Source organism: Qipengyuania sphaerica, from assembly GCF_019711595.1.
GTDB classification, from domain to species: domain Bacteria; phylum Pseudomonadota; class Alphaproteobacteria; order Sphingomonadales; family Sphingomonadaceae; genus Qipengyuania; species Qipengyuania sphaerica.
This window is the reverse complement of sequence record NZ_JAIGNR010000001.1, coordinates 1118408-1232975: the sequence shown is the minus strand read 5'-3', so window position 1 is coordinate 1232975 and position 114568 is coordinate 1118408. Positions and strand designations below refer to the sequence as shown.

107 protein-coding genes (2 of these 107 cut by a window edge) are annotated in these 114568 nt (G+C 62.5%); 39 read left to right on the top strand and 68 right to left on the bottom strand.

The window, feature by feature from the left end:
- The 4 genes from K3178_RS06105 to K3178_RS06090 form a co-directional block, all read left to right on the top strand.
- Positions 1–637: the 3' portion of a thiolase family protein gene (locus K3178_RS06105; RefSeq protein WP_221570452.1), read on the top strand. The gene continues 560 nt to the left of window position 1, outside the view; the window shows 637 of its 1197 coding nt (coding positions 561–1197); the start codon falls outside the window, past its left edge; it ends in the stop codon at positions 635–637.
- 109 nt (positions 638–746) lie between these two features.
- Positions 747–1148 carry a hypothetical protein gene (locus K3178_RS06100; protein WP_221570451.1) on the top strand — a complete coding sequence of 134 codons (402 nt, stop codon included), beginning with the start codon at positions 747–749 and terminating at the stop codon, positions 1146–1148.
- Between the two features lie 71 nt (positions 1149–1219).
- Complete coding sequence (locus K3178_RS06095; RefSeq protein ID WP_221570450.1) at positions 1220–1615, top strand: hypothetical protein; 396 nt, start codon at positions 1220–1222, stop codon at positions 1613–1615.
- Positions 1616–1685: 70 nt separating this feature from the next.
- Positions 1686–2090 (top strand): hypothetical protein, encoded by a 405-nt coding sequence (locus K3178_RS06090; RefSeq protein WP_221570449.1) that lies wholly within the window; start codon positions 1686–1688, stop codon positions 2088–2090.
- A 1-nt stretch (position 2091) separates the two neighbouring features.
- Here K3178_RS06090 and K3178_RS06085 read toward each other — a convergent pair whose 3' ends face one another.
- Complete coding sequence (locus K3178_RS06085; protein WP_221570448.1) at positions 2092–2559, bottom strand: SH3 domain-containing protein; 468 nt, start codon at positions 2557–2559, stop codon at positions 2092–2094.
- Positions 2560–2644: 85 nt separating this feature from the next.
- Between K3178_RS06085 and K3178_RS06080 the strand changes: the two genes are divergently transcribed.
- The gene (locus K3178_RS06080; RefSeq protein WP_221570447.1) at positions 2645–3667 is read left to right on the top strand and encodes a 2-hydroxyacid dehydrogenase; all 1023 of its coding nucleotides are present in this window, start codon (positions 2645–2647) and stop codon (positions 3665–3667) included.
- Between the two features lie 288 nt (positions 3668–3955).
- The gene (locus K3178_RS06075) at positions 3956–4384 is read left to right on the top strand and encodes a nuclear transport factor 2 family protein (RefSeq protein ID WP_221570446.1); all 429 of its coding nucleotides are present in this window, start codon (positions 3956–3958) and stop codon (positions 4382–4384) included.
- Here K3178_RS06075 and K3178_RS06070 read toward each other — a convergent pair.
- The 6 genes from K3178_RS06070 to K3178_RS06045 form a co-directional block, all read right to left on the bottom strand.
- The gene (locus tag K3178_RS06070; RefSeq protein ID WP_221570445.1) at positions 4381–5097 is read right to left on the bottom strand and encodes an alpha/beta hydrolase family protein; all 717 of its coding nucleotides are present in this window, start codon (positions 5095–5097) and stop codon (positions 4381–4383) included. The two genes, K3178_RS06075 and K3178_RS06070, sit on opposite strands and share 4 nt — an antisense overlap.
- Positions 5098–5102: 5 nt before the next feature.
- Complete coding sequence (locus K3178_RS06065) at positions 5103–6509, bottom strand: NAD(P)H-dependent flavin oxidoreductase (protein WP_221570444.1); 1407 nt, start codon at positions 6507–6509, stop codon at positions 5103–5105.
- Between the two features lie 39 nt (positions 6510–6548).
- Complete coding sequence (locus tag K3178_RS06060) at positions 6549–7238, bottom strand: class I SAM-dependent methyltransferase (protein ID WP_425594609.1); 690 nt, start codon at positions 7236–7238, stop codon at positions 6549–6551.
- A 20-nt stretch (positions 7239–7258) separates the two neighbouring features.
- Entirely contained in the window at positions 7259–8386 is a 1128-nt protein-coding gene (gene prfB / locus K3178_RS06055) for a peptide chain release factor 2 (protein WP_221570442.1), read from the bottom strand.
- Between the two features lie 74 nt (positions 8387–8460).
- On the bottom strand, positions 8461–10914 hold the full coding sequence (locus K3178_RS06050) for a penicillin-binding protein 1A (protein WP_247713622.1): 2454 nt from the start codon (positions 10912–10914) through the stop codon (positions 8461–8463).
- Positions 10915–11048: 134 nt separating this feature from the next.
- Complete coding sequence (locus K3178_RS06045; RefSeq protein WP_221570440.1) at positions 11049–11912, bottom strand: N-acetylmuramoyl-L-alanine amidase family protein; 864 nt, start codon at positions 11910–11912, stop codon at positions 11049–11051.
- A 436-nt stretch (positions 11913–12348) separates the two neighbouring features.
- Here K3178_RS06045 and K3178_RS06040 point away from each other — a divergent pair, with 436 nt between their 5' ends.
- Positions 12349–15021, top strand: a complete 2673-nt coding sequence (locus tag K3178_RS06040) for an Rne/Rng family ribonuclease (RefSeq protein WP_221570439.1) — start codon at positions 12349–12351, stop codon at positions 15019–15021.
- Between the two features lie 50 nt (positions 15022–15071).
- Here K3178_RS06040 and K3178_RS06035 read toward each other — a convergent pair whose 3' ends face one another.
- From K3178_RS06035 to K3178_RS06025, 3 genes are read right to left on the bottom strand one after another with little or no spacing between them, the layout of a single operon-like run.
- Positions 15072–15707: a class I SAM-dependent methyltransferase gene (locus tag K3178_RS06035; protein ID WP_221570438.1), complete on the bottom strand. Its 636-nt coding sequence runs from the start codon at positions 15705–15707 to the stop codon at positions 15072–15074.
- A 38-nt stretch (positions 15708–15745) separates the two neighbouring features.
- Complete coding sequence (locus K3178_RS06030) at positions 15746–16525, bottom strand: nucleotidyltransferase family protein (RefSeq protein ID WP_345719853.1); 780 nt, start codon at positions 16523–16525, stop codon at positions 15746–15748.
- Positions 16522–17856 carry a lipopolysaccharide biosynthesis protein gene (locus K3178_RS06025; RefSeq protein WP_221570436.1) on the bottom strand — a complete coding sequence of 445 codons (1335 nt, stop codon included), beginning with the start codon at positions 17854–17856 and terminating at the stop codon, positions 16522–16524. The genes K3178_RS06030 and K3178_RS06025 overlap by 4 nt, the downstream gene beginning before the upstream one ends.
- Before the next feature lie 87 nt (positions 17857–17943).
- Here K3178_RS06025 and K3178_RS06020 point away from each other — a divergent pair, with 87 nt between their 5' ends.
- Together K3178_RS06020 and K3178_RS06015 are read left to right on the top strand one after the other, a co-directional pair.
- Positions 17944–19116 carry a CDP-glycerol glycerophosphotransferase family protein gene (locus K3178_RS06020; protein ID WP_221570435.1) on the top strand — a complete coding sequence of 391 codons (1173 nt, stop codon included), beginning with the start codon at positions 17944–17946 and terminating at the stop codon, positions 19114–19116.
- Positions 19113–20207 (top strand): glycosyltransferase family 4 protein, encoded by a 1095-nt coding sequence (locus K3178_RS06015; protein ID WP_345719852.1) that lies wholly within the window; start codon positions 19113–19115, stop codon positions 20205–20207. Before K3178_RS06020 ends, K3178_RS06015 begins: the two co-directional genes overlap by 4 nt.
- Here the strand turns inward: K3178_RS06015 and K3178_RS06010 are convergent.
- Complete coding sequence (locus K3178_RS06010) at positions 20204–20839, bottom strand: HAD-IB family phosphatase (RefSeq protein WP_221570434.1); 636 nt, start codon at positions 20837–20839, stop codon at positions 20204–20206. The two genes, K3178_RS06015 and K3178_RS06010, sit on opposite strands and share 4 nt — an antisense overlap.
- Positions 20840–20966: 127 nt before the next feature.
- On the opposite strand from K3178_RS06010, the gene K3178_RS06005 reads away from it, so the two are divergent.
- Genes K3178_RS06005 through zapE form a run of 3 tightly spaced genes read left to right on the top strand, consistent with a single transcriptional unit; the run spans position 20967 to position 23329 of the window.
- Positions 20967–21749 carry a succinate dehydrogenase iron-sulfur subunit gene (locus K3178_RS06005; protein WP_221570433.1) on the top strand — a complete coding sequence of 261 codons (783 nt, stop codon included), beginning with the start codon at positions 20967–20969 and terminating at the stop codon, positions 21747–21749.
- A 6-nt stretch (positions 21750–21755) separates the two neighbouring features.
- On the top strand, positions 21756–22217 hold the full coding sequence (locus K3178_RS06000; protein ID WP_221570432.1) for a PaaI family thioesterase: 462 nt from the start codon (positions 21756–21758) through the stop codon (positions 22215–22217).
- Positions 22214–23329: a cell division protein ZapE gene (gene zapE / locus K3178_RS05995; RefSeq protein ID WP_221570431.1), complete on the top strand. Its 1116-nt coding sequence runs from the start codon at positions 22214–22216 to the stop codon at positions 23327–23329. Before K3178_RS06000 ends, zapE begins: the two co-directional genes overlap by 4 nt.
- On the opposite strand, the gene K3178_RS05990 is transcribed toward zapE, so the two are convergent.
- From K3178_RS05990 to K3178_RS05980, 3 genes are all read right to left on the bottom strand, one after another.
- Positions 23330–24466, bottom strand: coding sequence for an ExeA family protein (locus K3178_RS05990; protein WP_221570430.1), 1137 nt, complete (start codon positions 24464–24466; stop codon positions 23330–23332).
- Between the two features lie 87 nt (positions 24467–24553).
- On the bottom strand, positions 24554–25780 hold the full coding sequence (locus K3178_RS05985) for a pyridoxal-dependent decarboxylase, exosortase A system-associated (protein WP_221570429.1): 1227 nt from the start codon (positions 25778–25780) through the stop codon (positions 24554–24556).
- Positions 25777–27306, bottom strand: coding sequence for an acyl-CoA ligase (AMP-forming), exosortase A system-associated (locus tag K3178_RS05980; RefSeq protein WP_221570428.1), 1530 nt, complete (start codon positions 27304–27306; stop codon positions 25777–25779). The genes K3178_RS05985 and K3178_RS05980 overlap by 4 nt, the downstream gene beginning before the upstream one ends.
- 124 nt (positions 27307–27430) lie before the next feature.
- Here K3178_RS05980 and K3178_RS05975 point away from each other — a divergent pair, with 124 nt between their 5' ends.
- Positions 27431–27733, top strand: coding sequence for an acyl carrier protein (locus tag K3178_RS05975; protein ID WP_221570427.1), 303 nt, complete (start codon positions 27431–27433; stop codon positions 27731–27733).
- Between the two features lie 3 nt (positions 27734–27736).
- On the opposite strand, the gene K3178_RS05970 is transcribed toward K3178_RS05975, so the two are convergent.
- The 6 genes from K3178_RS05970 to K3178_RS05945 form a co-directional block, all read right to left on the bottom strand.
- On the bottom strand, positions 27737–28933 hold the full coding sequence (locus K3178_RS05970) for a class I SAM-dependent RNA methyltransferase (protein WP_221570426.1): 1197 nt from the start codon (positions 28931–28933) through the stop codon (positions 27737–27739).
- Positions 28930–30309 carry an NAD(P)H-hydrate dehydratase gene (locus K3178_RS05965; protein WP_221570425.1) on the bottom strand — a complete coding sequence of 460 codons (1380 nt, stop codon included), beginning with the start codon at positions 30307–30309 and terminating at the stop codon, positions 28930–28932. Before K3178_RS05965 ends, K3178_RS05970 begins: the two co-directional genes overlap by 4 nt.
- A gap of 18 nt (positions 30310–30327) precedes the next feature.
- Positions 30328–32046, bottom strand: a complete 1719-nt coding sequence (gene ilvD, locus K3178_RS05960) for a dihydroxy-acid dehydratase (RefSeq protein WP_221570424.1) — start codon at positions 32044–32046, stop codon at positions 30328–30330.
- Positions 32047–32129: 83 nt separating this feature from the next.
- Positions 32130–32855: an N-formylglutamate amidohydrolase gene (locus K3178_RS05955; protein WP_221570807.1), complete on the bottom strand. Its 726-nt coding sequence runs from the start codon at positions 32853–32855 to the stop codon at positions 32130–32132.
- On the bottom strand, positions 32855–33667 hold the full coding sequence (locus K3178_RS05950) for a 4-(cytidine 5'-diphospho)-2-C-methyl-D-erythritol kinase (protein WP_221570423.1): 813 nt from the start codon (positions 33665–33667) through the stop codon (positions 32855–32857). The genes K3178_RS05955 and K3178_RS05950 overlap by 1 nt, the downstream gene beginning before the upstream one ends.
- 9 nt (positions 33668–33676) lie before the next feature.
- Positions 33677–35323: an electron transfer flavoprotein-ubiquinone oxidoreductase gene (locus K3178_RS05945; protein ID WP_221570422.1), complete on the bottom strand. Its 1647-nt coding sequence runs from the start codon at positions 35321–35323 to the stop codon at positions 33677–33679.
- 82 nt (positions 35324–35405) lie between these two features.
- Here K3178_RS05945 and K3178_RS05940 point away from each other — a divergent pair, with 82 nt between their 5' ends.
- Genes K3178_RS05940 through K3178_RS05925 form a run of 4 tightly spaced genes read left to right on the top strand, consistent with a single transcriptional unit; the run spans position 35406 to position 39558 of the window.
- Positions 35406–36191 (top strand): hypothetical protein, encoded by a 786-nt coding sequence (locus tag K3178_RS05940; RefSeq protein ID WP_221570421.1) that lies wholly within the window; start codon positions 35406–35408, stop codon positions 36189–36191.
- Entirely contained in the window at positions 36179–37903 is a 1725-nt protein-coding gene (locus K3178_RS05935; protein WP_221570420.1) for a lytic transglycosylase domain-containing protein, read from the top strand. Before K3178_RS05940 ends, K3178_RS05935 begins: the two co-directional genes overlap by 13 nt.
- Entirely contained in the window at positions 37903–38430 is a 528-nt protein-coding gene (gene moaB, locus K3178_RS05930) for a molybdenum cofactor biosynthesis protein B (RefSeq protein WP_221570419.1), read from the top strand. Before K3178_RS05935 ends, moaB begins: the two co-directional genes overlap by 1 nt.
- A gap of 42 nt (positions 38431–38472) precedes the next feature.
- Positions 38473–39558 carry a PA0069 family radical SAM protein gene (locus K3178_RS05925; protein WP_221570418.1) on the top strand — a complete coding sequence of 362 codons (1086 nt, stop codon included), beginning with the start codon at positions 38473–38475 and terminating at the stop codon, positions 39556–39558.
- A 4-nt stretch (positions 39559–39562) separates the two neighbouring features.
- Here the strand turns inward: K3178_RS05925 and K3178_RS05920 are convergent, their stop codons facing one another.
- From K3178_RS05920 to K3178_RS05865, 12 genes are all read right to left on the bottom strand, one after another.
- Positions 39563–40159: a GNAT family N-acetyltransferase gene (locus tag K3178_RS05920; protein ID WP_221570417.1), complete on the bottom strand. Its 597-nt coding sequence runs from the start codon at positions 40157–40159 to the stop codon at positions 39563–39565.
- A 93-nt stretch (positions 40160–40252) separates the two neighbouring features.
- Positions 40253–40687 (bottom strand): DUF1330 domain-containing protein, encoded by a 435-nt coding sequence (locus K3178_RS05915; RefSeq protein ID WP_221570416.1) that lies wholly within the window; start codon positions 40685–40687, stop codon positions 40253–40255.
- 10 nt (positions 40688–40697) lie between these two features.
- A complete protein-coding gene (locus K3178_RS05910) occupies positions 40698–41243 on the bottom strand; it encodes a pseudouridine synthase (RefSeq protein ID WP_221570415.1) in 546 nt (181 codons plus the stop codon).
- A complete protein-coding gene (locus tag K3178_RS05905; protein WP_221570414.1) occupies positions 41240–41869 on the bottom strand; it encodes a hypothetical protein in 630 nt (209 codons plus the stop codon). Before K3178_RS05905 ends, K3178_RS05910 begins: the two co-directional genes overlap by 4 nt.
- Positions 41870–41871: 2 nt before the next feature.
- Positions 41872–43473 carry a long-chain fatty acid--CoA ligase gene (locus K3178_RS05900; RefSeq protein WP_221570413.1) on the bottom strand — a complete coding sequence of 534 codons (1602 nt, stop codon included), beginning with the start codon at positions 43471–43473 and terminating at the stop codon, positions 41872–41874.
- Positions 43474–43513: 40 nt separating this feature from the next.
- The gene (gene dnaE / locus K3178_RS05895) at positions 43514–46987 is read right to left on the bottom strand and encodes a DNA polymerase III subunit alpha (RefSeq protein WP_221570412.1); all 3474 of its coding nucleotides are present in this window, start codon (positions 46985–46987) and stop codon (positions 43514–43516) included.
- Between the two features lie 75 nt (positions 46988–47062).
- Positions 47063–47392, bottom strand: coding sequence for a hypothetical protein (locus K3178_RS05890; RefSeq protein ID WP_221570411.1), 330 nt, complete (start codon positions 47390–47392; stop codon positions 47063–47065).
- A 31-nt stretch (positions 47393–47423) separates the two neighbouring features.
- Positions 47424–47903, bottom strand: a complete 480-nt coding sequence (locus K3178_RS05885) for a glutathione peroxidase (protein WP_221570410.1) — start codon at positions 47901–47903, stop codon at positions 47424–47426.
- Between the two features lie 5 nt (positions 47904–47908).
- A complete protein-coding gene (locus K3178_RS05880; protein ID WP_247713524.1) occupies positions 47909–48433 on the bottom strand; it encodes a hypothetical protein in 525 nt (174 codons plus the stop codon).
- Between the two features lie 78 nt (positions 48434–48511).
- Entirely contained in the window at positions 48512–48790 is a 279-nt protein-coding gene (locus K3178_RS05875; protein WP_221570409.1) for a hypothetical protein, read from the bottom strand.
- Positions 48791–48839: 49 nt separating this feature from the next.
- Positions 48840–49526 carry an ABC transporter ATP-binding protein gene (locus tag K3178_RS05870; RefSeq protein ID WP_221570408.1) on the bottom strand — a complete coding sequence of 229 codons (687 nt, stop codon included), beginning with the start codon at positions 49524–49526 and terminating at the stop codon, positions 48840–48842.
- Positions 49519–50760, bottom strand: coding sequence for a lipoprotein-releasing ABC transporter permease subunit (locus tag K3178_RS05865; protein ID WP_221570407.1), 1242 nt, complete (start codon positions 50758–50760; stop codon positions 49519–49521). Before K3178_RS05865 ends, K3178_RS05870 begins: the two co-directional genes overlap by 8 nt.
- 171 nt (positions 50761–50931) lie before the next feature.
- Here K3178_RS05865 and purF point away from each other — a divergent pair, with 171 nt between their 5' ends.
- The 3 genes from purF to K3178_RS05850 all read left to right on the top strand — a co-directional run bounded on the left by purF (position 50932) and on the right by K3178_RS05850 (position 53585).
- Positions 50932–52404, top strand: coding sequence for an amidophosphoribosyltransferase (purF, locus tag K3178_RS05860; protein WP_221570406.1), 1473 nt, complete (start codon positions 50932–50934; stop codon positions 52402–52404).
- Position 52405: 1 nt separating this feature from the next.
- On the top strand, positions 52406–53122 hold the full coding sequence (locus K3178_RS05855; RefSeq protein WP_221570405.1) for an SDR family NAD(P)-dependent oxidoreductase: 717 nt from the start codon (positions 52406–52408) through the stop codon (positions 53120–53122).
- Positions 53123–53237: 115 nt separating this feature from the next.
- Positions 53238–53585, top strand: a complete 348-nt coding sequence (locus tag K3178_RS05850; RefSeq protein WP_221570404.1) for a PilZ domain-containing protein — start codon at positions 53238–53240, stop codon at positions 53583–53585.
- 144 nt (positions 53586–53729) lie between these two features.
- Here K3178_RS05850 and K3178_RS05845 read toward each other — a convergent pair whose 3' ends face one another.
- Genes K3178_RS05845 through K3178_RS05835 form a run of 3 tightly spaced genes read right to left on the bottom strand, consistent with a single transcriptional unit; the run spans position 53730 to position 57633 of the window.
- A complete protein-coding gene (locus tag K3178_RS05845; RefSeq protein WP_221570403.1) occupies positions 53730–54950 on the bottom strand; it encodes a serine hydrolase domain-containing protein in 1221 nt (406 codons plus the stop codon).
- Positions 54951–54952: 2 nt separating this feature from the next.
- On the bottom strand, positions 54953–56197 hold the full coding sequence (locus tag K3178_RS05840; protein ID WP_221570402.1) for an SAM-dependent methyltransferase: 1245 nt from the start codon (positions 56195–56197) through the stop codon (positions 54953–54955).
- Positions 56198–56238: 41 nt separating this feature from the next.
- Positions 56239–57633, bottom strand: coding sequence for a cryptochrome/photolyase family protein (locus K3178_RS05835; protein ID WP_221570401.1), 1395 nt, complete (start codon positions 57631–57633; stop codon positions 56239–56241).
- 41 nt (positions 57634–57674) lie between these two features.
- On the opposite strand from K3178_RS05835, the gene K3178_RS05830 reads away from it, so the two are divergent.
- Entirely contained in the window at positions 57675–58430 is a 756-nt protein-coding gene (locus K3178_RS05830) for a phosphatase PAP2 family protein (protein WP_221570400.1), read from the top strand.
- Here K3178_RS05830 and K3178_RS05825 read toward each other — a convergent pair whose 3' ends face one another.
- The 3 genes from K3178_RS05825 to K3178_RS05815 are packed head-to-tail and all read right to left on the bottom strand — an operon-like array spanning position 58431 to position 62390.
- Positions 58431–59399 carry a metal-dependent hydrolase gene (locus K3178_RS05825; protein ID WP_221570399.1) on the bottom strand — a complete coding sequence of 323 codons (969 nt, stop codon included), beginning with the start codon at positions 59397–59399 and terminating at the stop codon, positions 58431–58433.
- 19 nt (positions 59400–59418) lie between these two features.
- On the bottom strand, positions 59419–60453 hold the full coding sequence (locus K3178_RS05820) for a 2-oxoacid:ferredoxin oxidoreductase subunit beta (RefSeq protein WP_221570398.1): 1035 nt from the start codon (positions 60451–60453) through the stop codon (positions 59419–59421).
- Complete coding sequence (locus K3178_RS05815; protein WP_221570397.1) at positions 60450–62390, bottom strand: 2-oxoacid:acceptor oxidoreductase subunit alpha; 1941 nt, start codon at positions 62388–62390, stop codon at positions 60450–60452. The genes K3178_RS05820 and K3178_RS05815 overlap by 4 nt, the downstream gene beginning before the upstream one ends.
- Positions 62391–62557: 167 nt before the next feature.
- Here K3178_RS05815 and K3178_RS05810 point away from each other — a divergent pair, with 167 nt between their 5' ends.
- Both K3178_RS05810 and K3178_RS05805 read left to right on the top strand, forming a co-directional pair.
- Positions 62558–63508 (top strand): alpha/beta hydrolase, encoded by a 951-nt coding sequence (locus tag K3178_RS05810; protein WP_221570396.1) that lies wholly within the window; start codon positions 62558–62560, stop codon positions 63506–63508.
- Positions 63505–63978 carry an RNA pyrophosphohydrolase gene (locus K3178_RS05805; protein ID WP_221570395.1) on the top strand — a complete coding sequence of 158 codons (474 nt, stop codon included), beginning with the start codon at positions 63505–63507 and terminating at the stop codon, positions 63976–63978. Before K3178_RS05810 ends, K3178_RS05805 begins: the two co-directional genes overlap by 4 nt.
- Here the strand turns inward: K3178_RS05805 and K3178_RS05800 are convergent, their stop codons facing one another.
- From K3178_RS05800 to K3178_RS05780, 5 genes are all read right to left on the bottom strand, one after another.
- Entirely contained in the window at positions 63979–64479 is a 501-nt protein-coding gene (locus K3178_RS05800) for a tetratricopeptide repeat protein (protein WP_221570394.1), read from the bottom strand. It lies immediately after the preceding gene.
- 58 nt (positions 64480–64537) lie between these two features.
- The gene (locus tag K3178_RS05795) at positions 64538–65719 is read right to left on the bottom strand and encodes an RsmB/NOP family class I SAM-dependent RNA methyltransferase (RefSeq protein WP_221570393.1); all 1182 of its coding nucleotides are present in this window, start codon (positions 65717–65719) and stop codon (positions 64538–64540) included.
- 3 nt (positions 65720–65722) lie between these two features.
- Positions 65723–67225, bottom strand: a complete 1503-nt coding sequence (gene guaB / locus K3178_RS05790; protein WP_247713523.1) for an IMP dehydrogenase — start codon at positions 67223–67225, stop codon at positions 65723–65725.
- 40 nt (positions 67226–67265) lie between these two features.
- The gene (locus K3178_RS05785; protein WP_221570391.1) at positions 67266–67955 is read right to left on the bottom strand and encodes a CPBP family intramembrane glutamic endopeptidase; all 690 of its coding nucleotides are present in this window, start codon (positions 67953–67955) and stop codon (positions 67266–67268) included.
- A 63-nt stretch (positions 67956–68018) separates the two neighbouring features.
- Positions 68019–68774, bottom strand: coding sequence for a 3-hydroxybutyrate dehydrogenase (locus K3178_RS05780; protein ID WP_221570390.1), 756 nt, complete (start codon positions 68772–68774; stop codon positions 68019–68021).
- 89 nt (positions 68775–68863) lie between these two features.
- Here K3178_RS05780 and ypfJ point away from each other — a divergent pair, with 89 nt between their 5' ends.
- On the top strand, positions 68864–69715 hold the full coding sequence (ypfJ, locus tag K3178_RS05775) for a KPN_02809 family neutral zinc metallopeptidase (protein ID WP_221570389.1): 852 nt from the start codon (positions 68864–68866) through the stop codon (positions 69713–69715).
- Between the two features lie 76 nt (positions 69716–69791).
- Here ypfJ and K3178_RS05770 read toward each other — a convergent pair whose 3' ends face one another.
- Positions 69792–71486: a M56 family metallopeptidase gene (locus K3178_RS05770; protein WP_221570388.1), complete on the bottom strand. Its 1695-nt coding sequence runs from the start codon at positions 71484–71486 to the stop codon at positions 69792–69794.
- Complete coding sequence (locus K3178_RS05765; RefSeq protein WP_221570387.1) at positions 71483–71872, bottom strand: BlaI/MecI/CopY family transcriptional regulator; 390 nt, start codon at positions 71870–71872, stop codon at positions 71483–71485. Before K3178_RS05765 ends, K3178_RS05770 begins: the two co-directional genes overlap by 4 nt.
- Before the next feature lie 178 nt (positions 71873–72050).
- Here K3178_RS05765 and K3178_RS05760 point away from each other — a divergent pair, with 178 nt between their 5' ends.
- Positions 72051–72692 carry a peptidylprolyl isomerase gene (locus K3178_RS05760; protein WP_221570386.1) on the top strand — a complete coding sequence of 214 codons (642 nt, stop codon included), beginning with the start codon at positions 72051–72053 and terminating at the stop codon, positions 72690–72692.
- Here K3178_RS05760 and K3178_RS05755 read toward each other — a convergent pair.
- From K3178_RS05755 to sdhC, 5 genes are read right to left on the bottom strand one after another with little or no spacing between them, the layout of a single operon-like run.
- Entirely contained in the window at positions 72689–73555 is an 867-nt protein-coding gene (locus K3178_RS05755; RefSeq protein ID WP_345719851.1) for a glycoside hydrolase, read from the bottom strand. The two genes, K3178_RS05760 and K3178_RS05755, sit on opposite strands and share 4 nt — an antisense overlap.
- Before the next feature lies 1 nt (position 73556).
- On the bottom strand, positions 73557–74090 hold the full coding sequence (locus K3178_RS05750) for a hypothetical protein (RefSeq protein WP_221570385.1): 534 nt from the start codon (positions 74088–74090) through the stop codon (positions 73557–73559).
- A 4-nt stretch (positions 74091–74094) separates the two neighbouring features.
- Positions 74095–75936 carry a succinate dehydrogenase flavoprotein subunit gene (sdhA, locus tag K3178_RS05745; protein WP_221570384.1) on the bottom strand — a complete coding sequence of 614 codons (1842 nt, stop codon included), beginning with the start codon at positions 75934–75936 and terminating at the stop codon, positions 74095–74097.
- On the bottom strand, positions 75936–76322 hold the full coding sequence (sdhD, locus tag K3178_RS05740; RefSeq protein WP_221570383.1) for a succinate dehydrogenase, hydrophobic membrane anchor protein: 387 nt from the start codon (positions 76320–76322) through the stop codon (positions 75936–75938). The genes sdhA and sdhD overlap by 1 nt, the downstream gene beginning before the upstream one ends.
- A 9-nt stretch (positions 76323–76331) precedes the next feature.
- Positions 76332–76712, bottom strand: coding sequence for a succinate dehydrogenase, cytochrome b556 subunit (gene sdhC / locus K3178_RS05735; RefSeq protein ID WP_221570382.1), 381 nt, complete (start codon positions 76710–76712; stop codon positions 76332–76334).
- A 110-nt stretch (positions 76713–76822) separates the two neighbouring features.
- Between sdhC and K3178_RS05730 the strand changes: the two genes are divergently transcribed.
- From K3178_RS05730 to K3178_RS05715, 4 genes are read left to right on the top strand one after another with little or no spacing between them, the layout of a single operon-like run.
- Positions 76823–77533: an SDR family NAD(P)-dependent oxidoreductase gene (locus tag K3178_RS05730; protein WP_221570381.1), complete on the top strand. Its 711-nt coding sequence runs from the start codon at positions 76823–76825 to the stop codon at positions 77531–77533.
- Complete coding sequence (gene bla / locus K3178_RS05725) at positions 77523–78449, top strand: subclass B3 metallo-beta-lactamase (protein WP_221570380.1); 927 nt, start codon at positions 77523–77525, stop codon at positions 78447–78449. The genes K3178_RS05730 and bla overlap by 11 nt, the downstream gene beginning before the upstream one ends.
- Entirely contained in the window at positions 78446–79348 is a 903-nt protein-coding gene (locus tag K3178_RS05720; RefSeq protein WP_221570379.1) for a 50S ribosomal protein L11 methyltransferase, read from the top strand. The genes bla and K3178_RS05720 overlap by 4 nt, the downstream gene beginning before the upstream one ends.
- On the top strand, positions 79345–80025 hold the full coding sequence (locus K3178_RS05715) for a DUF2459 domain-containing protein (protein ID WP_345719850.1): 681 nt from the start codon (positions 79345–79347) through the stop codon (positions 80023–80025). Before K3178_RS05720 ends, K3178_RS05715 begins: the two co-directional genes overlap by 4 nt.
- Here K3178_RS05715 and K3178_RS05710 read toward each other — a convergent pair.
- From K3178_RS05710 to proB, 9 genes are all read right to left on the bottom strand, one after another.
- Positions 80022–81131 carry a serine hydrolase gene (locus K3178_RS05710; protein ID WP_221570378.1) on the bottom strand — a complete coding sequence of 370 codons (1110 nt, stop codon included), beginning with the start codon at positions 81129–81131 and terminating at the stop codon, positions 80022–80024. The genes K3178_RS05715 and K3178_RS05710 overlap by 4 nt on opposite strands.
- A 45-nt stretch (positions 81132–81176) precedes the next feature.
- Entirely contained in the window at positions 81177–83231 is a 2055-nt protein-coding gene (gene ligA, locus K3178_RS05705; protein ID WP_221570377.1) for an NAD-dependent DNA ligase LigA, read from the bottom strand.
- 48 nt (positions 83232–83279) lie between these two features.
- The gene (locus tag K3178_RS05700; protein ID WP_221570376.1) at positions 83280–83804 is read right to left on the bottom strand and encodes a hypothetical protein; all 525 of its coding nucleotides are present in this window, start codon (positions 83802–83804) and stop codon (positions 83280–83282) included.
- Between the two features lie 55 nt (positions 83805–83859).
- A complete protein-coding gene (gene recN, locus K3178_RS05695) occupies positions 83860–85524 on the bottom strand; it encodes a DNA repair protein RecN (protein WP_221570375.1) in 1665 nt (554 codons plus the stop codon).
- A gap of 76 nt (positions 85525–85600) precedes the next feature.
- Complete coding sequence (locus K3178_RS05690; RefSeq protein WP_221570374.1) at positions 85601–86401, bottom strand: outer membrane protein assembly factor BamD; 801 nt, start codon at positions 86399–86401, stop codon at positions 85601–85603.
- Between the two features lie 43 nt (positions 86402–86444).
- Positions 86445–87473, bottom strand: coding sequence for a TerC family protein (locus K3178_RS05685; RefSeq protein ID WP_221570803.1), 1029 nt, complete (start codon positions 87471–87473; stop codon positions 86445–86447).
- Entirely contained in the window at positions 87473–88669 is a 1197-nt protein-coding gene (gene nhaA / locus K3178_RS05680) for a Na+/H+ antiporter NhaA (protein ID WP_221570373.1), read from the bottom strand. The genes K3178_RS05685 and nhaA overlap by 1 nt, the downstream gene beginning before the upstream one ends.
- Before the next feature lie 23 nt (positions 88670–88692).
- Complete coding sequence (locus K3178_RS05675) at positions 88693–88878, bottom strand: DUF465 domain-containing protein (protein ID WP_221570372.1); 186 nt, start codon at positions 88876–88878, stop codon at positions 88693–88695.
- Between the two features lie 228 nt (positions 88879–89106).
- Positions 89107–90255 (bottom strand): glutamate 5-kinase, encoded by a 1149-nt coding sequence (proB, locus tag K3178_RS05670; RefSeq protein WP_221570371.1) that lies wholly within the window; start codon positions 90253–90255, stop codon positions 89107–89109.
- Positions 90256–90456: 201 nt separating this feature from the next.
- On the opposite strand from proB, the gene K3178_RS14370 reads away from it, so the two are divergent.
- The 4 genes from K3178_RS14370 (at position 90457) to K3178_RS05650 (ending at position 94672) form a co-directional block, all read left to right on the top strand.
- Positions 90457–91251: a pyrroline-5-carboxylate reductase family protein gene (locus tag K3178_RS14370; RefSeq protein WP_345719869.1), complete on the top strand. Its 795-nt coding sequence runs from the start codon at positions 90457–90459 to the stop codon at positions 91249–91251.
- A 43-nt stretch (positions 91252–91294) separates the two neighbouring features.
- Positions 91295–92560, top strand: coding sequence for a glutamate-5-semialdehyde dehydrogenase (locus tag K3178_RS05660; protein ID WP_221570369.1), 1266 nt, complete (start codon positions 91295–91297; stop codon positions 92558–92560).
- 311 nt (positions 92561–92871) lie between these two features.
- Positions 92872–93723: a hypothetical protein gene (locus K3178_RS05655; RefSeq protein WP_221570368.1), complete on the top strand. Its 852-nt coding sequence runs from the start codon at positions 92872–92874 to the stop codon at positions 93721–93723.
- Between the two features lie 88 nt (positions 93724–93811).
- Positions 93812–94672, top strand: coding sequence for a DNA adenine methylase (locus K3178_RS05650; protein WP_221570367.1), 861 nt, complete (start codon positions 93812–93814; stop codon positions 94670–94672).
- Here K3178_RS05650 and K3178_RS05645 read toward each other — a convergent pair.
- The 5 genes from K3178_RS05645 to K3178_RS05625 all read right to left on the bottom strand — a co-directional run bounded on the left by K3178_RS05645 (position 94650) and on the right by K3178_RS05625 (position 103225).
- Positions 94650–95687: a hypothetical protein gene (locus K3178_RS05645; RefSeq protein ID WP_221570366.1), complete on the bottom strand. Its 1038-nt coding sequence runs from the start codon at positions 95685–95687 to the stop codon at positions 94650–94652. The two genes, K3178_RS05650 and K3178_RS05645, sit on opposite strands and share 23 nt — an antisense overlap.
- Entirely contained in the window at positions 95677–96789 is a 1113-nt protein-coding gene (locus tag K3178_RS05640) for a hypothetical protein (protein WP_221570365.1), read from the bottom strand. Before K3178_RS05640 ends, K3178_RS05645 begins: the two co-directional genes overlap by 11 nt.
- Positions 96790–96840: 51 nt before the next feature.
- On the bottom strand, positions 96841–98658 hold the full coding sequence (gene lepA, locus K3178_RS05635) for a translation elongation factor 4 (RefSeq protein ID WP_221570364.1): 1818 nt from the start codon (positions 98656–98658) through the stop codon (positions 96841–96843).
- 52 nt (positions 98659–98710) lie between these two features.
- Positions 98711–100930 carry a sensor domain-containing protein gene (locus K3178_RS05630; RefSeq protein ID WP_221570363.1) on the bottom strand — a complete coding sequence of 740 codons (2220 nt, stop codon included), beginning with the start codon at positions 100928–100930 and terminating at the stop codon, positions 98711–98713.
- 105 nt (positions 100931–101035) lie between these two features.
- Entirely contained in the window at positions 101036–103225 is a 2190-nt protein-coding gene (locus K3178_RS05625; protein WP_345719849.1) for an EAL domain-containing protein, read from the bottom strand.
- 188 nt (positions 103226–103413) lie between these two features.
- Here K3178_RS05625 and K3178_RS05620 point away from each other — a divergent pair, with 188 nt between their 5' ends.
- The 6 genes from K3178_RS05620 to K3178_RS05595 all read left to right on the top strand — a co-directional run bounded on the left by K3178_RS05620 (position 103414) and on the right by K3178_RS05595 (position 110783).
- Positions 103414–104721 carry an FAD-dependent oxidoreductase gene (locus tag K3178_RS05620; protein ID WP_221570362.1) on the top strand — a complete coding sequence of 436 codons (1308 nt, stop codon included), beginning with the start codon at positions 103414–103416 and terminating at the stop codon, positions 104719–104721.
- A gap of 67 nt (positions 104722–104788) precedes the next feature.
- A complete protein-coding gene (locus K3178_RS05615) occupies positions 104789–106477 on the top strand; it encodes a PHA/PHB synthase family protein (RefSeq protein ID WP_221570361.1) in 1689 nt (562 codons plus the stop codon).
- 19 nt (positions 106478–106496) lie between these two features.
- On the top strand, positions 106497–107357 hold the full coding sequence (locus K3178_RS05610; protein ID WP_345719848.1) for an alpha/beta fold hydrolase: 861 nt from the start codon (positions 106497–106499) through the stop codon (positions 107355–107357).
- 75 nt (positions 107358–107432) lie between these two features.
- Positions 107433–109184 (top strand): N-acyl-D-amino-acid deacylase family protein, encoded by a 1752-nt coding sequence (locus tag K3178_RS05605; protein ID WP_221570360.1) that lies wholly within the window; start codon positions 107433–107435, stop codon positions 109182–109184.
- A gap of 7 nt (positions 109185–109191) precedes the next feature.
- On the top strand, positions 109192–109776 hold the full coding sequence (locus tag K3178_RS05600; protein ID WP_221570359.1) for a hypothetical protein: 585 nt from the start codon (positions 109192–109194) through the stop codon (positions 109774–109776).
- Positions 109773–110783, top strand: a complete 1011-nt coding sequence (locus K3178_RS05595) for a zinc-dependent alcohol dehydrogenase family protein (protein ID WP_221570358.1) — start codon at positions 109773–109775, stop codon at positions 110781–110783. The genes K3178_RS05600 and K3178_RS05595 overlap by 4 nt, the downstream gene beginning before the upstream one ends.
- Here the strand turns inward: K3178_RS05595 and K3178_RS05590 are convergent.
- The 4 genes from K3178_RS05590 to fabD all read right to left on the bottom strand — a co-directional run.
- A complete protein-coding gene (locus K3178_RS05590; protein ID WP_221570357.1) occupies positions 110780–111859 on the bottom strand; it encodes a DUF2855 family protein in 1080 nt (359 codons plus the stop codon). The genes K3178_RS05595 and K3178_RS05590 overlap by 4 nt on opposite strands.
- Positions 111860–111915: 56 nt before the next feature.
- Complete coding sequence (gene dnaN, locus K3178_RS05585) at positions 111916–113040, bottom strand: DNA polymerase III subunit beta (RefSeq protein WP_221570356.1); 1125 nt, start codon at positions 113038–113040, stop codon at positions 111916–111918.
- A 146-nt stretch (positions 113041–113186) separates the two neighbouring features.
- Positions 113187–113939 carry a 3-oxoacyl-[acyl-carrier-protein] reductase gene (fabG, locus tag K3178_RS05580; RefSeq protein ID WP_221570355.1) on the bottom strand — a complete coding sequence of 251 codons (753 nt, stop codon included), beginning with the start codon at positions 113937–113939 and terminating at the stop codon, positions 113187–113189.
- Positions 113939–114568: the 3' portion of an ACP S-malonyltransferase gene (gene fabD / locus K3178_RS05575; RefSeq protein WP_221570354.1), read on the bottom strand. It continues 309 nt past the right edge of the window; only the last 630 of its 939 coding nucleotides appear in the window; its start codon lies off the right edge, out of view; the stop codon is at positions 113939–113941. Before fabD ends, fabG begins: the two co-directional genes overlap by 1 nt.

The window sequence follows — 114568 nt, the reverse complement described above, 5'->3', positions numbered from 1 at the left end:
CGAATCGCTGCGCCGCGCGAACGCCGCCATCGAAAGCGGCGCCTTTGCCGATGAAGTCGTCGGCGTGACTTATGCGACGCGCGGCGGCGACGTCACAGTCGATACCGACGAAGCGCCGGGTCGCGGCAAGCCCGACAAGATTCCGACGCTGCGCCCCGCATTCGCGAAGGACGGCACAATCACGGCTGCCACCTCCTCCTCGATCTCTGACGGCGCGGCGGCTGTCGTGCTCACGCGCGAAAGCGTCGCCAAGGAAAACGGACAGGAGCCGGTCGCGAAGATCGTCGCCATGGCTGCCCACGCCCAAGAGCCGAGCGAATTCACGGTTGCGCCTGTCGGCGCGATCCAGAAGGTCCTCGACAAGGCTGGCTGGTCGGCCGACGATGTCGACCTGTGGGAAGTCAACGAAGCCTTCGCCTGCGTTGCGATGTTCGCCATGCGCGACATCGGCATCCCGCACGAGAAGATCAACGTCAACGGCGGCGGCACCGCTCTTGGCCACCCGATCGGTGCCAGCGGCACGCGCATCATCGTCACGCTGCTCAACGCCTTGAAGCAGCAGGGCAAGAAGCGCGGCGTCGCCAGCCTCTGCATCGGCGGCGGTGAAGCCACCGCGGTGGCAGTCGAGCTCGTCTAAATTTCGCCATATTGCCAAACCTCTCCGTGAGGCGCATGAATCGGTCGATCCGCCAGAAGATCGACCGGTTCGCTTTTTGAGTCGCGCCCACGATTGAGAGGATTACCCGATGAAGAAAATCATAGCGCTCGCCGCCTTTGCGGCGCTTGCCGCATGTTCCCAGGCCGAAGAGGCCGACGACACCGATACTATGGCCGATGAAACTTCCGTGACCGAGCAGGCCCCTGCGGTGGCAGATGAGGGTCCGGAACCGGGTGATTATGTCGCAACCTATCCCGACGGCTCCGAACTCGCATTCACCACTACTGCGGACGGCACATTCACCGCGACGCAGGCCGACGGTACGACTGCAAACGGCACCTTCGAGTTGCGCGACGGGAAAACCTGCTTCGTCAGCGACCCGCCTTCAGAGGACGATAGCTGTTGGGGTGCCCGCGTGATGAGTGACGACGGCAGCTGGACCTCGACCAACGACGCCGGCGTCACCGTTACTGTCCGACCGGCAGCCTGACAGGCAGCGCATAATTATTCCGGACCCTTCCCCGCGCAATCTGCGTTGGTGCGGGGAAAGGGGAAGGAATAGTGAAAAAACTTCTGATTATCGCGGCTTGTGCCTCGCTTGCGGCATGCGGCTCCAATGAGGCCGAGCAAACGGCTGAGCCTGTGGACACCACTGCGGGACAGACGGATACCGCCACTGCCGATCAGATGGCGGGCACTTACGAAATTACGCTCGAGGACGGCACCGTGGTCCGTCAGACCATCAATACCGACGGCACCTATGTCGATACGACGCTCGACGGTACCGAGACCGAGCGCGGCACCTGGCGCCAGCAGGGCGAACAGATGTGCTTCGATCCCGAAGGCGATGGCGCGGAAGCCTGCTATACCGGCGGCGCGCCCGGTGCCGATGGCAGTTTCGAGGTTCGCGACGCGAGTGGAAACGTAAGTTCGTCGGTCCGCCGGATCGAGGATTGATCCGATCGCACACTGACACCTAGGATAGGGCGGTTCGCAGGAGCCGCCCTGTTCCTTTTAGGAGATCCACATGTTGCGTGTTTTGTCGCTTTGCCTGGGCTGTTCGCTCGCCGCCTGCAACTCCGGCGCAGAGGATACCCAAGATAATGTTGGGACCGAAGAGGCCACGGTGCAAGCCCCCGAATTCTTCAGCATGGGCCCGGGCGTCTACGATATCACGGGCGGCGAAGGCGTCGTTTACGCAACGAGCGAGTTGCGCGCGGACGGTACCTATATCGACAGCGCCGGTGACCAGGTCGTCGGCAACGGTACATGGACGGCCGATGGCCCCAATGTGTGTTTCGACCCCGAAGGCGATGGCGAAGACCAGCAGGAACGCTGCTGGACCAATTCACCACTGGCGGAAGACGGCAGCTTCGTGACCACGCGAGACGACGGCAGCCAGAGCTATACCGTCACGCCTCGATCCGAATAGATCAGGGCTTGCCCGCCCCCCAGAGCTGTTCCTGGCGCACATAGCCCGAACGATTGGCCACGCGCAGTTCGCACCAACCCCGCCCGCAATCGCCGAGCACACCTATGACGCCCGGCTCCAGGCGCCACTTGATCGGTGAACTGCCGTCGGGATCCTCACGCATGGCAGCCGGTTCGCTGCCGATCACGATTGCGCCGTGATCGGGGCTTAACAGGCGCGAGGCGACCCAGCCCCGCGTGCCGTCCGGATCTTCGATCAGTCGCCAGCCTTCCAGTACGCGAACGACCTTGATGGGTAGGCCCGGGCGTCGATAAACCCAGTCGATCTTGTAATCGGCACTCGGGCCGACACGCATGTTGATCTCGCTCGATCGCAAGGTCGCCCAATAAGGCACTTCGCGGTCCTGCGCGCCGGCCGGAACAGCCAGTGCCGCAAGCACCGGGAAAAGTAAGAGAATTCGCTTCAGCATGCCCCTGCCATCATATCCCTCGTGTCGCGCACCTACAAGCGCCGCTTGACCGCCCCGATGCCAAAAGCGTAGCGAGTTGGATTGCATGGTTACGACACAAACGCCCGATCCCGCACCGGAGAAACGCCTGACCCGCAAACCCCGCGTGGTGGTGACCCGCAGGCTCGGTCCGGCAGTGGAAGAACGCATGGGCGAATTGTTCGAAGTGCGCACCAATGCAAGCGATATGGAGCTCACCCGCGAACAGCTGATCGACGCGATGCAGGCCTGTGACGTCCTTGTTCCCACAGTCACCGACCGGATCGATGCCGAGATGATCGACCAGGCAGGCGAGGGTCTGGGGTTGATCGCCAATTTTGGTGCGGGCACCGAGCATATCGACCTTGCTGCCGCAGCCTCGCGCAAGATCATCGTCACGAATACGCCCGGCGTCTTTACCGACGATACTGCCGACCTCACCATGGCAGGCATCATCGGCGTACCGCGGCGCATCCGCGAAGGCGTGCAACTTATCCGCAGCGGCGAATGGACGGGCTGGGCTCCCACGGCGATGCTGGGGCGCAAGCTGGGCGGCAAGACCCTCGGCATCATCGGCATGGGCCGCATCGGGCAGGCGGTGGCACACCGGGCCCGCGCCTTCGGTCTGGAAATCGCCTATCACAACCGCAAGCGCCTGCCCGAAGCGATCGAGCGCATGTTCGGCGCGACCTATGTGGAAAATCTCGACGATCTCGTAGCGCAGGCGGACATCCTCACGCTTCACTGCCCGGCCAGTCCGGGCAATCATCACCTGATCGACGCGCGGCGACTCGGCTTGATGAAAGAGGGTGCGAGCCTCATCAACACCGCGCGTGGCGACCTGGTCGATTACGAAGCGCTGATCGAAGCCCTCGAAAGCGGGCATCTCGCCGGCGCGGGTCTCGACGTCTTTCCGGACGAGCCCAATGTCGACGAACGCCTCATTCGCCACCCCAATGTCATGACCCTCCCTCACATCGGCAGCGCCACGCGCGAGGGGCGCGAGGATTCGGGAATGAAGGTCATCGCCAATATCCGCATGTGGGCCGACGGCCACCGCCCGCCCGACCAGGTTCTGAGCGGGCTGTAAGCGCGAAGGTGACGAAGTTGACACAGCGACAGCTGCAGGTTCTGCTTCCAAACTCCTGTGACTATTAAAGAAAGCTGTAGCCGAACGAAGTTGACACTTCGTCGAAGCAGATGCCCCTTCAGCTGATAGCCATGAGCCTGATGCCCATGCCGCATGGGAAGTCTTGGGGGCGTTGCGAAGCATGGCGGGAGACGAGCATATTTTGCGCGAGTAGGAAAATACTTGCATCCCTGCCCACGCAATCATCGAGCTTGCATTGGCAGCATGGGCCTCTAATCGCTTGTAGCCATGGACGAATTTTCAGCCAGGATCGAAGCTCTCGAGCATCTTTGGATGCGCAGCTGGGCGCAACGTGACCGCAACCAGATGAAGGCGCTCGCCTCGAAGGACTTCATCTTCCTGCTCGGTTCGAAAAGTCCGGCCATCCTCGACCGTGCCAGCTGGCTCGAGGCGGCCACCACGCGCTTCCGCTGCAACGGCTACCGCTTCGACGAGGTATACGTCCGCCGTCACGGCGACATTGCCGTCTTCGCGACCCGCATGACGCTAGACGCGACCATGGGCGATCACGAATGGTCGGGGGAAACCTGGCTCATGGACCTGTGGCGAAAGGGCAAGGTTCGCCGCAAGTGGAGGATCGTCGAACGCACGATCTCGCGGCCCGATACCGACGGCAAGATGCCGGATGCGATCAGGTCGATGCAGCTGTGGCGCTAGGCGTCGGCTGCGGCCAGGTGGCTGCTGATTTGCTCGATGATTTGCTTCACGGCACGGCGCGAACATCCCATTTCGAAATGCCGGAAAGGCAATTCGATCGCTACGTCGCGTTCTCCCGGTAATCCGCGCGCGCTCGCAGGAGCAACGACGCCATCGACGGGCGACCAGAAGGCAAGCGTAAGAACCGGGGGCTTGACCGCAGGATCGTCCGGCAGAGGCGGCGCATCGACCGGATGATCGGCAAGCAGTTCGTACAGCCGCCACGCGTTGTTGGCCCTGCGACTGCCTGAAAAGGGCGTGCCGAGCGTTGCGACGAGAGCCACTTTTTCGGGATGCCTCTGGGCCAGAACCCGAGTGTAGAACCCGCCAAGGCTCCATCCGATCAAGATCGCGCGCTTTCCTTCGGTCTGGACTGCATCCGCCAGTAGCGTCTCCAGCGAATGGAATTTCTCCGCCGAAACCGTCATGTTGCGGCCCAGTCCGCCTGCCCGCGGCTTAAACCCAGCGGCTTCCAGCGAATTGCGCAGTAAAGCAGTCGAACGATCACCCGATGCCATTCCCGGCAGGACGATGACCGGCATTCCGGCGGCGTGGACGTTCGTTTCCACCGGATCGCGAAAAGGTGCGGCGGCAATTTTCGGCAGGCACAGCGGCTCTGTCAGCCAGCGCGCGAGTGAGGGAGCATGGCTGTCATCACCTTTCCCTCTGCCCATTCGCGTCAATCCCCTGTCAGGATCCGCTCGACCAGCTGCGCCACGGTGGGCGTGAAGTTGTTCGAGTAGAACGGGTCCTGCTTGAAGCGGTAGGCTGCGTGGCCGGCGAAGGCGAGGTTCTCGTCCGGGTCGCCGCCGTGGGCGATGTCCTGCAGGGTCTTCTGGATGCAGAAGCTGCGCGGATCGGCGAGACGGCCAGTCGTGTGGTTGTCGTGGTCCTTCCAGCTGCTGAACTGGCAATGCGACAGGCAACCCATGCAGCCCTGCTGGTCGGCGCGGATCTGCTCGGCGCTTTCGGGGGTGACAAACACCACCGTGTCGTCGGGAGTCTTGAGCGGTTCGGTGAAGCCCTCGTGTATCCAGGCAAGGGCCTTGCGCTGGTCGCCCGGGTGGACGAAGAAATACTTCGCCTTGCCGTGATCGAGAAGCGGGATGGTGCCTTCTTCCTGATCGCGCTTGAAGATCGGGATCTGGCGCTCGCTGCGGTGCATCAGATCGTAAAGGAACGGCGTCTTCACCGCGCTGGAATAGAAGCCGGTTGGGCTGAACTTGTGCAGCAACACGTCGCCTGGTTCGACCGTGCGCAGCATGTCCTTCCAAACCTGCGGGATCGGGCTTTCGTGCGTCAGCAGCGGGCGCGTGCCGAACTGGAAGGCGATCTTCCCGAGCTCGGGATTGTCGATCCAGTCGTTCCATTCGCGCAGGAACCACACGCCGCCCGCCATGACGATCGCGACATCTTCGGAAACGCCCTCGGCGCGCATGGTTTCACGCAGTGCTTTCACGCGCGGATACGGGTCTTCCGGCTTGCGCGGGTCCTCGGCATTGGAGAGGCCGTTGTGGCCACCAGCCAGCCAGGGATCTTCATAGACCACGGCCGCGAGCCATTCGGGCACCTTGGAATAGCTGCGCTTCCACAGGGCGCGGAAGGCACGGGCCGAGCTGATGATCGGCAGGTAGTAGACCTTGTGATGCGCGGCGATCTCGGCGAGCTTGTAGGGCATGCCAGCGCCGCAGGTGACGCCGGTGACCATGCCGGGGCAGTTTTCCAGCACGCCTTCCATTACGCGCTGCGCTCCGCCCATTTCCCACAGCACGTTGATGTTGATCGCGCCCTTGCCGTCGGCGATTTCATAGGCGCGCTTCACCTGTTCGGTGGCGCCATCGATACCGTACTGGACCAGCTGTTCGAAACGCTCCACGCGGGTTGCCTGCGGATAGACCTGCGGGATCGGATTGCCGTCCTCGTCATAGCTGTCGGCATTCACCGCGCTGACCGTGCCGATACCACCGGCAGCGGCCCAGGCGCCCGAGCTCATGTGATTCGTGGCGGAGACACCCTTGCCGCCTTCGATCAACGGCAAGACTTCGCGTCCGCCGTAAACAATCGGGCTCAGACCCTTGAAACTCATGTATTTCTCTCTCTTATCGGTTTGACGCCAATGCGGCGTCTAGCCTTGCGTCACGCTGTCGCTGCGGCAGGGCTTGATCTCTCCGGGTTCAGGCCTGTTAGCGGCTGCCTTGAACTGTGCATAGTAGCCCGACAGTTCGGGAGCATCCTTGAAGGCGACCAGCTCGTAGCCCACCCGCTCGAATTCGCAGGATAGCAGCAGCGGATCGATCCCGTGCGCATCAGTCGGCCGGTCGACATCGACAACGACCACCTGCCCCTCTGCGCGCAGTGCGGGCCACATGCGCCAGAGGAATTCGTAGGGTTGCTCGATCTCGTGGTACATGTGGACCAGGAAGATGCGGTCGAAGCTATTCGCGGGCAGTCGCGGATCGGCAAATTCGCCACGGCGGATGGAGACATTGTCGAGCCGGTACCGCTCGACCCTGCGCCCGAGCCGGTCCAGCGCCTCGGGATCGATGTCCTGCGCAAGCACGCGGCCCGCCTCGCCTACCCGGGCGGCAAGGCGGACGGTGTAATAGCCATTACCGGCGCCAATGTCGGCGACAGTCATGCCCTCTTCGATTTCCGCCAGTTCCATGACCGTCTGCGCCTCACCGCGGCTGTCACGCTGATCTTCGGTAGAGAACTGGCTCGATGTAACTTCCGATACCGGACGGTCGGGCGCAGGAAAACCCGAGCCGCCCTCGCCCTGCCCCTTACAGGCCGACAAAAGCGCGGCCGATAAGATCAGCAAAGGCGCGCCGGCATTCACTCGGCGTCCTCCACCTCGACCGTTTCGCCCGTCACACGCTGTGCGAGCGCGGCGGAGATAAAAGGATCGAGCGCGCCGTCCAGCACATCGTCTGGCGTGGGCGAGGTGACGCCGGTGCGCAGGTCCTTGACCATCTGGTAGGGCTGCAGGACGTAGCTGCGGATCTGGTGTCCCCACCCGATCTCGCTCTTTTCCTGGTATTCGCCCGAAGCTGCCGCCTCCCGCTCGGCCATTTCGCGTTCGAACAGGCGCGCCTTGAGCATGTTCATGGCCGTGGCCTTGTTCTTGTGCTGGCTGCGGTCGTTCTGGCTTGCCACCACGATGCCGGTGGGCTGGTGGGTGATGCGAACGGCGGAATCGGTGGTGTTGACGTGCTGGCCGCCAGCGCCTGACGCGCGATAAGTGTCGATCTTGAGGTCGGCTGGATTGATTTCGATGTCGATATCGTCGTCGATCACCGGGTAGACCCAGACCGAGCTGAAGCTGGTGTGGCGGCGCGCCGAGCTGTCGTAGGGGCTGATACGGACGAGGCGGTGGACGCCGCTCTCGGTCTTGGCATAGCCATAGGCATTCTCGCCCTTGATGAGCAGCGTCGCGCCCTTGATGCCCGCCTGTTCACCAGCCTGGTATTCGACCGTCTCGATTTTGAATCCGCGACGTTCCGCCCAGCGTCCGTACATGCGGAAGAGCATTTCGGCCCAGTCCTGGCTCTCGGTCCCGCCGGCACCGGCGTGGATTTCGAGATAGGTATCGTTGGCATCTGCCTCGCCCGAAAGCAGGGCCTGCACCTTGTCGCGATCGGCCCTGTCGGCGAGCGACTGGAGGCTGGTGAGACCCTCGGCGATAACCTCGTCGTCGCCCTCGGCCTCGCCCATTTCGACGAATTCGATCGCATCGCCCATCTCGCTCTCGATGTCGCGGACGGTGTTGATCGCGGTTTCGAGCCGCTTCTGCTCCTGCGTGATCGCCTGTGCCTGCTTGGGATCATCCCACAGTGTTGGGTCCTGCACACGGGCGTCGAGCTCGTCGAGGCGGCGCAGCGCGCGCTCCCAGTCGAGCGACTGGCGCACGAGCGCGAGCGCTGCTTCGATACGGTCGATATTGGCCTGCCCTTCGGCACGCATAGTCAATTCCTCAAATCACTGGTCCGCCCACCTAGCGCGCGGGCGGCGATTGTAAAGTAACGCGGGGTATGAGGTTAGTAGATGCCGCCCTGGTCTTCGACGAAGTCGGTTGGCTGGTCGTCGCGGCCTTGCTGCGTCGGCCCCCTCACCCCTTCGCGTGCACGGCGGATGAGGTCGAGGATCTCGCTGCGCTTCGCTGCCAGCTCGTCCGAGCGTGTCGCACGAGCCGGTTCGGTGTCGGGCTTGAAGGCTTCCCAGATAACGGCAGCGGTCGGTTCGTTGGTCGGGGTGCCTTCGAACACGCGCTTTCCGCTGCGCCGGTCGATCTTGACCATGCGAATGCCCGGCGGGGCGATGAAATCGTCGCTGGTCCAGCGATCGCGCGTCGCCTCGATGAACTGCTTCATGATCGGCGCGGCGGTATTGCCGCCCTGCACCCACCCGCCAAGATTGCGGGGCTGGTCGAAGCCGACATACATGCCCGCGATGATATCGGGCGTTCCGCCGACGAACCAGGCGTTGGTCGGTCCGTTGGTTGTGCCGGTCTTGCCGAACAAGGGGAGATCGAGGCTGCGCAGGCGCACTGCCGTACCGCGCGTCACCACGCCCTGGAGCATGTGGACGACCTGGAAGGCGGTGCGCGGGTCGAGCACCTGGCGCCCGCCCGGCTCGAAACGCGGCATGGGCTGGCCGTCCCATTCATCCATATTGCACCTGTTGCAGTCTCGCCGATCACTGCGGAAGATCACTTTGCCGCGGCGGTCCTGCACATAGTCGATGACCGTGCCCTCGTGCTGGCGACCCCAGTTGGCGAGCGCTGCATAGCCGTTGACCATCTTCGCAACCGTCGTGTCGCCAGCGCCCAGCGCGAAGGAATAATAGGGTTCGTAATCGCCGATACCGAGGCGGCTGATCGTTTCTGTGACGTTCTGCATGCCGGTATCGTCGGCGATGTGCACCGTCATGAGGTTCCGGCTCTGCTCGAGACCCCAGCGCATCGTGTGTTCGCCGCCACCACCGCCGCCGAAGTTGCGGAAGCATTTCTCGCCAAGGTTCGCGCCCTGCCAGACGCAGAAGGTCTGGTCAGGGACCATGGTGGCGGGAGTCATCCCGTGATCGAGCGCGCTGGCATAGACGAAGGGCTTGATGGTCGAACCCGGTTGGCGCAGCGCCTGAGTGGCCCGGTTGAAGCTGCCGAGACGGCTGTCGAACCCGCCCTGCATGGCCAGCACGCGGCCCGTCTTGGGCGATTCCGCGAGGAAGCCCCCCGACACTTCCGGCACACCGCGGATGGCATAGCCCTCGCCGGTCTTTACCGCGGCGACCACATCGCCGACCTTCACCGAGGACGGAGCACCCGAGAGCGCATAATCCTCGCCATCGGTCATCCCGATCTTGGGCGAGGAACCGCCTTCGGTGATGACCCCGATCCTCCAGTCCTCGTAATTGATCGAGATGTTGGAGGAGGCGAGCTGCGAGTGGAGGTCGCCATTCTCCGGATTAAGCGTGGCGATCGGGCCCGTGTAGCCACGATTGCCGTGATAGCGCAGTAATTGCGCGCGCAGGGCATCGCGGGCGGCATCCTGCAATTCGGTGTCGAGCGAGGTGCGTACCCATAGGCCGCCGGCATAGACGCTGTTGCCCGTCTCGCCGCTTTCGCCCGTTTCTTCGGCAGTCTCGCCGAACTTCTCGATCAGCTGGCGGCGGACTTCCTCGAGGAAATAACCGGCATCCGCCGAGCGTTCGGTGCGCTGCTGGACGAGGCCGAGGGGCTTGGCCTTGGCCGCGCTGGCATCTGCGCGGCTGACGAAACCGTTGGCGACCATCTGGTCGAGCACGAAATTGCGCCGTTCGATCGCCATGTCTTCATAGCGGGCACGACCGTAGCGTTCCGGCGCCTTGGGCAGGATGGCAAGAAATGCGGCCTCGTGCAGTTCGAGATCGCCGACATCCTTGTCGAAATAAGCGCGCGAGGCGGCCTGCACGCCGAAGCTACGGCGTCCCAGAGCGATTTCATTGAGATAGAGTTCGAGGATCTCTTCCTTGGTCAGCACCTGCTCGATGCGCTGGGCGAGGATCATTTCCTTCAGCTTGCGAGTAACCGAATACTCGTCGCCAAGAAGGAGGTTCTTCGCGACCTGCTGGGTGATCGTCGAACCACCCACCGCGCGCTCGTCGGAGCCGTATTTGGTGGCATAGTCGACGACCGCGTTGAGCGTGCCGGTGAAATCGACGCCTCCGTGGCTGAAAAAGGTCTTGTCTTCTGCCGACAGAATCGCCTCGATCATCACCTGAGGGAAATCGGCATATTGCAGCTGGACCCGACGTTCGCGGGCGTAGGAATGGACGATTTCGCCATCGACACCGCGTACCACTGTGGGCAGCGGAGTCTCGTATTCGAGCAGCGAATCGGCTTCGGGCAGGTTGCGCGCGAGCGAGGCCCAGGCAAGGACCAGAAGGATCAGGCCGATCCCGCCAAGATAGGTCAGCACGCGGAGGCGGCGGCTGTGATGCCAATTGTCTCGCATCCACGCGACGAAACGCTGCGGATCGCCGGTCAGGCGCTGGCGGACATAGCTCAAGTCGGGAATGGCAACCATAAGAGGGTCGGGCCTCTAGCACGCGCATTCTGGACAACGCCAGAACAAGAATCGCGTCTTGCCTAACTATCGCCTTCGCGCAGGAAATAGAGACGGACCGCGCGCGCCATCATCTCGGCGAAACGCTGCCGGCCCTCGGGCGAAGCAAGCCTCTGGGCATCCTCCTGGTTCGAGATGAATCCGCTCTCGAACAGGACCGAAGGAATATCAGGTGCACGCAGCACGGCCAGCCAGGCCGAACGGCGCGGCTGAGGATGGAACTGGATAATGCCCTCCCCTTGCCGCTCGATCAGTGCGGCAAACTCTCCCGAACGCTCCTGCGTCCGGCGCTGCGACAGTTCGACGAGGATATCGCTGACCGCGTCGCTTTCCTGCGACAAGTCGACCCCGCCGATGGTGTCGGATGCGTTTTCGCGCGCTGCAAAGAGCGCCGCCGCCCGACTGGAAGCCTCGTTGGAGAGCGTGTAGATGCTAGCTCCGGCGACTTCCTCGCTGTCGCCTGCGCTGTCGGCGTGGATGGAAAGAAACAGGTCGGCATCGAGCCGCTGCGCAATCCGGTAGCGTTCGTTGTGAAGCAGGTAGGTGTCGTCTTCACGGGTGAGCGCGACCCGCGCAATGCCCTGCCGCTCGATCTCCGCCTTGAGCGCTTGGGCGAGGTCGAGAACCAGGCGCTTTTCCACGTAGCCACCCGCCGTTGCGCCCGGATCGAAGCCGCCGTGGCCGGGGTCGATCACGATCAACGGCAGGGAAGAATCGCCTGCCACGCTCGGCAGGGCAACCGGCGCGTCCTCGCGGGGCAGGTCGACACGCATGACGTAGCCCGCGCCCGGCCCCATCACCCCGACGCCGCGCGCAAGCAGTACCAGCCCGCCCACGATAAGCAGTGGCAGAAGCACCAGGGCAAGAAGCGGGAAACGCCGTGTCATTCGATGAAGTGGTTAGGGGCTAAGGCACGATAAGCGCAATATAGTTGCGGCATGAAACCCACGGTGCTAGCGAACCTCTTACCGGGAACCGGTGCCTCCGAACGGCGCGTTCAAGTCGCGACGAAGAGGGTCACCTTCCCCGGCTCGCCGCCGCCATCCCGGCCGTGGCCTTGAACGTACAGGTTGATGCAGGACACTTCCTACTCCCTCCCGGTCCTTAAGTTGCAGGCGCAGATGCGCTTTGCGGCGACGGCGGGACGGTCCGCGCTAAAGCTGCGCAAGGAAGCCCGAGCAGACACGAATCACCGGCCCTTCTCGCAGAAAGTGCGCCGGCTCACGAATGCCGCAAACCCTTCAGGGGAAAGCGGATTTCCTACAATGACGCGCGAAAGCAGCAGCGGGCAAGACCCGCGCACTCGCGCATGGAGAATATATAATGGCAACGCGCATGCTCATCGACGCGCGCCACCCGGAAGAAACGCGGGTGGCGGTGCTCAAGGGAAACCGGATTGAGGAATTCGATTTCGAATCTGCCGACAAAAGGCAGATCAAGGGCAATATCTACCTCGCCAAGGTAACCAGGGTAGAACCTTCGCTTCAGGCGGCATTCGTCGATTTCGGCGGCAACCGTCACGGCTTCCTCGCCTTCAGCGAAATCCATCCCGACTATTACCAGATCCCCAAGGAAGACCGCGAAGCGCTGCTCGCCGCCGAGGCCGAAGTGGCCGAGGAAGAGCAGCGCCTGCGCAATGAAGAGGAAGAGCGCGGCGAACTGCCCGGCGACGAATACGACGCCGAGGAAGAAAGCGCCGAAGCCCTCGCTGAAGAAATCGCCGAAGACGGTCTTGAGGAAGTCGATACTTCCGACAAGGACGATGTCGCCACGATCGAGGAAGGCCATCTCGACGGCGACGACGAAGACGAAGACGACGAAGATTCGGACGAAGAGGACGAGGCCGACGAAAAGCCCAAGGGCCGCCGTGGCCGTGGTCGCGGCCGTCGCCAGGGCAAGGGCGGCCGCAGCCGTGCCAAGGAAGTCGACGAAGCTCGCGCCAAGCGCATGGCGCTGCGCCGCAAGTACAAGATCCAGGACGTCATCCAGCGCCGCCAGGTGCTGCTGGTACAGGTCGTCAAGGAAGAGCGCGGCAACAAGGGCGCTGCCCTCACCACCTATCTCAGCCTCGCCGGCCGCTACACCGTGCTCATGCCGAACAGCAGCCACGGCGGCGGTATCAGCCGCAAGATCAATTCGGCAAGCGACCGCAAGCGCCTGAAGCAGATCGTCGGCGATCTCAGCCTGCCCAAGAGCATGGGCCTGATCGTTCGCACTGCAGGGCTCAGCCGCACCAAGACCGAGATCAAGCGCGACTTTGACTATCTCGCCCGCCTCTGGGACGAAATTCGCGAGAAAACGCTGGCTTCCGCAGCGCCCGCGCTGATCCATTCGGATAGCGACCTCATCAAGCGCGCGATCCGCGACATCTACAACCGCGATATCGAAGAAGTGGTGGTCGAAGGCGACGAGGGCTACAAGTCGGCCAAGGCCTTCATGAAGATGCTCATGCCTAGCCACGCGCGCAGGGTGAAGCAGTATGCCGATCCCGTGCCGCTGTTCCAGCGTTACGGAGCAGAAGATCAGCTCAAGGCGATGTACGATCCGGTGGTGCAGCTCAAATCGGGCGGCTACCTCGTGATCAACCCGACCGAGGCGCTGGTTTCGATCGACATCAACTCGGGCCGCTCCACCAAGGAGCACAATATCGAGCAGACGGCGCTTTCGACCAATCTCGAAGCCGCCAAGGAAATCGCTCGTCAGCTACGCCTGCGCGACATGGCCGGCCTCGTCGTGATCGACTTCATCGACCAGGAACACCATTCAAATACCCGCAAGGTCGAGCGCGCGATGAAGGATGCGCTCAAGAACGACCGCGCACGTATCCAGGTGGGCCGCATCTCCAGCTTCGGCCTGATGGAAATGAGCCGCCAGCGCCTGCGCACCGGAGTGCTCGAGGCGACCACCCGCGAATGTCCGCACTGCGATGGCACCGGCCTCGTCCGCACTGCCAGCTCGGCAGGCCTGTCCGCGCTGCGCCTCATCGAAGAGGAAGCGGCCAAGGGCAAGGGCACCAAGATCCGTCTCGCCGCCAGCACCGAGGCTGCCGTCTATCTCCTCAACGAGAAGCGCGCCGAACTGGTTGAGATCGAGGAACGCTACGGCGTGACCGTTGAAGTCGTGCCCGAGGGCGAAGACGAAGGCGCGAAGATGAGCGTCTCGAGCCATGGCCCCAAGCCGAAGGACGCGCCCAAGTTCGAAGCCCTCGTCGACGACGAAGAGGACGAAGACGAAGAAATCGACGTCTCGGATGAAGACGAGGAAGACGACGACCGCCCGCGCAAGAAGCGTCGCCGCCGCCGTGGTGGCCGCGGCCGTAACAAGAACAAGGGGCAGGACGAAAACGGCTCGGATGAGGAAGCTGACGAGGATGAGGACGACCAGTCCGAAACTTCGGAGGACGGTGAGGACAGGCCCAAGAAGCGCCGCCGTCGCGGTGGACGCCGCCGTGGCGGTCGCGGTCGCGGCAAGGGCAACGCCGGCGAAGTGACCGAAGAGGATGCCGAGAACCTCGCCGAGGTTTCGGAACAGGTAGCCGATGACATGGCCGTCGTGGCTGGTCCCGAAGATGCTCCGGAAACAGCCGAAGCCGCCGCCGAAGAAAAGCCGAAGCCCAAGCGCACGCGCAAGAAAAAGGCCGAGGAAGCTCCTGCCGAAGAGGCTGCGCCTGAAGCGGAAGCCAAGCCCAAGCGGACGCGCAAGAAGAAGGCCGAAGCAGAGCCTGTCAAGGAAGACGCAGAACCAGCGCCCAAGCCCAAGCGCACCCGCAAGAAAAAGGCGGATGTCGAAGCCGAAGCCGGAACTGCCGAAGCTCCGGCTGAAAAGCCCAAGCGCACGCGCAAGAAAAAGACCGACGAGGCTCCTAAGGCCGAGCAGGAAGCATCACCCGAAGATGCCCCTTCTGCCGAGGATGAGCCGACCGAAGAAAATGCCGGCACCATCGAAACCGCCAAACCCAAGCGTGGCGGCTGGTGGCAGCGCACCTTCGGCGAGTAACCTGATAACCCCTCCCCGCCCAGCCATTCGGCAGGCGGGGAGTGGTTAGTTCAGACTCCGGCCCTGCGGGCCACGCCCCATTCCATCCAGCCCATGAATTTCGGCGCCTTGTCCAGATAGGCCTGCCCCATGGGCTCGACCTCGAACCCGGCACCGCGCAGCGACGATCCGATCGGCCGCGTCAGGTGGCAGCCACCCGCTAGCGGCTTCCATACCGGCTCGATCCGTTCCTGCCATCGTGCCACATCCGGATCGGGCGCCTTGCCATGTTCGAGAAAAATCAGCTTGCCGCGCGGTTTCAGGATGCGGCGCAGTTCCGATAGCACCTGTGCAGGATCGTCGACCGAACACAGCGTGTAGGTGCAGACAGCGGTATCGAAACTGCTGTCCGGAAAAGGAATGGCCTCCCCTACCCCTTCACGGATATCGTGTTCCCATCCGCGGGCTTTCGCCCGTTCTCGCGCACCATCGAGAAGCTTGGCGTGCGGGTCGATCCCGGCGAATGCCGTGACCTTGTCGCTGTCGTAGAACTTCTGGTTCAGGCCACCACCGCAGCCGAGTTCGAAGACCTTGCCTTTGGCGAGCGGGACGACTTCGCGCCGCCTTTCCTCGATACCCTTCTGCCCGCACGCAAGCGTGATCATGCGCGGCATGACATGCGCATCGTAAAAGCGCTTAATCCCCATCGGCACTCTCCGGTGCGACCCGGGGAATATCCTTAACGTCAATTGGCGGAAGGGAAAGTCCCTTCGTTTCGGGACGCAAGAAGGCGCTCGACTGCTTCCAGATCGGCTTTCTTGTCGATATCCACCGCGGCCAAGCCATTGCTTGCAGGTACGAGATGCGCCCGCACCCCGATGCGCCTTCCCAGGCGTGCGAGCCCTTCGGCAAGCGTCAGCCGGCCCAGCACCATCGACAGCAATGTGACCAGCCCCAGACGTGCCGCAATCCGCCAAGGCCGCTTGCGATCGGCCTCGACCATCGACCAGGTCTCGATCGCTTTCCTTGCGTCGGGAGTGCGCAAATAGAAGAGGTTACAGCCCGACCATTGCCCATCGGCAAATCGCAGATAGGTGCGCTTGGATCCCGGCATGGCTTCCTCCACCCTGGACCGTTCCGCCAGCATCACCGCAATGTCGCTATCCTCGCGGGTGCCTTCCACGATCTCGCGCACCCATTCGGGCTGCAAGAGCGCGTGGTCGCTCGTGGTCACGAGCATCGGCGCACCAAGCGCGTCGAAAGCAGCAGCAACGCTCGCGCTCGGTCCTCGTCCGGGCTGAATCACCTCGGCTCCCTCGCGGCGCGCGATTCTAGCCACTTCGCCCTCGTCGCAGCTGACCGCAATCCGCTCGATGCCCGCGTGGCGCAATGAGGTGATGACCCGTTCCAGCAAGGTCCTGGCTTCAAGTTCGATCAGCGCCTTGTGGGCAACGCCCAGTTCCTGCGCAAACGGATCGCCGCCCGGGCGCGTACCTGCCAGAACCAGCGCAGCGGGCTTGCTCACGCAGCCAAATCCTTGCGGGTGATCTTGCGCATCACGCGCCAGGTTGCGAAGCCCATCAGCATTGCGATCAGCGCGGCCCACCCCGCCACGGTCCATGCGATCGCAAGGACACCCTCCGATTGGGCAAGGTAAATCGCAGCCGCGAGCATGACAGCCCCGATTGCGCGGATCACCAGCGGGTATTGGGCGTGATTGGTCGAATAGAGCATCGGCTCGAAGGCCACCATCGCCAGACCCAGCGATGCGGCAACCGCAACTGGAACGAGGATGTCAGCAGCGCGGATGAATTCCTCTCCGCCCATAAGAAGCATGATTTCATCGCCGAGCATCAGCGCAAGCGCCACTACGACGATCCCGCCAACTGTCGCCAGCGCGGTGACCTGCCGGACCATGGTGCGGAACTGGGTCGCCTCGACGCTCACTTGTGCCATGACGAATTCTGGCAGTGCGGCACGCGCGATCATATTGGCGACCCGCGCCACGCCGAGCGCCAACTGGTCGGCAAGCCGGTAAAGACCTGCGGCACTCGTGCCGAGGAAATAGCCCACGGCGAGGAGCGGACCCTGCCGCGTCAATGCGTCGAGCGAGGAGGACCCGTAGGTTATCGCAAAGAAGCGCCCCAAGGGTCGGTTCTCGCGAAGAGCAGTGATCGGGTTGCGAAAATTCCCGCGATGCAGGGCCTCGGGCGCCAGCCTCCACGCAGCAAACCAGTAAAGCGCGCCGACCAGCAGGTCTATGAAAGCCCAGGCGAATAGGAACCGCCCGACCGTCGCCCCGATTGCCATGATGAACAGGGCGGCGAGCAGTCGCCCCGCCGGCATGACCGCCTCGACATAGGTTCCGACATCGAAACGATCGAGTACGCGCACGATTCCGGTCGGCGTGGTCATGCGCGACCACAGCATGGCGCAGTTGAAGGCAAAGGCCATGTCGACATATTGCGGGTTAAGATCGAGCAGGGCGCCGAAGCCGTAATAAACCACGCCTGCGATGATGCAGCCGATGATGGCACCGAAGACGTCGAGCGACCCGCATAGCCATGCGAGATTGCCGAACTCCCGCCAATTCCGCTTGTGGACCGGTCCGGCACCAAAGCGAACGACCGTCTGCCATGTCTCGAACGTGGCCAGCGCGCAGAGCAATTGCCCGGTGGCAAAGATCAGCGAAAAGTGGCCGAAATCCTTGAGTTCGAGCGAGCGGGCGAGGATCGCCAGATAGGCCAGGCTGCACACTGCTGCGAAACCTTTGCCCCCGAGCAGCCAGGCGAGATTTCTCAGGATGTTGGCGAAGCCGGACTTGCGGGCCGGTGTCGCGCTTTCGGGGGCGTCCATCCGCGCCCTTTGGACGATGAGAAGCGCTAGGGCAATGCCGCCGCAACGGCTTTGCATTTCCGGCGCGCTCGCCTAACGGCTTGCCCCATGGCGAACGTGCTGTTCCTGTTCAATCACGATGCCCCGCACCAGGTGGCGCATCTTGCCGGAGTGGCTGCAGCTACCGCGCGCCTGCATCCGGAAATCGATTGCGTGGTCGGCTATGCGACCGATCGCATCCGCAATCAGGTTCTGGACATCATCGGTGACGAGCCCTGCGGAAACCTGCGTTTCGTCCAGCTTGCCTTGCCCCGATGGGCGCGGTGGGTTTCTTCGATTGCCGACAGGATCCTGCCCGCTTCGCGCCTCTTGCGCCTGCGGCTGAACCTTGAGCTTTTCGAACAGGCTGACCTGGTCATGTCGACCGAGCGGACGTGCTTGCGAACCAAGAAGCATCTCGCGCCGGAAAAGACCCCGCTTTACGCGAAGATCCCGCACGGTGCCGGTGACCGGAGCGTGGCCTACCACCCGGATTACAAGAAATTCGATCGCGCATTCGTGGCCGGGCGCAAGGTCGTCGACCAGCTGGTCGAGCATGGAGTACCGCGCGAGAAGGTGGTGGTTATCGGCTATCCCAAGTTCGAGACGGTGGACCTCGATGCCAAACCCGATTTCTTCGGCAACGGCCGCCCGACTTTCCTCTACAATCCGCATTTCGATCCGCACCTTTCCAGCTGGTACAATATCGGCCCAGACCTGTTGCGGTGGTTTGCGAGCCCGGAGGGCCAGCGCTTCAACCTGATTTTCGCGCCCCATGTCATGCTGTTCCGCAAGGAAACGCACATTTCGCCCGAATACAAACAGGCTCGGCGCCGCCCCGAGGTCCCCGAGGAAGCAATCGAGGCCGACAACGTGCTGGTCGATGTCGACGGCCCGCACCTGTTCGACATGGCCTACACTCTCTCCGCCGATGCCTATATCGGCGATGTTTCGAGCCAGGTGTACGAATTCCTCGTACGCCCGCGTCCCGCTTTTTTCCTCGATGCCCGTTCGGATGCGCGAGCCGAGGATGACGAGTGGCACCACTTCTGGAAGGCGGGCCCGGTCCTGCACGACCTGGCCTCGCTCACCGCCATGCTCGACCATTACGGTGCGCTCGGAGAGCAATACCGCGAAGCGCAGCAGGAACTGGTCGATTACACCTTCGATCTCAGCGACACGCCCGCGTCCGAGCGCGCGGCCAATGCGATCGCAGAGCTTCTCGAGAGCAGGCGCGCGTGAGCGAACCCTTTCGCTTCGCCTATCTAATCAACTCGATGGAGGGCGGCGGGGCGCAGTCCCCCCTGCCCGCTATCATCCGCAGCATCGAGCAAGCGGGAGCGGAGGTGAAACTCTTCGCGCTCGCACGCAAGGACGGCAAGGCGATCGCCCGATTGGAAGCGGCAGGCATAGAACCGGTCATTTTCGAAGGTGGCTTGAACGATCACCTTGCTGCCTGGCTTTGGGCGAAACGCGAAATTGCGGCATTCCGTCCCGGCGCCGTTTGGACCTCGCTCACGAGGGCTACGCTGGTCGGACAAGCAGTGGGTCGCAGCCTTGGCGTGCCGGTCGTAAGCTGGCAGCACAGCGCCTTCCTCAAACCCTGGAACGAGCGCCTCTTGCGCTGGCGACGCAAGGCTTCCGACCTCTGGATCGCCGATAGCGAGGAGGTTGCCGCACTCACCCGCAAACGACTGCAAATCGAGCCGGAAAAGGTCATGACCTGGCCGATCTTTGCGGCCGATCCTGAGGCGCCGCAGGCCGATCCCTGGCAGGAAGGCGAACCCGTCCGCCTCGGCGCCATGGGGCGGTTGCATGTCAGCAAGGGCTATGACGTGCTGATCGACGCCCTTGCTCTGCTTAAGTCCCGCAAGCTGCCCGAATTCTCAATAGTAATCGGGGGCAGCGGTCCGGAAGAACGGGCGCTTCGAGATCGGGCGCACGCAGCAGGGCTTTCCGACCTCGAATTCGCCGGTTTCATCGACGATCCGCAGCGGTTTCTCGCCGGTCTCCACCTCTACCTCCAGCCCTCGCGCCGTGAAGGCTTTTGCATCGCCATGCATGAAGCCATGCAGGCATCCCTCCCCGTGATCGTCTCGCGCACCGGAGAAATGCCCTATACGGTCGACGATCCCGAACTGGGCCGCATTGTCGCTCCGGAAGATGCCACCGCGCTTGCCGAGGCTATTGCAGAGCTGCTGGAGAACCCTGCGGAGCTTGCATCGATGGGGCAAGCCGGGCGCAAGCGCGTGCTCGAACGCTATTCGAAGCTGCAGTTCGAAACCAAGGCAGCGGAAATCGTTGCAGCGCTGCGAAGACTGTCCGCGCCTTAATTCTCACCGGAGATCACCCGCCAACCCTTCGCCTCGGCTCGCGCCGCCTTGCGAGCGCTGGTCGTCACGAAAAACGCCTCCTCGGCTTCCGACAACAAAGGCTCATCCGCGAAACTGTCGCTGACAAAGCGGATTTCGGCCTTGCGACCGTCGAGCCAGTCGCGGACCCGTTCCCGCTTGTTAGCGCCATAGCAATTACCCCCCGGGATTTGGCTTCCATCCCAGCGCGTGGCGATGACATGGCCTATGCCCAGCTTTGAGGCGAAGGCGCGCGCATAGAATTCGAACGCCGCCGTAGCTACCACCAGCTGCGCACCGGCCTCCCGATCCTGCTGGACCAATGCCAAGACACCGGGCAGCCAGCCCGCACGAGCGACATGGTGATCGGCGAACTCGCGCCCGACATCCTCTAGCCGTGCCAGATCCTGCCGCCCAAGCATCAGTTTCATTCCCGCAGTCTTGAGCGCAGTGCGGTCGTACAGCCCGATCCGATAGCCGATCATCATCAGCACCCACACAGGCAGCAAGGCGAGCCGCCACGGCGCAATCCGCCTCGCCGCAAAGGCAAGGAAGGGCGTGAAAGTCGCCCGCCGCACCAGCGTCTTGTCGAGATCGTAAATCGCCACCTTCATAGGCTCACGCCCGTGGCAGGTTCACTGCCATGCATCAAGCGATGCGAATTTCGCGTGCGCCTCCCCTTGCACCGTGCGCCGCAGCGGCTAGAGAGGGCGCAACCGCAGACAGGATCCGAATTTCACAATGGCGACCTTCACCCTTCCGAAGAACTCCAAGATCACCGGCAAGACCCGCGCCCACAAGGCCGAAGGGGCCTCCCGCGTGAAGAAGTTCAAGATCTACCGCTATGATCCGGACCTCGGCGAAAACCCGCGTTACGACACGTTCGAGATCGACCTCGACGCCTGCGGCCCGATGGTCCTCGACGCACTGTTCAAGATCAAGAACGAGATCGACCCGACGCTGACCTTCCGCCGCTCGTGCCGCGAGGGCATCTGCGGTTCGTGCTCGATGAACATGAACGGCAAGAACGGCCTCGCCTGCACCACCGCGATCGACGATCTCAAGGGCGAAATCCGCATCACCCCGCTGCCGCATATGGAAGTGATCAAGGACCTCGTCCCAGATTTTACGCACTTCTATGCGCAATATGCCAGCATCCGCCCCTGGCTGCAGACCGTCTCGACCACGCCGAGCGGCAAGGAACGCCTCCAGTCGCCCGAACAGCGCGAGAAGCTGGACGGCCTTTACGAGTGCATCCTGTGCGCCTGCTGCTCGACCGCCTGCCCCAGCTATTGGTGGAATTCCGACAAGTTCCTGGGGCCCGCAATCCTGCTTCAGGCCTATCGCTGGCTTGCAGACAGCCGCGACGAGATGACCGGCGAGCGGCTCGACAGCCTCGAAGACCCCTTCCGCCTCTATCGCTGCCACACGATCATGAACTGCGCGAATGTCTGCCCCAAGGGCCTCAGCCCCGCCAAGGCCATCGCCGAAACCAAGAAGATGATGGCCGAACGCGCCATCTAAGCTGGCGTGGCACTTCCCGACGACGTCTTCGAGCATGGTCCCGACCCGGAAAACCCGGGCTGGCGGCACTGGAACCTGAAAGACGAAACGCTGTTCAACGGCGCGGTGATGGGCAAGCTCATCACGCGAGTGGATGATGACGGCCGGCATTCGCGGCTGCGCATGTTCCCCGAGCGCAAGCATGAGAACCTGCAGGGCATCATCCATGGCGCGGTGACGCTGTCGCTCATCGATATCTCGCTCTTCACCACCATGCACACGCTGGGATCGGGGAATGCCGGGCCTTCGGTAACGCTCGAACTGTCCACCCAGTTTACCGGCGCGGGCCAGCCCGACCGGCCGCTGGATGCGGTGACCGAAATCGTGCGCGAGACGGGCAGCCTCGTGTTCGTACGCGGCACGGTCGAACAGGGCGAACATGTGGTCGCCAGCTTCTCCGGCATCGTAAAGAAGATGCGCCCGAAATGACCGGGATGCTCGCGCGCTATGAAAGGCTCGTCGCGGCGGGCGAATTGCGCAGCGATCCCGACCAGCGCCGGGCGGCAGAACGCCTCGACCGGCTTCAGAAAGACCTCGAGTCCGAGACCTCGGGCGGCCTCCTCAGCCAACTGTTCCGACCCAAGAAGACCAGGCCCCAGGGCGTCTACATGTGGGGCGGCGTCGGGCGCGGAAAGTCCATGCTGATGGACCTCTTCGTCGAGACGCTCGGCATCGCGGAAAAGCGCCGCGTCCATTTCCACGAATTCATGCTCGAAGTCGACCGGCTCATCCGCGATGAGCGCAAAAAGGAAGCGGGAGACCCCATTGCACCCGTCGCGGCGCGGATCGCCGAGGACGTTCGCTGCCTCGCCTTCGACGAAATGGTGGTCACCAATACGGCCGACGCCGCAATCATGGCACGCCTCTTCACCGCGCTGATCTGCGAAGAAAACGTGGCGGTGGTAACCACCAGCAATCGCCCGCCGGTCGATCTCTACAAGGACGGGCTCAACCGATCGCTCTTCCTGCCCTTCATCGACCTCGTGCAGGCCGAACTCGACGTGATGCCGCTCAATGGCGCGACCGATTACCGGCTCGACCGTCTCGGCGATATCGAGAGCTGGCACACTCCGCTCGGCGAGGAGGCCACCGCACAGGTGCGCGAAGCCTTCTTCCGCCTGACCGATTACAAGCCCGAAGACGCGGACAATGTCCCGAGCGGCGAACTCGACCTCGGCGGAGGCCGCACGCTGCACGTTCCCAAGAGCCTCAAGGGCGTCGGCGTCTTCAGCTTCAAACGCCTGTGCGGGGAGAACCGCGGCGCAGCGGACTATCTCTCGATCGCCCATGCCTATCACACGATTATCGTGGTCGGCATCCCCCGCCTCTCGCCCGACAACCGCAACGAGGCGATCCGCTTCACCAAGCTGATCGATGCGCTTTACGAGAACAACGTGAAGCTCTTCGCCACCGCTGCCGCAGAGCCGGAAGACCTCTACACCTCGGGGGATGGTGCCTTCGAGTTCGAGCGTACCGTAAGCCGCCTCAAGGAAATGCAGAGCGCCGACTACATGGCGCGCGGCCACGGCCTGGCGGGCTGATCAGGCTGCGTCGCGCGTGGCGCTGCTTTCGAAGTAATTGATCATCATCGTGAGGACCTGGCGCAGCGAGCGTTCCTGGTCGTCGAGGCGTGCTTCCAAAGCTGCGATGCGGTCGGAATTGTCGCCCGAGGCAGGCTCCGTTTTTTCCTGCGCCAGGGCCGCCACCTCCTTGCGGAGCGCAGCAATGACCTTGTCGCGCTGCGCGAACGCCTCTTCAATGGCGGAAATCTGCGCATCGAGCAGCGCCGATTCCTCACCCTGCACGGATTCTTGCGGAGCCGGGGCCTGGGGCTGCGACATATCGCTCATCGGCGGTTCCTCCGTCACGCGACCGTGGATTTCATCGAGCACGCGGTTCACCACCGCCGCGTCGATGACGCTGCGCCCTTCCTGCGCGCCCTTCATCAGGATGCGCGAGAGCAGGCGGTTGACGAGGCGCGGGATGCCGCCGCTCTCTTGCTGGATCAGCGGCCAGACAGCCTCGTCGAAGCGCGGATTACCCTCCCACCCGACATGAGAGAGACGGTGTTCGACATAGGGCTGGATCTCACCCGGCTGCATCGCCTCAAGATGATGCGTTGCGATCACGCGCTGGCGCAGTTGTTCGAGCTGGTCCCATTCCGACAAGAGCTGGCGGAATTCCGGCTGTCCCAGCAGCAGCATTTGCAACAGCGGCTGCGCGCCGAGGTGGAAGTTCGACAGCATGCGCAGTTCTTCCAGCGCACCAACGGTGAGGTTCTGCGCCTCGTCCACCACCAGCAGCACCTTTCGGCCAGCGCGCGCTTCGTCCTGCAGGAACTCCTCGATCCGCGATAGTGCGCCGGCCTTGTCCGAAGTCTCGACATCGATGCCGAAACTGTGTGCCGCCATGGCGATCATCTCGTCGCTGCCGAGCGCGCTGGTGACGACTTCGCCGATGGTCACGGCATTCCAGTCGAGGCGGCTCTGGAGGTGGCCGACCAGCGTCGACTTGCCTGCGCCCACTTCGCCGGTGATGACGATGAAGCCCTCGCCCTGCTGAAGGCCATAACCGAGATAGCTCAGCGCCTTCTTGTGCGTGACGCTTTCGAAATAGAACGCAGGGTCTGGCGTCAGCTGGAAAGGCCGCTCGCTGAAACCGTAATAGTTCTCGTACATCGGTTACCCCAGATGACCTGCGCAATGAAACCTGCTCATGCGCGCGACCTATACCTCCTAAATATGGTTAAAAGGTTGATAGGTGCCTCAGATCAGCATTTCTTCTGCGGGCCCCTGCCCGAGGAAGGCGCTGGGCGAGGCACTGGCGCCATAGGCCCCGGCGCAGAAGACCGCGACCAGATCGCCGACCTCGGCATGTGGCAGGTGTGCCTTGTCGGCTAGCCGGTCGAGCGGGGTGCAGAGGCATCCGACGACATTGGCCAATTCGGTCGGTTCGGCATCGAAATGCGTAGCTATCGCAAGCGGATAGTTCCGCCGGACGACCTGTCCGAAATTGCCCGAGGCCGCGAGTTGGTGGTGGAGGCCGCCGTCGGTGACGAGGTATGTCTCGCCGTGGCTTTCCTTCCGGTCGACGATGCGGGTGAGGTACACGCCTGCCTCGCCTACAAGGTACCGCCCCAATTCGAGGTAAAGTTCGGCATCGGTAAGCGTTTCGGGAAGGTTTTCGAAACGTTCGGCCAATGCGGCGCCCACGCGCTGGATATCGAGTGGGGTGTCGCCGTGGAAATAGGGAATCCCGAAGCCGCCGCCCATATTGAGCTTCGGCAAAATCATGCCCGCCTCGCTGGCGATCCGGTCCGCTAGAGCGAGCGTGTTTGCCTGCGTTTCGATAAGCGCATCGGCGTCGAGCGCCTGGCTTCCGGTGAAGATGTGCAGACCTCGGAACTCGCAACCTGCAGCAACGATCTCCTTCGCCAGCGCAGGAACACGGTTTGCGTCCACACCGAAGGGCTTGGCCCCTCCCCCCATTTTCATGCCCGAACCCTTGAGTTCGAAATCGGGATTGACCCTAATCGCAAGACGCGGCGTTTTTCCCAGCTTTTCCGCGATTTGTAGGGCACGGCGCGCCTCGTTCTCGCTTTCGACATTGAGCGTCACGCCCGCGGCGATGGCCGCCTCCAGTTCCTCGTCGCGTTTGCCGGGACCTGCGAAACTGACGCGATCTCCGGATATTCCCGCCGCCTTGACCATGGCCAGCTCACCACCCGAAGCGATGTCGAGGCCGTCGACCAACCCCGCGACATGTTCGAGCAAGGGCGCGAAGCTGTTGGCCTTGATGGCAAAATTGATCCTGATCCTTTCGGGCATGGCGGCACGCAGGCTCTCAACCCGATCTTCGATCATTTGCGCCGAATAGACGAACAACGGCGTGCGCCCTGCTTGTTCGGCCAATTCACTGGCCCTTCGCCCGGAAATCGCGAGTTCGCCATTGATCGCCTCGAAACCGGCAGGAATGGGGCCGAGCGGCTTCATGCGGCTATCTCCTGCGCGAGTGCAGTCCGGTCGATCTTTCCATTCGGGTTCAAAGGCATATCCTCGCGCCAGTGAATGACTTGCGGCTGCATGAAGTTGGGCAATTCTCGGGCAAGTTCCTTCTTGAGCGCATCCGCACCCGCCAAGCTGTCGCCGCGGACCACCAGATGGATAGCCTGCCCCAATCGTTCATCCGCCACGCCCAGTGCCACCGCTTCGGCCACCAGACCGGTCGCAAGCGCAGCGCTCTCGATCTCCTGCGGACTGATGCGGTTCCCCGAGGACTTTATCATCGCGTCGCGCCGCCCGACGAAATACAGCAGGCCATCCTTGTCGCGCATGACCCGATCGCCCGACCACACGGCCATGCCGCCATAGCGCGAGGCTGCAGGTGCCGGGCGGAAACGTTCGGCAGTCCTTGCAGGGTCGTTCCAGTATCCTTGCGCAACAAGCGGACCGCAATGCACCAGTTCGCCCTCGACGCCGGGCGCGCAGATTTCACCGCCGTCGTCGACGATGAGGATTTCCGCAAAGGGAATGGCAGTTCCCATCGACGTCGGGTGCTCCGTGACCAGTTCCGGATCGAGGAAGGTCGAGCGGAACGCCTCGGTCAGGCCGTACATGGGAAAAATTCGCGTTTCCGGCAAGATAGAGCGCAGATCGGAGATCAATTCTACGGTCAGCGCACCGCCGCTATTGGTGACACGCCGCAGCGACGTCACCGCCTCTTCGGGCCACTCCACCTCGGTCAATTGCACCCACAGCGGCGGGACCGCTGCCAGCGTCGTCACCCCACGCTTCGCACAGGCCCTGGCGACGTCGCGCGGGAAGAGATAGTCGAGCGGCACGGCGGATCCACCTGCATACCAGGTCGAAAGCAGCTGGTTTTGTCCGTAATCGAAGCTGAGCGGCAGGACCGCCAGCGTTACATCGTCCGCCGCGAGATCGAGATAATGCGCCACCGACACCGCGCCGAGCCACAGATTGGCATGGCTGAGCATTACGCCCTTGGGCTTGCCGGTGGACCCGCTGGTGTAAAGGATTGCTGCAAGTTCCTCCGGATTGCGCGTGGATGCTGGCAGGCTGACGTCTAGTCGCTCCGCTTCCACCAGGCATTTGAGCTCGTCAATTGCCGCACACCCGGAAGGAATATCTCCATCTTCCAGAGAGTTCAGCCGGGAAGCTGTAGCAATCAGCAAGCTAGCCTCGCTGTCCGCTAGGATATGTGAAACCTGTGCCCGCTTCACCAGCGGGTTGATCGGCACATGCACCATCCCCGCCCTCGCCGCAGCGAGCGGGAGGAGGCAAGTGAGCTCCCCCTTGGCAGCCCAGCTTGCCACTCGGGCTCCGGTTTCGAGCCGCTTGGCCAGCCAGCCTGCCAACAAGCCCACACGCTCGGAAAGTTCGCCGTGCGACAGAGTGCGATCCTTGAGCACGAGCGCGGGCGCATCCCTTGGACCCGTCTCGGCCAAATGGTCGAGCGGCTTGGGATTTGCCTCGAGTTCGGAAAGGTCGGCCTTCACCATTGCGTGCACGCTATCCCTCTATCCAAAGCGCAGCGCAAGGGCGATGCCAACCACCTTCTTGCCCCCCGCGCCATGCACAGCTAAGGGCGGAGCCGCTTTTGCGCCAAGGGGATACGAGCCAAGCATGACGTGTCAGAGTGCCACTGCCGAACCGACCGGTCCGAGCCGCAGCGCGATCGACGAACAATTACGCGCGATCCTGGTCGATGTGCTCTCGCTCGAAAAAGAGCGGGTGGCGGAGTTCGACGGCGACACGGGCCTCTTTGGGCATCTTCCCGAACTCGACAGCATGGCGGTCGCCACGCTCTTCACCGAGATGGAAGACCGGCTCGGCATCGTGATCGAGGACGAGGATGTCGATGGCGAAATGCTCGAAACCTATGGCGGGCTGCTGGTTTTCACCGAAGCGAAATGCATCGGGGCCTGAGCCTCACCGCGTGAAATAGCTGGTCAGCTCGACATGCGTCGACCAGCGGAACTGGCCGACCGGACGCAGTTTTTCGAGCCTGAACCCTGCATCGACAAGCACTTTGGCATCGCGCGCCCAGCTTGACGGATTGCAACTGATGTAAGCCACGCGCGAGGCCGAGCTCTCCGCAATCTGCGCGACCTGCTCGCGCGCTCCGGCCCGCGGAGGGTCGAGCACCAGCGCCCCGAATTTTCCCGCTTCCTCGGCGGTCAGCGGATTGCGGAAGAGATCGCGGTGCATGGCGTGGACCGGAATTCCGCGAGAATTCGCAGCGCTCTTGCAGGAAAAATGCGCATCGCGCGCTGCCTCCACGGCAAGGACCTTGGCCGGATCGGCGAGCGAGAAGGCAAAGGTGCCCAGCCCTGCGAAAAGATCGGCGATGGTGGCGGCATCGCCCACGAATGACTTTGCATCGCCGACGAGAATATCCTCGCCGTCATGTGTCGGTTGGAGGAAGGCGGTTTGCGGCATACCGACGGGCACGGGTCCCAGCGTGACGGTGACCGGCTCGGGCTCCCACACCGTCTCCGCACCATAGCCCTGGTCGAGCGACAGGCGCGCAAGGCCATGATCGCGCGCGAAATCGAGCAGCGCTTCGGTGGCCGCGAGACCCTCGGCCACGAAGCCCTTGAGCGAGCAATCCACCCCTTGGTCAGCCAGCGTCAGCGAGATGTCGATCGGCGCCTTCCCAGCGTGATCCGAAATCAGCTTACGTAGCGGTGCGACGAGCGCGAAAAGCCGCGGATCGAGGATGTGACACTCCTGCATGTCCACCACGCGGTTGCTGCGCCCCTCGCGGAATCCGAGAACCGCGCCCTTGGCCGTGCTCAGCGCATGGAGTGTCGCGCGGCGGCGCGAGCGCGGGGGCGAGAGGTGGGTCGGCAAGAGTTCGCCCACCTCGATGCCCTGCGCCTCGGCGGAGAACGCGACGCGCTCAGTGACGAACTGGCGCAGCGCCTCATCGTCGGCGTGTTGCAGCTGGCAGCCGCCGCAGACGCCGAAGTGACTGCACGGCGGTTTCTGGTGGTGCGGGCCGGGAATGACGTTCCCCTGTGCATCCACCTGATCGCCAGTGACGGCACCGGCAATATGCCTGCCGGTCGCCGTGACCCCGTCGCCCTTCGCGGCGATACGCTCAATGATTTCGGTGTCGCTCACAGGTAGACATCCGTGGCAGAATTGACGGAGCGCGCAAGCTCGCCAGCTGTGAAACCGACACCCGCAAGGGTAGCGGCTTCGTGGTGCAGCCAGACTGCTTCCTCGCAGGCCCGGAAAAGGTCTCCGTGAACCGCAAGGCGTGAGGCGGCGATGCCGGCGAGAACATCGCCAGTCCCTGCTACGGAAAGCCAGCTCGATCCACGCGGGAAGACGCGCGTGCCATCCTTGCCGGCAAGAACGGTGTCAGGGCCCTTGGCGAGGACAGTCATGCCGGTAGCCGAATGCAGCGCAAGGGCGCGGGCCAGCTTGCGGCTCCCGGAGACGCCGAAGCTCTCGCAGAGTGTTGCCAGCTCGCCCTCATGCGGCGTTATGGCAATGGAAGAGGGGTCGCATCCATCGAGAATATTTCTGTCGAGCAAGTGTAAGGCGTCGGCGTCGAGCACTTTGGGACACTTGGTCGCAAGCGTTTCTGCCAATCGTTCGCGGGACGTGTCCGAGCGTCCGAGACCCGGTCCGATCAGAACCGCAGACAGACGTTCGTCCTGCAGCTCGTCGCGATCATCGCTCACCACCAGCTCCGCCGGTGCGTCGGGATGCGAATGCTCGCTCAGCAGCTTCACATACCCCGCCCCGCTTCGCATGGCCGCCTCGGCAGCCAGCAGGGGCGCCCCCGGCATTTCGCCCGCGACGATTGCTAGCAAGCCCCGCCTGTATTTGTGCGCATCGGGCGCGGGCGATGACAGGGACGGCGCAGATGAGAGGGCTGGCAAGAGGTCTGGCATCTCCAGTCCGATATCGACCAGTCTTTTCGCGCCCATCCGGGCCATGGCGGGCATGGAAAAATGCGCATGCTTCCAGGCGCCCAGGGCGAGAGTCAGGTCGTAATCGACTTCTGGCCCGAGAGCTTGACCGCTGTCACTTGCGACGCTGCTGGGCACATCGATGGCGATCTTGTAGCCATGGGCTTGCCCAAGCTCTTCGAGAAGCTTTGCAAAGTCCCCTTCGACCTGCCGCGACAAGCCGTAACCGAACAGGCAGTCGACGTAGACCTGCGCATCGGGAAGGCCATTGGTGCCAACCATTCCTGCGAACTCGGAGCGGGCCCGCTCGGCAGTCTCCGTCGACGGTTCCTTCGGCGCCACCACGGCTACTTCGATACCACGCTTCCTCAAGCTCTGGGCAATCACATAGCCATCGCCGCCATTGTTGCCCGGGCCGCACAGAACAGCCACGGAGCGCCAACCGGCCATTCGCGCAATCCACTGCGCCGCGCCTTCGCCAGCGCGCTGCATCAGCTCCCATTCGCTGGTGCCGGCGTCCATCGCCGCCTGCTCGGCCGCGCGCATCTGGTCGACGGTGAGGACCGCACCAGTCAAAGCGCTGCCCCGTTAAGGTCAGATGTCGGCGAAAACGTGCGTTTCCTTTGCCGCACCAGGATGCGTGACGGCACCCTTTGCGGCGGGGCCGACGTTCTGCGCGTAGCGCCACAGGCTTCCGGACTGGTAATCATTGGCGCGCGGCTGCCATGCCTTGCGCCGTTCGTCCAGCACCGATGGCTCGACATTAAGGTCGATCGTCCCTGCAACTGCATCGATTGCGATCTCGTCACCGTCCTCGATCAGCGCGATCGGCCCGCCATCCGCCGCCTCGGGCCCGACATGACCAATGCAGAAACCACGGGTCGCGCCGGAAAAACGGCCGTCGGTAATGAGCGCCACCTTTTCGCCCATTCCCTGCCCGTAAAGCGCCGCCGTTGTGGCAAGCATTTCGCGCATGCCTGGGCCGCCCTTTGGGCCTTCGTACCGGATGACGATGACGCAGCCTTCCTCGATATCGCGGTTCTCCACCGCCTCGAATGCATCTTCCTCGCATTCGAACACCCGCGCCGGGCCGGTGAACTGCAACCGGTCCATCCCGGCGACCTTAACGATAGCTCCTTCCGGAGCGAGAGTGCCCTTGAGGCCGACTACACCACCGGTGGGCGTGATCGGGTTGGAAACCTCGTAGAAAACCTTCTGGTCCGGGTTCCAGGTAATTTCCTCGATATTTTCGCCGAGCGTCTTGCCGGTCACGGTCATCGGCTCGGGGTCGAGAAAACCGCCGTCGAGCAGTGTCTTCATCGCCATGTAGACTCCGCCGGCCTCGTGCATGTCCTTGGCGACATATTTTCCGCCCGGCTTCAAATCGGCGATGTAAGGCGTCGACTTGAAGATATTGGCGACATCGTGAAGGTCGAATTCGATGCCCGCCTCATGCGCCATCGCGGGCAAATGCAGCGCGGCATTGGTCGAACCGCCGGTCGCCGCGACGACTCGAGCAGCGTTTTCGAAGGCGGCGCGCGTACAGATATCGCGCGGGCGCAAATTCTTCTCGAGCAGCGTCATGATTTGACGTCCCGCAGCCACAGCAATTTCTTCTCGCGACTTGTAAGGTGCAGGCGCCATGTTACTGTTCGGCAATGACAAACCGATGGCCTCACCCACGCAGGCCATGGTATTGGCGGTGAACTGGCCGCCGCAGGCGCCGTGGCCGGGACAGGCAACTTTCTCAAGTGCAGTCAGGTCTTTGAGGGGGCAGTTTCCTGCAGCGTGCTGGCCCACGGCCTCGAACACATCGACCACGGTGACGTCCTCGCCCCGATAGGTGCCGGGCAGGATGGAGCCACCGTAAACGAAGATGCTGGGTACATTCAGGCGCAACATCGCCATCATCATGCCCGGCAAGCTCTTGTCGCAACCGGCAAAGCCGACCAGCGCATCGTAGCAATGACCACGGACCGACAGCTCGACCGAATCCGCAATGACTTCGCGGCTGACGAGCGAGCTCTTCATCCCCTGGTGGCCCATGGCGATGCCGTCGGTCACGGTGATGGTATTGAACCGGCGCGGCATGCCGCCCGCCTCGTCGACGCCCTGGCGGCAAATATTCGCTTGCGCGTCGAGCGTGGTGTTGCAGGGCGCACTGTCATTGCCGGCACTCGCCACGGCAACGAAGGGACGTGCGATCTCTTCCTCGGTGAGGCCCATCGCATAGTAATAAGAGCGATGCGGTGCGCGTTCGGGACCGACCGAAACATGACGGCTGGGGAGCTTTGACTTGTCGAAGCGCGCCATAGAATTCCTCCGTTGCGCGCAGCATTCGCCGCGCAAGCGCCGGAATTCAAGCAGTCATCGCAAAAGCTTTGCTTGCCCCGTCCCTAGACTTCGAGAGCAACCCGACCGAGCACATCGGCCAGCATCACCGCCCAGCGTGCCTGACCGGCCTTGGTATCGATCTGGTCCTGCCGGATCTCGACCGTGCAATAGGGGATGCCGTTTGCCTCGGCATGGCGGTCCATCGTGGCGTTAAGTTCCTTACCCGAGTAAGGCTGGTTGTCGCCTACGGTCAGTCCTTGCTCGCCAAAAAGGCGGATGGCGTGACGCGCTGCGGTATCGTCTTTGTTGTAAAGCAGCGAGACTTCCCAAGGGCGCTCCTCGTCACTCGTATCGAGGCTCGGCGTGAAGCTGTGGAGGGCGATCAGCATGCGCGGTTTAACGCGCTTGATCAGCTTGCCGAGCTCGTGGTGATAGGGCCGGTGGAAGAGGTTGAGGCGCGCATTGACGTCCGCGCCGATATTGCCGGGGATCAGCTTCCCGTCACTCTCCGTGGGGACGACGGAAGGGTCGTCCTCGTTCCGGTGAAAATCGCACACGAGCCGGCTGACCGTGGCGATATGGGCGGGGATGCCGTGGCGGCGCGCAAGGCGATCGGCGATACCCTCGACCCCGATATCGACCGCGATATGTTCGTTCAGAAGCTTCGGGTCGATGCCGAGATCGATGCCCTGCGGCACGTGGTTGGAAGCATGGTCTGCCACCACCAGGAGCCCTTTTGGACGCACATCCTCCGCAGCGACCTGGCGATACGGAAGATTGTCGATCATCATCTAAGCTTGCCTTTCAATTGCCACCAATCGGGGTGATCGGAGCCGATGCGCCGAGCGGCCTCGTCACGCGCAGATGTGGTTTCGTAAAGCGCGAAACATGTCGCTCCCGAACCGGACATACGGGCGAGAAACGGCTCGGTTCCGCCCATTGCGGCGAGCACACCGGCGATTTCGGGGACGAGCGAGATTGCGGGCGCTTCGAGATCGTTGCGGCCTTCGAGCGCGATGCGGCGCGCATCGCCTTCGGGCAAAGGCCCGCGATCCTCGCCGTCCCAAGCCCTGAACACCGGCCCGGTGGCCAGCGGGATGCGCGGATTGACGAGCAGGACGGGCGTGCCGGCGAGGCTGTCGTCGGCGGGTTCAAGCTGGGTCCCTGTTCCGCGCCCGACGCAGGTGCGGCTTTCGACGCAAGCCGGTACATCTGCGCCCAGCCTGGCCGCCCGCTCGCGCCACTCGTCGGGCAATCCATGGGCGAGTTCGACCATCCGGAATATCGCCCCCGCATCGGCCGAACCACCCCCCAGCCCCGCTGCGACCGGAAGGTTCTTTTCGAGCGTAACGTCCAGCCCCTCGGGCCGCGGCAAGGCACCGAGCGCGCGCATGACGATGTTGTCGAAGGGATCGGTCAGCGCCGAGGCAAACTCGCCGACAGTGGTCAGCCGATCGCGGGGAGCGGGATTGACCCGCAACACATCCCCCGCATCGACGAAGGCGAACAGCGTCTCTAGCTCGTGATAGCCATCCTCCCGCCGCCTGCGGACATGCAGCGCGAGATTGATCTTGGCATATGCCGTTTCGGTATTCGCCACTTACCGGTGTCACATATTCGGATAGTTCGGCCCGCCGCCGCCTTCGGGCGTGGTCCATTCGATGTTCTGGTTCGGGTCCTTGATGTCGCAGGTCTTGCAGTGGACGCAGTTTTGCGAGTTGATTTGGAACTTGGGCTCCGCGCCTTCCTCGATGATCCACTCGTAAACCCCTGCCGGGCAATAGCGGGTCGAGGGGCCGCCGTAGACTTCCAGCTCGCTTTCGCGCTGCAATTCGCGGTCGAGCACCTTCAAATGCACCGGCTGGTCCTCGGCATGGTTGGTGTAGCTGAAGCTGACATTGGTCAGGCGGTCGAAGCTCAGCGTGCCGTCGGGCTTGGGATAGACGATGGGCGCAAACAGGTCCGCGCGTTCGAGCATTTCGTGGTCGCGGTGGTGCCCCATGGTGATCGGAAGACCGATCTTGAGCGTGCGCATCCACATGTCGATGCCGGCGAGAACCGTTCCGAGGTCTTCGCCATATTTGGCAACGGCGGGCTGCGCGTTCTTCACCTTCTTGAGCTCGGTCGCGATCCAGCTTTCGCGCACTGCGCTGTCATAGCCCATTTCCTCGCTATGCTCGCGCCCCGCAGCAATCGCTTCGGCGAGCGTTTCGGCGGCCAGCATTCCGCTCTTCATCGCGGTGTGAGAGCCCTTGATGCGCGGCACGTTGACGAAGCCGGCCGAACAGCCGATCAGCGCGCCGCCCGGGAAGGCGAGCTTGGGGACGGACTGCCACCCGCCCTCGTTGATCACGCGCGCGCCATAGGCCACGCGCTTGCCGCCTTCGAGGATCGCGGCGATCGAGGGATGATGCTTCCAGCGCTGGAATTCCTGATAGGGCGAGACGTGCGGATTGCGGTAATCGAGCGCGGTCACGAAGCCCAAGGCGACCTGCCCGTTCGCCTGGTGGTAAAGGAAACCGCCGCCCCAGGTGCCGGTCTCGCTGAGCGGCCAGCCCTGCGTGTGAATGACCGAGCCGAGCTCGTGCTTGTCGGGATCGATGTCCCAGAGTTCCTTGATGCCGAGGCCATAGACCTGCGGCTCGCAATCGGCCTCGAGGTCGAACTTCGCCTTCATCTTCTTGGTAAGGTTGCCGCGCGCACCCTCGGCGAAGAGCGTGTATTTGGCGTGGATTTCCATGCCGGGCTGGTAATCGCCCTTCTGCGAACCATCGGCCGCGATGCCCATGTCCTGCGTGACCACGCCGGTGACAGCGCCCGCATCGTTGAACAGCACCTCGGCAGCGGGGAAGCCGGGGAAGACCATCACTCCGAGCGCCTCGGCCTGCTCGGCGAGCCAGCGGCACATATTGCCGAGCGAGCCGGTGTAATTGCCATTGTTGCTCATGAAGGGAGGCAGGAGGAATTCGGGCAGGTCCGACTTGCCGCCTTCCGACAGGACCCAGTGGTGGTTCTCGGTGACGGGGACTTCGGCCATCGGGCAATCCATGTCGCGCCATTCGGGGAACAGCTCGTTCAGCGCCTTGGGATCGACCACCGCGCCCGAAAGAATGTGCGCGCCGATTTCGCTGCCCTTCTCCAGCACGACGACCTCGAGGTCCTCGTTGATCTGCTTCAGTCGGATGGCCGCCGAAAGGCCGGCCGGGCCGCCGCCGATGATGACGACGTCGCAGGGCATCGATTCGCGTTCGCTCATGTCTCTCTCTTTTCGTCGCGTAAACGTTGGGATTGCCTTGATTGCTGGGCGGTTTGAGGTCAAGACCTGCGGTGGACGGATTATGATCGCAGATACGCCGGAATCCCGCGAATTATCGCCCGCAGACGCGCTCGAAGCAGCGCTCGACTGGTGGCGCGAGGCAGGGGTCGAGGACGATTATCGCAACGAGGCGACAAGCTGGCTGGCAGAGCCCGAGCAGGAGCAGGCCGTAGCGTCGCCCAAGCCCGCCAAACCGCCCGAAGAACCCAAGCAGACCCCGCTCGAACGCGCGTTCGAGGGTACGGCCGGCGGGGATGTGATCGGGGGCGCGCCCGGTGCACTGCCGGAAACACTCGAAAAATTTCGCGAATGGTGGATGGCGGATAAATCGCTGTCACATCTGGGGCCGGAGCGCCGACTGCCACCGCGCGGAGTCGAAGGCGCGAAACTGCTGGTGCTCGTTCCCGAACCGATGGAAGGCGATGCCGACCAACTGCTTTCGGGCGCTCCTGGCAAGTTCGTCGAGGCGATCCTGGCTGCGATGGGGATTGCCCCGCACGAGGCCTATCTCGCCAGCGCGCTTCCCGCGCCGCTTGCGCTGCCCGACTGGAACGACCTTTCGGTGCGCGGCCTCGGTACAATCACCCGTCACCACATCGCCCTTGCCGCGCCGCACCGCGTTATCGCCTTCGGGCGCTCGCTCGCTCCGCTGTTCGATGTGCCGCCCGAAATGGCGCGCGAGCCAGCAGTGGTGAAAGCAGGCGAGAGCACCCTCCCCCTCCTGCTCGCGCCCGAGCTTGCCGAACTCGCGCGCTCGGCACCGCGCCGCAAGAACTTCTGGAACCGCTGGCTGGAATGGACCGCATGACCTTACGCCCCCTGCTTCTCGCCACCGCGATCGGACTTGCAGCCACCGCCGCACCCGCAGCGGCGCAATCGGACAGCGTCGCCTATTTCACCCGCTCGCATTCGGCGGCCTTGCCGCAGCTGCTGAGCCAGGAAGACCGGTTCTATTACGCCTCGCTGTTCGAGGCGATCGACAGCCAGAACTGGGACCGCGTCGAACTCGCGCTGTCGCAGCGTCCGGACGGACCTCTGCATGGCGCGGCGCTGGCGACCTATTTCCTCGACCCGAAAAGCCCGCGTATCGAGCTGTCGCGGATCGAGGACTGGCTCCGGCGCTATCCGAACAATCCGCAGGCCGAGAGCATGGTCCGGCTCGGCAAGACCCGCGGCCTTTCGTGGGAGCCGGGCCTGCCGCGCGAAAATTCGCTCTCTCGCCAGCCTGGTCTCACCCGGCGCACGCTCCCGCGAACGGTGGAAGACGGGACCATGCCTGCCACTGTCCGCTCGGCGATCCTCGACAGGATCAAGAGCGATGATCCCGATGGCGCGCGCCTGCTGCTCGACGGGGTGGACGCCTCGCTCTCCGGCGCCTCGCGCGCCGAATGGCGGCAACGGGTTGCGTGGAGCTATTACATCGAGAACCGCGATGCCGAGGCCCACGGCATGGCGCAGCTGGTTTCGCAAGGGTCAGGCCCCTGGGTGGCCGAGGGCGACTGGGTGGCAGGACTTGCAGCATGGCGCCTGGGCGATTGCTCGCGTTCGGGCCAGTTCTTCAATGCCGCCGCGCAAGGGGCGAACAATCCGGAACTCAAGGTCGCCGCGCATTACTGGGCTGCACGGAGCCTCGTCCGATGCCGCGAACCGCAGCTCGCCAATGCGCATCTGAGGGCCGCCGCGCGCTATGACGAAACGCTCTATGGCATGCTGGCGAGCGAGCAGCTGGGCAAGGACCTGCCCGCCGATCACACTGCGCCCGACCTCACGCAGGAGGATTGGCGCAAGCTGTCCGGCGAGCCTGCGGTGCGCGAAGCGGTCATGCTGGCCGAGGTCGGTCGCCGCGATGTCGCCGACGAGGTGCTACGCTGGCAGGTGAGGTATGGCGATCCGCGCGATTTCGCTGCCCTCACACGTCTGGCGCGGGCGTTGGGAGTGACAGGTGCACAGACTTACATGGCCTACAATTCGCCGCGCGGAACGGCATCGCCGCCGAACCTGCGCTGGCCGGTAGCCTACCATACGCCGCATGGCGGATGGCGTGTCGACCCGGCGCTGGCCTTCGCCCATGCCTTGCAGGAATCGGACTTTCGCGAGCGTGTCGTCAGTCCCGCCGGGGCAGTGGGATTGATGCAGATTATGCCGATTACCCGGCGCGAATATGCCGCCTCGATCAACATGAGCGCAGGCGCCGACCTGAAGGACCCGCGCAACAACCTCGCCTTCGGCCAGCGCACGCTCGAGGCACTGGCGCAGGCTGGCTACACACGCGGACACCTGCCCAAGGTCATGGCTGCCTATAACGCCGGCCCCTCCCCGGTCTCGCGCTGGAACAGCGAGATCAACGATCAGGGCGACCCGCTGCTGTGGATGGAATCGATCCCCTATTGGGAGACGCGGGCCTATGTCGCCATCGTGATGCGCAATTACTGGATGTACCTTCGCCAGGCGAATGCCGAGGCGCCGAGCCGCACCGATCTGGCCGAGAACGACTGGCCGATGTTCCCGAGGACTCGCTGATGCCGATCGACGAAAGCCGCACCTTCAAGCCGGTCAATATCGCGCTCCTCACGATCTCGGACACCCGCAAGGCAGGGGACGACACCTCGGGCGATATCCTGGCCGACCTGATCAAGCTGGCAGGTCACCAGATTGCCGCGCGCGAATTGAGCCGCGATGACAAGAACGAGATTGCCGCCCACCTCCACCGCTGGATCGACGACGACCAGATCGACGCGGTCATCACCACGGGCGGGACGGGGCTGACCGGCCGCGATGTAACCCCCGAGGCGCTCGACCGGGTGAAGGACAAGGACATTCCCGGTTTCGGGGAACTCTTCCGCTGGCTGAGCTACGAAAGCATCGGCACCAGCACCGTCCAAAGCCGCGCCTGTGCGGTGATCGCGCGCGGGACGTACATCTTCGCCCTGCCCGGCTCCAACGGCGCGGTTAAGGATGGCTGGGACAAGATCCTCAGCGCTCAGCTCGACAGCCGCCACCGGCCCTGCAATTTCGTCGAACTGATGCCCCGGTTGCGCGAGCGATAATCCCCCTGTTCCACTCGGCCTGTTCCGTGTATGTTCTCATGCATGGAGCGCAGACTCGAACCCTCCGTCGACGGGCGCGGAGCACAATCAGGCGCGGTGCCGACCCGCTTCGGCCTTGCCTCGCGCGAGGCCGATGGCGACTGGCGCGATCACATGGAAGCTCTCGACGGTCCGCCCCCCAAGCTGCGCACCCATGTGACCGAGGAAAACCCGAAGACAATCCTCAGCTTCAACCAGTCGCCGGACATCTTCTTCGACCGCTCGATCAACGCATATCGCGGCTGCGAGCATGGCTGCGTCTATTGCTTCGCCCGCCCTACGCACGCCTATCACGATCTCTCGCCCGGCCTCGATTTCGAAACGCAGCTGTTCGCCAAGCCCAATGCGGCGGAGTTGCTGCGCGCGACGCTGGCCAAACCGAAATATCGCCCCAGGCCGATTGCCATGGGGACCAACACCGATCCCTACCAACCGATCGAGCGTGACTACCGGATCACGCGAGCCGTTCTGGAGGTTTGCCTGGACGCAAGGCACCCGGTGACGATCACCACCAAGTCCGACCGCGTGCTCGACGATCTCGACCTGCTGGCAGAGATGGCGGAGCGGCGGCTGGTGGCGGTGGCGATATCGCTGACGAGCCTCGATCCCAAGCTATCGGGCAAGCTCGAACCGCGCGCAGCTTCGCCTGCCAAGCGACTCGCGGCGTTGGAAAAACTGGTCGAGGCGGGTGTCCCCAGCCATTGCTCGGTCGCGCCGGTCATTCCCGCGATCACCGACCAGTTCATGGAAGAAATCGTCCAGCGCGCGGCCGCCATCGGGGTAGATAGCGTGGGCTGGATTCCGCTGCGCCTCCCGCACGAAGTCGCCCCGCTGTTCCGCGAATGGCTCTCGGTCCACTACCCCGAACGCGGCGACAAGGTGATGAGCATCGTCCAGTCCATCCGCAACGGAAAAGACAACGACCCCAACTTCTTCTCGCGCCTCAAACCGACCGGCGTCTGGGCCGACCTCTTCCGCGCAAGGTTCCGACTGGCCTGCAAGCGTGCCGGATTGGGCAAGGCGAAGTTCGAGCTGGATTGCACGCAGTTCCGGCCGCCAGCGGTCGGGGGGCAGTTGCGCTTGCTCTAGATGGTCAGCTGCGCTTCGCCCGGTACATCGGGGTCACGATCGGCGCATTTCCGGAGCGGATCTCGCCCATCACTTCGAACCCGTGGCGCTCATACAGCGAAATGTTACGGGGATTCGAACTCTCGAGATAGGCGGGCAATCCATCCTCGTCGATCCGGGCGCACGCATGCTTCATCAAGGCACCGCCGAGGCCCATGCCGAGATAGGCAGGGTCTGCGCCGATGAGGGGCAGATACCAGTGCTCCTCATGAGGGTGATATGCGCCCATACCCTCGAAAACCCCAAACATGTCTTCGAGCCGGTCTTCACGCACGATGCCGGGCAGCAGCTCCATCAAGGCATCGCCATCCGGCTCGACACCGGGAGGGAGCCAAAGGGCAACAGCCTGCCCTTCATTGGCGATCCAGGCACTTTCATGGTCGAACGCTTTCCCGCCGAACAGGGTCATGAACTTGCCAAGCGTCGATAGATAGACATCGGCAGTCGGCGCGGCGTAACGGGTTAGCGGGTCAGTCGAGAACGCCAGTGTAATTGTAGGCATGAAGCGCTCGCGATCACTCGGAGCTGCCAAGCTGATTTCGGGCATTTGGGCCGATTGCATCGTCTCTCTCCAGAGTATGCGTTCTCGACCCTCTTTCCATTTATCAGACAACCCGCATCAACGCGACCGGCAGGGGTGCTTGACGCGCTGCCATCAGCCGAACCCCTCCCCCGCATCGCCCGGCGCGAACCGCACCAGCCTGCTGTCCGCCAGTGCCGCCGTGCGGTTGACTACCGCCTTCTGGTAGTCCGGGTCCTTGATCATCTCGAAGAACGCGCCCGAGTTCGGATATTGCGCCACGAAGCCGTCGTGCCAGCGCATCGCTTCGGGTCCTGTCACCACGGTCTGGAACGCGCCGCGCCAGACGATCTCGCCGCCCACGCGGCGGAAGATCGGGCCGCTGGTCTCGCCATATTCCTCATAGGCGCGGCGGCCGCTCCATCCCTTCCCGGCGTGCTCGTGGCCTTGCGGATATTCTGCCTCATCGCGGTAAAGCAGGAGGTTGAGCATGTGGATCGGCTCGTCGCGCGGGAGGTTCTTGAAGGCCTCGAAATTGGCGCGGCTCGGATCGATGTAGCGGTCTGTCACGGCTCTCTCCTTATACCTGCATTTCACGGTAGGTGCCGGGCGCGATGCCGTCCACGCTCCACTCCCCGATGCGCCAGCGAATGAGACGCAAGGTCGGCAGGCCGACGGCAGCGGTCATCCGGCGAACCTGCCGGTTGCGACCCTCGGTGATCTCCAGCGCGATCCAGCTGTCGGGCACGCTCTTGCGATAGCGTACCGGCGGGTCGCGGTCCCAAACGGGCGGCGGGTCGATACGCTTTGCGCGCGCCGGGCGGGTCAAGCCGTCTTTCAGTTCGACACCGCGTGCCAGCTTTTCAAGCGCCTCATCCCCCGCCTCGCCCTCGACCTGCACCAGATAGGTCTTCGCCATCTTGTAGCGCGGTTCGGCGATACGCGACTGCAGACGGCCATCATCGGTCAGCAGCAGCAGCCCTTCGCTATCCTTGTCGAGCCTGCCGGCGGGATAGACCCCCGGCACGTCGACCAGATGGGCCAGCGTGTCCTCCATCCCGTCCTTGCCGCCGGTGAATTGCGAGAGCACACCGTATGGCTTGTTGAGCAGGATCAGGCGGCTCACAGCCCCTCGATCGAGCGATATCGATATTCGAAGGTGCGTTCGCCATCTTCCACAGTGACGTGGTAGGCCAACGGTATCCCATCGACCGTCCGCCAGTCGCTGAACCGGGCAACGATGGGCGGTTGTTTCTTGCGGTAATTCAGGACCGCGTAGGGAATGCCGGTTCGCGGATCGGTCTGGAGCGCGCGGTACGTCACGCCGAGGGGGCCGGAACCGATGCGGCCGATCTTCTCCCGGCACTGGGCGGGATCGGGATCGCAGGGGCGCCGCTGCCAGATGCCATCATTCAGCGCGGCGAATTCCGCCACCTGGGCATGAAACATCTGCGACTGGATGTAGAACAGCATGCTGTCGGGCAGCTCGTGAATACCGTCCTCGTCATGGACGAAAGCCGTCTCTCCATCGGTTGTGTAATGCACCACCCGGTCGGGATAGACCGCCTTGTAGAACGAACCTGTTGGACCATAGCCGGTGGTGACGGTGAATTGCGAGCCATCGGACCCGGTTACATCCGCCACGGTGTGCAGCACGGGCACTTCGGGCAATCCGTCGATCCCCTTGTCGGATACCGCGCAGCCGCCAAGCGCCAGACCTGTCGACAGGGCCAGGTAGACCGGTTTACGCACGCTTATGCGTCCTCCAGCTTGTAGTCGCAGAACCTGTCGCGCAGGTCCTTCTTGCTGATCTTGCCGGTGGCTGTGTGCGGGATGTCGTCGACGAATTCGACTGCATCGGGCAGCCACCACTTGGCGACCTTGTCGGACAGGAAATTGACGATGCTCTCGGCATCGCAATCCGCGCCTTCCTTCTTGACCACGAAGAGCACCGGGCGCTCGTCCCATTTCGGGTGGAACATGCCGATGCAGGCGGCCTCTGCCACGGCGGGATGGCCGACGGCAGCGTTCTCGAGCTCGACGGAGGAAATCCACTCGCCGCCCGACTTGATCACATCCTTGGTGCGGTCGGTCAGTTGGAGCGTGCCGTCGGGATGGAGCATGCCGACATCGCCGGTGTTGAACCAGCCATCTTCGGTCACCGCATCTTCCTCGGCCTTGAAATAGCGCTTCACCACCCACGGCCCGCGGATCTGCAGCGCGCCCGAAGTCTTGCCATCGCGCGGCAGGACCTTGGTGGGATCGTCCAGATCGACCGTGCGCAGTTCCACGCCGAAGATCGGGCGGCCCTGCATCATGGTCTTGGCGACCTTCTCGTCGAAGCTGAGCTGGTCCCAGTCATGCGTGGGTCCGCCGACCGTCCCGATGGGGCTGGTTTCGGTCATGCCCCAGGCGTGCTGGACGCGCGTGCCGTTCTTCATCAGACGTTCGATCATGAACTTGGGCGCGGCCGATCCGCCGATCGTGGCAGCGCGCAGCTTGGGCAATTCGAGATTGTTCGCGTCGCAATACTGGAAGTGCGCGAGCCAGACGGTGGGCACGCCGGCGCTGTCGGTCACGCCTTCGCGCTTCATCAGCATGTCGAGCACGGCGGGATCGTTGACCTGGCTGAAGACGAATTTCATCCCCGCCATCGCGCCGGCATAGGGCAGGCCCCAGCTTGCCGCGTGGAACATCGGCACGACGGGGAGGTAGACCGACGAGGTCATGCAATTGAGCGCACTCGGCTGAAGCCCCGCCATCGCGTGCAGGATCGTGCTGCGATGCTCGTATTGCACACCCTTGGGATTGCCTGTGGTGCCGCTGGTGTAGCAGATCATGCAGGGGTCGCGTTCGCTGCCTTCGACCCATGCGAAATTGCCGTCCTCGGCCCCGAGCCAGTCTTCGAAGGCCGTTGTGTGTTCGCCGCTATCGAAGCAGATGTAATGCTGCACATTCGGCCAGCGATCGCGCATCTTGTCGATGATCGGCTGGAACATCGCATCGTAGATCACCACGCGGTCGTCGGCGTGGTTGATAATATATTCGAGCTGGTCCTCGAACAGGCGCGGGTTCACCGTGTGGAGCACCCCGCCCATGCCCGCCACGCCGAACCAGCTGACGAGGTGGCGCGCGTGGTTCATCGCGATGCTGGCGACCTTGTCGCCCGGCTTGAGCCCGAGCTTCTGCAGCGCCTGCGCCATCTTGAGCGCGTCGCGACGGATTCCAGCCCAATCGGTGCGGGTTTCGGTCCCGTCGGCCCAGTAGGTGAGGATTTCCCTCGTCCCCGCCTCGCGTGCCGCGTGGTCGATCACATGCGTCACGCGCATGGTCCAGTCCTGCATCGCTCCGAGCATTCCAGCCTCTCTCCTTGCCTTGGCCCCTGCGGGCGCTTTTCTAGGCGACGAGGCGTAGGTGCGAACCGCCGCGCCGCTTGTCGAGCTGCACCTTGGCAAGGCCGGGCACGCTTGCCAAGCGTTCTGCAAGCTCCCCGTCGAGCGAAAATTCGCGGCCCAGGCGCATCATCGGTTCCAGATCGCCGCCGATGCGCAGGGTGACGAGGATTTCGTCCTTGCCCGGAGGCGTTTCCGACAGTTCGCGCTGCAGCGCCTCGACCGCCGCGATATCGGTGATGTCGAGCGTAAGGATCATCGGGGTCGAACCCTTGACCTCGGACAAGGGCGTGGCTCCGCGCACGGTGATGCGGGGCGGTTCGTCGGGACTGGGGGAATCGAGTTCGACCTGTAGCAGGACGCAGGTCTGGTCTTCGGCCCATTTTTGGAAGCGTTCGACCATGCCTTCCTCGAAACAGGCCGCGCTGAATTGGCCGGTCGCATCGGAGAAATCGGCACGGATGAAGGGCTTGCCGCGGCGCGTCGTCCCCTTGTTCACCTTCTCGACCATGGCCGACATGACCGCGTTTGAGCGCCCGCCGGCAGGCGCACCGCCCGCCATCAGCGAGGCATAGGTGCGCGCGCCATTGGCCGAGGCGATGTCCTTCCACGCGGCCACCGGATGAGCGGAGAAGTAGAAGCCGAAATTCTCGCGCTCCCTCGCCATGCGCTCTGCACGCGGCCAGTCCTCGACTTCGCGCAGGCGGAGTGTTTCGCCCGGAGCATCCTCGCCGCCAAACATGCTCGCCTGACCGCTGGTGCGCTCACGATCGGCCGCATCGGCAACCGCCAGCAGCATGTCGGCGTTCTCGAAGACCTTGGCGCGGTTGGGCTCGAGACTGTCGAGGCCGCCCGCACAGGCCAAGGCTTCCAGCTGGCGCGAGTTCATCGAACCCTTGGGGATGCGTTCGAACAGGTCCTGCAGGCTCTCGAACGGCCCCGAAGCCTCGCGCTCGTGCACTATCGCATCCATTGCCTTTTCGCCGACATTGCGGATGCCAGCCAGCGCATAGCGAACGGCGTAGCCGTCGTCGGTCTGCTCGACGGTGAATTCGGCTTCGGACCGGTTGATGCAAGGCGGCTCGACGGCGATGCCCTGCCTGCGCGCATCGTCGACGAAGATCGTCAGCTTCTCCGACTGGTGCATGTCGAAGCACATCGAGGCGGCGAAGAATTCTTCCGGATAATGCGCCTTCAGCCACGCGGTCTGGTACGCGAGCAGTGCGTAGGCTGCGGCGTGCGACTTGTTGAAACCGTATCCTGCGAACTTGTCGATCAAGTCGAACAGCTCGTTCGCCTTGGCCTTCTCGATCCCGCTGACTTCCTTGCACCCGGCCACAAAGCGTTCGCGCTGGATGTCCATCTCGGCCTGGACCTTCTTGCCCATGGCGCGGCGCAGCAAGTCTGCATCGCCGAGCGAGTATCCGGCGAGGATCTGCGCGGCCTGCATGACCTGTTCCTGGTAGACGAAGATGCCGTAGGTTTCCGCCAGGATCCCCTCGAGCTTCTCGTGCGGATACTCGATCGGAACCTCTCCCGCCTTGCGCTTGCCGAACAGCGGGATGTTGTCCATCGGACCCGGACGATAGAGCGAGACGAGCGCGATGATGTCGCCGAAATTGGTCGGCTTCACCGCCGTCAGCGTGCGGCGCATGCCTTCCGATTCCAGCTGGAACACGCCGACCGTGTTACCCGCCTTCATCAGCTCGTAGACTGCAGGATCATCGAGTTCGAGCTGCGAGAGGTCGATGTCGATATCGCGCTTCTTGAGCAGGTCGGTCGCCTTCTTGAGCACCGACAGCGTCTTCAGCCCGAGGAAGTCGAACTTCACCAACCCGCTGCTTTCGACATTCTTCATGTCGTATTGCGTCACCGGCATATCCGAGCGCGGATCGCGGTAGAGCGGGACGAGCTGCGCGAGCGGCCGGTCGCCGATCACGACGCCTGCCGCGTGGGTCGAGCTGTTGCGCGGGAAACCTTCGAGCTGCATCGCGAGGTCGATCAGGCGTTTGACCTCGTTGTCGTTGTCGTATTCCGCCTTGAAATCCGCCGCCCCGTTGAGCGCCCTCGGCAGTGTCCACGGGTCGGTCGGATGGTTGGGCACCATCTTGCAGATCCGGTCGACATGGCCGTAGCTCATCTGGAGGATGCGGCCCGTATCGCGCAGCACGGCGCGCGCCTTCAGCTTACCGAAGGTGATGATCTGCGCGACGTGGTCGTGCCCGTATTTCGCCTGCACATAGCGGATCACCTCGCCGCGCCGTGTTTCACAGAAGTCGATATCGAAGTCGGGCATCGAAACGCGTTCGGGGTTGAGGAAACGTTCGAAAAGCAGGCCCAGCTGGATCGGGTCGAGATCGGTAATCGTCAGCGCCCAGGCGACGAGGCTGCCTGCGCCCGAACCACGCCCCGGCCCCACCGGAATATCCTGGTCCTTCGCCCATTTGATGAAGTCGGCAACGATCAGGAAGTAGCCGGGAAAGCCCATCTGGTTGATGATGCCGACCTCGTAATCGAGGCGGTCGAAATAGACCTTGCGGTCCTCTTCGTTCATCTCGCCATAGGGTTCGAGGCGCTTTTCCAGGCCCTTTCGGGCATCCTCCTCCAGCATCCGCGCCTCGCCCTCAAGGTCGCCGGCAAGGCTCGGAAGGATGGGATTGCGATAGGGCGGCGCATAGGCGCAGCGCTGCGCGATCACGAGCGTGTTGGCCGTGGCTTCGGGCAGGTCGTCGAATGCCTCTTCCATCATGTGGGCTGTCTTGACGTAACTTTCGGGGTTCGACTTCGGCCGCTCCTCCGCATCGACATGGGTCGAATTGGCGATGCACAGCATGGCGTCATGCGCCCTGAACATATGCGGTTCGGCGAAATTGGCCGGATTGGTCGCGACGAGCGGGAGGTCGCGCGCATAGGCGAGATCGATCAGCGCGCCTTCCGCCGCTTCCTCCACCGGATTGCCGCGCCGGGCGAGTTCGACATAGAGCCGCCCGGGGAACAGCGCCTCCAGTTTTTCCAGCAGCGAAGTCGCGTGTCCCGTCTGTCCCTCGGCGAGCAATCTGGTCACCCCGCCCTCGCACGCGCCGGTCAGAGCGATCAGCCCGTCGGTGCGGCCCTCAAGGTCTTCAAGACGGATATGCGGTTCGAATTCGAGCGGGCGGTCCAGATGCGCCTTCGACACGAGATGGCAGAGATTGTCGTAGCCTGCCTCGTCCTGTGCATAGAGCGGCAGGTAATCGACCGTGCGCCCTTCCTCGTCACGCGCCACGCCAAGCAGCGTGCCGGTAATCGGCTGCACGCCTTCGGCCTTGCAGGCATTGGCGAACATGACTGCGCCATAAAGCCCGTTGCGGTCGGCCATGGCGATGGCGGGAAAGCCACGTTCCTTCGCCAGCTTGGCCATCGCCTTGGGATCGATCGCCCCTTCGAGCATCGAATAGGCCGAGAGCACGCGCAGGGGAACGAAGGGCTTGTAAGGCATCTGCGCAAGGTAGGATTTTGCGCGTCAATCTCAAAGCGCTGGAAGGCGGTTATTCTCCACCGCTTGTGGAGAAAATCACTCTTCCGGCGGAGCGGCAATTTTCCTGCGCGTATCGCGGATGGTCGACCATGCTCCGTAGGCGATCAGGGCGGCGAGGAAGATCCATACCCAGACGGGGATATTCCGCCCGGCAATGGCGAGATAGATATAGGCCGAAACGAAAAAGAACCCCGCCACCATGGTCGGCAGGACGGTCGATTGCCCTGCCCTCGCGCGCTTCACCAACCATGCGATCGAAGCGAGGAAGAACGGGATGGCGCCAACGTAAATGCCCCCGAATATGTAAGGGTTCACGCCATATTCGGCGCCGAGCGAGAGAAACCACTGGTTGAGATCGGCTAGCATGGCGTGACCTTCGCTGACCCTCTCCGGATAGTTACAGCAGCTTCTCGATATCCTTCGCGATGCCCGCCGGCGCGTCGGCCGGACCGTAACGCTTCACGACATTGCCCTCGCGGTCGATCAGGAACTTGGTGAAGTTCCACTTGATCGTCTTCGAGCCCATCAGGCCGGGGGCTTCCTTCTTCATCCAGTCGAACAGCGGGCTGGCATTGTCGCCATTGACCTCGACCTTCTGCATCAGCGGGAAGGTGAGGCCGAAGTTCACCTTGCAGAACTGCTCGATTTCGCCCGCATCGCCCGGTTCCTGACCGCCGAACTGGTTGCAGGGAAAGGCGAGCACCTCGAAGCCCTTGTCGCCATAATCCTGGTAAAGCTTCTCAAGACCGTCGTATTGCGGGGTAAATCCGCATTTACTCGCGGTGTTCACCACCAGCAGCACCTTGCCGAGTTTCTCCTTCAGATCGAGTTCGTCGCCCTTGTTGGTGGCGACGGTGAAATCGGCAATGCTGGTCATTCGGTTCATTCCTTGCGTCGGTAGATCAGGTCGAAATAGTCGACCCATGTAAGGCCCTGGTCCTTGCTGGCCTGGCCGTGTTGGCGCACGCTGCCGTCGTCCTGCAAGCTATATGTCATTCGCACCAGCAAAGGCGTTCCATCCTGCGCCTTGCCCCAATGGCCGGTCAGGATCATCTTCCCGTTGACCGGCCCGCCATCGAAGAAAGTCCGGCCGGGCTGGCCGCCGACCCACAGCTGGTGCCAGCCTTCGGTCTTGGGGTCGTAGGCACTGAGGCTCGAACCGCCACGGCCCTGCAAGGGCATCCATGTCTCGCGGATCGCACAGCCGGCGCTCACCTTTTCGATCCGGCTGTCCGCCACCTTGTCCGGCGTGCCCTCGGCGTTGGGATAGACATCCCATTCGCCTACCCAGAAATCGAACGCCTCGTGATGGGCACCTTCGCACTTGGGTGGAGGCGACGGGGGCGTGGCCGGAGCCTCGGCAGCGGCGGCCTGGGCGATGAACAAGGTGAGTATCGATGCGAGCATATGCAGTCCTCCCTGACAGACAGGCTAACCGTACAGCCGGATAAGGCCAACCCGTCTCTGCGAACCGCCGATACCCGACTACGAGCGGGGAAAATCGCTACGTTGCGAGAGTTCCGCAATCTCGGCGGCGTGATATTCGCGGTCGCCGAGTTTTTCGATGTAGTAGAGCGAGCGTTCGCTTTCCGACATCATCATCACGTGGCTGATCAGTTCCGCGAACGTGCCCGACCTCAGCCCCTTCGCTGCATCGAGCACGCCGTCACCGTCGCCTTCGCGGTGCAGTTCGGCGCGGTCGTCCCACTGGATGCCTTCACGGTGGCAGCCATTGCCTTTGAAGGTGCTGGGATGGTCGGTCATGCAAATACTCCTTTTGCATGCCTAACGGACAAACCGGCTTTGGGGTCCGCTATTCGAGCACGCCCTCGTGAAGGCGCACCACACGGTCCATCCGTGCGGCAAGTCGCTCGTTATGCGTTGCGATCAGGGCGGCGCTGCCCTCGCCGCGAACCAGCGACAGGAATTGCTCGAGCACCTTGTCCGAAGTCGCCTCGTCGAGATTGCCCGTGGGTTCATCGGCAAGCACGAGATCGGGCCGGTTGGCGAGGCCGCGAGCAACCGCTACGCGCTGCTGCTCGCCGCCCGATAGCTGGCTGGGGCGGTGATCGAGGCGATGGGCGAGCCCGAGGGCGGAGAGAAGCTCTTCCGCCCGGCTTTCCGCATCGCCGCGAGGGACGCCTGCCACCAATTGCGGCAGGACGACATTCTCACGCGCGTCGAAATCGGGCAGCAGGTGGTGGAACTGGTAGACAAAGCCGAGGTGGTCGCGGCGCAGCGCGGTGCGCGCATTGGCATCGCTTTTCTCCGCCGAATGACCGGCGATAACGATTTCTCCGCCGAACCCGCCTTCAAGGAGGCCGACTGCCTGCAGCAGGGTCGATTTGCCCGAACCCGATGGTCCGAGGAGCGCCACGATCTCGCCCGGCATGACATCGAGGTTCACGCCGCGCAGCACGTCGATGCGCACCCCGCCCTGCTCGAAGCTACGGGTCAGGTCGCGGAGTTCGACGACGGGACGCATGTGAGCGTTACTCATAGCGCAGCACCTGCACCGGATCGGTGCTCGCCGCCTTCAATGCGGGATAGAGCGTGGCAAGGAAGCTCATCACCAGCGCAAGACCGACGATCATGGCGATCTCGAGCGGATCGGGCTTGGAAGGGATGGTGCTGAGGAAGCGGACCTGCGGGTCCCAGAGATCCGCGCCGGTCAGCCAGCTGATGCCCTTCACGATCTGCTCGCGGAACCCGAGGACAAGCGCACCAAGGATCAGTCCGGCGATGGTGCCGAGCGCGCCGACCGTGAAACCGGTCGTGACAAAAATCTTCGTCAGGCTGCGCCGCGTGGCGCCCATCGTGCGCATGATCGCGATGTCGCGGGTCTTCGCGCGCACCAGCATGACGAGGCTCGAAAGGATGTTAAAGGCCGCGACCAGGACCATGAAACTAAGTGCGAAAGCCATGGCTGCGCGCTCGACCTGCAAGGCTTCGAAGAGCGTGGCATTAATGGTCTTCCAGTCGCGTACCACGGCCCTGCCGACGAGACTTTCCTGCACGGGAGCGAGGATTTCGCCGACATTGTCAGGGTCCTCGACCTGAACCTCGATCATCTGGACCGTGTCGCCGATCAGCAGCAAGGTCTGTGCATCTTCCATCGGCATGATGACGAAGGAACCGTCGTAATCGTAGACGCCGACCTCGAAAAGCGCGGCGACCTCATACCCGACCTGCCTTGGCACGGTGCCGAAAGGGGTGGAACGGCCCTGCGGATTGATCACGGTAATCGTGTCGCCCACCCGCGCGCCGATATTCTCGGCGAGCCGCACACCGATGGCGACCTTGCCGGAACCCGGCTGGAGGCCCTCTATGTTCCCGCTGACCACCTTTTCGCCGAGGTCACGGATATCCTGCATGGTGTTCCCGCGCACGAGAATGCCTTCCACCCGCCCGTTGAAGGTCGTCATCAGCGGCTGTTCGATCAGCGGAGAGGCCTCGGTAACTCCTGGCGTCTCGCGCACTTCCTGGAGGATATCCTCCCAGCCATCCATCCGGTTGCCATAGGCCTGGACGATGGCGTGGCCGTTCAGCCCCACGATCTTGTCGAGCAGTTCGGCGCGAAAGCCGTTCATCACGCTCATCACGATGACCAGCATCGCCACCGAAAGCATCACGACGGTGATCGAGATGCCCGCCACCAGCGCAATGAATGCCTCGCTCCTGCCCGGGAGCAGGTAGCGCTTGGCGATGGTCCGTTCGAAGGGTGAAAGCAGCAAGGCGGCCCGTCAGATAAGTTGATCCGTTGGCGGGGCGTTTAGGCAGAGTTTCGTGGCGGCGCAATGAACGGCTGCAAAATCTCCCCCACGGCCTGCCTCACAAACCTTGTAATCGCGCCGTAACATCGCCATTGGGGCGGGCATCCGAATGGCAGCGCGGACAGGCCTTTCATGAATCTTACCCACCCCTTCCTCGACGCGGATGGAGACAAGCTGCGCGAAGAGTGCGGCGTGTTCGGCGCGATCAACGCTGCCGACGCCACCGCCGTCACCGCGCTGGGCCTACACGCCCTGCAGCACCGGGGGCAGGAAGCCGCCGGGATCGTCGCCTGGGACGGCGCGGAATTCCGCACCCGCCGCGGCCTCGGCCATGTTGCAGAGAATTTCTCCAGCCAAGAAGCGATTGCCGAGCTTCCCGGCCATATGGCTGCTGGCCACGTGCGCTATTCGACCACCGGCGGCGCGGGCCTGCGCAATGTGCAGCCGCTCTACGCCGATCTTGCGAGCGGCGGCTTTGCTGTCGCGCATAACGGCAATATCTCGAACGCGGGCACGCTGCGAAAGGAACTGGTCGGGCGCGGTGCGATCTTCCAGTCGACTTCCGACACTGAGGTCATCATCCACCTCGTCGCCACCTCGCGCTATCCGACCATCGTAGACCGGTTGATCGACGCGCTGCGCCTGCTCGAAGGTGCCTATGCGCTGATCGTGATGACGCCCGAGGGCATGATCGCCTGCCGCGATCCGCTGGGTATCCGCCCGCTGGTCATGGGCAAGATCGGCGATGCGACCGTTTTCGCCAGCGAAAGCGTGGCTTTCGACGTGGTCGGCGCGGAACTCATCCGCGAAGTCGAACCGGGCGAACTCATCAGGGTCGATTACGACGGAAACGTAGATTCGCTCCATCCCTTCGGCTCGCACAAGCCGCGCCCCTGCATTTTCGAACACGTCTATTTCAGTCGCCCGGACAGCTTCTTCGCCGGACGCAGCGTTTACGAGGCACGCAAGGCAATCGGCTCCGAACTGGCCAAGGAAAGTCCGGTCGAGGCGGATCTCGTCGTCCCTGTCCCCGACAGCGGCGTCCCTGCTGCCATCGGCTACGCGCAGGAAGCGGGCATTCCGTTTGAACTCGGCATCATCCGCTCGCACTATGTCGGACGTACCTTCATCCAGCCTTCGGACGGCGCGCGCCATTCGGGCGTGAAGCGCAAGCACAATGCCAACCGCAACCTGGTGGCAGGCAAGCGCATCGTGCTGATCGACGATTCGATCGTGCGCGGCACCACCTCGCTTCAGATCGTCGAGATGATGCGCGATGCGGGTGCGGCAGAGGTCCATTTCCGCGTCGCCAGCCCGCCCACGGCGCACAGCTGTTTCTACGGCGTCGATACTCCCGAACGCAGCAAGCTTCTCGCCGCACGGATGGATGTCGAGCCGATGCGCGAGTTCATCAAGGCGGACAGCCTCGCCTTCGTCAGCATCGACGGGCTTTACCGCGCCGTCGGCGAAAAGCCGCGGGTGAAGGAATGCCCGCAATTCTGCGATGCCTGCTTCACCGGCGATTATCCCACATCGCTGACCGACCTCGCCAAGCGTGACGACAAGCAGGCCCAGCTCGCATTCCCGGTAGATAAAGTCGCCTGACATGACCAAGAAACTCGATGGAAAGCTCGCCCTCGTCACGGGCGCCAGCAAGGGCATCGGCGCTGCCACTGCCAAGGCCCTGGCGGCCGCGGGCGCGCATGTCGTGCTGACGGGCCGCGACGTGAAGGCGCTCGAACGCGTGGAGGACGACATCCATGACGCCGGCGGCGCATCCACCATCGCACCGGTCGACCTTGGCGAGAGCGACGGGATCGCCCGCCTCGCCTCGGCAATTGCTAGCCGGTGGGACAAGCTCGACGTGCTGGTTATTTCGGCCGCCTACCTGCCTGCCCTTACTCCCGTGACCCAGATCGACGGCAAGCAGTTCAGCCAGGCGGTGACCACCAACCTCCTCGCCACGCAGGCTCTGCTCGCCAATTTCGACCCGCTGCTGAAGCGCGCCGAGGCGGGCCGCGTGATCGGGCTCACCAGCAGCGTGGGCGAAAAGCCGCGTGCCTATTGGTCCGCCTATGGCGCAACCAAGGCCGCCTTCGACAACCTCCTCGAATCCTACGCACAGGAAGTCGAGAAGATCGGCAACGTCCGTGTCGCCACCATCGACCCGGGCGCGACCCGCACCGCGATGCGCGCCAAGGCCTACCCCGGCGAAGACCCCGCAACGGTAAAGCCGCCCGAGGATGTGGCGACCCGGATCGTAGAGCTTCTGGTTAACGACTTCCCCACCGGCCACCGAGAGCGGGTCGACGAGGCGCGTTAACCCTCCGGCCTCACCTTTCCTTAAGATCGTTCGGCGACACTCCTATAAATATCGCGCGCGTTTTTCTCCGAGCTCGCGGGATGTCGGTACTCGAACTCAGGGCAAGGGATCGCCTATGACTTATCAGACGCAAGATCGCTACACGATGGTCGCGCAGGAAGATCGGTGCGCGCCGCGTACCAAGATCACCATTCCCGGCCAGCTGCGTGCAAGCGGCGGCCGTGCATTCCAGACCGTGGTGCATGACCTCTCCATTTCGGGCTTCTCGGCCGCTGCGATCAACCGCATGCACGAAGGCCAGATGTGCTGGCTGACGCTGCCGGGCCTCGAATCGCTTCAGGCGCAGGTCGTGTGGTGGGAAAACTGCATGGTCGGCTGTGCGTTTAGCGAACTGCTTTCGCCGATCGTGCACGACAACATCCTCGCCCGCTACAGCGGCCAGGGCGCTTACCGCCCTTACTGAGAAATCTCGCGAGAAAGGCGACGACACCGACAGCTTTGGCGGCGGCCTGATGGGCCTGGCCTGAACCTTGTCCGGATGGCTCGTCGTCGGTGGCCGTGCGCTTTCGAGCCTCGGCCACCACTCGTTTGAGGCTTGGCTTTCAGCCTATTCGTTGCCTGCGCCCATCTCGCGGCGCCACAGGCTCGTCGTCAGCAATTTGATCATCTGCTGCGCGGTCGCCCGCCGTTCGCTGCTCGTCGCGGTCGGCCAGTTGCCCGTGATCGCGACCACCATGTCGTATTCCGGAACGATGGTGATCGACTGGCCGAAGATGCCCTGCGCACCGAAATTGCCCTCGGGATAGGTCCACCACTGGTAGCCATATCCGAAACCTTTGTAATCGCCGTCGAAGGCAACCAGCGGCGCGCCGGCTGTCGTGAACCAGCTGGCAGGCACCACGCCCTCGCCGCCTTCGAGCACGAATTGTCCGAAGCGCGCGTAATCCGCAAGGCGCAGCGAGAGGCAGCAGCCGCCGATATTGCCCCCTGACAGGTCCTGCATCCAGAACAGCCTGCCCTCGAACCCGGCCGGCTCCACGATCTTGCGCGCTGCGTAGTTCGCCAGCGTTTCACCCGTCGCCCGCTCGACTATCAGGCCGAGCAGGTTGGTCTCCAGCGTCTTGTAGACCCACTTCTCGCCCGCCGGCGCTTCCCGTTCGAGCGTGCGCGCATAGGTGACGACCTGCGATTCTCCCTCGACCGGATCGATCGCCAGCATCTTGGCGACGTCGCTGTCGGGATCGGTGTAATCCTCGTTCCAGCGCACGCCGGACGTCATCGTGGCGACCTGCCCCACAGTGACACCGTCATAGGCGGTTCCGGCGAGTTCCGGGATGATCGCGACGACGGGCGTGTCGATGCTGGCGATAGAGCCGTCGGCGATGGCAGCGCCCAGCAGAGTCGAAGTGAAGCTCTTAGCGACCGAAAAACTGGTCCAGCGCTGCGACGGGCCGAAGCCGTCGGCGTAGGCTTCGAAGCGAACCTTCCCGTCTTCAAGGATCATGATCCCCGTCGCATCGAGCTGGGTGAGATAGCCGTAAAGGCCCTGGATGAGTTCGCCGCCGTAGGCCTCGCCCTTCGGCAGCTCGCGCGGAGTATTGGCGGGCGCTACTTCGAGGCCGGGAAACATGGTTTCCATACTGCGGAAGGCGGCGGACCTGCGTTCATCGCTCCAGAACAGAACCGAGTCGGCCGGATCGAGGCTCGCCATCTGCGGAGGCATCGACTGGGTGACTGCCGGGGGTGCGACCGCTGCCTCGGGTGCCTCCACCAGGTTCACGCAGCCTGCAATCGCCAGGGCCAGTCCGGATACCAGCAGCCTCTTCATCCTCAATCTCCCTCTTTCACCAGCGTGACCTGGTGGACATCGATCCCGCCGCCGCGGAAGCCGCCTTCGCAATACATCAGATAATAGCGCCACAGATCGCAGAACTGCGGGTCGAAGCCGGGCGGCAGGTTACCTTCCTCTACCGCGCGGTCGAAATTCTCGCGCCAGATGCGCAGCGTTTCGGCATAGTCGAGGCCGAAATCGGACTGGTCCTGCCAAGATAAGCCGCGTTCTTCGGCGAGACGGCGGAATTCGCTCGTGCGGATCAGCAGGCCGCCAGGGAAAATGTAGGCCTGGATGAAATCGGCGCTCTTCGCATAATCGTCGAACAACTCGTCGCGCATCGAGATGTACTGGATTGCCGCGCGCCCGCCCGGTTTCAGGTTGCGCGCGATGCAGTCCATGTAGGTCGGCCAGTATTCGCGGCCCAGTGCCTCGACCATCTCGACGCTGACGATCGCATCGTAGCTGCCGGAGGTGTCGCGGTAATCCTGCTTGCGGAAGTCGATCTCGGCCGAGTGATGCGCCCTCGCCCATGCCAGTTGTTCGTCCGACAGGCTGATAGCGGTGACATGGCTGCCCTCGCGCTGGAAATAGTTCGCGAGCGCGCCCCATCCGCAGCCGATTTCGAGGACCTTGTCGGCATTGCCTACACGCTTGTGCAGCGCGGCCCACTTGTGCTTCTGCGCCGCCTCGAGCGGACCTTCCGCGACAGCCAGCGCCGAGGAATAGCTCATCGTCGGGTCGAGCCATGCGGCGTAGAAGTCGTTGCCGAGGTCGTAGTGCGCGGAAATGTTCTTCTGCGCGCCTTCATGCGTGTTGCGGTTGACGAGGTGCGCCAGCTTCAGCGCGTGGCGGAACGGCCCCTTAGCGCGGGCCGTGTCGCCGAGGCGTTCGGCATGCTGCATGAACAGCGCAAACAGGGGGATGGGATCCGGGCTCCACCACTCGCCCGCTTCCCACGCCTGGTAGAGGCCCACCGACCCATTGGTCGCGATGCGTACCAGCGCCTTGTAACTGCGCAATTCGAAACGGACCTCGAAGCCGGGTGCGCGGCCACCGAGAATGCGCGGCGACCCGTCGGGCAGCGTGCCATGGATCGTGCCGCTGACCAGCGCCTCGTCGATCCGCCCGAGCATCTTTTCGACACCCGGGGCGACAAATCTTGCGAACAAACCCGGCCGCCTCGCAAAAGGCTTCGCACCCTCGAGCAAATCGCGTCCACGCTGGCTGGTCTGCATATCCATCGAGCGCGCTATGCCGCGCCGCGCGTGGGACGACAAGTCCGCTACGTCTTGCTTGCCTGGTAAGCCTCGAGCGCCCTTTCGCGGGCCTCCTTGTGGCCGATCATCTTCACCGGATAGTCGCCGCGCTTGTCGTCAGGCGGGTCGTGGATGCAATCGTCGCCCAGATCGGCCAACTCCGGCACATATTCGCGGATGTAGTCCGCAGCATCGAACTTCTCGCTCTGGCTGAGCGGGGCCATGATGCGGCTGAACATGTTGCTGTCGACGCCGGTGCCCGAAATCCACTGCCAGTTGACGCCGTTATTGCCGTAATCGGCATCGACGAGGCAGTCCCAGTACCATTGCTCGCCGTGCCGCCAGTTGATCAGCAGGTGCTTTACGAGGAAGCTGGCGCAAATCATTCGCACGCGGTTGTGAATCCAGCCCGTCTGCCACAGCTGTCGCATCCCGGCATCGACGATGGGATAGCCGGTCATCCCGCGCTGCCAGCATTCGAGGTCCTCCTCGATCAGGTGGCCCGCATTGGGGTTCCGCCACAAGGTGCGCTCGTCATAGTCGCGGTAGCTGTCGCGCGGGTAATCGGGGAACTGGTCGATCACGTTCTGCGCATAGTCGCGCCAGATCACTTCCTTCGCGAAGGTCTTCCACCCGTCCGAGCGCTTGTCCTTCAATTTGTGCCAGACCTGCGCGGGACTGATCTCGCCCCAGTGGAGGTGCGGCGAAAGGCGCGAGGTGATGTCCTTCGAGGGAAGATTGCGGCCCTCGTCGTAATTAGCGACCTCATCCGCCCACCAGTCGAGCCGTTCGTGCGCGGCAGCCTCGCCGAACTCCCAGAATTCGCGGATACCCCCCGCCCAGTCGGGCTTGGTGGGCAGCAGGTCCCAGTCCTCGAGCTTGTCGCTATCGGGCCATGTATCGGGCGAGGAAATCGTTTCCGGCTCGCCCAGCACATCGCGCGGCGGCATGCATTCGAGCATCGACTTCGAAAACGGCGTGTAGATCTTGTAAGGATCGCCAGAGCCGGTCGTCACCGAACCCGGCGGCAGCAGGTAATTGCCGTCGTAGAGACACAGATGCCTGTCCTCGCCCAGCGCATCGCGAAGCTCGTCCTCCGCCTCCTTCCACCACGGCTCGTAGTGGCGGATGGCATGGATACACCCCGCGCCCACCTCGTCGGCGATCGCGGCCAACACCTGCGGCGCATCGCCCTTGCGCAGCACGATCTGCGAGCGGCGGCTGCCGAAACTCTTGCCAAGGCTCTCCAGCGAATAATGCAGCCACACCTTCGACGCGCCGCCATAGGCGTGGTCGCCCGCCCGCTCGTCGTCGAGGACATAGACGGGGATGACGGGGCCGGCTTGCGCGGCGGCATGGAGGGCGGGCTGGTCGGCCATGCGCAGGTCGCGCCGCAGCCAGACGATTTGGGGGGAACTCATGCAAGCGGAACGGAAGTGCTCCGGTGGTGGTTCCATCCCCCATGGATACGACCGAGACCGATAGCGCGCCCATCCCTGCCGAGACCATGACCGTCCCCGAGCGCGGGTTCACGATCAACCGCAAGAAAGCGCTGGTGGCTGCCGCTGTCCTGTGGACAGGCTTTGCAATCATGGTCTGGCTTGTCGTGACCGGCCGCACGGGCAGCTTCGACCAATGGGGCCTGATGTCCTACCGGACCGGCGAAGCGCTGGGTCCGAAAGGGCCCGAACTCGTTTTCGAGAGCGTCCGCGACGTGACCGCGCTGGGCGGCGTATTCCTGCGTAATTTGTTTGCACTGGCAGCGGTGGTGGCATTGCTGTTCCTCAAGCTGCGGCGCGAGGCGTTTCTCTATGCAGCGACGGTGGTGGGCGGCTGGCTCGCCAACACCGGCGTCAAGCTCCTGGTCGGGCGCGAACGACCGCAAATCGTGCCGCATTTGACCGAGGCCGGCGGTGAGAGTTTTCCTTCTGGTCACAGCTTCTCGGCGGCGGTCGTCTGGATCGGCATGGCCATCGCCTTCGCGGCGCTCTCCAACCGTCATTCGGTGCGCTACACCATCATCTGCGCTGCGATGGCGCTGTCCGCCATGGTCGCCTGGAGCCGCGTGATGCTCGGCGTGCACTTCCCGAGCGATGTGGTCGCGGGCTGGCTGGGCGGCGCTGGCTGGGCGTTTCTGGCGGCAGCGCTGCTTTATGCGCCCGCGAAGGCTGCAGCGGATAGCAAAGCCGGGCAAACGCTCGATCCCTCTGCACGGTGATTATTCAAGGATGCAGTCGGTCCCCATATCGCCGAGCGGCACCGTAACGGAAAAGTTGTCCCTCGCTCGAGGATCGTAAAAGCGTGCATCGCGCAGGATCGCCTTGCCGTCACGCACTTCCACGAAGGGGACGCGCGACCATTTCATGAAGGCGGCCAACTGGCTGTTATCGGGATAGCGCGCAGCGATTTCGGACGCACTTAGGCAGGGTTCAACCGGGAAGTCGTCCGGCTGCGTCCATCGATCTTGGGCGAAGGGATCATAAATCCGCATTGCCCAACCGTTGAATATCTCGCGATTGCTCGGGACGATAACTTCGCGCTTCCAGAAGGCTAGCGGAACGGGTGAGGCAATATTTTCATCGAACGCGTAGACGGGATGATCGATCTGCGTCGCCCGGTCCGAGATGAAGCCATTCACCCCGATATACGCCAGCGCTACCGCAATCGCCACGCGAGCAGGCCGCTTCCAATCCCCGCCCCGCTTCTCGCGCCGGAGCGAGAACCATGTCGCTAAGCCCATCAGCGCCCAGAGCCAGACGTCGATGATGAACAGCGTGTCGCCATAGAACCACTGGCTCGAAAACGGCTCGAGCAGGCGGATGCCGTAGACGTTGAGCCAGTCGAGCGCCGGGTGGGTCAGGCAGCCGATGAAGCTCAGGAGGAACAGCCATTTGAAATTCACGGGCAACCGGTCCTCGGGCCGCTTGCCACGGCTCGCCTGCCACCGGTCGAAGCCGTAGAGCAGTCCTGCGAGGATCAGCGGCAGTAACACCATTGCGGGCGGACCGTGGGTGATGCCGCGGCGGAAGCCCAAATGTTCCGCACCTTCGAGCCAGAAGAAGCACGCCGCATCGACATCGGGCAGGTTCGCCCCGACGATCAGCGCGGGCATGGCAAGCCCGGTTTTCTTCTTCAGTCCCGCCTGACCCAGCAATGCGCCGACGAGGCTGTGCGTCAGATTGTCCATCGAGCGAGGCTACCTGGCCTTAAATCGGGTCCTGCGCCGTTCCGCTGACGGTCCAGGTCTGGCCCTTGCCGAGCAGCTTGGCGAGGTTGGCTTCCTTGCCTGCGCTGGATTTCTCGCGTTCGGCGATCACCGCATCCTCGAACGTCGGGCGCGGATCGTCATAGAGCACGCCCAGCGCCATCGGGAACGGGCCAAAGGGCATTTCGATCAGCATGTGCGCGACCGAGCGGTTGGAGACGTCGTGAACGATCACGCCCGCGCTTTCCCAATCGCCATCGGTGACATCGACCACTTCGAGGCACAGCTTCTCGCGGTTGAGTGCAATGCCCTTGGTGTCCTTGGCAAACAGCATCGGCTTGCCGTCTTCGAGCCAGAGCTGGCGATCTTCGGCACCCTTGGGCGCGGCGAAATCGTCGAACACGTCCTTGTTGTAGACGATGCAGTTCTGGAAGATCTCGATGAAGGCCGCACCCTTGTGCGCGTGGGCGGCCTTGAGCACGGCGGGCAGGTTCTTCGACACGTCGAACCCGCGCCCGATGAAGCGCGCACCTGCGCCCAGCGCGAATGCGGCGGGACGAGCTGGATGGTCGTAGCTGCCGATCGGGGTCGAGGGCGACTTGGTTCCCTCGCGGCTGGTCGGCGAAGCCTGCCCCTTGGTGAGGCCGTAAATCTCGTTGTTGAACAGCATGATCTGCATATTCACGTTGCGGCGCAGCACATGCATCAGGTGGTTGCCGCCGATGGACAGCCCGTCGCCGTCACCCGTCACCAGCCAGATGTCGAGATCGGGATTGGCAAGCTTCGCACCCGTCGCAAAAGCCGGTGCGCGGCCGTGGATGGTGTGGAAACCGTAGGTTTCCATGTAATAGGGAAACCGGCTCGAACAGCCGATGCCGCTGATGAAGACGGTCTTGGCCGGATCACACCCCAGCTGCGGCAGCGTACGCTGCACGGCCTTGAGGATGGCATAGTCCCCGCAACCCGGGCACCAGCGAACCTCTTGGTCGGTTTCCCAGTCCTTGAGCGTGGTTTCGATCTTAGCGGGTGCGTTCATTGGTCGTTCTCCGCTTCGGGGCTCGGTAGCTGCTGGTCGTTGACCTTCACCTGCCCGCCTTCGTTGCCGGGAATGTCGTCGAAGAACTTGGCGATCTCCGCCTCCAGTTCGGCGATCTGGAACGGCTGGCCGCTGGTTTTAGTGAGCGGCTGCGCGTCGACGAGGAACTGGTCACGCAGCACGGTCTTGAATTGGCCGGTGTTCATTTCGGGCACGAGGATGTGGTCGAAGCTCTTCAGCAACTCGCCCAGGTTCTTCGGCAGGGGCCAGATGTGGCGCACGTGGATATGGCTGACCGAGCATCCCTTCTCGCGGGCGCGGCGCACCGCCTGGTGGATCGGGCCGTGGGTGCTGCCCCAGCCCACCACGGCGAGCTTGCCCGAAGTCTCGCCCAGCGCGACCTCCTGGTCGGGCACGGCAATGCCCAGCACCTTGCCCTTGCGCGCATCGGTCATGCGCTGGTGGTTGTCGGGCGAATAGTCGATATTGCCGGTCAGCTCGTGCTTCTCGATCCCGCCGATACGATGCATCAGGCCGGGCGTGCCGGGCTTGACCCAGGGGCGCGCGCCCTTTTCGTCGCGCTTGTAGGGCAGGAAGTTCTCACCGTCGTTCGGCTCGGTGAGGAAGGTCGCCGGGAACGGCTCGTAACTCGCCGGATCGGGGACTTTCCACGGCTCGGCGGCATTGGCGATATAGCCGTCGGTCAGCAGCATGACGGGCGTCATGTACTGCGTGGCAATACGGCAGGCCTCGATTGCGACCTCGAAAGCATCCGAAGGGCTGCGCGCGGCAATCACCGGCATCGGCGCATCGCCATTGCGGCCATAAACGGCCTGGTAAAGGTCGCTCTGCTCGGTCTTGGTCGGAAGGCCGGTCGAAGGCCCGCCGCGCTGCGAATTGACGATGACCAGCGGCAGTTCGGTGATGATGGCAAGGCCCATGGCCTCGGTCTTCAGGGCAATGCCCGGACCCGACGAACTGGTGACACCCAACTGCCCCGCATAGCTCGCCCCGATCGCAGCGCAGATGGCAGCAATCTCGTCTTCAGCCTGGAAGGTGGTTACGCCGAATTCTTTCAGCCGTGCGAGATGGTGGAGGATCGCGCTGGCAGGGGTGATCGGATAGCCGCCGAAGAACATCGGCAGTTCAGCCAATTGTGCGCCCGCCACAAGGCCCAGAGACACCGCCTCGGCACCAGTAATAGTGCGATAGAGACCCGGTTCGGAGGGAACCGGCGGCATCGAGACCTGCTTCATCGGCCCGGCCAGTTCCGCCGTCTCGCCATAGGCATGGCCCGCATCGAGCGCGGCGATGTTGGCATCGGCAATGTCGGGCTTGGACTTGAACTTGGCCTTCAGCCAGTCGTGGATCGGCTCGCGCGGACGGTCGAACATCCACAGCGCAAGGCCAAGCGTCCACATGTTCTTCGAACGCAGCGCGTCCTTGTTGCCGAGGCCGAAAGGCTTGACCGCCTCGATCGTTTTCTCGCTGATGTCGAAAGCCAGCACATCGAACTTGGCAAGGCTGCCATCCTCCAGCGGGTTGGCCTCGTAATGCGCCTTGTCGAGGTTGCGCTTGGTGAAGGCGCCGGTGTCTGCGATAATCAGTCCACCGGGCTTCAGCGCTGCAAGGTTCACTTTCAGCGCCGCCGGGTTCATCGCCACCAGCACATCGGGCGCATCGCCCGCGGTGTTGATCGAGCGGCTGCCGAAATTGATCTGGAAGGCCGAAACCCCGAACAGCGTGCCCTGCGGCGCGCGGATTTCCGCCGGAAAATCGGGGAAGGTCGCAAGATCGTTCCCGGCAAGCGCGGTGGAGAGCGTAAACTGCCCCCCTGTCAGCTGCATGCCGTCGCCCGAGTCGCCGGCGAAACGCACGACGATAGCTTCGGGGCTTGCGGGAAGGCCTTCGTCAGGCGAGGTGGCGGCTGTTGCCATCCGGAAAATTCCTTGTCGCACGCCATTGCAGGCGCTGTCTCTCGGGGAGCGCCACCTAGGACCCGCCCCACTCTCTCGCAATGAAGTTTCTCTGCTAGCGCCAAAAAGCCCGGTGGAAAAGCGCTGTGGACACGCTAAGTCCCGATTTGCAACCAAGAGGGGATCCAATGGCCGATACCGAACACTTCGTCCGTGACGATGTGCGCGCCTTTCTCGACATGCTGAAGGGGATCGGTGCGCAGACCATCGACCAGGTCGGCGCAGTCGCGGGCCGCGCACAAATGCGCGCGATGAAGGCCATGGCCGAAGCCGAACCGCGCGCGACCGCGGTGAAGATGGATCTCTCCTGTCCCGGCCCAGCAGGCGACATCCCGCTGCGGCTTTACGATGTCCGGAGCGAGCGCGAGGCCGGACCCTGCGTCACCTTCTTCCATGGTGGCGGCTTCGTGATCGGCGATGTCGATACCTACGATGCGCTCTGCACCGAGATTTCGCACCAACTCGACCTGCCGGTCGTCTCGGTCGAATATCGTCTTGCCCCCGAACATGTCTTCCCCGCCGCGCCCGACGATTGCGAGGCCGCGGCGCGCTGGGTGGCGACTTCGCCTGCGGCATTGGGCCGGGAGGTTACCGGCCTCATCCCCATGGGCGACAGCGCTGGCGGCAATCTTGCGATCGTCGTCACCAACCAGCTTTCGGTCGATCCGGCACAGGTACCCGTGGTGGTGCAAGCGCCGATCTATCCCGTGGCCAGCGAAAGCGCGGGACACGAGAGCACGAAACTGTTCGGCGACGGGTTTCTCCTTACCGGTGCTGCCATGGCATGGTTTACCGAGCAATACGGCGGAGATCCTGCCGATCCGCGCCACACGCCCATGGTGGCCGATTGCTCGAAGACCCCGCCGACCGTGATCTGCACCGCCGGGCTCGATCCCTTGCGCGATTCAGGGCGTGAATATGCAGCGCACCTGATCCAGCTAGGCGTCGAAACCGCCTATTTCGAGTTTTCGGGCATGATCCATGGGTTTATCACCTTGCGAAAGGCGATCCCGAGCGGGCAGAGCGACCTTGAGGCGTTTCTCGGCGCTGTGAAATTGATGGTGGAGCGACACAAGTGAGTGAATTGGGATATCGGCCCTGCGTCGGTGTGATGCTGGTCAATGGCGACGGGCGCGTGTTCGTGGGTCGCCGGATCGACAACAGGGAAGGCGACTGGTGGCAGATGCCCCAGGGCGGTGTCGATGAAGGGGAAGACCTCAAGGAAGCGGCCCTGCGCGAACTTGCCGAGGAGACGGGTACGAAGCCCGAGCACGTCACACTCATCCAGCAGACGCGCGAACCCATCCGCTACGACCTGCCCGAAGAGCTCATCGGCAAGCTATGGGGCGGCAAATATCGCGGTCAGGAGCAGATCTGGTTCCTCGCGCGCTTTTCGGGCGCGGACGAGGATATCGACCTCGAAGCGCACGACCCGCCCGAATTCTGCGACTGGAAATGGGTCGATGCCGAGCAATTGCCCGAGCTGATCGTGCCTTTCAAAAAGCGCGTCTATCGCGCTGTTCTCGAAGAGTTTCGCGAGCTGGTCTGATCAGTTCGTCTGCGGCTGCGGCTGGATATTCGCCTCGGCCGTAAGCACTGGCGCGCGCGGCCCCTGCGCAATGGCGGCGGCAAGCTCGCGCGTCTCCGAGCAGCTATCTCCGCACATCGACTGGACCTTGGCGAGGTTGAGCCGCGCCTTTGCCAGCGCGCCCTTCTCTGCCAGCGCCTCACCTTCGCCGGCGATGGCCGCGATATTGTGCGGGTCGCGGGCCAGGGCCTCGCGATAATAGCTGATCGCCTTGCCCTGCAGGTCATCCGCACGGGCAGCCTCGGCCAGGTAGACGAGCGTAGGCGTGTAGCCGGGATCGACAGCCAGTGCGGATTCGAAAGCGTCGATAGCGCCCTGGGTATCACCGGCACGCAGCGCCGACTGTCCCTGTGCGATCAACACGCCGGCGCGCGGATCGGGATCGCGGGTTTGCCCTACCGTGATGCTCGCCGTCATGGCCAGGGCCAGGGAAAGGGCGGCGGCAGCAGGGGCAAAACGCATAATCGTCTCCGTTAGCGAGCTTTTCGCGGGTGGCTGGGTGCTAACCATAAGAGGAAAGCTAACACGAGCTAGATGCACAGGCGATGAAAAAACCGTCCGTACCGTCGTGATACGGTGTGAGGCGGGTGCCGTTCCCACGCTTGCTGCCAACGGGAAGCGAAATGTCCTTGGCGCTGAAGGCGTTAAGCCTGTTCAGGAAGGCATCGAATTGCCCCGCTCCCTCCTCGTCGAGCAGCGAACAGGTGACATATACGATCCGCCCGCCGGGCTTCACGAGGCGTCCGCCAAGGTCGAGCAGGTCCGACTGCAGCGCCGTGAGCCGGGCCAGTTCGGCTTCGTCGATTCGCCAGCGCGCCTCGGGATTTCGGCGCCATGTACCCGTGCCCGAGCACGGCGCATCGACCATTACGACATCGGCCTGGCCTTCCAGATCGGCAAGCGCTTCGAACTCGCGTTTCGGATCGAGCAGGCGGGTCTCGATAATGGTGGCCCCGGCCCGCTCGGCGCGCGGTGCGAGGCGCGAGAGACGGCCGCGGTCGGTATCGGAAGCGATCAGGCGGCCGAGATTGTCCATCGCCGCAGCGAGAGCGAGGGTCTTGCCCCCTCCCCCAGCACACAGGTCGATCACCGTCTCACCCGGTTTTGCATCGACCGCAAGGCACGCAAGCTGCGAACCGGTGTCCTGCACCTCGACCTTGCCCTCGCGCCATTCGGCCCATTGTTCCACCTGCGTACCCGTTTCCAGACGCAGGCCGTGGGGCGCAGCGGTCGGTTCCGCGTCTGCTGGCAGGGAAAGCGTGGCGCGGTCGGCCTTGAGCGTGTTGACGCGAAGGTCCAGCGGCGCGCGGTCCAGCAGGGCCTCGGCCTCCGCGCCCTCTATGCCCGAGGATGACAGCTTTTCGGAAAGCCACTTCGGGCCGACACCGCCTGCTGCTGCAGCCTCACCATCGCCGATGGGCTTTGGACCATAGTTCGATCCATCGAACAGCGGTGCAATCGCCAAGTCCACTTCGGCAAGACGCAGCATGGCGGCCCGTCCGCTTTCGGGCACGGGGCCGCAGGCACGGATCGCAGAATAGACGAGCTCACGGATCGCCCGGCGGTCCTTCGACCCGGCAAAGCGGTTATTGCGGAACCAGTCGGCAAGGATCCGGTCGGCAGGCGCGCCTTTGGACTTCGCCGCCTCGATGATCGCGTCGAGGAGTTCGATCGAAGTCTGGACGCGGGCAGCGGGGGTCATGGATCAGCGCGTCGGATAGTTCGGTGCCTCGCGCGTGATCGACACATCGTGGACGTGGCTCTCGGTCAGGCCCGCATTGGTGATGCGCACGAATTGCGCATTCTTGCGCAGGTCTTCGATCGTCGCGCTTCCGGTATAGCCCATCGCCGCCTTGATGCCGCCGACAAGCTGGTGGATCACCGCGCTGGCCGGTCCCTTGTAAGGCACCTGACCCTCGATGCCTTCGGGCACGAGTTTCTGCTGGCTGACATCGGCCTGGAAATAGCGGTCGGCAGAGCCGCGCGCCATCGCGCCCACGCTGCCCATGCCGCGATAGGCCTTGTAGCTGCGGCCCTGGTAGATGAAGGTTTCGCCGGGCGCTTCCTCGGTCCCGGCGAGCATCGAGCCGATCATGATGCTCGATGCGCCCGCCGCCAGAGCCTTGGCTGCGTCGCCGCTGGTGCGAAGCCCGCCATCGCCGATCACCGGCACGCCCTGCTTTTCGGCTTCCTCGACGCTGTCCATGATCGCGGTGAGCTGGGGCACGCCGACACCTGCCACAACGCGCGTCGTGCAGATTGAGCCCGGGCCGATGCCGACCTTCACCGCGTCCGCACCTGCACCGCAAAGCGCCTTGGTTGCCTCGCCCGTGGCGACATTGCCCGCGATCACCTGAACCGAGTTCGAGAGCTTCTTCACGCGCTCGACCGACTTGGAGACTTCCTTGTTATGGCCGTGCGCGGTGTCGATGACGACCACGTCCACGCCCGCATCGATCAGCGCCTCGGTACGCTCGAAGCCCTTGTCGCCGACCGTGGTGGCGGCAGCGACGCGCAAACGGCCCTGCTCGTCCTTGGTGGCGTCGGGATAGGCGACCGCCTTCTCGATATCCTTGACGGTGATCAGGCCCACGCAGCGCCCGCCATCGTCGACCACCAGCAGCTTCTCGATCCGGCGCTGGTGGAGGAGGCGACGCGCCTCTTCCTGCCCGGTGCCGAGCGGCACGGTGGCGAGGTTTTCGGTGGTCATCAGCTCGCTGACGGGCTGGCACGGATTTTCCGCAAAGCGCACGTCGCGGTTGGTCAGGATACCGCACAACTTGCCGCTGCGGTCGGTCACGGGAATGCCGCTGATGCGGTTGGCGGTCATGATCTGCTGCGCATCGCCCAGCGTTGCTTCGGGATGGATGGTGATCGGGTTGACCACCATGCCGCTTTCATACCGCTTCACCGCGCGCACGGCGGCGGCCTGTTCGTCGATCTCGAAGTTGCGGTGCAGCACGCCGATTCCGCCCAGCTGCGCCATGGCGATGGCCATGTCGGCTTCGGTCACCGTGTCCATCGCGCTGGACACGACGGGGATATTGAGCCGGATCTCGCGGGTCAGCTGCGTGGCGGTGTTGGCCATCGACGGAAGGATGTCGCTCTCGGCCGGACGCAGGAGAACGTCGTCGAAGGTAAGACCGAGGGGGATGTCGAGATGTGCCACGTGTGAGAATCGCCTGCCGGGATGAATGTGGCGGCCCATGTAACGACGCATCGGCACGTGCGCTAGGGGCTGGCGGGCCTCAATAGAGAAAGAATATGCCGAACGCTGCAATGACGTTCCAACCGATATGAGCGACGATCGGCGCAACGAGACGCTTGCCACGCCACCAGTAGAGCAGCGATAGCGTTAGGCCGCCATAGAGACCGGTGTCGATCACGCCTGCCCAACCCTGGTAACCATGGCTTAATGCGAAGAGTACGATCACGATTACGGTCGCAGCGATGCGCCCGGCCATCCCATCTCGCAAAAGCAAGGCAGTCCCACAAAGAAGCAGGCCGCGGAAAAGAAACTCCTCCCCGCTCGAACCGAACAGTGCGAGGCCCATGAAGCCGACTAGATCGCTCCATTCCTTACCCAACTGGGCCGAATTGACGATAATGTCGCTTCGCTCTGCTCCGCCTGTTGCGGGAATTATCAGAAAGAACTGCAAGGCCCCGAAAATCAGCGCGACTGAGAGGCCGACAAGAAGATCGCTTCGCGCCTTATCAAGTGTGAACCCTGCACCAACGGGATCAATACGGGCGAACTTCATTGCCAGCAGAACTACCGCACCTCCGCCGAAAAACTGGCCGAGCCCAAGGATCGTGTATCGCAGGCCATGTTCAAGCCCGAGCCCCACGGTCCCGAGAAAGTCCGTTGCAATGGCCACCGCATACCAAGCGACAAGACCGAAGATCAGCGACAGGACGAGACGAAGATTGTTGTTCATGAGACCTTCTGTATTACCGGGGCAACACAGATGTAAATGCCGAACTTTATGCCTGAATTGCTGTCATTCGGCCGTCCAACCCCCATCGACGCTCCAGTTGGCGCCGTTCACATTCTGCGCTTCGTCACGGCAGAGGAAAACCGCCAGCGCGCCGATTTCCTCGGGCTGGACGAATTTCTTGGTCGCCTGTTTTACCAGCAGCACGTCGTTGATGACCTCGTCTCGCGTCATCCCGCGCGCCTTCATCGTGTCGGGAATCTGGTTTTCGACTAGCGGGGTCCAGACGTAGCCGGGGCTGATGCAGTTTGCCGTGATGCCGTCTGCCGCCAGCTCAAGCGCGATGGTCTTGGTGAAGCCGTCGAGCCCGTGCTTGGCCGAGTTGTAGGCGCTCTTGAAGGGCGACGCGACCTTGGAGTGCGCGCTGGCGGTGTTGATAATGCGGCCCCAGCCCTTCTCCTTCATCCCCGGTACGGCAAGCCGCGTGGTGTGGAAGGCGGCGGTGAGGTTCAGCGCGATGATCTTGTCCCACTTGTCGACCGGGAAATCCTCGACCGGCGAGACGTGCTGCATCCCGGCATTGTTGACGAGGATGTCGACACCGCCCGTCCCGGCCATCATCTCCTCGATTTGCGCCACATCGGTGAGGTCCGCACCGGAATGGGTCGCGCCTAGTTCCTCGCACAGTTTCGCGATCTCCGCTTCGTCCCCGAAGCCGTTGAGTACGACTTTCGCACCCTCTGCTGCCAGTGCGCGAGCGATGGCAAGGCCGATGCCGCTGGTCGATCCGGTTACGAGGGCGCGCTTACCTGCGAGAAACATTTGGCTCTCCGAGCGTTAGGGTAACAATCGAGAAGGCCATCGCGCACGCAGCACGCGCTGTAAAGCGGCCATATACGAAGGGGAGACACATGCGGCTCAATCCGTTCAATACCGACAATATCCAGGTCAAGGGAAGCCGCGGAGGCGGCGTCGGCAAGGCTGGCGGTGTCGGTTGCGGCACGATCATCATCGCTGCGCTGGGCTATTTCGTATTCGGCCTCGATCCCTTCCAGACCGCCGCCACGGTGGAAAGCGTGCAGCAAGGCACGCAGGTCGGCAGCGGCGGCGACATGACAGAGGAAGAGGCCTGCAACGCCAACGAATATTCGCGCGAAGCCTGCAACGGACTACAGTCGCTCAACCAGACGTGGTCGCGCGTTTTCCAGGAACAGGGCCTCGGCGATCGCTTCCAGCAGCCGACCCTCCACCTCTATAGCGGCGGGGTAAGGACCGCCTGCGGCACGGGCCAGTCCTCGATGGGTCCCTTCTACTGCCCGGGCGACCAGACGATCTATATCGACACCGAATTTTACGACCAGCTCGCACGAATGGCCGGGGGCGGCGGCGATTTCGCGCGCTATTACGTCCTCGCGCATGAATACGGGCACCATATCCAGACGATCACCGGTATTTCGGGGCAGATCCGCAGCGCCCAGCAATCGGTCGGTCGCGCACAGGCCAACCAGCTGCAGGTCCGCATGGAACTCCAGGCCGACTGTTATGCGGGTGTCTGGGCGGGCAAGAACCGCAACCTCATCGAGGCGGGCGATATCGAGGAGGGAATGCGCGCCGCTTCTGCCATCGGCGACGACCGGCTGACCGGCGGGCGGGTTTCCTCGGAGAATTTCACCCACGGCACGAGCGCGCAGCGTAGCGAAGCCCTGCGCACGGGCCTGCGCGGCAATGATGCCGCATGCGATGCCTATACGACCGTTCGGTAAGTAGCCTCACGAGCAAACGGCCGGCTCTCTTAGGGGAGAGAGCCGGCCGCCCTGTGCGCAGACTAGGAGTGCTGCGTTATTGCTTGCGTTCGAGTTCGGCGATTTCCCGATCGAGTTCCCGCAGCGCCTCTGCGCGATCTTCTGGCGGGATCGACGGGGATGACGCAATCGCGGTGCGGGCCTGGCGGATGGCGCGCAGGGCAATTTTCTCGCCGGCGCTCTCGCAGACATACATCACCATTCGGCCGTCGTCGCCACGTTCGGTGATAACCGGCTGGTATTCGTCGCGGCATTCCTCGACGACCTTCGGCGCAACAGCAACCGCGTGGGCATGTGCAGCACGGGCTTCGGCCATCGCCACCTTGATTTCACGATGCTTCGCGCCGCCTTCCGCAAATTCGCGGCTCATCCGGCGCATCTGGACACGCATCTCGCCATCTTCGGCAAAGTTCGCTTCCAGCTTCTCCATTTCCGCTTCGAACTTCCGACGCTGTTCCGGGGTCATCTCGTCCCAGCCCTTGCCGTTGTAGCTGATCTTGCGGCGAACGAGCTTGCCGTCTTCGCCTCGCGCAAGCTCCGCGCGGATTTCGCGAATTTCCTCGCGGGCTTCGTCGAGCTCGTCTTCGGCTTCAGCAAAGTCCTCCCGCGCCTCCTCGAAAGCGCGTTCCATCTCGACCTCGGCCTCGGCCAGCTCTTGTTCCTGCTGGTCCAGGTCTTCTTCGGTCCACTCGTCCACATCGGGTTCGGCAGCATGCGCAGCGGCCACCAGCACCGATGGCGCGCCCTCGGCATAGCAAATCGATGCAGTCAGCGGGACGGCCAGGAAGGCGCTGGCCAGCGCGCCCCGGCCAAGCAGGCGGCGGCGCGGCGAGATATCGGTCATGGAAAGACTCCTCAAACGGTGGATTATCGACTTGTCCCCCAAAACCGGACAGGCCATCGGCGCGGCCAGCGCAGGGCGCGGCGTACGCGGCGAAAGGCGCGCGAAATCGGCGATGATGCCGGCATAGGCGGCCCGTTCCTCACGCGGACGGGCGGCCACTACACGGGCATCGCAAAAGGCTTCCTGGTCTCGGCGCAGGGCCTGCCAACCGAGATAGCCGAGCGGATTGAACCAGTGGACTGCGAAGAGCGGCTGTACCGCCATGTTCACCAGCAGGTCGCCGCCACGGTGGTGCGAAAGCTCGTGCTCGATGGCAAGATCGCGCTGGAAGCGGTCGCGGCTGGTCATGAAGCCTTCGGGCAGCGCGATGACCCGGTCGATCACGCCGAATGCCATCGGGCCGGAAATCGCAGGTGTTTCGATGAGGCGGATCGTGCCGACCTCGCCAACCGGCCGGGCGTTTTCGAGCAGCTCGCGGCGCAAGGCGAAATAGAGCCAGAAGCGGCGAACCAGGAATACGGCCGCGCCGCCGAGCCACAACAGCAGGAATGGCGTGAGAAAATCGATCGAAGGCTCGGGCGCTACAACCAAGATCGGTTCGCCCATTTCGGGCATTGCGACCGGCATGGCGACTGCTTCGTTTTCAAGTGCGAAGACAGGCTCCAGCTCCTGCGCGGTCCGCGCCAGAGGACGCATCCAGCTTGGCAGCGTGAATGGCGGGATCACCAGGCGGGCTAGCGGCAGGAACCACAGCGCATAAGCTGCGCCCGCCCCGAAATGCCGGGCCACAGGGCGACGCAGAAGCATCACCAGCCCGATCAGCGCCCCCGTCCACAAAAGCGTGTCGAACAGGAACCAGTCCCAATATTCGCGTAAGAGATCGATCATTTGCGCATCTCCCTCAAGAGCGCCTCGATTTCCTCGAGATCTTCGTCGGTCAGCGCCTCGTTTTCGGCCAGATGGGCGAAGAGCGGCGCCGCCCGCCCGCCGAACAGCCGGTCGACCAGGCGGCGGCTTTCACCACCGACGTAATCGTCCCGTTCGACAAGCGGATGATAGAGGAACTTGCGCCCCTCCGGCTCGGTGCCGACTGCGCCCTTGGTGACGAGGCGGCTGAGGAGCGTCTTGACGGTCGGGATCGACCAATCGTTGGCAGCGCAGACCCTGTCGCAGACTTCGGAGGCGGACAGCGGGTTCTTGTCCCACAGGGCCTCCATCACGGCGTGTTCGGCATCGCTGATGCGTTCGCCCGGTGCCTGCTTGCGCTTGGCCATTCTCAATGCACTCCCTCACTGGCGCTTCGTGTTCGATTACGCCTGTAGCCATATCGACTACGAATGTAAACATGAAGCGTGGATGAATGGTTGTTCATGCTCGGGCGAGGCCCCACGAAGTGCAATCGGCAATCTGCAAGCGACTTGTCGTGTCGATTGAAAGAGCTATCCTGAAGCCATGATAAAGCGGATCGCCATCAGCCTCGCCCTCCTTGCTGCGCCCCTTTCCGCGCAGGACGACAAATCCCTTCCTGTAGCCGAGCCGGCTACCACGCTTGTCGTGATCGAAACGACTATGGGCGACATCACCGTGGCGCTGGAGACCGAGCGCGCGCCTCTAACCGCCGCCAATTTCCTGCGCTATGCGGAGGAGGACCGGTTCGACGGCACGGTCTTCTATCGCGCGATGCATCTCGATTGGGGCGAGCCGCCAAACGGGCTGTTACAGGGCGGGACGCAGAACAATCCCGACCGCATCCTCGATGGCATTCCGCACGAAGCCACCAGCGATACGGGTCTCAGCCACACCAATGGTGCGCTATCGATGGCCCGGCTCGATCCGGGGACGGCGACAGGCGATTTCTCGATCATGATCAAGGACCAGACCGGTCTCGACGCCCAGCCCGAGAGCGAGGATCCCAACACGCAGCTTGGTTATGCGGTCTTCGGCTATGTCGTGGACGGGATGGACGTGGTCGAAGCGATCCACGCGACTCCGCGCGATCCCGATGCCGGCGAAGGCTGGATGAAGGGCCAGATGCTCGCCGAGCCGGTGACTATCCTCGACGTGCGGCGGGTGGAGCCGGGAGAGACCGACTAGCACTCCTCGGCGGTATTCTCCGGAATCGGCCCCGGCGGCACGCGCGCGCCGCTCATCCAGAAGGGATCGGATTTGAGGCGGTGGTTGTCGCCATAAGCCTTGCCGAGCGCTGCGTAGAGCCTCGGATCGTATTCTTTAAGGTCCGGATGATCGAGAATACGGCGGCCATCGACGACCACGAGCCGGTTCGAATTGAACCAGATCTGCGTGCCCTCGGCCCAATATTCCTGGATGGTGGTGGTGGCATATTCGTTGAGCCACAGGTCGTTTTCAAGCGCATTGGCATAGGCCGCCTCGACCTCGGAATAGAGCGACGGATCGACAGCTTCGATGGCAAAGAGGACGTTGTGCGCCATCTCGTGCACGAAGATCGTCTCGCCCCAATAGCGGGTGGAGTAGCGACCGAGCACATCCTCCTCCGAACCCACCGTGCGGGGACCGCCGATCCCCCTTGCCCGCGCATCCCAATACGCACGGTCGGTGAGTGCGCCGATGCGGGTATCGTAATGCTTCAATTCGCACCGCGTCAGCCGCGGATCGTCACGCGCCGGCTTCTTCCAGTGCGCCTTGTCGGGCAAGTCGAGCAGCGCCTCTTCTTCCGCGATGATCGCCACGCGGTAGTCGTTGGCAACCAGCCATTCGGCTAGGTCGGGTCGATAAGCGAGCAACCCAGACGCCATGTCGCGCGCGGCGAGCAGCGCCTCGTCAGGAACCCGATCGGAGGAAAGGATCGGAATGCCTCGCGCAGATACGTATTTCGTATAGAACGGCTCGACCCCGGCGCTCTCTGGCGGCCTTACGACTGCGGAGGCTACACAGCCTGATAGCACCAGAGCCGCTGCGAGCAGGATCGCCTTCGACACGCTAGATTGCACGACCCGTTGGCAGGGAATTCGGAGGGACCTCGCGGCCAGTCCCGGCCTGATCGACACATCGCTCCAGCTCTATGAGGAAAGCGTCGAAATCGGCTTCCGACGGAAAGAGCCTGTCTCGAACCCTGATATTTTCACCGCTCGAGGAAGTGATCGTCAACAGACGCACGCCGGACGTCTTCTTCAGCATGAGACGCTTTACCTCGCCATACGCTATGCGCACCGTATCACCGGAAAAGGAATGGCCGGTCACGGCAACTCCCATGGGGTCGAGTTCGATAGTGGGTTCGAAAACACGCTGGCGCCAAAGCTTGATGAGAAGCCAGGGCATGCCAAGCAGCGCGAAGAAGCCAAAAATCACGATTACCAGGTCGAAATTTACCGAGCCCGTCAGAGGGTCCCCATCCAGCGCAGCCGACAGCGCGCCCGACATTACGTAGGCAACGAAGGCTACAGCCAGGCCAATCTGGAAAAATACTATCCCTGGCGGGATGCGCAGATCGTATCGAAACTGCGCCCCCGCCATCGGATCAGTACACCCGCTTCTTCGGCTCGATGTACTTCACATCGTCAGTCAGCGTGTATTCGTGGACCGGACGGTAGTCGATCTTCACGCCGCCGCCGTTTCCGCCCCAGCCTTCGAACCAGGCGATAGTGTGCTTCATCCAGTTCTTGTCGTCACGCTCGGGGAAGTCTTCGTGTGCGTGGGCGCCGCGGCTTTCCTTGCGGTTTTCGGCCGATGCCATGGTGACATTGGCCTGCGCCATGAGGTTGTCGAGCTCGAGCGTTTCGACGAGGTCGGTGTTCCACACCAGCGAGCGGTCGAAGACCTTGAGGTCCTGCATCCGCTTGTTGACGTTCTTGAGCACTTCGACACCTTCCGAGAGCAGCTTGCTGTCACGGAACACGGCGGCGTGGCGCTGCATGCCCTTCTGCATCTCGCCGCGCACCTCTGCGGTGGGCGAGCTTCCGTCGGCATGGCGGAAGTGGTCGAGACGACCCAGTGCCATGTCCGCGCTATCGGAAGGCAGTTCGGCGTGGCTCGCACCGGGCTTGATGATATCGCGGAGCCGATGGCCGGTCGCGCGGCCGAAGACCACGAGATCGATCAGCGAGTTCGAGCCAAGGCGGTTCGCGCCATGGACCGAGACACAGGCCGCCTCGCCGACCGCAAACAGGCCGGGGACGATCTTTTCCGGATCCTTCGGGTCGCCCGCCATGACTTCGCCGTGGAAGTTACAGGGGATGCCGCCCATGTTGTAATGCACCGTCGGGGTGACCGGCAGCGGCTGCTTGGTGAGGTCGACACCGGCGAAGATCTTGCCGCTTTCGGTGATGCCCGGCAGGCGCTCGCCCAGCACCTTGGGATCGATGTGATCGAGGTGGAGGAAGATGTGGTCGCCATCGGGGCCGACACCGCGGCCTTCGCGCATCTCCAGCGCCATCGAGCGGCTGACGACGTCGCGGCTGGCAAGGTCCTTCGCGGAAGGCGCATAGCGTTCCATGAACCGCTCGCCTTCGGAATTGGTGAGGTAACCGCCCTCGCCGCGCGCACCTTCGGTGATCAGCACGCCTGCGCCGTAAATGCCGGTCGGGTGGAACTGGACGAATTCCATGTCCTGCAGCGGCAGGCCAGCGCGCAGCACCATGCCGCCACCGTCGCCGGTGCAGGTGTGTGCCGATGTCGCGGTGAAGTAGCAGCGGCCATAACCGCCCGTCGCGAGCACGACTGCGTGGCTGCGGAAGCGGTGGATCGTGCCATCGTCGAGGCACATGGCGATGACGCCGCGGCAGATCTTGCCGTCGGGGCCGTCTTCCATGATCAGGTCGAGCGCGAAATACTCGATGAAGAAGTCGGCGTCATACTTCAGGCTCTGCTGGTAGAGCGCGTGGAGCATGGCGTGGCCGGTACGGTCGGCCGCTGCGCAGGTGCGCTGCACCGGCGGGCCTTCGCCCATGTTCTGCATGTGACCGCCGAAGGGGCGCTGGTAGATCGTGCCGTCCTTGTTGCGGCTGAAGGGCACGCCTGCGTGCTCCAGCTCGTAAACCGCCTGCGGGGCTTCGCGGACCATGTATTCGATCGCGTCCTGGTCGCCGAGCCAGTCGGAGCCCTTGACGGTATCGTACATGTGCCACGACCAGTGGTCGGGCGTGTTGTTGCCGAGGCTGGCGGCAATACCGCCCTGAGCCGCAACGGTGTGCGAGCGCGTCGGGAAGACCTTGGTGATGCAGGCCGTCTTCAGGCCCGCTTCGGCGCTGCCCATGGTGGCGCGCAGGCCCGAGCCCCCCGCGCCCACGACGACGGTGTCATAGGTGTGGTCGATGATCGGGTAGCTGCGACCGCCGATTTCGAAAGTGTCGGTGCGGGCCATCAGGCGGCTCCTCCGAGAGCGATGCGGGCGATCGATACGAGACCGAAGGCTGCGCCGCCGATAGTTGCAAGGTTGAGAAGGGTGAGCACGCCGAACTTGGTGCCGGCATCGTGGACATAGTCCTCGATCAGGACCTGCAGGCCGAGGCGCGCGTGCCAGAAGACGCTCACGATCAGCAGCGCCAGCGCGGTGGCGGGCAGCGTCTGCGAGGCCCATTTGGTCACGGTGGCGAAATCGTAAGCCGGCAACATGGCGAGGCTGATCGCAAGGAACAGCGCCAGCACGAGATTGCCGATGGCGGTGAAGCGCTGCACCAGCCAGTGATGCGCGCCTTCATGCGCCGGGCCGAGCCCGCGCACGCGTCCGATGGGGGTTCCGTCACTCATCGATTGAACTCACTTGAGAAGGATCGCGGCCCAGAAGGCGGCGGTAAGGAGGATGCCGAGAACCGGCGAAAGGATCGACCAAAGCTTGTTGGTGTCGAGCTCGTAACCCGCACCGATGTCGAGCACGAAGTGCCTGAGGCCGCTCATCATGTGGGTGAAGAAGGCCCAGCTCAGGCCCACCAGCACGATCATGCCGACCGGCGAGCCCATAAGCTCGACGAAGGTGGCGTAGCTATCCGCGCCGCCTGCCATCGCGCCGAGCCACCAGAGCAGAACGCCGAGGCCGACCAGCGCGAGGCCGTCCCCCGTCACACGGTGGAGGATCGAGACCAGCATGTGCGGGCCCCATTTCCAGATTTGCAGATGCGGTGAAAGCGGGCGGTTTGCCATGGATTGTGCGTCCGTTACGGGTAATTCGTGTGCGCCTCCTTAGCGAAGCTGTGGCCGCACGCAAGGCGTCCGGCCTCGACATTTGCCGCAAAGTTTCGAATAGCGCCTGCATGACATGCATTCTCCTTACCGGCTCGTCGCGCGGGATCGGCGCGGCGGCGCGCAAGGCGCTCGAGGATCGCGGGGCCAAGGTCATCGGGCAATCCACCACCGGCGAAGGCTTCGGCACGATTGCAGCCGATTTCCGCGACCCGCAGGCCCCGCAGCTACTGTGGGAGGCCGCGATGCGGCAGGCCGGCGGCGAGATCGACGTGCTGGTGAACAATGCGGGGATGTTCTCGCCGAATCCGATAGATCGTTCAGACATCGAATGGCTCGACGGGTGGGAGGACACCATGCGCATCAACCTCACCGCAGCGGCGCAGCTGTCGCGCTATGCCGTGCAGCACTGGCAGCAGACGGGCGAGAGCGGCCGCATCATCCATGTCGCGAGCCGCGCCGGACAACGCGGCGATTCGCCGGCGCACTGGCACTATGCCGCGAGCAAGGGCGGAATGCTCGCCATGCACAAGAGCATCGCGCGCGCTTACGCAGCCGAGCGAATCTACAGTTTCGCCATCACCCCGGGCTTTACCGACACGTCGATGGCAGGCGACTATCTCGAAAGCCGCGGCGGCGACGGGTTGCTGGCCGATATCCCGCTCGGCCGCGTGGCGGAGCCCGAAGAAATCGCGCGGCTGATCGAATTCTGTGCACTCGACGCCCCGCCGAGCCTGACGGGCGCGACCCTCGATGCCAATGGGGCGAGCTATGTCCGCTAGAATTGTCCTGCCTCTGGCTTTTGCCCTGTCGGCCTGCACGGTCGCAACGAATGAAGCCCCAGCGCCCGAAGCGCCGGTGACGTCTCTTCCCGCCGTACCGGATGAGCCGTTTCACGAAGCCTGCGAACCTTGGGACGACTGGGACAAGCCCGCCCGCCCGTTCTCTCTCATGGGCCACACCTATTACGTGGGCACCTGCGGTATCTCGGCCATCCTCGTCACCGGCGAGGAAGGCCATGTGCTGATCGACAGCGGCATCTCCGAGGCAGTACCCAACATCCTTGCCAGCATCCGCTCGCTCGGCGTCGACCCGCGGGGCATCAAGTATATCCTGATGAGCCATGAGCATTTCGATCACGTCGGCGGCCACGCGGCTCTCAAGGCGGCGACGGGAGCGCAGGTGATTGCATCGGCAGCCGCCAAGCCGGTGCTCGAAAGCGGTTTGGTCGCGGCCGACGACCCGCAAGCAAATGTGGACCATCCACCCTTCCCCGGCGTGACTGTCGACCGGATCGTGGCCGATGGCGGAACGCTGGAATTGGGCAATTTGAAATTCACTGCCCACGCCACTCCCGGGCACTCGCCTGGAGCGCTCAGCTGGACATGGTGGTCCTGCAACCTGCCCGGCGAACCGCCCGTTTGCCGCCGGATGGCCTATGCCGACAGTCTGTCGCCCGTTTCCGCCGACGACTATCGCTTCAGCGATCATCCCGACGTCGTGGCTGCTTTCCGCAACAGCATCGACAAGGTGCGATTCCTCCAGTGCGACTATCTCGTCACCCCGCACCCTTCGGCGAGCGGGTTAATCAAGCGATTGCGTGACGGCACCTACGGCGAGCCGGGTGAATGCCAGCGCTATGCCGACAAGCTGACCAAAGCACTCGATACACGGCTCGCGAAAGAGGCGGCTCGATGAGCGCGTGGAAGCTGTCGGGAGAGGCCGGGAAGAAAACCGTCCAGGCAGCCCTCCTTGCCCACGACGAGGCTTGGGACTTTCCCGAGGAACTGGTCGTCTCCGGACGCGAGATCGCCGAAGACAAGCCCGAGGACTGGATCCTCGAAGTCTGGCTCGATCGCAAGCCCACGGCAGCGGACAAGAAGGCTGTCGCCGGGCTGTTTGCCGATGACGCACCCCAACTCGTGACAGAAAAGCTGCCCGAAGAGGACTGGGTTACGCTCAGCCAGCAAGGTGTAGAACCGATCCGCGCGGGCCGTTTCCATGTCCGTACGCCCGAATATCCGGCAGACGACACGCTGGTCGATTTCGTCATCCCCGCCAGCCAGGCCTTCGGGACCGGACAGCACGAAACTACCGCTGCCTGCCTCGCCATGCTCGACCTGATGAAGCGCGAAGGTCTGGTGGTAAAAAACCATGCCGATATCGGAACGGGCACGGGCCTGCTTGCCTTCGCGGCAATGCATTTGTGGCCGCACGCCAAGGCGACGGCTTCGGACATCGATTACGTGTGCGCCGGCGTCGTGGAGGACAATTGCGAGACCAACTACATTCCAGAAGGCGCGGGACCGGGCGAACTGACGATGGTCATCGCTCCCGGCACGGACCACCCGCTAATCCTGGCCCGCGCGCCTTATGATTTGCTGATCGCCAACATCCTTGCCGGTCCCTTGGTCGAGCTTGCACCCGATTTCGCCAGGGCGACTGAGCCCGGCGGAAGCTTGCTGCTTGCCGGGCTTCTCCAGACGCAGGAGGCCGAGGTTCGCGCCGCCTATCGCAAGCAGGGCTTCCGTCTCGCTCGCCGCGTCACCAATGGCGATTGGTCGATCCTGTGGCTGCGCAAGAGCCGCGTGCGGTGACGAAACATCGCCTGCTGCGGATTGCTGCGTGGATCATCGGTATTCCGGCCCTCGCGGTCATCCTGTTTCTTCTCTCGGCATGGATCGGCAGTTCGATTCCGCGCAATTCGGACTGGACACAGCCCGAACGCGGTATCGAAATCATGGTCGGCGACAACGGCATCCACACCGAGATCGTCATGCCGCTGGTCAGCAATGTGAAGGACTGGCGTACCGACTTTCCCGCGAGCGACCTGCCGGCCCCGAACCGCCCCTACACCCACGTCGCCGTAAGCTGGGGTGAGCGCGAGGTTTTCCTCAACACGCCGACATGGGGCGACCTCGACCTTTCCACCGCATTGAATGCCGCAACCGGCGGCGACGGCCTTATCCACGCCTCGCATTATGTCCGCCCTGCCCCCGGCCCATCGAACCGCCCGCTCCGCCTCACCGAGGCGCAATATGCGAAGCTGGTCGCCGCGATTGAGGCGCAGGTCCCTTCCCCCGAGGACCGCGAAGTCTATCCCGGATATGCCGATTGGGACGTCTTCTACGATGCGCCGGGCACCTATCACCTCGCTAACACCTGCAACCAGTGGACGGCCGACACGCTGGCCGAGGCGGGGGTGAAGATGGGTAGCTGGACTCCAATGCCCGGCGGGGTGATGAAATGGATCGAGGAACCGGCAGCTAACTAGGCCGCCTTGTCGGGTAGCGCCTCGTGATAGCGCACCACGCTGCGCGTCACTTCCTGCATCATTGCCATGCGCGCGGCATAGGAGGCGCGCGTGCGACCGATCAGCACTACCAGTGCGTATTGCGAACCGTCGGGCGCGGTGAGGATGCCGACATCGTTGTAGCCCGACTGCATCCCGTCGAAATACTGGCCCGTCCCGGTCTTGTGCGCGATCTTCCAGCCACCGGGTACACCGCCCTTTAACCGGCGCGGACCGCTCCTAGTTTGCTCCATGGTCGACAACAATAGCTCGGTGGAATCATCCGAAAGCAAATCGCCCCGCGCGAGGCGCGCAAGCGCCTTGGCCAAGCCTTCCGCACTCGCACCGTCCATCGGATCGGCCAGATAGGCGTTGAACGCACGGCGGCGCTCCTGCTCGGGTACCTTGTCGCGCGCGTCGTAGAACGCACGGTCCATGGCATAGGACTGCTTCCATTCGAGACCCGCAATTTCGCTCTGCTTGGTCCGTTCGTCGGTGCCGAACTGGACGCCTTCGATGCGGTTGCGGCGCAGGAAGCCCTCGACCGCTTGCGGCCCGCCGACCCTGCGCAGGAGCCGGTCGTTCGCCGTGTTGTCGCTCTCGGTGATGGCGCGCTCGAGCAGGTCGGAATAGTCGGTAGAGTATGACCCGCGCGCCTTCACGTAATTGCGGATCGGCTGGTGGAATACGGTCAGGTCCTCGCGCCCGATCGTGACGGGCTCGGCAAGATCGAGGGCGCCATCGTCCGCAAGATCGAGAGCCGTGAGCGAGACCCACAGCTTGCTGACACTCTGCTGCGGGAAAGGCGTGTCGCCGTCATAGCTCATGGTGGCAAGCGTATCGGCATCGGTGACCGCGATGCCCGCAACGCCGTTGAAGTTCTCTCCCAGCTCGCGAAGTTCGTTTTCGAGAGCGACCTGCGCCTCGGTCAATTCGGGTTCTGGCGGCGGTGACGATTTTTGTTCGGCGAGCAGGACCCGCTTCTCGAAATCGGCAGCACTTTCACCCGGCGTGCTGAGCGCCGTGGCGAGGAAAAGGAACGCGCCCAAGATAAGGACGGTCAGGAACAGGATAGGCGAGCGACTCACACTGTCCCAACACGAGCGCGCGGGTAAGTTTCCATGATCGCGAGATTATTCCGCCGCAGCGACCGCTTCGCCCCACTGCTCCTCGGTCCAGACCTCGATGCCGAGGCTTTCGGCTTTCTTGAGCTTGCTGCCCGCACCGGGCCCGGCGACGAGGATATCAGTCTTGGCGCTGACCGATCCGCTGGCCTTTGCACCGAGCCGTTCGGCCTGCGCCTTGGCCTCGTCGCGGCTCATGGTTTCGAGCTTGCCGGTGAAAACGATCGTCTTGCCCGAAACCGGGCTGTCCCTGGTTTCGACCTCGTAGCGCGGCGGCTGTACCTCGCTCAGGAGATCGTCCCACACGGCCTTGTTGTGATCCTCGTGGAAGAAGTCGCCCAGCGCCTCGACCACGGCACTGCCGATCCCGTCGATCGAGGTGAGTGACTGGGCTGCATCTTCATCACCTGCACGCGCCTTTTCGGCAGTTTCACGGAGCGCGGGCAATTCGTGGAAATGCTTCATCAGGTCGCGCGCGGTAACCGCGCCGACGTGACGGATGCCGAGACCAAACAGCAGCCGCGCCGCATCGGGCTGTCGCCGCGCCTCGATGCTTTCCACAAGTTTATCCACAGACCGCTCCTGCCAGCCTTCCAGCGCGAGGATGGCGTCACGCCGCTGGTGCAGGCGATAGATATCGGCAGGGCTTTCGAGCCAGCCAAGCGCGAAGAACTGGTCGATGGTCTTCTCGCCCAGCCCGTCGATGTCGAGGGCCCCGCGACTGACGAAATGCTTCAATCTTTCCGTGCGTTGCGCAGGACATATGAGACCGCCTGTGCAGCGCACATCGACCTCGCCCTCTGCCGCCACGGCCTCGCTGTCGCATTCGGGGCAGTGATCGGGGAAGATATAGGGCTCGCGCTCGACGTCCCGCGTCAGGTTATCCACAAGCTGTGGAATAACGTCGCCCGCGCGCTGGACCACGACGCGGTCGTCCGGGCGCACGCCAAGCCGTTCGATCTCGTCGCGGTTGTGCAGGGTGACATTGGTGACGGTGACGCCGCCCACCAGGACGGGCGCGAGGCGGCCCACCGGGGTTAGCTTGCCGGTGCGGCCGACCTGGATATCGATCGCCTCCAGCGTGGTTTCGGCCTGCTCGGCAGGAAACTTGTGTGCCAGCGCCCAGCGCGGCGCCTTGGCGACGAAGCCCAGACGCTGCTGCCAGTCGAGCCGGTCGACCTTGTAGACGACGCCATCGATTTCATAAGGAAGATCGGGGCGTTGTGAGGCGATCTTGTCGTAATGTGAAAGCATCGCCTTGACGTCGTGCACGCGCGTGAAGAGCGGCGAAACGGGGACGCCCCAGCTCTCGATTGTGCGGACGACTTCTTCCTGCGTACCGCCCGGGACCTCGGAGGCCGCGCCCCAGCCATGCGCCCAGAATTTGAGCGGACGCTTTGCCGTCACGCTGGCATCCTTCTGCCGCAGCGACCCGGCGGCGGCATTGCGCGGATTGGCGAAGAGCTTGCCCCCTGCCTCCTCCTGCGCGGCATTGAGCGCATGGAAGTCGGCCTTGGACATGTAGACCTCGCCGCGGATCTCGAAGACTTCGGGCACGTCTCCGGAAAGCTGCTGCGGGATATCGGTGATATGCGCGACATTGGGCGTGACGTCCTCGCCCACCTGCCCGTCACCCCGCGTGGCGGCGCGCACCAGCCTGCCGTTTTCGTAGCGCAGCGAACAGGACAGGCCGTCGATCTTGTCCTCGGCAGTAATGGCCACCTCTTCGCCCTCGTCCAGCGCAAGGAAGCGCCGCACGCGCGCGACCCATTCCTCGACCTCCTCGGCGGAAAAGGCGTTGTCGAGGCTCATCATGCGAACCTCGTGCGTCACCTTGGACAGCGGCGAAGCGGCAATTTCGTGGCCGACAACCTTCGAAGGTGAGTCCTCGCGCACCAGGTGCGGAAATGCGGCTTCCAGTTCCGCGTTGCGCCGTACCAGCGCATCGAACTCCGGGTCCGAAATCAGCGGCGCGTCTTCGGCATGGTAGAGCTTGTTGTGCTTCGCAATCTCGCGCGCGAGACGCATCAACTCGTTCGCTGCTTCGGCTTCGCTGATATCCATGCCCGAACGTCTAAGCCGCGTTCACCGGATTCGCCATAGCCTCGCCCCTCAGGTGAGCACTATCCCCAGATCGCGTTTGGTGATCTTCCATTCGCGCCCGTTCCAGTCGAGCCAGTACCAGCTCCAGCCATGCTGGCCGTTGGCGTAATAGCCGCCCCAGGCGCTGCATCGGACGGAGGTTTCACATTCGAGTTCATGGACGTCGAACAAGGCCGCCTGGACGCCCGTGTCGCTGTCGATGATCGAAAGACCTTCCCGTTTGCAGCCACCCGAGGGCGTGAGCATGGGGAAGCGGCGGAGCAGCTTACGCTCGATCGCCGGATCAAGCGGGACGGCCACGCTGTCCTGCCGGGAGGGATCCACCTTCTCTGCAACCGCGCAAACGGTTTCGTAGGGGCGTTCATTCCACGCGAAATATTTGGCGAGCCGATATTCGAGCAAGGCGAGGTCGGGCCGGGACTGGTCCTCGTAAAAGCCTGTCGGCGCGGCATCTTCCGGCACGGCATAGCGCGGGAGTGACGGCGCGCAGGCGGCGCAGGACAGGGCGAGAAATGCAGAGATTATCTTGCGCATGCGACCTCCGTATGTTGCGGCGGGTCAACGCTTCGATGTCGATGGAGTGCCCGCGCTAGACGCCTTCGAGCAACCGGTCCGCCTGCGCCCGCGCCTCGGGCGTCACTTCGGCGCCAGACAGCATGCGCGCAATCTCTTCCTGTCGCCCGGCTTCGTCGAGCAAGGCCACGCTGGTGCGGGTGACCGTCCCGTCCGAGCTCTTCGCGATCATGTAATGCGTCTGCCCACGCGCAGCGACTTGGGGCGAGTGCGTTACGGCAAGCAATTGCCCCCCGCTCGCCAGCCTTGCAAGGCGTTCACCGATGGCGCTTGCAACTGCCCCGCCCACGCCGCGGTCGATCTCGTCGAAGATCACCGTCGCCGCCCCGCCCTGTTCGGCCAATGCGACCTTGAGCGCGAGGATGAAGCGCGAGAGTTCGCCGCCGCTGGCAATCTTGTTGAGCGGGGCGAAATCGGCACCGGGATTGGTGGCGATGAGGAATTCGACGCTGTCCATGCCGTGCGGGCCCCAGCGATCCTCGGGAAGCTCGGCCACCGCGGTTTTGAAGCGAGCAGCATCCAGTTTGAGCGGAGCCAGTTCACGGGCGACAGCCTCGTCGAGACGAAGAGCCGCCGCCACGCGGTTTGCGTGGAGCGCTTCGGCTTCGGCCTTGTAGCGCCTGCCCGCCTCCCCGGCCGCCGCCTCCAGTGCATCGAGTTCGGCCTCGCTGCCTTCGATGGAATCGAGCTGGCTGCGCATCTCGCGCATTTTCTCGGGCAGTTCGTCGACCTCGCAGCGGTGCTTGCGAGCCAGCGCGCGCAGTTCGAACAGCCGGGTCTCGGCCTCTTCCAATGCGGCGGGGTCATGCACCAGTGCCTCGGCCGCGGCCTGCAACTTGTCCTCCGCCTCGCCCGCCTCGATCACGGCGCGGTCGAGGGCCGCCAGCGCATCGGCCAGCAAGGCGTGTTCCGGCGCGATCCGGTCGAGCTTGCGCGCCGCGACCCTCAGCGATGCGAGCGGCGAGTCCGAACCTTCCCAAAGGTGGCGCAATTCCTCGAGATCGCCCGAGAGCCGTTCGCCCTTCTGCATGTCGGCGCGTGTCTCCGCGAGCCGCGCTTCCTCGCCTGCCTGCGGCTCGAGCGCAGTCAATTCGGCCAGATGCGCGAGCAGCAAATCCTGGTCGAGCTTGGCCTGCTCCACCGCCTCGCGCGCTTCCTTCAGCCGCGCCCCGGTTTCGCGCCACTTGGTCCACGCCTGCTCCACACGGACCGTATCCGCGCCCGCGAACCGGTCGAGCAGCGCCCGATGTCCGCGCGGATTGACGAGGCCGCGGTCGTCATGCTGGCCGTGGAGTTCGACAAGCGCACCGGCAATTTCACGCAGCAAGGCCACGCCGACCGACTGGTCGTTGATGAAAGCTTTGCTGCCCCCGTCCGCCTTTAGCTGGCGGCGGATGATGAGCGGTTCGCCCTTTTCGATTTCGATATCGGCATCGTCGAGCGCATCGGAGATCGCATCGGGCAGAGCGGCAAATTCGAAGCTCGCCGAAACGCTCGCCTTTTCCTCGCCAGCGCGGACCAGTCCGCTATCGGCGCGATTTCCCAGCACCAGCCCCAGCGAATCGAGCAGGATAGACTTGCCCGCCCCCGTCTCGCCCGTAAGCACGCCGAGCCCGCGCCCGAAATCGAGGTCGAGCGCCTCGATCAGCACAATATTGCGGATGGAAAGGCGGGTGAGCATTGCTGCCCCTGTAACGCAGGCGAAAGCCTACGTCACCGTTCCCCTTATGATCGACTTGTGAATAGTCGCCCGGCGCTTAGCTGGCGGAAACGCCGGCAGCATGGTCTTCGATCAGCTCGTAGGCCTTCTCGTACCATTCGTTGCCGGGATAGTTCGCGCCGAGCACGGCAGCGTATTTCACCGCTTCGGGCTTGATACCCAGTGCGAGGCTGGTCTCGACAAGGCGGTAAAGCGCCTCGGGAGCATGGCTCGTCGTCTGGTAGGTATCGATCACGTTCTGGAAGCGGATCTGCGCGGCGATCCACTTGCCCGAACGCTCGTAATAACGGCCGATCTCCATTTCCTTGCCCGCCAGGTGATCCTGCACGAGGTCGATCTTGAGCCGCGCATCGGACGCGTATTCGCTCTGCGGGAAGCGGCGATTGACTTCCTGGAGCGCCTTCAGCGCCTGTTCGGTCACCTTCTGGTCGCGCTGCACGTCGCTGATCTGCTCGTAATAGCTGAGCGCGATCAGGTAATAGGCGTAGGGCGCATCCTTGTTACCCGGATGGATGGTCAGGAAGCGCTGCGCGGTCGTCACGGTCTTGTTGTAATCGCCCGACACGTAATAGCTGAAAGCAGCCATCAGCTGGGCACGGCGGGCCCAGGGCGAATAGGGGTGCTGGCGCTCGACCTCGTCGAACAGCGCGGCGGCCAGCTTGGGGCGGCCGGTGTCGAGCAATTCCTTCGCTTCGGCGTAAAGCGTTTCCACGTCGCGCGCGACATAGGCGGTGTCCTTTGGACGGCTAGAGCCCCCTCCGCACGAGGCGGTGAACACGGTTGCGGCGGCGAGAGCGCCGAGGGCGAGCATGCGGCTGGTGCGCGAGTGGGTCGTCATGCGGGGAGCCTATAACCAGCACCCCGCTGAACGCCAAGTGAAGTTATGCCCGATTTCCCCGCTGGCCATCGGGCAGCTCCGGGGTCGCCGGCCAATCCTCCTCTTCCTCGCCCCGTGTCTTCCACAAGGAGTAGAGCACGCCGGCTGCGATCAGGGCTGCCGTAACCCCAAGGCTGATCCACGCGGGGAACTTGGCACCGCCGAGCAGGAAGTCGGCGACAAAGATCTTGCTGCCGATGAATACCAGGACAGCGGCCAGCGCGTATTTGAGGTAGTGGAACCGGTGCACCATCGCCGCGAGCGCGAAGTAGAGCGCCCGCAATCCGAGGATCGCAAAGATATTGCTGGTATAGACGATGAACGTATCGGTCGTGATCGCGAAGATCGCAGGCACGCTGTCGACCGCAAACACGAGATCGGCAAGATTGATAACCACCAGCGCCAGGAACAGCGGAGTGGCCGCACGCACCATCTTGCCCGTCTTTTCGTCGGGCACCTTCACGAAGAAATGCTGAGCATGAAGCTCCTTCGTCACCCGCATGTGCCTGCTGATCCACTGGACGACCGGATTCTTGCCGACGTCCATCGGCTCGTCACCGGCGAAGAACATCTTGATACCGGTGAAAACAAGGAACGCGGCGAAGATATACAGCACCCAGTAGGCCTGTGACAGAAGAGCCGCACCGCCCGCGATCATCAGGCCGCGCAGCACGATCACCGCCATGATACCCCACAGCAGGGCCCGGTACTGGTACTTAGGCGGAATGGCGAAATAGGTGAAAATCAGGCTGATCACGAAGACATTGTCAATCGACAGCGCCTTCTCGATGAAGAAGCCGGTGAAATATTCCATTCCCGACTGCTCGCCGCGCTCGAACCATACCCACACGCCGAACAGCAGCGCCACGCCGATGTAGAAGGCGCTCAGCTTCAGGCTTTCGCCGATACCCAGCTCGCGATCCTCCTTGTGAAGAAAGCCAAGGTCGAACGCGGTCAGGACGATCACGATGGCAAGGAATGAGGCCCAGAACCAGATTGGGGTTCCGAGCCAGTCCTGGGTGAAAAATTCCATCATTCCTTATAACTCTCGATAGGCTCCGCTGTGGCGGGAAGCGCGCTTTTGAGGAGAAAATATCCGGCAAAGGCAGCAATGGTCGATCCCGCCAGCACGCCGAGTTTGACAGCATCCACCTGCTCTGCCGTGGCGAAAGCGAGGTTGCCGATAAAGAGACTCATGGTGAAACCGATCGCAGCCAGAAGCGACAGTGCATGGATCTGGCGCCAATTCACCTCATCGGGGAGCCTGGCGAGGCCGGTCTTCACGGCAATCCAGGCGAACCCGAAGATGCCCAGCTGCTTGCCGACAAGCAGTCCGAGAGCGATGCCGAGCGGAAGTGGATCGAGCAAGGCCGATGCCTCCAGTCCAACGAGCGACACGCCGGCATTCGCGAAACCGAAGATCGGAATGACGAGGAAGGCCACCCACGGGTGCAACGCATGTTCCATCCGCTCCAGCGGGCCATGGTCGCTATTGGCATCGAGCGGGATCGTCAGGGCCGCGGCAACGCCCGCCAGGGTCGCGTGCACGCCCGACTTGAGCACGAAGGCCCACATCAGGATTGCGAGCAAGATGTAGGGGATGGTGGACTGGACCTTCGCCCTTCCGAGCGCGAGCATAATCACGAAGACAACCGCCGCCGCGCCGAGCATGCCTGTGTCGAGTTCGCCCGAATAGAACAGGGCAATGATGGTGATCGCACCGATGTCGTCGATAACCGCGATGGCGAGCAACAAAGCCTTGAGCGCAACAGGGACGCGCGGACCGAGCAATGAGAGCACACCGAGGGCGAAAGCGATATCGGTTGCAGCCGGGATCGCCCAGCCCCGAATGTTCTCGGGCGAATCGAGGTTCAGGCCGATGAAGACAAGTGCGGGAAGCGCCATGCCTCCGATCGCTGCAACAAGCGGAAGTGAGGCCTTGTTCCAGGAGGACAACTGGCCCTCCAGCACCTCGCGCTTCACTTCGAGACCGACAAGGAAGAAAAACACGGCCATCAGCCCGTCGTTGATCCACAAGAGCAAAGGCTTGTCGATAACGAAGCTGCCGATTGCAGCCACCACCGGTATCTCGAGGAAGCCGAGATATTGCGGTGCCAGGGGGGAATTGGCGATCGCCAGTGCCAATGCAGCGGCAAATATGAGGACTATGCCGCCGGCAGATTCCTTTTGCAGGAATTCACGCAGCATCGGGGCGATCGCCTGTACCATGACTTACTATCCTCGCCTATTGCTTAGCGCTTTGCCAGAACGGTTTTCTGCGTACGCAAAAGGCGATGCAGGGCGTCCTTCACGCGGAGCTTCATCCGCTTGAGGCGAGAGATTTCAAGCGTGTCCGGAGACTTTTTCAATTGCTCCAGGCGCAGTCGCTCGTCGATCTTCTGGTGGATCTGGGTAAGTCTGAAAGTGCGGGCCGTCATCGCATGTCTCCGTGATCGATAATGAAAATCGATCGGACAACCGATGGGCTAGCAGCCTGGGATGGGGGAGGGATACATTGGCCCGCCAGCACGCATCGGTTATCCGATGCGGTCCGACATCACGAACGCCTTGCAAAGAAGCGCGCTCGCCAGAGGGGCCCGGCCCGCATTGACTAAATGCGACAGGATCGATCTGGTTTCAAGAGCCTTGGAAAAATTTTGGCGGGTTCACCCCTCACCCAGTGCTTCGGGTGCATCCCAGAGAAGGTGGCGCGTCTCAAGCATGACGAGGTTGTTGCTGCGCACGATATTCCCGCGCGTCTTGTAACCCAGCAGTTGCTCGGCATCGGTGTCGGGATTGTTCGTCATCACCCGGATTTCCTCCGATGTGAAATCCGACAGGCCGCGGGCCCGCTCGATACCCTTGCTATCATAGATATGCAGCACGTCTCCGCGGGTGAAATCGCCATCCATGCTGATGACGTCGGCGCGGCAGATCGGGCGGTCGCCAATGGCAAGCGCACTGGCCACGGCTTCGCTGACAACCAGGCTGCCGGCCATCTGCAGGCGATTGGCAATCCAGCTGTCCCACCCTGAAAGCGGGTTCGGGTGCGGCAAGACCTTAGTGGCGCGTCGACTGCCGTCGAGCACGGTGGATAACGGGCGGTCGACCTCGCCCTGCGCGATCCATGTCGTGACGCCTGCTTCCTGTGCCATGTTGGCCGCCTGGAGCTTGGTTTCCATCCCGCCCGTGCCGAGCGTGCTCTTTCCACGGGTCGCTTCCATATAGGGGGCGACATCGGTCACTTCTGGGATGAATTCGGCGTCAGGGTCGTCGGGGTTGCGGTCATAGAGGCCATCGACACCGGTCAGAATGATGAGGTCGGTTGCGCCGACCATTTGCGCTACTTTGGCCGCAAGGCGGTCGTTATCGCCCACCCGGATTTCCTCAGTAGTGATCGTGTCGTTCTCGTTCACGATCGGCATTACGCGCGCTTCGAGAAGCCGGGCGACAGTGTTGCGCGTGTTGAGGAACCTGCGGTGGTCCTCGAAATCGCCCAGCGTCAGCAGGACCTGCGCGATCTCGAAGCCGAACTCGTGCCCCACCTGTTTGTAGGCATTGAGCAGAAGCGGCATGCCGCAGGCGGCGGCCGCCTGCTTGTCGGAGATCCCGGCGCTCTGGGGCGTTTCCCCGATGATGCGGAGGCCCAAGGCCACAGAACCGGAGGAGCAAAGGATAACTTCGTTTCCATCGGCGCGCAGGTGTGCGACGTCCTCGAGCAGACGCTGGAGGAAACCGTAGCGGGGCGTAAGCATTTCCTGATTAGCCAGGAGGGCCGAGCCGATCTTGACAACAATATTACGTTTTTTGGTCATAGAATGAATATGTATCTGCCTTGAAATTTCTGTGATACAACATAGATGGTAATGGTGCAGTGCACAACCAAATTTTCAATGAATACCGAATGCAGAAGTATTCACAAATACTTTGATAAATAAATGCGCAGTCGAATTGAATTAACACTACAGGCTCAAATCGCCATAAGGAACTAGAGCGTATCTTATACGCGGAAACGGATTTATACGATCATCAATTCAGTACTTATCATCGGATGCGGAAAAATGGGCTCCGCACTACTGTCACAATGGACGAGCGGCGATGAAAGTTTCACCGTCGTGGACCCAATGGCGAGCGGCCTTCCCGAAGGTGTTCGACTGGTGCGCGACCGCGATGCGATCGCCTCCGAAACCTTCGATTGCATCATCGCTGCGGTCAAGCCGCAGATGATCGACGACATCATGCCCGCCTATGCGGAGAATCTTGCGCAAAGCGGCTATGTGCTGTCGATCGCCGCAGGTTATTCGGCTGATCGCCTGTCGAAGCTCATGGGCGATGCGCCGGTCATCCGTACTATGCCGAACCTGCCTGCAGCGATTGGTCGCGGCGTGAGCGGCCTCTGCCCCGGCCCGCATGCGAGTGCCGATCACATGGCGCACGCGGAAGATTTCATGGGCCGCGCAGGCACGACCATTGTTGTGGAAACCGAAGAAAAGATCGACCGGGTGACCGCCGTCGCCGGCTCTGGCCCGGGCTATGTTTTCGAGATCGCTCGCGCCTATGCCGAAGCCGCGATGGCGCAGGGCTTTTCCGAAGACGAAGCGCGCGAAATGGTGCTCGCCACGATCGGCGGCGCAATCGCCATGGCCAGCGAGCCCGATGCACCCAGCCTCGAGGATTTGCGCAATTCGGTGACCAGCAAGGGCGGCACCACCGCCGCCGGCCTCGATGCCCTCAACGGCGATAGTGGCCTTTCCGACCGTCTGCATGCTACACTGCAGGCAGCCTACGACCGGGCGGTAGAGCTGCGCTGACCCCCAGCGCCTCCTGCCCCGCACACGAACCAAGAGAGATTTCATGAACGACCAGACACTCGACCCGCAGATCCACATCACCACGCTCGGCCGGAACGCCCGCAAGGCGGCTCAGGGCCTGCTATCGGCCAGCACCGATGCCAAGAACCTCGCTCTGCGCGAGGCGGCGAAGGCGCTGCGTGAAGCCACGTCCGAACTGCTCGAAGCCAATGCCGAGGACGTGAAGAGCGTCGAAGGCAAGAAGCCCGACAGCTTTATCGACCGCCTCAAGCTGACCGAAGACCGCATCGAAGGCATGGCCGGCGCGCTGGAGGAAATCGCCGAACTGCCCGACCCCGTCGGCCGCAGCCTCGCGACCTTCGATCGCCCCAACGGCCTCAAGATCGAACGTGTCGCCGTGCCCATCGGCGTGATCGGGATGATTTACGAAAGCCGCCCCAATGTCGGCGCCGATGCCAGCGCATTGTGCCTGAAGAGCGGCAATGCGGTGATCCTGCGCGGTGGCAGCGAAAGCCGCCATTCGACCCGCGTGATCGTCGAATGCATGCGCAAGGGGCTCGCCGCGGCGGGCCTGCCGGAAGATGCCGTCCAGACCGTCGGCACCACCAACCGCGAGGCCGTCGCAGCACTCCTCAAGGCCGACGAATATGTCGACCTCGTCATCCCGCGCGGCGGGCGCGGGCTCGTCGAGTTGGTGCGCGACCAGGCGAGCGTCCCCACCCTCCTCCACCTCGACGGCAATTGCCACAGCTACGTCCACGAGGCGGCCGATCTCGACAAGGCGGCCGAGGTCATCCGCAACGCCAAGCTGCGCCGCACCGGCGTCTGCGGCGCGACCGAGAGCATCGTGGTCGACCGCGCGGTGGCGAAGGATTTCGTCCCCCGCCTCACCGCGATCATGGGCAGCGACTGCGAATTGCGCGGCGACGAGGAAGCAGTCGCCATCGACAGCAGCATCAAGCCCGCCACCGAGGCCGACTGGAACACCGAATATCTCGACCCCATCGCATCCGTGAAGGTCGTCGACGGCCTTGACGAAGGCATCGCCTGGGTCTCCGAGCATTCCAGCCACCACACCGATGCGATCATGACCGAGGACGACGATGCCGCGCGCAAGTTCATGACCAGCATCGACAGCGCCATCGTCATGCGCAACGCCAGCACGCAGTTCGCGGACGGGGGCGAATTCGGCATGGGCGCGGAAATCGGGATCGCCACCGGCAAGATGCACGCGCGTGGCCCCGTCGGCCTCGAGCAGCTGTGCAGCTTCAAGTATCTCGTGCACGGCGACGGTCAGACCCGACCCTGATTTTTGTTTAGCCTCAAGCGCCGGCGGTCGCGTCCGCTCCCTTAGGCTTCCGCGCCATAGGGCGCGACGGCCAGTCGGCCTTTGGCTGCCGCGACCAAGAACAAGGTTAGCCGTCTAGCGCTGGTCCGGTCCGCGACCAGCGGACCGCAAGGGCGACCGCCCGCCCGCAGCGGGTGCGGCTTGCCGCACGTCTAGCGAGGACGCACCCGCGGATGCGGGTGCGGAAACAAAGAACGCGTCTCCTATTCCACTTTCCTACCGCAAGAGGGTCGGGGCATTGTCCCGGCCTTTTTCGTATGACGAGAGCCCGCATGACCCGCCGCGCCGACAATCGCGAAACCCGCCTTCCCGTCCCCGCAGGTGAACTCCCCTCCTTCACCCCCGTCCCGCGCCAGACCAGGCGCCACGACGGCTGGACCGAGGACCGCCAGCGCCGCTTCATCGAGGCGCTCGCCGATACCGGCAGCGTCCAGGCCGCCTGCCGCGCGGTCAACATGAGCACGGTGGGCGCCTACCACCTGCGCCGCCAACCGGGCGCGGAAAGCTTCCGCAAGGCCTGGCAAGCCGCGCTCGATCTCGGCGTGCAGCGGATCGAGGACGTCGCCATGGACCGCGCCCTGAACGGGGTGGAGGTGCCCGTGTACTCCTACGGCCAGCTCGTCGGCACGCGCATTTCCTATAACGACCGCCTGCTCATGTTCATGCTGAGAAACCGCGCGCCCGAGCGCTTCACCGAAGGCAAGCCCAAGGGCATGAACGCCATCGACACGATGGAGCTCACCCGCCTGCGCACCAAGTGGCGCAAGGAATGGGAGGCCGAACGCGCCGCCGAGCAGCTGCAGGAGGAAGTCGCGACGATGGCATCGATCAACGCCAAGATCGACATGATCCGCGAGAAGGAGGAGCAATGGGAAAGCCCCCGCGTCCGCGCCGCGAGGCTGGCGCTGGAAGCCGCAATCGCCGCCGATCGCGAGGAAGGCTACAGCCCGCTACGCGACCCGGAGCACCCGATGTACAGGCCCGGCCATGTCGAGGACGGCCCCCACAACGACTGGGGCATCGTCTGGGAAGACGACGAGCCGGAGGACGAGGCGGGCGACGGGGAGGACAGCGAGGAGGAGAACCCGCGCTGGCGGACGGTCAAGGATGAGGGGTGGGATTAGTCTAACGAGAAGCTCTAGTAGCGATTGACCTCACGGCCGGCGAAAGTTATCACTCTGCGGCTAGCACCACAGTTAGCAAAGTATTCCCATGGACTTCGATGTTCGCCCCCAAGGCGGAAGTGGAAAATCACCGTTCCGTTATCCGGGCGGAAAGGCTGTCCTCACCCCCAAGATTTATGACGCACTTTCGTGTAGCGACTGCGAAATTAGCGGCTATGCAGAACCTTACGCGGGTGGGGCGGGCGCAGCAATCGAACTGTTGGCGCAAAATGTTGTCGATCGACTCTATCTAAACGACGCAGATCCGAGAATTTTTGCGGCGTGGAATGCAATCCTAGATCATAACTCGCAGTTCATAGACCGTATTCGAGATACTGAAATTACTATCGATAATTGGAGACGAATGCACCAGTTGGTAGCGGACCCTCGAACTGCTGACTCTGAATTCGATCTCGGTTTTGCGACATTTTTCATGAACCGAACCAATCGTTCTGGGATCATTCTCGGGGCTGGACCTGTTGGAGGCTACGAGCAATCTGGCAAATGGAAGCTCGATGCCCGTTTCTATCGCGAAACAATGATAAAGAGAGTGGAATTTTTTGCTGACAAACGTGAGATCATCATCACGTCGAATATGGACGGCGTTAAATTCCTGAGGTCATTTAAAGCACCGTTAGCCCGTTCAACTTTCTTCTTCATTGATCCTCCTTACGTCACAGCAGGGAGTAGACTTTACCTCAACACGATGAATGAGAAAAAACACCGCGAACTCTCCAGCGCCTTGAAACGAAAGAAATCGATTAAAAACTGGATGATGACCTATGACGATCATCCTTTAATTCACGAGATATACTCGCACGCTGAGGTCGGGAGTTTCCCCATCCGTTATAGTCTTCAGAAAAAATACAATGAACGGGAGTTGCTTATCACGCCGCGAAGCAGTCTTTGATCACATCCGCTTCATCTAAAGATAAGTCTCTTAGCCCCCCAATCGTCTTGTCACGCAATTGAAGACCTAGATGCCTGTATTTTGCTGGCTCGTATGACGACACCATCCCAAGGCTGTCAATAATGTTTTCGGCGTGAAAATAGAGACAATCTTCCTCAGCGCAGTTTAAGGCATCAACCTCAGACTTTTCAAAAGGTATTGCCAAAATACCTTGAAGAGGCAAGTTTATATTGTTTTGGAAGAATCTTCTAAAACGTTCCTTCTCTCGCTGCCCCATAATTTTATTTTTTCGTTGTTGCTTCTGTATTGTCGCCCCAACAAGATGGATAATAGGAACCTGACCTTGCCGATATAGCAGCACATCCACGCCACCGTCATTGTCGTTTACCTGATTGATATCCATCGCGTCGATGTTCTTCACTACGCCACTACCGACTCGGTGCGTGACATAGCCCAGCCGTCTCAAGAGCTTTTTGACGTCGCGCGAGCTTCCAAGGTACCATGCATATCCGGGAAACTGGCCTATCGCTGAAAAGGCAGCAATTAGCTCGAACACATTCTTAAAATGACTATGGATTTTTGAGCGACTTTCGCCGTCAACAATAAGGCATTCATATGCCGAATGGCTAGCCCGAAACAGCGCCAGCCAAATGTAGCATGCAACTTGCGGCACGCATGCGAAATTCTCAACGCGACGAAGAAGGACGCCGTTTTCTAAATCCAGTTCAAGGGGATAAACAGCGCCAAGACTCTTAGATCGTTCTTTAAAAACCGAGACCAGGCGCGATAGTGTTGCCTCGCGAGCTTCGTCTTCCGCCTGCTGACGCTCTTCTAAGTACGCATCACGCTCTTCTTCGGCAACTTCGCTATTAATGTACCAATCAGTCAGCGGATCAATATCCCACTCAATGCTATCAACTCGCACCTCACCGTTGAAAAATGCAGCAAGCTCGATGGCAAAAGCGATGGTTCGAATTTCCTCTCCGGTCGCTACCGGTGCAACCTCAATCTTCATCGCTGAAAAGGGAATTCAAAGATGCAACAGCGCTTTTAACGTTTCTTTGACTCGAGATTAATCGCGCATTGGCTTTTTCCAAATCATCGGCACTGAGTTCTGGTGGGAGATCAGTAATTCCGTCAGCAACACTCTTCGAAAGTGTCGAAAGTTTTACGGTATCTGCGAGCCAATTATCTGTGAAGAAACCCGCCTCCTCAACAGCCCTCTCAAAATCTCCGGTAAGCTCCAAGGTTTCAGTTGCGTCCTGTGATGAAAGCACTTTTTGGAGTTTAGGGCGATCAGATCCTTGGCGTTGGATGAGGGGCCGATTCTTTTCGTCTCCGAAAAGCCACATCATCATATAGCGGAGATTATCGTGATGACTTTGAGGGATAGGGTCGCTGACAACCGAGGCTTCGTTTAAGGGGTCCTCCCCTAGGCCAAGATAAAATCTGACATCACGATTTGGCAACATCGTATATAGATGCGAAAAATCTAGAGAGTTCGTCTTAACCTCTAGTTCGTCCAGATAGCCAAGTTCGATGGACTGCTCGATGATCTTGAAGGCAACCAAGCTTCGGAGGATCAACTGACGTCCATCACCAAGCCTCTTACCCAAAATTTCTATTCGATTGTCGTCGTTCCCACTTGGCAGATCCATTTTTTCAAACAGTCTTACGGCGAACCTAGCTTTTGCAAGAGCGTCCCAGCTAGATGGTCCGTTAATGTGTTTGAACCCGATATAATCGTCGGCTTCGTCACGCTTCGAAACCACATTAACCGGTATTTTTTCCAGAGACTTGGTCACAAAATTGCTTTGCAACTCGGGGACGGAAATCTTCACATTCGCGAGAAGGGAAGGCTCCAAAAGCGATTTGACCGCCGCTAGGCGACGATTGCCTTCCACGACTATAAAATTGCCTCCGTCTGGAAAAGCCACCAAAGGTTCAAAGGGTTCAAACCCTTTCAACAAAATGGAGTCCCAGAGTTCGCGTAAGTTAGCCTTCTGAGCCAAAATTTCGATGGCTTCGCTTTGGCTTTCAGCTTCAGCCAAGCCAAATCGCGGATTCTCGATATCGAGAAGGAGAAATTTCGGCTCGATGTTGTCTAATTTCGCCATTCGATTTAGCCTAACATCACAAGCAAGTTTTGCAATTTCCGCAGCAAATCGCTACTCCTCCCCCATCCGCAGCGCGGCAATAAACGCTTCCTGCGGGATGCTCACATTGCCATACTCGCGCATCCTTGCCTTGCCCTTCTTCTGCTTTTCCAACAGCTTTTTCTTGCGCGTGATGTCGCCGCCGTAGCATTTGGCGGTGACGTCCTTGCGCAGGGCGGCGATGGTTTCGCGGGCGATGATCTTGCCGCCGATCGCGGCCTGGATCGGGATCTTGAACAAATGGCGCGGGATGAGGTCTTTCAGGCGTTCGCACATGCCGCGGCCGCGTTCTTCCGCCACGCTGCGGTGGACGATCAGCGATAGCGCGTCGACCGGCTCGTTGTTGACGAGGATGTTCATCTTCACGAGGTCCCCTTCGCGAAGGCCGATCTGTTCGTAATCGAAGCTGGCATAGCCGCGGCTGATGCTCTTCAGCCGGTCGTAGAAATCGAACACCACTTCGTTCAGCGGCAGCTCGTAGGTAACCTGCGCGCGGCCGCCGACATAGGTGAGGTCGGTCTGGATGCCGCGGCGGTCCTGGCACAACTTGAGGATGGCGCCGAGGTATTCGTCGGGCGTGTAGATCACCGCCTTGATCCACGGTTCCTCCACCGTCTCGATCCGGTTGACGTCGGGCCAGTCGGCGGGGTTGTGGATGTCGACGACCTTGGCGTCTTCCGTCTTGGTGTGGGCGAGGTGGACGCGGTAGACCACGGACGGGGCCGTGGTGATGAGGTCGAGGTCGTATTCGCGGCTGAGACGTTCCTGGATGATCTCCAGGTGCAGCAGGCCGAGGAAGCCGGCGCGGAAGCCGAAGCCTAGCGCGGCAGAGCTTTCCATCTCGTAGCTGAAGCTTGCATCGTTGAGGCGTAGCTTGCCGATGCTTTCGCGCAGTTTCTCGAAGTCCGCCGCGTCGACCGGGAAGAGGCCGCAGAAGACCACGGGCTGCACTTCCTTGTAGCCTTTGAGCGGGGCGGGCGCGCCGTTCTTGACCGTGGTGATGGTGTCGCCGACGCGGGCCTGTTCGACTTCCTTGATCTGCGCGGTGATGAAGCCGATTTCGCCGGGGCCGAGCTCGGGCAGATCGGTGCGCTTGGGGGTGAAGCAGCCGACGCGGTCGATCAGGTGCTGGGTGCCGCCTTGCATGAATTTGACGTTGAGGCCCTTGGTGATGACCCCGTCCATCACGCGCACGAGGATGACGACGCCGAGGTAAGGGTCGTACCATGAGTCGACGAGCATGGCCTTGAGCGGGGCCGCGCGGTCGCCCGTGGGGGCGGGAATGCGGGCGACGAGGGCTTCGAGCGTGTCCTCGATGCCGATGCCGGACTTGGCGCTGGTGAGGACGGCGTCGGAGGCGTCGAGGCCGATGATGTCCTCGATCTCGGCGCGGACCTTGTCGGGTTCGGCGGCGGGGAGGTCGATCTTGTTGATGACGGGGACGATCTCGTGGTCGTGCTCGATCGACTGGTAGACGTTGGCGAGGGTCTGGGCTTCGACGCCCTGTGCGGCATCGACGACGAGAAGTGCGCCTTCGCATGCGGCGAGGCTGCGCGAGACCTCATAGGCGAAGTCGACATGGCCGGGCGTGTCCATGAGGTTCAACTCGTAGGTTTCACCATCCTTGGCAGTGTAGTTCAGGCGCACGGTCTGCGCCTTGATGGTGATGCCGCGCTCCTTCTCGATGTCCATGTTATCAAGGACTTGCTCGGACATCTCGCGCTCGGTCAGCCCGCCGCAGTGCTGGATCAACCGGTCGGCCAGCGTGGACTTGCCGTGATCGATATGCGCGATAATCGAAAAATTGCGGATCTTGGAAAGGTCAGTCATCGCCGCGCCCTTTAGCGGCGCTGCAACTTGCTGTCAGCATCAAAGCAAGCGGTCAGAGACCTTCCTGCGGTCCTCCGCCTTGCTTTGGTGCGTTGTCGGAGAGCTTGAACTGAGCGAAGCTGCCGGGAGAAGCCTCGGGTGCCTGGCTGTATTTGCCCGGGGGAAGCGCCGTAAGCGGTGCGCCGGCAGCTGCGAGCGCATAGGGGCTGACACGGTGGCGGGTGCACAGCCCCCCTGCCCCGTCATCGACCAGTTCCTGTTCGAATTCCACGCCCTGTGTATCGTCCATCGTCCGGCGTACCGTGCAGACCGCCAGCTGTCCCTGGCCGAAGTCGAGAACGAATTGGGTCCCGGTCGGGACATCTTCGAGCCCCTGGATCATGGCACCAGAGCGCGAGAGATTGCGCAGGGTGACATCATAGTAGTGATCTTCGTGGATCAGGCCGATTTTCCGGAACACAGTGCGGCGACCCGCACGCTGGCGCCCGTTATCTGTCGGCTCGAGTACCCAGTCCCCACTGGCGATTTCCTCGAGCACGATGTCCTGGCCCACTGCGTCGGAGAACACGTAGCCTTGGATGTGTTCGACGCCGATCTTCTTGAGCTCAGCCATGAGATCCATCGCATGGACACCGGTTGCACTCGTTTCCATGCCCATCGCGCCGGCCAGCGCTACCACCGCCCGGACAAGCTCCATGTCACCGAGATCGTTGCCCATAACAGGCTCGAAGAAGTTCGCCCCGATCTTGAGCGAGTTGAATGGAGCACGGCGCAGATAGGCGATCGAAGAAAGGCCCGAACCGAACTGGTCGAGGGTAAGCCGTACACCGAGCTTGAAAAGCGCACCGAGCGCCGCGTCGACTTTGCTGGCATCTCCGAGCAGAACGGATTCATTGAGCTCAAGCTCGAGGCGCGAGGCATCGAAACCCGTTTCCTTAAGCACGGTCTCAACCATTTCGACGAAGCCTTGCGCCTCGAACTGGACCGGCGAGACGTTGATCGACAGACGAAGGCTGTCAGGCCATTCGCACGCTTCTTCACAAGCCTTGCGCAGTGCCCATTCCCCAATCGGGATAATAAGGCGGCTGCCTTCCGCGACCGGAATGAAGGTCTCTTGCGAGACACGCCCACGCTCTTCATCTTCCCAGCAATATTGAGCTTCGAGAGCGATGACCTTGTTGGACGCAAGATCGACGCAAGGCTGGTACTCGAGAGTGAAATTGCCCTCTTCGATCGCCTCGGCGAGGTCCTCTTCCATGCGCTTGCGCAAGTTGGCCTCATGCTCGAGATCGGCTGCGTAGAAGCGGAACTGGCCGCGACCGCCGTTCTTCGAAGCATAGAGCGCAAGGTCCGCAGCACGCGTCAGCTCTTCGCGCTCGACTCCGTCGTACGGTGCAATCGCAACACCGACTGAGCAGCCAATGGTACAGCGCCCTTCCTCAACCGAATAGGGCTGCGAGAGCATCTGGATGATCTTTTTGGCAATCTCACCGAGTTCGCCGCGGTCGTCCATGTCCGGGATGAGAACCTGAAATTCGTCGCCACCAAGGCGGCCAATCTCGCCGCGACCCGCGATTACCGTGTTGAGACGCTCTGCCACCTGCTGCAGCAGCTGATCGCCGGCCGCGTGGCCTAGCGTGTCGTTGACCTGCTTGAAGCGGTCGAGATCGAGCATCATCAGCGCTGCGGCGCGCTTGGCGCTGCGGAAAGTCTGGAGCGTGGAGTCGATGCGCTGCTCCATTCGGTGTCGGTTGGAGAGGCCCGTCAGCGAATCGAATTTGGCGAGCCGGCTTGCTTCCTCTTCACTCCGGTATTCCTCGGTGATGTCGCTGGCCGTGCCGCGGAAACCGACGAAGATTTGCGCATCGTCGTAAATCGGGCGGCCCGAAAGGCGCAGCACGAGGTCGGCATTCATGTCGCCGGTCTCGACCGTGAGGTTTGCGAAGCTCTTTCGCGTGCCCAGCTTCAAGCCGAGTGAACGGGCATCGCCGTCGCCAGGCACAGGCTGGAGGATATGCTGGAGCGGGTCGGTGAAGGCCTTGTCACCCTTGCGACCCAGTTTCTGGTGGATTGCCGGGCTAAGATAGGTGAGCACGCCGCGCACGTCGGTCGCCCAAAAACAGGCCACACCGGAACTTTCGAGCTGTTCGACAATGGCGAGCTTGTCCGACCCCGAGAACTGGGGTGCTTCCGGGACGTACCGGCCGTCTGCTGCTGCAGAATCGCCCGATTTTCGGCCCTTGAAGAATTCGGTGAAGGGCATGGCGCCCATGTGCTCTCAACCTCATCGATGCCTTTTCAGGTTCGATCTGACTAGTGCCGAATGGTTAGCATCGCCCTAACAGTGGCAGCTATTTTGTCAGAAATCCCGACTTCGTCACCCAGTGGATGTATCGACCTCAGCGAAGCGCGGAATGCTGATGGGGCGATCTGCAGCAAGCTGGCCGTACACGTCCTTGGAAAGCGCGGCGAGCGGTTTTCCAGCAGCTTCGATTTCATAAGGTGACACGCGATGGCGGGTGCACAGGCCATCTGCGCCATCGCTAATCAGCGGGGTTTCGAATTCCACCCCCTGGACCTGCTTTTTCGACCTTCGGACCGTCGCGACAGCGAGTTGTCCGTCACCCAAGTCGATAACGAATTCGGTTCCTACAGGCACATCGAGAAGACCTTCGATCCGCGCGCCGGACTTGGAGATATTGCGAAGCGTAACCTTGTAGCGATGGTCTTCGTGGATCGCGCCCACGGTACGGTACACGGTTTTGCGTTCGGCGCGGTATTTCTCCGGTCCGCGCGGCTCGTATTCGAGCTCTCCCTTGGCCAGCCGTTCAAGCGCCTCCTCGTTGGTGATCGGTCGGGAGAAGATGTAACCCTGGATGTGGCTGGCGCCGCGATCGATGACCAGTTCGAGTTCGTCCTTGGTTTCCGTGCCCTCGGCAACGGTTTCCATTTTCAGCGCCTGCGCCAGGCTTACGACAGCGCTGATGATCGCTGAATTGTTGTTGCCCTCTTCGGTACTGCCGCGAACAAAGCTCTGGTCGATCTTGATCTTGTCGAAGGGGGCATTTCGTAGGTAGCTCATCGACGAATAGCCGGTCCCGAAGTCGTCGAGCGCCAGCCGTACACCGAGATCCTTCAGTTCCTTGAAGATTCCCAGTGTCTGTTCGTCGTCGCCAGCAAAGACGCTCTCGGTAATTTCCAGCTCGAGCCGTGTGGGATCGAGGCCAGACTTTTTCAACGCGCGCTGGACGACCTGCACGAAATCGTCGCCGCCGAATTGTGTCGGTGACACGTTTACGGCAACGCGCAATTCGACGGGCCATTGCTGCGCTTGTTCGCATACCTTGTTGAGCGCCCATTCGCCGATTTGCGTTATGAGGCCGATGTCCTCGGCGCAGGCGATGAAGATCTCGGGTGAGATGAAACCGCGCTCGGGATGCTCCCAGCGGATCAGCGCCTCGAAGCCGGAGAGCTTGTAATCCTTGGCCTTGACGATCGGCTGGTAGTGCATGACCAGCTCATCCTTGATGAGGGCATCGCGCAGATCCTCCTCCAGGATCCGGCGGAGCTTGGCGCCTTCCTTGAGATCGCTCGAATAGAAACGGTATTGCCCACGGCCACCACCTTTGGCTGCATAGAGGGCAAGGTCGGCGGCCTTGATCAATTCTTCGGCGTCAAGGCCGTCATAGGGTGCGATGGCTATACCCAGCGATACGCCGATAATGGCCCGGGAGCCGTTGATCGAATAAGGCTGCGCGATCATCTGGATCACACGCGTCGCCAGTTCACCCAACTCACCGCGATCATCCAGATCGGGCAGCATGATCAGGAACTCGTCACCCCCAAGACGCCCGATTTCGCCTCCGTGGTTCATGATCTGACCGAGCCGGGCTGCGACTTGCTTCAGCAGTTCGTCGCCAGCCGGATGGCCCAGAGTGTCGTTTACCTGTTTGAAGCGGTCGAGATCTAGCATCATCAGTGCGCAGGAACGCTTCGAATTGCGATACTGCGCCAGAGCGTTGTCGAGCCGCTTGTTCATGCGGTGACGATTGGCAAGGCCGGTCAGGGAATCATATTGCGAAAGGCGCTCGGCATCGCGCCGGCTCTCGCGGCTTCGGGTAATGTCCTTGGCGCTACCACGATAGCCGACAAACCGGTTGCTGTCGTCGAAGTGCGGTTTGCCGGCGAGTTCGAGGTACATGTCCTCGCCGCGCAGCGGAAGCTTCACCTGCAGCTGGGTGATCGAGTTGCGTGCGCCTAGGTAATAGGCAAGCGGGCGGTTTTCGCGCGCATATTCGTCGTCGCTGTCGCTGCGGTCGTTTTCGACAAGGTCGGTAAGAAGCGTTCCGTATACGTCTGCTTCGGTCTTGCCGAAGCGGTCCAGGGCGCTTTTGGACATGTAGATCAGGCGACCCTGTCCGTCAGTTGCCCAGAACCAGCCGAGGCCGGATTTCTCGAAACTCTCGAGCAGTTCGACGCGGCGGGAATAATCATGCTCCGCAATCGGGTCGAGCGTCTGCTCGTCCTCGGTGTCGCGCGCTTTGATATTTCTGGAAAAGAAACCCACAGTTCGCTTCGAGGCTAGACAGCCATCCCCTCACCCGTTTGCACTCATTCCGGCAAGTTGCACCTAGGTGTAAAACCTTACTAAACGCATAACCATCACCCCTCGCCAACAGCGCGGAATAGCGCAGCTTCTTGCAAGCGGAGTGAGCGCACGCCATGGTAGCGAAGGAGAGAGGGAGTAAAGCGCCTATGCGGCACATCGCCATCGTGGGTTCGGGTCCGGCGGGCTATTACACGGCCGAGGCGGCGGGGAAGCAATGGGGAGAGGATGTACGGGTCGACGTGTTCGATGCCCTGCCCGTACCTTACGGACTGATCCGTACTGGGGTCGCGCCGGACCACCAGTCGATCAAGAAAGTGTCGATGCGGTATGAAAAGACCGCGCTTACCGCGAATGTGCGCTTTGTCGGCAATGTGCACGTGGGTACCGATGTATCGGTTGCCGAACTCCAGCAGCTCTACGATGCAGTAATATTCGCCACCGGCGCGCCCTATGACCGCGAGCTGGGTCTTGAGGGCGAGGATCTCGCGAATGTGTTCGGCAGCGCGGCTTTTGTCGGATGGTACAACGGACATCCGAACTTCGCCGGACTTGGGCCGGATCTATCTGGCAAGCATGCCGTGGTCGTCGGAATGGGCAACGTGGCGCTCGATGTAGCCCGCATTCTCTCTAAAACCGAAGGCGAAATGGAGGGCTCGGATATCGTCCTGCATGCGCTGGAGGCACTTCGCGGTTCGAATGTCGAAACCGTCACCATCCTCGGCCGGCGCGGGCCGCACCAGATCATGATGACGCCCAAAGAATTGGGCGAGCTGATGCAGCTTGAACGTGCCAGCCCCTATGTCGACAAGGCAGACCTACCCCCGCCGGACGACGATGCCATTCTCGAGCCGGGCCTTCGCAAATCGGTGACTTTGCTGCGCGATTTCGCCGCCATTCCCGAAAGCATTCACGGCGAAACGCCGATCACCATCGAATTCGACTTTTTCGCCAATCCCAAGAGTTTCAAGGGCGACGGGGGGAAGGTCTCCGCAGTCGAGGTCGAGCGAACTACCATCGAGAAAGGCCGCGCTGTCGGCACGGGCGAAATCTACGATGTAGCGGCTGACCTTGTTGTGACTTGTATCGGCTACCGATCCTCACCCATCGAGGGTGTCCCCTTCGACGAGCGCGCGGGCCGTTTCGCCAATGACGAAGGCCGTATCCTGCCCGGCCTCTATTGCGTCGGTTGGGCCAAGCGCGGGCCGACCGGCACGATCGGGACCAACCGCCCGGACGGTTACGGCGTGGTCGAACTGGTCGCAGAGGACATCGGCGAAGGTTCGCGCAAGGCTGGCCGCGAAGGCTTCGACGAGCTCGCCGAGAAGCGCGGAATCGACATCGTCAAATTCAGCGATTGGCAAAAAATCGAGGAAGCGGAAATTGCCGCAGCTCGCGACGGATCGCCGCGCGAAAAATTTGTCGACATCGAGAGTATGATCGCGGCATTACGCTGAGCCGGAACGGCAGGGTCGCACCGCCCGTTATCTTGCAAACGGAACAACGAGAGGAATCGAACCGCCCATGCCCAAGCTCGAAGACGAAGCCGCCCAGCACACCAGCGCCCTCGGCCCGCTTATCGGCCTGACGCGCGAGGACATATTCGGCGCGGTCGCAGTGATGCTGCGCGAAACGGCTTCGGACCCGCAGCGCCTAATGAAGCATAGCCAGGCGATGGGCGAGGACATGATCAAGATCATGACCGGCAAGAGCGAGCTTGCTCCCGATCCCAAGGACCGCCGCTTCCAGGACCCTACCTGGCAGTACAACCCCTTCATGCGCGCCGGCATGCAGTACTACCTAGCAGTGCAGAAAGGTGCGGCGCGCTGGCTCGAAGATCTCGAATTGGACGAACTGGAGAAGGACCGCGCGCGCTTCATCTCCAACATCATCATCGACAGCCTCGCGCCAACCAATACGTTGGTGGGCAATCCCAGCGCGCAGAAGATGGCGATCACCAGCGGTGGCCTCAGCCTCGTGAAGGGGCTCAAGAATGCCTATGACGACATGGTCCACAACAAGGGCATGGTCAGCCAGGTCGACAAGAAGCCGTTTAAGCTGGGAGAGAATATCGCCACCTCGAAAGGCGATGTGGTCCTGCGCACCGAGATGATGGAACTGGTGCACTACGCGCCGACGACCGACGAGGTCTACGAAGTCCCCCAGCTGACCATCCCGCCGCAAATCAACAAGATGTATATCAACGACCTCAGCCCCGAGAAGTCGGTGGTGAAATACCAGGTCGACAACGGTATCCAGACTTTCGTCATCAGCTGGAAAAACCCCAGCAAGGATCAGGGCCATTGGGACATGGCCGATTATGTGAACTCCTGCCGCGAGGCAATGGAGGCGGTCAGCAAGATCACCGGCAGCAAGAAGGTAAACGTCTCCGCCGGTTGTTCGGGCGGGCAGACCGCCGCAATGCTTGCCAGCAAGCTCGCATCGGACGGGGACAATATCCTCGGCAGCCTCACCCTGATGGTGTGCGTGCTCCACCCCAAGCAAAACGACATTGAGGCAGGTTCGCTCGTCAGCGAGAACGGCCTCGAACTGGCCCGTCGCCGCGCCTCGAAAAAGGGCGTGATCAAGGGCGACGATCTGGCTCGTGGCTTCGCATGGCTAAGGCCCAACGACCTCATCTGGAATTACGTGATCAATAACTACCTGCTCGGCCAGGATCCGCCAGCCTTTGACGTGCTGTTCTGGAATGCCGATGCGACCAATTTGTCGGGCGCGCTTATGGGCGACTTCCTGACCGTCTTCGAAACACTCGCCTTCACCAAGCAGGGCGAGGTCGAGATGGTCGACCACAAGATCGACCTGTCCAAGGTCACCAGCGACCTTTTCATCCTTGGCGGCGTGACCGACCATATCACCCCGTGGAAGGCAACCTATCGCTCAACCCGCCTTTTCGGTTCCAAGGACATCACCTACGTCCTGTCGCATTCGGGGCACATGCAGGCGATTTTGAACCCTCCGGGTAACCCGAAGGCAAAGTATTACATCCAGAAGGACGGGAAGAAGAAGCTGCCCGAGACAGCCGACAAGTGGCTCGAAGGCACGGAAGAGGTCGCGGGGTCCTGGTGGCCCTACTGGATGAACTGGGTGCAGCAGCGCTCAGGCGAGAAGAAGAAGGCTCCGACGAAAACGGGGAACAAGGAGTTCAAGCCACTGGACCCTGCCCCCGGTCTTTACGTTATGGAAGCTTGCTGAGAACGACAAAGGATCTCGTGTGACTGCATCGAAGGACGAGCCGATGACGGCCAAGATCGAAATGATCGAAGCTGGCGGACGCACATTGCGGGTGGCGCATTGGCGGCTGGACAAACAGTCCGACCACCCACCGATCCTGTTCTTCAACGGTATAGGCGCCAATATCGAAGCGGTCGCGCCTCTCGCCGAGCGCCTCAAGGAACGCGGTTTCGTCATGTTCGACATGCCGGGCACGGGGGAAAGTCCCGACCCGACAGTCCCCTACAACCCCTTCACCATGAGCTGGACGGCAAGCCAGATCCTCGACCAGCTGGGTATCGGCGAAGTCGACGTGATGGGCGTGAGCTGGGGCGGCGCGATGGCGCAGCACTTTGCACTCCAGCATCCGGGCCGTACCCGCCGCCTGGTCCTGGTGGCGACGACGGCTGGGATGCTCATGGTGCCGGGCAATCCGGCCGCTCTCAGCAAGATGGCCAATCCGCGCCGCTATGTGGACCCTAAGTTCATGAATGAGCACTTCATGACGCTCTATGGCGGCATGACGAAACGGCCCGGCAGCAAGGCCGAGCATATCGGTCGTCTCAAGCCACCTTCACCGCGCGGCTATCTCTACCAGCTTATTGCCATGCTCGGCTGGACCAGCCTGCCCGCCCTGCCCTTCATGGAAAAGGAAGTGCTGATCATGATGGGCGGCGACGACCAGATCGTACCGCTGATCAACGGCAAGATCCTGAACACCATGATCCGCAACTCGCGGCTCGAAGTGTTCGAGGATGGCGGTCACCTGTTCCTGCTGACCCATGCCGACGAGAGCGTTGCGAGCCTGCGTGAATTCCTCGATGCGCCCCTGACCGAGGCCGAGCAGCGCCGCGCCGCCTAACCGCTTGGCCGAAAGGCCGCTTGCCAGACCAGTTGCATTGTGGAACTTTCCCTTTCGAGAGAGAGGAGCCACACCATGTCAGCATTCGACCTGATCATTCGCGGCGGGACTATCGTCGACGGGACCGGAGCAGCGCGATTTACAGGGGATGTCGCCGTTAAGGACGGATTGATCGCCCAGGTTGGCGATGTCTCGGGCGATGCGGCAGAAGAAATCGATGCGAGCGGGCTGCTCGTCACGCCCGGCTTCGTCGACATCCATACGCATTACGACGGCCAAGCGACATGGGACCAGGAGATGGCTCCCAGCAGCTGGCACGGCGTGACCACGGTCGTCATGGGCAATTGCGGCGTCGGCTTCGCACCCGCCAAGCCCGACAAGCACGAATGGCTGATCGGCCTGATGGAAGGGGTCGAAGACATTCCCGGAACCGCACTCGCCGAGGGGATGAGCTGGGACTGGGAGACCTTCCCCGAATATCTCGACGCGCTGGAAAAACTGCCGCGCACGGTCGATGTCGGCACACATGTCCCGCATGGTTCGGTACGCGCCTATGTCCTTGGCGATCGCGAGCGCCCGGGCGCCGTGCCTACTGAAGAGGATATCCGCCAGATGTCGGCCATCGTAGAGGAAGGCGTTCGAGCCGGGGCGCTGGGTTTCTCGACTTCGCGCACCGTCCTCCACCGCGATATCGATGGCGAGGTCGTCCCCGGCACCACCGCGACCAAGGAAGAACTCGTCGAAATCGGCCGCGCCATGGGCCGCGCAGGTCACGGCGTGTTCGAAATGGCCAGCGACATGAAGCGCGACTGGGACGAATTCGGCTGGATGGGCGCGCTGAGCCGCGAGACCGGCCTGCCCTGCACCTATGCCGCCTTGCAATCGATCGCCAAGGAAATGCCGCTCGACGAACAGATTTCCTCGATGCGCGCCGAGAACGACAATGGCGCGAATATCGTCGCCCAGATCGCATTGCGCGGGAACGGCATCGTCATGGCATGGCGCGGCACGGTCCACCCCTTCCGCCTCAAGCCGGCCTGGAAAGAGATAGAGGACCTGCCTTGGGAAGAGCAGAAGGCGAAGCTGTTCGATCCTGAATTCAAGGCGCGCATTATCGCCGAGCAGCACGACTTTTCCGAAGTGAACCAGGATATCATCGGCCTTATCATGGTCGTCTGCGGCGGCTGGAACATGCAGTTCGAGATGGACCCCGATTTCAACTACGAACCGACTGCTGCCGAAAGCATCCTCGAACGCGCCAAGGCTGCAGGCGTATCGGGCGACGAATATGCCTACGACCTGCTATGCAGCGACGATGGCAAGGGTTTCATCTACCTGCCGATCCTCAACTACGCAGACGGCAATCTCGATTTCCTCCACGATCTGCAGCAAGCCGACGATACGGTGAACTCGTTGTCGGACGGCGGCGCGCATTGCGGCACGATCTGCGATGCCGCCTCGCCTACATTCATGCTGCAACATTGGGTGCGCGACCGCGAGCGCGGGACAATTAGCTTGGAGAACGCCATCAAGCGCCAGTGCGCGGACACGGCACGGCTTTATGGCCTGGAAGACCGCGGTGTCATCGCTCCCGGCTTTCTCGCCGACATCAACATTATCGACATGGAGCGGCTGAAACTCGGCAAGCCTTGGCTCGCCTTCGACCTGCCCGCTGGCGGCAAGCGACTGCTGCAGAAGGCAGAAGGCTACGTCGCAACCATCAAGAACGGAACCGTCACCTTTCGCGAGGGCGAATGGACCGGCGAGACGCCGGGCGGCCTGATCCGTGGTCCGCAGCGCGCTGAGTTGGCAGAAGCAGCGGAATAACGGGAGCATGAATCTCGAAGCCGTCTATTTCATCAGTCAGGTCATTGCGGCAGTAGCGCTGGTTGGCTCTCTGGTCTTCGTCGGGATCCAGATAAGGCAAGTCTCGCAGCAGCAGCGCCGCGATGTGAAACGCGCCCGCGAAGTGCAGATACTCGAGATGATGGCGCAGCTTTCCAAGCCGGACCTTGGCCCACTATTCCTGCGTGCCAGCCAGGGCGATCCCTCTCTCAGCGACTATGAATTGGCGCGTTACCACATCGTCGTCACTTCGATAATATTCGCAACACGGCTGCGTTTCGAAGAGTTTCGCGAGGGAATACTGCCAAAACCGGAATGGGAGAAGTTTCGCGCAAATATCGGCTTCTGGCTCGCCGCACCCGGTTTTCGCGCAGTTTACCTCGTCTCTCACGCCAACATGCGCCCAGATCCCGACTTCGATGACGAGTTTGCAGCCGCCCTCGCCCAACCGATTTCCGATCGTCCCGCCTGGTATGCGAGTGCATATCGCGAAAAACTTGCTGCCATCCTCACAGAGGCAGAGGAAGCGGAAGAGGCGGCACGAGCGCCGGCTACTGAGAACGAACCACTATGAAAGCCATTCGTACCGCTGCGAGCCCCTCCACGCTTGATGCCCTGTCCTTGGTGGTTGTCCAAGATGCCCCGCCGCCAGCGGCTGGCGAGATTACTGTCGAGTTGAAAGCCAGTTCGCTCAATTACCATGACTATGCCGTCGTGAAGGGGATGATTCCGACCGCGGAAGGCCGCATACCCATGTCAGACGGCGCAGGCGTGATCACTGCGGTCGGGGACGGCGTGAATGAGTTTGCGGTTGGCGACAGGGTCTTGAGCACTTTCTTTCCCGACTGGCTTGATGGCTCGCCGCCGCAGACCGCTTTCACCCGCGTTCCGGGTGACGGAATCGACGGCTATGCGCGTGAAGCGATTACCGCGCCCTCCCATTGGTTTACCCGCGCGCCTGCCGGGTTCAGCCACGCCGAGGCAGCAACGCTCACCTGTGCCGGGCTGACTGCCTGGCGGGCGTTATTCGTGGACTACGCGCTGAAGCCGGGTGACACGGTGCTGGTGCAGGGCACCGGCGGGGTGTCGATCTTCGCCCTGCAATTCGCCAAGGCGGCGGGCGCGACTGTCATCGCAACCAGTTCCTCGGACGAGAAGTTGGAGCGCGTGAAGGAGCTCGGGGCGGACCATCTGATCAACTACAAGGAAGTGCAGGCCTGGGGTCCGAAAGCGCTTGAAATTACCGGTGGTCAGGGGGTGGATTGCGTAGTCGAAATCGGAGGAGCCGGAACGCTCGACCAATCGATGCTGGCAACGCGCGTTGGGGGCCATGTCGCCTTGATCGGAGTTCTCGCAGGCTTTGCGGGACCAGTGCAGACGGCGCTGTTGTTTTCGAAAAACCTCACGGTGCAGGGCCTCACCGTGGGCAGTCGGAAGATGCAGCAGGACATGGTTGCCGCGATAGAAGCGAACGGTATCCGCCCGCAGATCAGCGATACCTTTGCGCTGGAGAATTTGGCCGAGGCGTTCCGCCACCAGGAGAGTGGCAGCCACTTCGGCAAGATCGCGGTCGAGATCTAGGGCTCGATCACGATGCCCTTGGCGGGATCGACCTTGCCGCCGACCATCTCCACGAAGACATCACGCGCCGCCCCAAGGCCGCTGTGGCGCTCGATTTCCACCGAACTACCAGCATCTTCCATGAAACCGTGCCAGCTTTCGGCGACCATCGCTCCGGCTTCTTCCGGCCCGTGCTCCTTGAACAGCGAGACGGCATGGTCGGGCGCGAAAAACAGCGTCGGCGTAGGACCGGGGAGGTCACCGCCCGCGCCAAGCCCCGCACCGCGTTCCTCGATATGAGTCGCGCCAACAAGGCAGGAGTATTTGAGATTGTCGCCAAGGTGGTGGTGAAGCTGGCCTAGTAGCTTGGCATTGCCTGCGAAATCGACAGTTACGCTCGGTTCACCCGCGATTTCACCGACCGCATCATACGATAGCACCTCGTCATAGAGGCCGCTGTCCCTCACGAACTGCACATTGCCGGGCGAGGTCAGGCCAATCCGCTTCACTTGCGGCGAATGGCGTTTGGCGACACTCGCCAGTCCCATCGCGGTCTTGGACGAGGCGCTGGTGAGGATGACTTGCCCTGCCCCGAACCAGTCCTCGCTACGCATGAAATACTCTATCAGGAAGCCCGTCTTGAACAGCGGACCGAAGATCATGCGCTCGCCCTCGCGCGCAGGATCGTGCTCGGGATCGGCAGCGAGGCGCGAATACTGGTTGTAGATCGGGCTCATCGGCTGGCGATGCGCCGCCATGTCGACGAATACTCCGGCGCTCACCTTGCCAGGCACAACATCCAGATGGCTCGCCATGGGGAGGTAGCCATAGACCCGCTCGCCCTCGGCGAATTCGGGATGGTTGCTATCCTCTACCCGCGCATGGCCCCACATCGGCACGATCCCCTTGCCTTCCGGCGCAGGGAAGAAGTTCCAGTATCCGAAGCCGTCGCCGACTACGGCATAGGTCACATTGTTTGCCGTGACCGAGAAGCTCTCGATCGCCAGCCGCACCGCCCCATCAGCGAGTGCGCCAGCGTCCACCTCGACCACCTCGGCGTTGGTAAGGTCGGATTTCTGGACATGGACCTGCTGCATCGCGTCTCTCCTTTGCGGAGCGACGCTAGCGGCAGGTCATGACAATTGCGAGGGGCTTACACCCGCATCGGCATCAGCACGTACAGCGCGGGGCTGTCGTCGTTCTTGCGGATCAGCGTCGGCGCGCCAGCGTCGGCGAGGTGGATTTCCACTTCGTCGGAATCGATCTGGCTGAGGATGTCCTTCAGATAACCGGCGTTGAAGCCGATTTCGAAGCCGTCCGAACCATATTGTGCTGCCAGCTCTTCCGATGCCGTGCCATTGTCGGGCGAGGTAACAGTGAGCGTCACCTTGTCCTTGTCGAGCCCCATCTTCACCGCGCGGGTCTTCTCGGTGGCGATGGTCGCCACGCGGTCGACACCGGCGAAGAAGCTCTTCGGGTCGATCTTGAGCAGCTTGTCGTTGCCCGTCGGGATGACGCGCGAATAGTCGGGGAACGTGCCGTCGATCAGCTTGCTGGTGAGGACCACCCCGCCCTCGCCGCCGAGCGTGAAGCGGATCTTGCTGGCGGAAAGGTCCACCTGCACATCGCCGTCCATCTTCTCGTCGAGCAGCTTGCGCAGTTCGGCCACGGCTTTGCGCGGCACGATGACGTCGGGCATGCCTTCCGCGCCTTCAGGCCTAGCCAGCGTGAAGCGGGCGAGACGGTGGCCGTCGGTCGCGGCGGCCTTGAGCACCGGCTGGTCCTCGTCCGAGACGTGGAGGAAAATGCCGTTGAGATAATAGCGGGTCTCTTCGGTCGAGATTGCAAAGCGCGTGCGGTCGATAAGCTCGGCCAGCGTCTTGGCGGGCAGCGAGAAGCTGGTCGGCAAATCGCCTTCCACGATCACGGGGAAATCGTCGCGCGGAAGTGTGGGCAGCTTGAAGCGGCTGCGTCCGGCCTTCACGTCCATCCGGTTTTCAGCCGTTTCGAGGCTGACCTGGCTGCCTTCGGGCAGTTTGCGCGCGATGTCGAAAAGTAGGTGCGCCGAAACGGTGATCGCCCCTTCGCTTTCCACGCTGGCAGCTGCGATATGCTCGACCACTTGAAGGTCGAGGTCGGTCGCCATTACCTTGAGGCCATTGCCTTCCGCCTCGATCAGCACATTCGAGAGAATGGGAATGGTGTTGCGGCGCTCGACCACCGACTGGACGTGGGAGAGACAGCGCAGCAGCGTCGCGCGTTCGATTGTGGCCTTCATGGTCCTTCTTTCGTCCCTAAGGGGCGCGGTGAAGGCCGGAATCGCTCCACCAGCGCCGGAATACGGATAGCGACCTTAGCGGGGCTGACATGCCTCGCAAGCTTTGGACGCTAGCGGGCGGATTTCCCTTGGGGATAACCCGTAAATTAGCCCTGCATCGCCATGCCGCCGTTCACGTGGATCGTCTGGCCCGTGACATAACCGGCTTCGTCGCTAGCGAGATAGGCAACGGCTGCACCGATTTCGTCACCCTCGCCCATGCGGGCCATCGGGATCCGACTGTTGATTGCCGCTTTCTGGTCGTCGTTGAGGGCATCGGTCATCGCGGTCCGTATGAAGCCGGGGGCAACACAATTCACCGTGATGTTGCGGCTGGCAAGTTCTTGCGCGAGGCTCTTGCTCATGCCGGTCAGGCCCGCCTTGGCTGCGACATAGTTCATCTGCCCCGGATTGCCCGTATGGCCCACCACGCTGGTGATGGAAATGATGCGGCCACCCTTGGCCTTCATCATCGGACGTGCACTGGCGCGCATCAGGCGGAAGCTGGCTTCGAGGTTGATGCGGATCACCTCGTCCCACTCCTCGTCCTTCATCCGCATGGCGAGATTGTCGCGCGTGATGCCGGCATTGTTTACGAGGATGTTCATGCTGCCGAGCGTGTCGACGGTGGCGGGGATCAGCTCCTCGACCTGCGTCGTGTCGGACAAATTGCAGGTGATCTCAACGTGGTCGCCGCCGGTGTCTGCGTTGAGCTGTTCGCGAAAGGCGCGCAGCTTGTCGCCGTTCGAGCCGGAAAGCGCCAGGCGCGCGCCCTGCCGGGCGAGCGCATATGCAATGGATGACCCGATGCCGCCGCTGGCACCGGTGACGAGGGCGGTCTTGCCTTCGAGGCTGAACATCAGGCGTTCTCCTTCGCGAAATTCTCGAGGTCTTCCATGGTGACGAGGCTGATGGTCGTCGCCTCCTTATCGATCCGGCCGACCATGGGCCCAAGCACCTTGCCGCCCAGTTCGACGAAACGTTCGACACCCGCTTCGCGCATGGCCAGAACGCTTTCGCGCCAGCGCACGCGGCCGGTGACCTGGTCAACCAGCAGGGCCTGCTCTTCCGCCGGATCAGTCACACGCGCGGCAGTGACATTGGCGTAGAGCGGCACGGTGAAACCGGTGGGCGAGGTATTGCCAAGCGCTATCTTCATGCGCTGTGCGGCCGGTTCCATCAGCGAGCAGTGGAACGGCGCGGAAACGGGCAGCTTTATGCCGCGCTTGATGCCGTGATCCTTGGCCATCTCGATCGCGCGGTCGATTGCCTCGGCGTGACCGGAGATGACGACCTGCGTCGGGTCGTTGTCGTTGGCGACTTCGCAGACCTGGCCTTCGGAAGCGGCTTCGGCGAGCGCAGTGGCTTTCTCGATGTCGGCCCCAAGCAGAGCAGCCATCGCACCCACGCCGATGGGAACGGCATCTTGCATCGCGATCCCGCGCAGGCGGAGCAGCTTGGCGGTTTCCGACAGTCCAAAGGAACCAGC

Bases quoted from the DNA above. Each gene is read 5' to 3' on its own strand.
- nhaA (WP_221570373.1), bottom strand. From the start codon at position 88,669: ATGGTACAGGCGATCGCCCCGATGCTGCGTGAATTCCTGCAAAAGGAA.
- K3178_RS05650 (WP_221570367.1), top strand. From the start codon at position 93,812: ATGGACTTCGATGTTCGCCCCCAAGGCGGAAGTGGAAAATCACCGTTC.
- K3178_RS05990 (WP_221570430.1), bottom strand. From the start codon at position 24,466: ATGTACGAGAACTATTACGGTTTCAGCGAGCGGCCTTTCCAGCTGACG.
- K3178_RS05700 (WP_221570376.1), bottom strand. From the start codon at position 83,804: ATGCGCAAGATAATCTCTGCATTTCTCGCCCTGTCCTGCGCCGCCTGC.
- K3178_RS06090 (WP_221570449.1), top strand. From the start codon at position 1,686: ATGTTGCGTGTTTTGTCGCTTTGCCTGGGCTGTTCGCTCGCCGCCTGC.
- K3178_RS05840 (WP_221570402.1), bottom strand. From the start codon at position 56,197: ATGGATATGCAGACCAGCCAGCGTGGACGCGATTTGCTCGAGGGTGCG.
- K3178_RS06070 (WP_221570445.1), bottom strand. From the start codon at position 5,097: ATGGGCAGAGGGAAAGGTGATGACAGCCATGCTCCCTCACTCGCGCGC.
- K3178_RS05810 (WP_221570396.1), top strand. From the start codon at position 62,558: ATGGCCGATACCGAACACTTCGTCCGTGACGATGTGCGCGCCTTTCTC.
- proB (WP_221570371.1), bottom strand. From the start codon at position 90,255: ATGACCAAAAAACGTAATATTGTTGTCAAGATCGGCTCGGCCCTCCTG.
- K3178_RS05890 (WP_221570411.1), bottom strand. From the start codon at position 47,392: ATGCTAGCCGATCTCAACCAGTGGTTTCTCTCGCTCGGCGCCGAATAT.
- K3178_RS05615 (WP_221570361.1), top strand. From the start codon at position 104,789: ATGCCCAAGCTCGAAGACGAAGCCGCCCAGCACACCAGCGCCCTCGGC.
- K3178_RS05925 (WP_221570418.1), top strand. From the start codon at position 38,473: ATGGAGCGCAGACTCGAACCCTCCGTCGACGGGCGCGGAGCACAATCA.
- K3178_RS05770 (WP_221570388.1), bottom strand. From the start codon at position 71,486: ATGATCGATCTCTTACGCGAATATTGGGACTGGTTCCTGTTCGACACG.
- K3178_RS05600 (WP_221570359.1), top strand. From the start codon at position 109,192: ATGAATCTCGAAGCCGTCTATTTCATCAGTCAGGTCATTGCGGCAGTA.
- moaB (WP_221570419.1), top strand. From the start codon at position 37,903: ATGCCGATCGACGAAAGCCGCACCTTCAAGCCGGTCAATATCGCGCTC.
- purF (WP_221570406.1), top strand. From the start codon at position 50,932: ATGAATCTTACCCACCCCTTCCTCGACGCGGATGGAGACAAGCTGCGC.
- K3178_RS05605 (WP_221570360.1), top strand. From the start codon at position 107,433: ATGTCAGCATTCGACCTGATCATTCGCGGCGGGACTATCGTCGACGGG.
- K3178_RS05595 (WP_221570358.1), top strand. From the start codon at position 109,773: ATGAAAGCCATTCGTACCGCTGCGAGCCCCTCCACGCTTGATGCCCTG.
- K3178_RS06025 (WP_221570436.1), bottom strand. From the start codon at position 17,856: ATGGACGCCCCCGAAAGCGCGACACCGGCCCGCAAGTCCGGCTTCGCC.
- K3178_RS05940 (WP_221570421.1), top strand. From the start codon at position 35,406: ATGATCGCAGATACGCCGGAATCCCGCGAATTATCGCCCGCAGACGCG.
- K3178_RS06085 (WP_221570448.1), bottom strand. From the start codon at position 2,559: ATGCTGAAGCGAATTCTCTTACTTTTCCCGGTGCTTGCGGCACTGGCT.
- K3178_RS06050 (WP_247713622.1), bottom strand. From the start codon at position 10,914: ATGCGAGACAATTGGCATCACAGCCGCCGCCTCCGCGTGCTGACCTAT.
- ligA (WP_221570377.1), bottom strand. From the start codon at position 83,231: ATGGATATCAGCGAAGCCGAAGCAGCGAACGAGTTGATGCGTCTCGCG.
- K3178_RS06035 (WP_221570438.1), bottom strand. From the start codon at position 15,707: ATGGGGATTAAGCGCTTTTACGATGCGCATGTCATGCCGCGCATGATC.
- K3178_RS05800 (WP_221570394.1), bottom strand. From the start codon at position 64,479: ATGCGTTTTGCCCCTGCTGCCGCCGCCCTTTCCCTGGCCCTGGCCATG.
- K3178_RS06080 (WP_221570447.1), top strand. From the start codon at position 2,645: ATGGTTACGACACAAACGCCCGATCCCGCACCGGAGAAACGCCTGACC.
- K3178_RS05885 (WP_221570410.1), bottom strand. From the start codon at position 47,903: ATGACCAGCATTGCCGATTTCACCGTCGCCACCAACAAGGGCGACGAA.
- K3178_RS05855 (WP_221570405.1), top strand. From the start codon at position 52,406: ATGACCAAGAAACTCGATGGAAAGCTCGCCCTCGTCACGGGCGCCAGC.
- K3178_RS05645 (WP_221570366.1), bottom strand. From the start codon at position 95,687: ATGAAGATTGAGGTTGCACCGGTAGCGACCGGAGAGGAAATTCGAACC.
- K3178_RS05830 (WP_221570400.1), top strand. From the start codon at position 57,675: ATGGATACGACCGAGACCGATAGCGCGCCCATCCCTGCCGAGACCATG.
- K3178_RS05690 (WP_221570374.1), bottom strand. From the start codon at position 86,401: ATGACGACCCACTCGCGCACCAGCCGCATGCTCGCCCTCGGCGCTCTC.
- dnaE (WP_221570412.1), bottom strand. From the start codon at position 46,987: ATGCCTTACAAGCCCTTCGTTCCCCTGCGCGTGCTCTCGGCCTATTCG.
- K3178_RS05685 (WP_221570803.1), bottom strand. From the start codon at position 87,473: ATGGAATTTTTCACCCAGGACTGGCTCGGAACCCCAATCTGGTTCTGG.
- K3178_RS05765 (WP_221570387.1), bottom strand. From the start codon at position 71,872: ATGGCCAAGCGCAAGCAGGCACCGGGCGAACGCATCAGCGATGCCGAA.
- K3178_RS05750 (WP_221570385.1), bottom strand. From the start codon at position 74,090: ATGGCGGGGGCGCAGTTTCGATACGATCTGCGCATCCCGCCAGGGATA.
- K3178_RS06075 (WP_221570446.1), top strand. From the start codon at position 3,956: ATGGACGAATTTTCAGCCAGGATCGAAGCTCTCGAGCATCTTTGGATG.
- K3178_RS06010 (WP_221570434.1), bottom strand. From the start codon at position 20,839: ATGAAGGTGGCGATTTACGATCTCGACAAGACGCTGGTGCGGCGGGCG.
- sdhC (WP_221570382.1), bottom strand. From the start codon at position 76,712: ATGGCAAACCGCCCGCTTTCACCGCATCTGCAAATCTGGAAATGGGGC.
- K3178_RS05620 (WP_221570362.1), top strand. From the start codon at position 103,414: ATGCGGCACATCGCCATCGTGGGTTCGGGTCCGGCGGGCTATTACACG.
- prfB (WP_221570442.1), bottom strand. From the start codon at position 8,386: ATGCGTGCCGAAGGGCAGGCCAATATCGACCGTATCGAAGCAGCGCTC.
- K3178_RS05980 (WP_221570428.1), bottom strand. From the start codon at position 27,306: ATGGTGAAGGCCGACCTTTCCGAACTCGAGGCAAATCCCAAGCCGCTC.
- K3178_RS05875 (WP_221570409.1), bottom strand. From the start codon at position 48,790: ATGACCGACCATCCCAGCACCTTCAAAGGCAATGGCTGCCACCGTGAA.
- K3178_RS05880 (WP_247713524.1), bottom strand. From the start codon at position 48,433: ATGCTCGCATCGATACTCACCTTGTTCATCGCCCAGGCCGCCGCTGCC.
- K3178_RS05730 (WP_221570381.1), top strand. From the start codon at position 76,823: ATGACATGCATTCTCCTTACCGGCTCGTCGCGCGGGATCGGCGCGGCG.
- recN (WP_221570375.1), bottom strand. From the start codon at position 85,524: ATGCTCACCCGCCTTTCCATCCGCAATATTGTGCTGATCGAGGCGCTC.
- K3178_RS05785 (WP_221570391.1), bottom strand. From the start codon at position 67,955: ATGAACAACAATCTTCGTCTCGTCCTGTCGCTGATCTTCGGTCTTGTC.
- K3178_RS05985 (WP_221570429.1), bottom strand. From the start codon at position 25,780: ATGAAGCCGCTCGGCCCCATTCCTGCCGGTTTCGAGGCGATCAATGGC.
- K3178_RS06040 (WP_221570439.1), top strand. From the start codon at position 12,349: ATGGCAACGCGCATGCTCATCGACGCGCGCCACCCGGAAGAAACGCGG.
- K3178_RS06005 (WP_221570433.1), top strand. From the start codon at position 20,967: ATGGCGACCTTCACCCTTCCGAAGAACTCCAAGATCACCGGCAAGACC.
- K3178_RS05870 (WP_221570408.1), bottom strand. From the start codon at position 49,526: ATGAGTAACGCTCACATGCGTCCCGTCGTCGAACTCCGCGACCTGACC.
- ilvD (WP_221570424.1), bottom strand. From the start codon at position 32,046: ATGGCGCGCTTCGACAAGTCAAAGCTCCCCAGCCGTCATGTTTCGGTC.
- K3178_RS05655 (WP_221570368.1), top strand. From the start codon at position 92,872: ATGACCCGCCGCGCCGACAATCGCGAAACCCGCCTTCCCGTCCCCGCA.
- K3178_RS05590 (WP_221570357.1), bottom strand. From the start codon at position 111,859: ATGCAGCAGGTCCATGTCCAGAAATCCGACCTTACCAACGCCGAGGTG.
- K3178_RS05935 (WP_221570420.1), top strand. From the start codon at position 36,179: ATGGACCGCATGACCTTACGCCCCCTGCTTCTCGCCACCGCGATCGGA.
- K3178_RS05845 (WP_221570403.1), bottom strand. From the start codon at position 54,950: ATGAAGAGGCTGCTGGTATCCGGACTGGCCCTGGCGATTGCAGGCTGC.
- sdhD (WP_221570383.1), bottom strand. From the start codon at position 76,322: ATGAGTGACGGAACCCCCATCGGACGCGTGCGCGGGCTCGGCCCGGCG.
- lepA (WP_221570364.1), bottom strand. From the start codon at position 98,658: ATGACTGACCTTTCCAAGATCCGCAATTTTTCGATTATCGCGCATATC.
- K3178_RS05795 (WP_221570393.1), bottom strand. From the start codon at position 65,719: ATGACCCCCGCTGCCCGCGTCCAGACTTCGATCGAACTCCTCGACGCG.
- guaB (WP_247713523.1), bottom strand. From the start codon at position 67,225: ATGGGCCGCCACATTCATCCCGGCAGGCGATTCTCACACGTGGCACAT.
- K3178_RS05850 (WP_221570404.1), top strand. From the start codon at position 53,238: ATGACTTATCAGACGCAAGATCGCTACACGATGGTCGCGCAGGAAGAT.
- K3178_RS05640 (WP_221570365.1), bottom strand. From the start codon at position 96,789: ATGGCGAAATTAGACAACATCGAGCCGAAATTTCTCCTTCTCGATATC.
- K3178_RS05920 (WP_221570417.1), bottom strand. From the start codon at position 40,159: ATGCAATCGGCCCAAATGCCCGAAATCAGCTTGGCAGCTCCGAGTGAT.
- K3178_RS05660 (WP_221570369.1), top strand. From the start codon at position 91,295: ATGAACGACCAGACACTCGACCCGCAGATCCACATCACCACGCTCGGC.
- K3178_RS05720 (WP_221570379.1), top strand. From the start codon at position 78,446: ATGAGCGCGTGGAAGCTGTCGGGAGAGGCCGGGAAGAAAACCGTCCAG.
- K3178_RS05815 (WP_221570397.1), bottom strand. From the start codon at position 62,390: ATGGCAACAGCCGCCACCTCGCCTGACGAAGGCCTTCCCGCAAGCCCC.
- K3178_RS06100 (WP_221570451.1), top strand. From the start codon at position 747: ATGAAGAAAATCATAGCGCTCGCCGCCTTTGCGGCGCTTGCCGCATGT.
- K3178_RS05675 (WP_221570372.1), bottom strand. From the start codon at position 88,878: ATGACGGCCCGCACTTTCAGACTTACCCAGATCCACCAGAAGATCGAC.
- K3178_RS05630 (WP_221570363.1), bottom strand. From the start codon at position 100,930: ATGGGCGCCATGCCCTTCACCGAATTCTTCAAGGGCCGAAAATCGGGC.
- K3178_RS05825 (WP_221570399.1), bottom strand. From the start codon at position 59,399: ATGGACAATCTGACGCACAGCCTCGTCGGCGCATTGCTGGGTCAGGCG.
- ypfJ (WP_221570389.1), top strand. From the start codon at position 68,864: ATGCGGCTCAATCCGTTCAATACCGACAATATCCAGGTCAAGGGAAGC.
- K3178_RS06045 (WP_221570440.1), bottom strand. From the start codon at position 11,912: ATGACACGGCGTTTCCCGCTTCTTGCCCTGGTGCTTCTGCCACTGCTT.
- K3178_RS05900 (WP_221570413.1), bottom strand. From the start codon at position 43,473: ATGCTCGGAGCGATGCAGGACTGGACCATGCGCGTGACGCATGTGATC.
- K3178_RS06065 (WP_221570444.1), bottom strand. From the start codon at position 6,509: ATGAGTTTCAAGGGTCTGAGCCCGATTGTTTACGGCGGACGCGAAGTC.
- fabG (WP_221570355.1), bottom strand. From the start codon at position 113,939: ATGTTCAGCCTCGAAGGCAAGACCGCCCTCGTCACCGGTGCCAGCGGC.
- dnaN (WP_221570356.1), bottom strand. From the start codon at position 113,040: ATGAAGGCCACAATCGAACGCGCGACGCTGCTGCGCTGTCTCTCCCAC.
- K3178_RS05945 (WP_221570422.1), bottom strand. From the start codon at position 35,323: ATGAGCGAACGCGAATCGATGCCCTGCGACGTCGTCATCATCGGCGGC.
- K3178_RS05820 (WP_221570398.1), bottom strand. From the start codon at position 60,453: ATGAACGCACCCGCTAAGATCGAAACCACGCTCAAGGACTGGGAAACC.
- K3178_RS05975 (WP_221570427.1), top strand. From the start codon at position 27,431: ATGACGTGTCAGAGTGCCACTGCCGAACCGACCGGTCCGAGCCGCAGC.
- sdhA (WP_221570384.1), bottom strand. From the start codon at position 75,936: ATGGCCCGCACCGACACTTTCGAAATCGGCGGTCGCAGCTACCCGATC.
- K3178_RS05835 (WP_221570401.1), bottom strand. From the start codon at position 57,633: ATGAGTTCCCCCCAAATCGTCTGGCTGCGGCGCGACCTGCGCATGGCC.
- K3178_RS05760 (WP_221570386.1), top strand. From the start codon at position 72,051: ATGATAAAGCGGATCGCCATCAGCCTCGCCCTCCTTGCTGCGCCCCTT.
- zapE (WP_221570431.1), top strand. From the start codon at position 22,214: ATGACCGGGATGCTCGCGCGCTATGAAAGGCTCGTCGCGGCGGGCGAA.
- bla (WP_221570380.1), top strand. From the start codon at position 77,523: ATGTCCGCTAGAATTGTCCTGCCTCTGGCTTTTGCCCTGTCGGCCTGC.
- K3178_RS05780 (WP_221570390.1), bottom strand. From the start codon at position 68,774: ATGTTTCTCGCAGGTAAGCGCGCCCTCGTAACCGGATCGACCAGCGGC.
- K3178_RS06020 (WP_221570435.1), top strand. From the start codon at position 17,944: ATGGCGAACGTGCTGTTCCTGTTCAATCACGATGCCCCGCACCAGGTG.
- K3178_RS05955 (WP_221570807.1), bottom strand. From the start codon at position 32,855: ATGATCGACAATCTTCCGTATCGCCAGGTCGCTGCGGAGGATGTGCGT.